Annotated in this window: 98 protein-coding genes and 1 tRNA gene (2 of these 99 running past the window's edge); 21 read left to right on the forward strand and 78 right to left on the reverse strand. The window is 44.7% G+C overall.

What is annotated here, in order from left to right:
- Positions 1-520, reverse strand: the 5' portion of a protein-coding gene (murB, locus tag ACWQAU_RS06850; RefSeq protein WP_003641067.1) for a UDP-N-acetylmuramate dehydrogenase. It extends 389 nt beyond the left edge of the window; the window shows 520 of its 909 coding nt (coding positions 1-520); the start codon lies at positions 518-520; its stop codon lies beyond the left edge, outside the window.
- A gap of 171 nt (positions 521-691) precedes the next feature.
- Positions 692-1,594 carry a Gfo/Idh/MocA family protein gene (locus ACWQAU_RS06855; protein ID WP_021356696.1) on the reverse strand — a complete coding sequence of 301 codons (903 nt, stop codon included), beginning with the start codon at positions 1,592-1,594 and terminating at the stop codon, positions 692-694.
- Positions 1,595-1,915: 321 nt separating this feature from the next.
- On the opposite strand from ACWQAU_RS06855, the gene ACWQAU_RS06860 reads away from it, so the two are divergent.
- Together ACWQAU_RS06860 and ACWQAU_RS06865 are read left to right on the forward strand one after the other, a co-directional pair.
- On the forward strand, positions 1,916-2,680 hold the full coding sequence (locus tag ACWQAU_RS06860) for an exodeoxyribonuclease III (protein ID WP_079111772.1): 765 nt from the start codon (positions 1,916-1,918) through the stop codon (positions 2,678-2,680).
- Positions 2,681-2,742: 62 nt separating this feature from the next.
- Positions 2,743-3,279 carry a 3'-5' exonuclease gene (locus ACWQAU_RS06865; RefSeq protein WP_003645814.1) on the forward strand — a complete coding sequence of 179 codons (537 nt, stop codon included), beginning with the start codon at positions 2,743-2,745 and terminating at the stop codon, positions 3,277-3,279.
- Positions 3,280-3,502: 223 nt separating this feature from the next.
- On the opposite strand, the gene ACWQAU_RS06870 is transcribed toward ACWQAU_RS06865, so the two are convergent.
- The 4 genes from ACWQAU_RS06870 to ACWQAU_RS06885 form a co-directional block, all read right to left on the reverse strand.
- Complete coding sequence (locus ACWQAU_RS06870) at positions 3,503-4,018, reverse strand: GNAT family N-acetyltransferase (RefSeq protein WP_003641062.1); 516 nt, start codon at positions 4,016-4,018, stop codon at positions 3,503-3,505.
- A 5-nt stretch (positions 4,019-4,023) separates the two neighbouring features.
- The gene (gene tsaE / locus ACWQAU_RS06875; RefSeq protein ID WP_003643982.1) at positions 4,024-4,485 is read right to left on the reverse strand and encodes a tRNA (adenosine(37)-N6)-threonylcarbamoyltransferase complex ATPase subunit type 1 TsaE; all 462 of its coding nucleotides are present in this window, start codon (positions 4,483-4,485) and stop codon (positions 4,024-4,026) included.
- Positions 4,486-4,594: 109 nt separating this feature from the next.
- Positions 4,595-5,572, reverse strand: a complete 978-nt coding sequence (pta, locus tag ACWQAU_RS06880) for a phosphate acetyltransferase (protein WP_003641060.1) — start codon at positions 5,570-5,572, stop codon at positions 4,595-4,597.
- Positions 5,573-5,595: 23 nt separating this feature from the next.
- A complete protein-coding gene (locus ACWQAU_RS06885) occupies positions 5,596-6,288 on the reverse strand; it encodes a uracil-DNA glycosylase (RefSeq protein WP_003643980.1) in 693 nt (230 codons plus the stop codon).
- A gap of 115 nt (positions 6,289-6,403) precedes the next feature.
- On the opposite strand from ACWQAU_RS06885, the gene ACWQAU_RS06890 reads away from it, so the two are divergent.
- Both ACWQAU_RS06890 and ACWQAU_RS06895 read left to right on the forward strand, forming a co-directional pair.
- On the forward strand, positions 6,404-7,273 hold the full coding sequence (locus tag ACWQAU_RS06890) for a Cof-type HAD-IIB family hydrolase (protein WP_003641058.1): 870 nt from the start codon (positions 6,404-6,406) through the stop codon (positions 7,271-7,273).
- 23 nt (positions 7,274-7,296) lie between these two features.
- Positions 7,297-7,860, forward strand: coding sequence for an LURP-one-related/scramblase family protein (locus tag ACWQAU_RS06895; protein WP_003643978.1), 564 nt, complete (start codon positions 7,297-7,299; stop codon positions 7,858-7,860).
- A gap of 273 nt (positions 7,861-8,133) precedes the next feature.
- On the opposite strand, the gene ACWQAU_RS06900 is transcribed toward ACWQAU_RS06895, so the two are convergent.
- The 15 genes from ACWQAU_RS06900 to rpoN form a co-directional block, all read right to left on the reverse strand.
- Entirely contained in the window at positions 8,134-8,868 is a 735-nt protein-coding gene (locus ACWQAU_RS06900; RefSeq protein WP_003641056.1) for an amino acid ABC transporter ATP-binding protein, read from the reverse strand.
- Positions 8,869-8,870: 2 nt separating this feature from the next.
- Positions 8,871-10,307, reverse strand: coding sequence for an amino acid ABC transporter substrate-binding protein/permease (locus ACWQAU_RS06905; protein ID WP_003643977.1), 1,437 nt, complete (start codon positions 10,305-10,307; stop codon positions 8,871-8,873).
- 392 nt (positions 10,308-10,699) lie between these two features.
- Positions 10,700-18,646, reverse strand: coding sequence for a bacterial Ig-like domain-containing protein (locus ACWQAU_RS06910; protein ID WP_027821323.1), 7,947 nt, complete (start codon positions 18,644-18,646; stop codon positions 10,700-10,702).
- Positions 18,647-19,105: 459 nt separating this feature from the next.
- Positions 19,106-19,576: an SsrA-binding protein SmpB gene (gene smpB / locus ACWQAU_RS06915; RefSeq protein WP_003641053.1), complete on the reverse strand. Its 471-nt coding sequence runs from the start codon at positions 19,574-19,576 to the stop codon at positions 19,106-19,108.
- A 25-nt stretch (positions 19,577-19,601) separates the two neighbouring features.
- Positions 19,602-22,016, reverse strand: coding sequence for a ribonuclease R (rnr, locus tag ACWQAU_RS06920; RefSeq protein ID WP_003641052.1), 2,415 nt, complete (start codon positions 22,014-22,016; stop codon positions 19,602-19,604).
- An 8-nt stretch (positions 22,017-22,024) separates the two neighbouring features.
- On the reverse strand, positions 22,025-22,774 hold the full coding sequence (locus ACWQAU_RS06925; protein WP_003641051.1) for an alpha/beta hydrolase: 750 nt from the start codon (positions 22,772-22,774) through the stop codon (positions 22,025-22,027).
- A 48-nt stretch (positions 22,775-22,822) separates the two neighbouring features.
- Positions 22,823-23,059, reverse strand: coding sequence for a preprotein translocase subunit SecG (gene secG / locus ACWQAU_RS06930; RefSeq protein WP_003641050.1), 237 nt, complete (start codon positions 23,057-23,059; stop codon positions 22,823-22,825).
- A gap of 99 nt (positions 23,060-23,158) precedes the next feature.
- Positions 23,159-24,712 (reverse strand): ClC family H(+)/Cl(-) exchange transporter, encoded by a 1,554-nt coding sequence (locus tag ACWQAU_RS06935; RefSeq protein WP_003641049.1) that lies wholly within the window; start codon positions 24,710-24,712, stop codon positions 23,159-23,161.
- A 16-nt stretch (positions 24,713-24,728) separates the two neighbouring features.
- Positions 24,729-25,604, reverse strand: a complete 876-nt coding sequence (locus tag ACWQAU_RS06940) for a phosphotransferase family protein (protein ID WP_003641048.1) — start codon at positions 25,602-25,604, stop codon at positions 24,729-24,731.
- 147 nt (positions 25,605-25,751) lie between these two features.
- Positions 25,752-27,080: a phosphopyruvate hydratase gene (gene eno / locus ACWQAU_RS06945; protein WP_003643976.1), complete on the reverse strand. Its 1,329-nt coding sequence runs from the start codon at positions 27,078-27,080 to the stop codon at positions 25,752-25,754.
- An 81-nt stretch (positions 27,081-27,161) separates the two neighbouring features.
- The gene (gene tpiA / locus ACWQAU_RS06950; protein WP_003643975.1) at positions 27,162-27,920 is read right to left on the reverse strand and encodes a triose-phosphate isomerase; all 759 of its coding nucleotides are present in this window, start codon (positions 27,918-27,920) and stop codon (positions 27,162-27,164) included.
- A 26-nt stretch (positions 27,921-27,946) separates the two neighbouring features.
- Positions 27,947-29,149: a phosphoglycerate kinase gene (locus ACWQAU_RS06955; protein WP_003641045.1), complete on the reverse strand. Its 1,203-nt coding sequence runs from the start codon at positions 29,147-29,149 to the stop codon at positions 27,947-27,949.
- Positions 29,150-29,269: 120 nt separating this feature from the next.
- Positions 29,270-30,292 carry a type I glyceraldehyde-3-phosphate dehydrogenase gene (gap, locus tag ACWQAU_RS06960; protein ID WP_003643974.1) on the reverse strand — a complete coding sequence of 341 codons (1,023 nt, stop codon included), beginning with the start codon at positions 30,290-30,292 and terminating at the stop codon, positions 29,270-29,272.
- 66 nt (positions 30,293-30,358) lie between these two features.
- Positions 30,359-31,390: a sugar-binding transcriptional regulator gene (locus ACWQAU_RS06965; RefSeq protein ID WP_003641043.1), complete on the reverse strand. Its 1,032-nt coding sequence runs from the start codon at positions 31,388-31,390 to the stop codon at positions 30,359-30,361.
- A gap of 216 nt (positions 31,391-31,606) precedes the next feature.
- Complete coding sequence (rpoN, locus tag ACWQAU_RS06970; protein WP_003641042.1) at positions 31,607-32,944, reverse strand: RNA polymerase factor sigma-54; 1,338 nt, start codon at positions 32,942-32,944, stop codon at positions 31,607-31,609.
- Between the two features lie 82 nt (positions 32,945-33,026).
- Here rpoN and ACWQAU_RS06975 point away from each other — a divergent pair.
- From ACWQAU_RS06975 to ACWQAU_RS06985, 3 genes are all read left to right on the forward strand, one after another.
- Positions 33,027-33,098 (forward strand) — tRNA-Arg (locus ACWQAU_RS06975).
- A gap of 819 nt (positions 33,099-33,917) precedes the next feature.
- Positions 33,918-34,508: an ATP-dependent Clp endopeptidase proteolytic subunit ClpP gene (gene clpP, locus ACWQAU_RS06980; RefSeq protein ID WP_003641041.1), complete on the forward strand. Its 591-nt coding sequence runs from the start codon at positions 33,918-33,920 to the stop codon at positions 34,506-34,508.
- Positions 34,509-34,666: 158 nt separating this feature from the next.
- Positions 34,667-35,641: a 2-hydroxyacid dehydrogenase family protein gene (locus tag ACWQAU_RS06985; protein WP_003643973.1), complete on the forward strand. Its 975-nt coding sequence runs from the start codon at positions 34,667-34,669 to the stop codon at positions 35,639-35,641.
- Between the two features lie 211 nt (positions 35,642-35,852).
- Here the strand turns inward: ACWQAU_RS06985 and ACWQAU_RS06990 are convergent, their stop codons facing one another.
- From ACWQAU_RS06990 to ACWQAU_RS07045, 12 genes are all read right to left on the reverse strand, one after another.
- Positions 35,853-37,505: a peptide ABC transporter substrate-binding protein gene (locus ACWQAU_RS06990; RefSeq protein WP_027821325.1), complete on the reverse strand. Its 1,653-nt coding sequence runs from the start codon at positions 37,503-37,505 to the stop codon at positions 35,853-35,855.
- A gap of 424 nt (positions 37,506-37,929) precedes the next feature.
- On the reverse strand, positions 37,930-38,862 hold the full coding sequence (whiA, locus tag ACWQAU_RS06995; RefSeq protein WP_003643971.1) for a DNA-binding protein WhiA: 933 nt from the start codon (positions 38,860-38,862) through the stop codon (positions 37,930-37,932).
- A gap of 12 nt (positions 38,863-38,874) precedes the next feature.
- Entirely contained in the window at positions 38,875-39,876 is a 1,002-nt protein-coding gene (locus ACWQAU_RS07000; RefSeq protein ID WP_003641037.1) for a gluconeogenesis factor YvcK family protein, read from the reverse strand.
- On the reverse strand, positions 39,873-40,757 hold the full coding sequence (gene rapZ / locus ACWQAU_RS07005; protein ID WP_003641036.1) for an RNase adapter RapZ: 885 nt from the start codon (positions 40,755-40,757) through the stop codon (positions 39,873-39,875). The genes ACWQAU_RS07000 and rapZ overlap by 4 nt, the downstream gene beginning before the upstream one ends.
- 197 nt (positions 40,758-40,954) lie before the next feature.
- Complete coding sequence (locus tag ACWQAU_RS07010; protein WP_003641035.1) at positions 40,955-41,491, reverse strand: HdeD family acid-resistance protein; 537 nt, start codon at positions 41,489-41,491, stop codon at positions 40,955-40,957.
- 201 nt (positions 41,492-41,692) lie between these two features.
- Complete coding sequence (gene argH, locus ACWQAU_RS07015; RefSeq protein WP_003643970.1) at positions 41,693-43,096, reverse strand: argininosuccinate lyase; 1,404 nt, start codon at positions 43,094-43,096, stop codon at positions 41,693-41,695.
- Entirely contained in the window at positions 43,096-44,331 is a 1,236-nt protein-coding gene (locus tag ACWQAU_RS07020; RefSeq protein WP_003641033.1) for an argininosuccinate synthase, read from the reverse strand. Before ACWQAU_RS07020 ends, argH begins: the two co-directional genes overlap by 1 nt.
- Before the next feature lie 337 nt (positions 44,332-44,668).
- Entirely contained in the window at positions 44,669-45,145 is a 477-nt protein-coding gene (locus ACWQAU_RS07025; protein WP_003641031.1) for an S-ribosylhomocysteine lyase, read from the reverse strand.
- Positions 45,146-45,205: 60 nt separating this feature from the next.
- Positions 45,206-48,061, reverse strand: a complete 2,856-nt coding sequence (uvrA, locus tag ACWQAU_RS07030) for an excinuclease ABC subunit UvrA (protein WP_003643969.1) — start codon at positions 48,059-48,061, stop codon at positions 45,206-45,208.
- Positions 48,062-48,095: 34 nt separating this feature from the next.
- Positions 48,096-50,099, reverse strand: coding sequence for an excinuclease ABC subunit UvrB (gene uvrB, locus ACWQAU_RS07035; protein ID WP_003641029.1), 2,004 nt, complete (start codon positions 50,097-50,099; stop codon positions 48,096-48,098).
- A gap of 148 nt (positions 50,100-50,247) precedes the next feature.
- A complete protein-coding gene (locus ACWQAU_RS07040; protein WP_003641028.1) occupies positions 50,248-50,895 on the reverse strand; it encodes an HD domain-containing protein in 648 nt (215 codons plus the stop codon).
- Positions 50,896-51,000: 105 nt separating this feature from the next.
- On the reverse strand, positions 51,001-52,197 hold the full coding sequence (locus ACWQAU_RS07045; RefSeq protein WP_022637895.1) for an MFS transporter: 1,197 nt from the start codon (positions 52,195-52,197) through the stop codon (positions 51,001-51,003).
- 169 nt (positions 52,198-52,366) lie between these two features.
- On the opposite strand from ACWQAU_RS07045, the gene ACWQAU_RS07050 reads away from it, so the two are divergent.
- Positions 52,367-52,924: a M15 family metallopeptidase gene (locus ACWQAU_RS07050; RefSeq protein ID WP_003643967.1), complete on the forward strand. Its 558-nt coding sequence runs from the start codon at positions 52,367-52,369 to the stop codon at positions 52,922-52,924.
- Positions 52,925-53,369: 445 nt separating this feature from the next.
- Here the strand turns inward: ACWQAU_RS07050 and ACWQAU_RS07055 are convergent, their stop codons facing one another.
- Positions 53,370-54,728, reverse strand: coding sequence for an FAD-dependent oxidoreductase (locus ACWQAU_RS07055; protein ID WP_027821458.1), 1,359 nt, complete (start codon positions 54,726-54,728; stop codon positions 53,370-53,372).
- A 153-nt stretch (positions 54,729-54,881) separates the two neighbouring features.
- Here ACWQAU_RS07055 and ACWQAU_RS07060 point away from each other — a divergent pair, with 153 nt between their 5' ends.
- A complete protein-coding gene (locus ACWQAU_RS07060) occupies positions 54,882-55,592 on the forward strand; it encodes an EAL domain-containing protein (RefSeq protein ID WP_003643965.1) in 711 nt (236 codons plus the stop codon).
- 123 nt (positions 55,593-55,715) lie between these two features.
- On the opposite strand, the gene ACWQAU_RS07065 is transcribed toward ACWQAU_RS07060, so the two are convergent.
- Positions 55,716-57,443, reverse strand: coding sequence for a phospho-sugar mutase (locus ACWQAU_RS07065; RefSeq protein ID WP_003646085.1), 1,728 nt, complete (start codon positions 57,441-57,443; stop codon positions 55,716-55,718).
- 218 nt (positions 57,444-57,661) lie between these two features.
- Here ACWQAU_RS07065 and ACWQAU_RS07070 point away from each other — a divergent pair, with 218 nt between their 5' ends.
- Positions 57,662-58,114 (forward strand): DUF3290 domain-containing protein, encoded by a 453-nt coding sequence (locus tag ACWQAU_RS07070; protein ID WP_027821459.1) that lies wholly within the window; start codon positions 57,662-57,664, stop codon positions 58,112-58,114.
- A complete protein-coding gene (locus tag ACWQAU_RS07075) occupies positions 58,115-58,747 on the forward strand; it encodes a DUF421 domain-containing protein (protein ID WP_003641021.1) in 633 nt (210 codons plus the stop codon).
- A 105-nt stretch (positions 58,748-58,852) separates the two neighbouring features.
- Here ACWQAU_RS07075 and trxB read toward each other — a convergent pair whose 3' ends face one another.
- From trxB to ACWQAU_RS07115, 8 genes are all read right to left on the reverse strand, one after another.
- A complete protein-coding gene (trxB, locus tag ACWQAU_RS07080; protein ID WP_003641020.1) occupies positions 58,853-59,791 on the reverse strand; it encodes a thioredoxin-disulfide reductase in 939 nt (312 codons plus the stop codon).
- A gap of 92 nt (positions 59,792-59,883) precedes the next feature.
- Entirely contained in the window at positions 59,884-60,741 is an 858-nt protein-coding gene (locus tag ACWQAU_RS07085; RefSeq protein WP_003641019.1) for a hypothetical protein, read from the reverse strand.
- On the reverse strand, positions 60,734-62,878 hold the full coding sequence (locus ACWQAU_RS07090) for a cellulose biosynthesis cyclic di-GMP-binding regulatory protein BcsB (RefSeq protein ID WP_027821460.1): 2,145 nt from the start codon (positions 62,876-62,878) through the stop codon (positions 60,734-60,736). The genes ACWQAU_RS07085 and ACWQAU_RS07090 overlap by 8 nt, the downstream gene beginning before the upstream one ends.
- Positions 62,817-64,070 (reverse strand): glycosyltransferase family 2 protein, encoded by a 1,254-nt coding sequence (locus tag ACWQAU_RS07095; RefSeq protein ID WP_044429357.1) that lies wholly within the window; start codon positions 64,068-64,070, stop codon positions 62,817-62,819. The genes ACWQAU_RS07090 and ACWQAU_RS07095 overlap by 62 nt, the downstream gene beginning before the upstream one ends.
- 38 nt (positions 64,071-64,108) lie before the next feature.
- Entirely contained in the window at positions 64,109-65,683 is a 1,575-nt protein-coding gene (locus ACWQAU_RS07100) for a hypothetical protein (RefSeq protein WP_027821462.1), read from the reverse strand.
- Positions 65,676-67,172, reverse strand: a complete 1,497-nt coding sequence (wsfD, locus tag ACWQAU_RS07105) for a glycan biosynthesis hexose transferase WsfD (protein ID WP_003643960.1) — start codon at positions 67,170-67,172, stop codon at positions 65,676-65,678. Before wsfD ends, ACWQAU_RS07100 begins: the two co-directional genes overlap by 8 nt.
- Before the next feature lie 17 nt (positions 67,173-67,189).
- Positions 67,190-68,353 (reverse strand): glycosyl hydrolase family 8, encoded by a 1,164-nt coding sequence (locus ACWQAU_RS07110; protein ID WP_027821463.1) that lies wholly within the window; start codon positions 68,351-68,353, stop codon positions 67,190-67,192.
- Positions 68,334-69,746 carry an FAD-dependent oxidoreductase gene (locus ACWQAU_RS07115; RefSeq protein ID WP_011101153.1) on the reverse strand — a complete coding sequence of 471 codons (1,413 nt, stop codon included), beginning with the start codon at positions 69,744-69,746 and terminating at the stop codon, positions 68,334-68,336. Before ACWQAU_RS07115 ends, ACWQAU_RS07110 begins: the two co-directional genes overlap by 20 nt.
- A gap of 391 nt (positions 69,747-70,137) precedes the next feature.
- Between ACWQAU_RS07115 and ACWQAU_RS07120 the strand changes: the two genes are divergently transcribed.
- Positions 70,138-70,818: an EAL domain-containing protein gene (locus ACWQAU_RS07120; RefSeq protein ID WP_003641011.1), complete on the forward strand. Its 681-nt coding sequence runs from the start codon at positions 70,138-70,140 to the stop codon at positions 70,816-70,818.
- Between the two features lie 99 nt (positions 70,819-70,917).
- On the opposite strand, the gene galU is transcribed toward ACWQAU_RS07120, so the two are convergent.
- The 20 genes from galU to ACWQAU_RS07220 all read right to left on the reverse strand — a co-directional run bounded on the left by galU (position 70,918) and on the right by ACWQAU_RS07220 (position 91,127).
- Complete coding sequence (gene galU / locus ACWQAU_RS07125; RefSeq protein WP_003641010.1) at positions 70,918-71,838, reverse strand: UTP--glucose-1-phosphate uridylyltransferase GalU; 921 nt, start codon at positions 71,836-71,838, stop codon at positions 70,918-70,920.
- Between the two features lie 43 nt (positions 71,839-71,881).
- Positions 71,882-72,898, reverse strand: a complete 1,017-nt coding sequence (locus ACWQAU_RS07130) for an NAD(P)H-dependent glycerol-3-phosphate dehydrogenase (protein WP_022637890.1) — start codon at positions 72,896-72,898, stop codon at positions 71,882-71,884.
- A 17-nt stretch (positions 72,899-72,915) separates the two neighbouring features.
- Positions 72,916-73,764, reverse strand: a complete 849-nt coding sequence (lgt, locus tag ACWQAU_RS07135) for a prolipoprotein diacylglyceryl transferase (protein ID WP_003641008.1) — start codon at positions 73,762-73,764, stop codon at positions 72,916-72,918.
- Between the two features lie 18 nt (positions 73,765-73,782).
- Positions 73,783-74,730, reverse strand: coding sequence for an HPr(Ser) kinase/phosphatase (gene hprK / locus ACWQAU_RS07140; protein WP_003643956.1), 948 nt, complete (start codon positions 74,728-74,730; stop codon positions 73,783-73,785).
- A gap of 145 nt (positions 74,731-74,875) precedes the next feature.
- The gene (locus ACWQAU_RS07145) at positions 74,876-75,241 is read right to left on the reverse strand and encodes a phage holin family protein (RefSeq protein WP_003641006.1); all 366 of its coding nucleotides are present in this window, start codon (positions 75,239-75,241) and stop codon (positions 74,876-74,878) included.
- A 21-nt stretch (positions 75,242-75,262) separates the two neighbouring features.
- Entirely contained in the window at positions 75,263-75,574 is a 312-nt protein-coding gene (locus ACWQAU_RS07150) for a PspC domain-containing protein (protein WP_003641005.1), read from the reverse strand.
- A gap of 99 nt (positions 75,575-75,673) precedes the next feature.
- Entirely contained in the window at positions 75,674-76,348 is a 675-nt protein-coding gene (gene phoU, locus ACWQAU_RS07155) for a phosphate signaling complex protein PhoU (protein WP_003641004.1), read from the reverse strand.
- Positions 76,349-76,360: 12 nt separating this feature from the next.
- Positions 76,361-77,116 carry a phosphate ABC transporter ATP-binding protein PstB gene (gene pstB / locus ACWQAU_RS07160; protein WP_003641003.1) on the reverse strand — a complete coding sequence of 252 codons (756 nt, stop codon included), beginning with the start codon at positions 77,114-77,116 and terminating at the stop codon, positions 76,361-76,363.
- Positions 77,117-77,127: 11 nt separating this feature from the next.
- Positions 77,128-77,937, reverse strand: coding sequence for a phosphate ABC transporter ATP-binding protein PstB (gene pstB, locus ACWQAU_RS07165; protein WP_003641002.1), 810 nt, complete (start codon positions 77,935-77,937; stop codon positions 77,128-77,130).
- A 14-nt stretch (positions 77,938-77,951) separates the two neighbouring features.
- A complete protein-coding gene (pstA, locus tag ACWQAU_RS07170; protein WP_003641001.1) occupies positions 77,952-78,836 on the reverse strand; it encodes a phosphate ABC transporter permease PstA in 885 nt (294 codons plus the stop codon).
- A complete protein-coding gene (gene pstC, locus ACWQAU_RS07175) occupies positions 78,826-79,755 on the reverse strand; it encodes a phosphate ABC transporter permease subunit PstC (protein WP_003643955.1) in 930 nt (309 codons plus the stop codon). Before pstC ends, pstA begins: the two co-directional genes overlap by 11 nt.
- 10 nt (positions 79,756-79,765) lie before the next feature.
- On the reverse strand, positions 79,766-80,641 hold the full coding sequence (locus ACWQAU_RS07180) for a phosphate ABC transporter substrate-binding protein PstS family protein (RefSeq protein ID WP_003643954.1): 876 nt from the start codon (positions 80,639-80,641) through the stop codon (positions 79,766-79,768).
- A 344-nt stretch (positions 80,642-80,985) separates the two neighbouring features.
- A complete protein-coding gene (gene pnpS / locus ACWQAU_RS07185; RefSeq protein WP_003643953.1) occupies positions 80,986-82,389 on the reverse strand; it encodes a two-component system histidine kinase PnpS in 1,404 nt (467 codons plus the stop codon).
- A complete protein-coding gene (locus ACWQAU_RS07190) occupies positions 82,382-83,110 on the reverse strand; it encodes a response regulator transcription factor (RefSeq protein WP_003640997.1) in 729 nt (242 codons plus the stop codon). Before ACWQAU_RS07190 ends, pnpS begins: the two co-directional genes overlap by 8 nt.
- Positions 83,110-84,285 carry a membrane protein gene (locus ACWQAU_RS07195; protein WP_003640996.1) on the reverse strand — a complete coding sequence of 392 codons (1,176 nt, stop codon included), beginning with the start codon at positions 84,283-84,285 and terminating at the stop codon, positions 83,110-83,112. The genes ACWQAU_RS07190 and ACWQAU_RS07195 overlap by 1 nt, the downstream gene beginning before the upstream one ends.
- 183 nt (positions 84,286-84,468) lie before the next feature.
- Positions 84,469-85,585, reverse strand: a protein-coding gene (gene prfB / locus ACWQAU_RS07200; RefSeq protein WP_096641376.1) for a peptide chain release factor 2 whose coding sequence is annotated in 2 segments (ribosomal slippage) — positions 84,469-85,512 and positions 85,514-85,585 — 1,116 coding nt in all. Because the reading frame shifts where the segments join, the coding sequence is not laid out codon by codon here.
- Positions 85,586-85,690: 105 nt separating this feature from the next.
- Positions 85,691-88,054: a preprotein translocase subunit SecA gene (gene secA, locus ACWQAU_RS07205; RefSeq protein WP_003643952.1), complete on the reverse strand. Its 2,364-nt coding sequence runs from the start codon at positions 88,052-88,054 to the stop codon at positions 85,691-85,693.
- A 386-nt stretch (positions 88,055-88,440) separates the two neighbouring features.
- Positions 88,441-89,007 (reverse strand): ribosome hibernation-promoting factor, HPF/YfiA family, encoded by a 567-nt coding sequence (hpf, locus tag ACWQAU_RS07210; RefSeq protein WP_003637821.1) that lies wholly within the window; start codon positions 89,005-89,007, stop codon positions 88,441-88,443.
- Between the two features lie 133 nt (positions 89,008-89,140).
- A complete protein-coding gene (locus ACWQAU_RS07215) occupies positions 89,141-89,815 on the reverse strand; it encodes a ComF family protein (protein ID WP_003643951.1) in 675 nt (224 codons plus the stop codon).
- Complete coding sequence (locus ACWQAU_RS07220) at positions 89,775-91,127, reverse strand: ATP-dependent helicase ComFA (RefSeq protein ID WP_003643950.1); 1,353 nt, start codon at positions 91,125-91,127, stop codon at positions 89,775-89,777. The genes ACWQAU_RS07215 and ACWQAU_RS07220 overlap by 41 nt, the downstream gene beginning before the upstream one ends.
- A gap of 66 nt (positions 91,128-91,193) precedes the next feature.
- On the opposite strand from ACWQAU_RS07220, the gene ACWQAU_RS07225 reads away from it, so the two are divergent.
- Positions 91,194-91,841, forward strand: a complete 648-nt coding sequence (locus ACWQAU_RS07225) for a YigZ family protein (protein ID WP_003640991.1) — start codon at positions 91,194-91,196, stop codon at positions 91,839-91,841.
- 190 nt (positions 91,842-92,031) lie between these two features.
- Here ACWQAU_RS07225 and ACWQAU_RS07230 read toward each other — a convergent pair whose 3' ends face one another.
- The 5 genes from ACWQAU_RS07230 to groES all read right to left on the reverse strand — a co-directional run bounded on the left by ACWQAU_RS07230 (position 92,032) and on the right by groES (position 98,621).
- Positions 92,032-92,934 (reverse strand): phosphate ABC transporter substrate-binding protein, encoded by a 903-nt coding sequence (locus ACWQAU_RS07230; RefSeq protein ID WP_003643949.1) that lies wholly within the window; start codon positions 92,932-92,934, stop codon positions 92,032-92,034.
- A gap of 324 nt (positions 92,935-93,258) precedes the next feature.
- Positions 93,259-94,356: a glycosyltransferase family 4 protein gene (locus ACWQAU_RS07235; protein ID WP_003640988.1), complete on the reverse strand. Its 1,098-nt coding sequence runs from the start codon at positions 94,354-94,356 to the stop codon at positions 93,259-93,261.
- A gap of 215 nt (positions 94,357-94,571) precedes the next feature.
- Positions 94,572-96,407, reverse strand: coding sequence for an APC family permease (locus ACWQAU_RS07240; RefSeq protein WP_003640987.1), 1,836 nt, complete (start codon positions 96,405-96,407; stop codon positions 94,572-94,574).
- 248 nt (positions 96,408-96,655) lie between these two features.
- Positions 96,656-98,281: a chaperonin GroEL gene (gene groL, locus ACWQAU_RS07245; protein WP_003640986.1), complete on the reverse strand. Its 1,626-nt coding sequence runs from the start codon at positions 98,279-98,281 to the stop codon at positions 96,656-96,658.
- Between the two features lie 55 nt (positions 98,282-98,336).
- Positions 98,337-98,621 carry a co-chaperone GroES gene (gene groES, locus ACWQAU_RS07250; protein WP_003640985.1) on the reverse strand — a complete coding sequence of 95 codons (285 nt, stop codon included), beginning with the start codon at positions 98,619-98,621 and terminating at the stop codon, positions 98,337-98,339.
- Between the two features lie 192 nt (positions 98,622-98,813).
- On the opposite strand from groES, the gene ACWQAU_RS07255 reads away from it, so the two are divergent.
- A complete protein-coding gene (locus ACWQAU_RS07255; protein WP_011101144.1) occupies positions 98,814-99,458 on the forward strand; it encodes a CPBP family intramembrane glutamic endopeptidase in 645 nt (214 codons plus the stop codon).
- A gap of 164 nt (positions 99,459-99,622) precedes the next feature.
- Here the strand turns inward: ACWQAU_RS07255 and ACWQAU_RS07260 are convergent, their stop codons facing one another.
- Positions 99,623-100,300, reverse strand: coding sequence for a redox-sensing transcriptional repressor Rex (locus ACWQAU_RS07260; RefSeq protein WP_003640983.1), 678 nt, complete (start codon positions 100,298-100,300; stop codon positions 99,623-99,625).
- Positions 100,301-100,468: 168 nt separating this feature from the next.
- Between ACWQAU_RS07260 and ACWQAU_RS07265 the strand changes: the two genes are divergently transcribed.
- Positions 100,469-102,451, forward strand: coding sequence for an ABC-F family ATP-binding cassette domain-containing protein (locus ACWQAU_RS07265; protein WP_013355247.1), 1,983 nt, complete (start codon positions 100,469-100,471; stop codon positions 102,449-102,451).
- A gap of 886 nt (positions 102,452-103,337) precedes the next feature.
- On the opposite strand, the gene tsaD is transcribed toward ACWQAU_RS07265, so the two are convergent.
- The 4 genes from tsaD to tsaB are packed head-to-tail and all read right to left on the reverse strand — an operon-like array spanning position 103,338 to position 106,124.
- Positions 103,338-104,384 carry a tRNA (adenosine(37)-N6)-threonylcarbamoyltransferase complex transferase subunit TsaD gene (gene tsaD / locus ACWQAU_RS07270; protein WP_011101143.1) on the reverse strand — a complete coding sequence of 349 codons (1,047 nt, stop codon included), beginning with the start codon at positions 104,382-104,384 and terminating at the stop codon, positions 103,338-103,340.
- Positions 104,385-104,388: 4 nt separating this feature from the next.
- On the reverse strand, positions 104,389-104,844 hold the full coding sequence (gene rimI, locus ACWQAU_RS07275; RefSeq protein WP_003640979.1) for a ribosomal protein S18-alanine N-acetyltransferase: 456 nt from the start codon (positions 104,842-104,844) through the stop codon (positions 104,389-104,391).
- Entirely contained in the window at positions 104,837-105,415 is a 579-nt protein-coding gene (gene rimI, locus ACWQAU_RS07280) for a ribosomal protein S18-alanine N-acetyltransferase (RefSeq protein WP_011101142.1), read from the reverse strand. The genes rimI (ACWQAU_RS07275) and rimI (ACWQAU_RS07280) overlap by 8 nt, the downstream gene beginning before the upstream one ends.
- Positions 105,399-106,124, reverse strand: coding sequence for a tRNA (adenosine(37)-N6)-threonylcarbamoyltransferase complex dimerization subunit type 1 TsaB (gene tsaB / locus ACWQAU_RS07285; protein ID WP_003640977.1), 726 nt, complete (start codon positions 106,122-106,124; stop codon positions 105,399-105,401). The genes rimI (ACWQAU_RS07280) and tsaB overlap by 17 nt, the downstream gene beginning before the upstream one ends.
- A 279-nt stretch (positions 106,125-106,403) precedes the next feature.
- Here tsaB and ACWQAU_RS07290 point away from each other — a divergent pair, with 279 nt between their 5' ends.
- From ACWQAU_RS07290 to phnW, 6 genes are read left to right on the forward strand one after another with little or no spacing between them, the layout of a single operon-like run.
- Positions 106,404-107,456, forward strand: coding sequence for a phosphate/phosphite/phosphonate ABC transporter substrate-binding protein (locus ACWQAU_RS07290; protein ID WP_003640976.1), 1,053 nt, complete (start codon positions 106,404-106,406; stop codon positions 107,454-107,456).
- A 37-nt stretch (positions 107,457-107,493) separates the two neighbouring features.
- On the forward strand, positions 107,494-108,264 hold the full coding sequence (gene phnC, locus ACWQAU_RS07295; RefSeq protein WP_003640975.1) for a phosphonate ABC transporter ATP-binding protein: 771 nt from the start codon (positions 107,494-107,496) through the stop codon (positions 108,262-108,264).
- A complete protein-coding gene (gene phnE, locus ACWQAU_RS07300; RefSeq protein WP_022638341.1) occupies positions 108,254-109,057 on the forward strand; it encodes a phosphonate ABC transporter, permease protein PhnE in 804 nt (267 codons plus the stop codon). The genes phnC and phnE overlap by 11 nt, the downstream gene beginning before the upstream one ends.
- Positions 109,054-109,908 (forward strand): PhnE/PtxC family ABC transporter permease, encoded by an 855-nt coding sequence (locus ACWQAU_RS07305; protein WP_003640973.1) that lies wholly within the window; start codon positions 109,054-109,056, stop codon positions 109,906-109,908. Before phnE ends, ACWQAU_RS07305 begins: the two co-directional genes overlap by 4 nt.
- 24 nt (positions 109,909-109,932) lie before the next feature.
- Positions 109,933-110,730, forward strand: coding sequence for a phosphonoacetaldehyde hydrolase (gene phnX / locus ACWQAU_RS07310; RefSeq protein ID WP_013355242.1), 798 nt, complete (start codon positions 109,933-109,935; stop codon positions 110,728-110,730).
- A gap of 21 nt (positions 110,731-110,751) precedes the next feature.
- Positions 110,752-111,852: a 2-aminoethylphosphonate--pyruvate transaminase gene (phnW, locus tag ACWQAU_RS07315; RefSeq protein WP_013355241.1), complete on the forward strand. Its 1,101-nt coding sequence runs from the start codon at positions 110,752-110,754 to the stop codon at positions 111,850-111,852.
- Positions 111,853-111,985: 133 nt separating this feature from the next.
- Here the strand turns inward: phnW and galE are convergent, their stop codons facing one another.
- The 5 genes from galE to holB form a co-directional block, all read right to left on the reverse strand.
- Positions 111,986-112,981 (reverse strand): UDP-glucose 4-epimerase GalE, encoded by a 996-nt coding sequence (gene galE / locus ACWQAU_RS07320; RefSeq protein ID WP_013355240.1) that lies wholly within the window; start codon positions 112,979-112,981, stop codon positions 111,986-111,988.
- A 138-nt stretch (positions 112,982-113,119) separates the two neighbouring features.
- A complete protein-coding gene (locus ACWQAU_RS07325) occupies positions 113,120-113,905 on the reverse strand; it encodes an acyl-[acyl-carrier-protein] thioesterase (protein ID WP_003640969.1) in 786 nt (261 codons plus the stop codon).
- A gap of 3 nt (positions 113,906-113,908) precedes the next feature.
- Positions 113,909-114,805, reverse strand: coding sequence for a 16S rRNA (cytidine(1402)-2'-O)-methyltransferase (gene rsmI, locus ACWQAU_RS07330; RefSeq protein WP_013355239.1), 897 nt, complete (start codon positions 114,803-114,805; stop codon positions 113,909-113,911).
- A gap of 98 nt (positions 114,806-114,903) precedes the next feature.
- Positions 114,904-115,251, reverse strand: a complete 348-nt coding sequence (locus ACWQAU_RS07335) for a DNA replication initiation control protein YabA (RefSeq protein WP_003640967.1) — start codon at positions 115,249-115,251, stop codon at positions 114,904-114,906.
- Between the two features lie 24 nt (positions 115,252-115,275).
- A protein-coding gene (holB, locus tag ACWQAU_RS07340) for a DNA polymerase III subunit delta' (protein ID WP_003640966.1) crosses the window boundary here: on the reverse strand, positions 115,276-115,343 show its final stretch. The gene runs 952 nt beyond the window's last position; the window shows 68 of its 1,020 coding nt (coding positions 953-1,020); its start codon lies off the right edge, out of view; it ends in the stop codon at positions 115,276-115,278.

Consider the following 115,343-nt stretch of genomic DNA (forward strand, 5'->3'; position numbering starts at 1 on the left):
TACTGTGCCGATAGCCAAAATCTAATTCGTCATGATCCAGGGTTTTAAGCTGACCCGCTGGCGTCAAAACCGTCACCGTTTCAACAACTTCACTCATTTCGCCACCGTACGCACCAGCATTCATGAAAATCGCACCCCCGACACTACCGGGAATCCCAGCTGCGAATTCGAGACCAGTCAAGCTAGCGCCACAAGCAACCTTAGTCGTCGCAATAATTGCGGCACCAGCTTCAGCAACAACTTTGGTGCCACTCGCATGAATTTGCTTCATGCGGGTGAGAATGATCGTTAATCCACGGATACCACCATCTTTGACAATCAAATTACTGGCATTACCAATCACGGTTAGTGGTAAATTTTGCTCATTGGCAAACGTAATCAGAGCTTTCGTCTCGCTGATTGACTTTGGAAACGCAACGTAATCGGCGGGACCGCCTGTTTTAGTATTCGTATAATGACTTAGTGATTCATTTTTTTTAATTTCGATGGCTGGAAAAGTGGCCAAGACATCTTTGGTCATGGTGAAAAGTTCCTTTCGTGTTTCGATTTAATTCACTTACGTTAATAATCACTTTAACCGCATAGCGTTTTTAATTTAGGCCGACGTATCAAGCACCGCAGCATTGAAACGCTATTGAAACGATATAATCAGGTTGAAATTTGTAAGCCTATCAGTTAATTTTAGCACTTTTTAATCACTTAATAAATGACGGCACACCGCGTGACTGGTAATTGCGCCAGTTGGGTCGACTGGATTAGGCCCGTGCGTTGTTACCGCCGTCAGAAAAGCACGGATCAGCGGTGCAAATCCTCGCTTTTCCAATGTCGGTGTCCAATCCGGAAAAGCCGTCGTGGTAGTTGTTGCCGTCGCCATCACGGTTTTAGTACTTAAATCAGTCACAATCGCACGTTGCCCCGTCGTTTGGACTGTCACTTGTTCCAGGTTGACCCCACCGTACATATTCGTGATAACTTCTAATTGCTCATGAGCCGTCTGCACCGTCAAATAGCCTTGCGCCAAAGCGCCAGTTGCCGTCGTCGTCAACCGACCACTAGTGTGTTCAAGTGGTTCATCTAACAAGAATAGCCCCGTATCGACCATGTGGATCATCAGGTCGAAAACCGCCGTTTCAGGATCTTGACTACCCACTTCGCGAACCTTTTCAGCCACTAACATCCGTTTGTCAGGCAATGCCTTCAATTGCTGATTAAAAGGAGCAAAACGCCGATTAAACCCACAAGTCAATAACAGGTGCCGCGCCGCAGCCAAATCATACAAACTTTGGACCACCTGAAGATCAGTCGCGACTGGCTTATCGACATAAACGTGAATCCCAGCTAATAACAACTGCTTGATGATTGCTGCATGCGTGTCCGTGGGAGTATGCACAAATACGGCCGCCGGTTTAACTGCCATTAATTCCTCAAGGGTCGCATGGGTGTGTTGAAGCCCATACATCGTCGCTAGTTGTGCTCGTTTTTCCGGATTACGCGTCGTTAGATGAAATTCATACTGGTCTTGCATCGCCGCCATGACGGGTAAATACGCCTTTTGAGCAATGTTACCTAAACCAATGACCCCAATTTTTAACATCGATATTCCTCCAATTTTATCATCAATCTTCTTTTAGCTACTACTGATTGCTCCGTGGCACACTGATTTAAATCATTCAGCGTCCAATTCATGCCAGTGATTGTTAGCTGGAAAAACGTGCCATCACTGAAAGCCAAAGATACCCGCTCGGACGCGCTGAAACTAGGCCAACCAAAGACACCAGCATGCTTTGTCACCCTATCGCACATCTATCCGCCGTGTCTGGCTTTAATCACGGCGCACTGATTCAATTGTCATTAAAATAACCAGTGGCTGCCGTGTTACAATATGAGTAAATTACTTGAAAGGTCTGAAACTCACGTGAAACTTATCTCTTGGAACGTTAATGGACTGCGTGCTGCTGTCAAACACGGCTTTGTCACGACTTTTAATGAGCTCGATGCCGACTTTTTCTGTGTACAAGAAACGAAATTACAGGCGGGCCAAATTGAACTGGACTTCCCAGGTTATTATCAATACTGGAACTATGCCGAGCGCAAGGGTTATTCGGGTACGGCGATTTTTACCAAACACAAGCCGCTCAATGTAACTTATGGTATCGGTGTACCAGAATTCGATGACGAAGGTCGCGTCATCACCCTTGAATATGCGGACTACTACGTCTTGACGTGTTACACTCCTAATTCAGGCGGTGAATTAAAACATCTCGACTATCGGCAACAGTGGGAAGATGCTTTTCTCACATATATTAACAGTTTGAGTGCCAACAAGCCGTTGATCTTTTGTGGTGATCTTAACGTGGCCCACGAAAACATCGACTTGAAGAACTGGCGTAGCAATCACCATAGTGCCGGCTTCACTGACGAAGAACGGACCAAGTTTGACCGCCTCCTTGCAGCGGGCTATACCGACACATTCCGGCATTTCTATCCTGACCAAACCGACATTTACTCATGGTGGAGTTATCGTGGGCATGCACGTGACAACAATTCTGGTTGGCGAATTGACTACTTTATTACGTCACAGCAATTAGACAGTCAGCTCCTAAACGCCCGCATTCATAATGAAATTTTTGGTTCTGATCACTGTCCAGTGGAACTCGATATTATCCTTCCGAACCATTAACTTGAAAATTAACGAGATTCTTTGTACGATAATCCTATTCTTTAGAAACGGTGGTGGCAACTTTGAACTTTGTCGCAATGGACTTTGAAACGGCGAACGCGAAACGCGACAGTGCTTGTTCACTGGCGCTAACGGTTGTCCGTAATAACCAAATCAGCGATGAATTTTACACACTCATCAAACCAGAGAGCGATTTTTTCTGGCGGAACGTCCAAATTCATGGGATTCATGAAGCAGATGTCGCAGACGCGCCCAAGTTTCCAGACGTTTGGCAACACATTGCACCATTCTTCCAACGCGACCGCCTCGTAATTGCGCACAACGCGCCTTTTGATATTGGTGTGTTACGCAATACGCTTGCCCACTACGGCATCAGCGCGCCGGAGTACCTATCCATGGATACCGTCAAGACCAGTCAACGGTTCTATCCAGAATTGCCTAATCACAAGCTGGATACAGTCTGTCAAGCACTGGATATCGACCTGCAGCATCATCATAATGCACTAGATGACAGCCTAGCTTGCGCCAACATTTTACTCACCGAAGCGCAAGCTTTTGGAACTGAGCAACTCAAACCTTTCGTTCGCGTTCAGGGTTAAAATTAAATTTATGCAAGTCCAGCAATAAGATGCTGGACTTTTTTGTTTACGCATCGCTACCGATTATCAATACTCGTAGACAGCTTATCAATTCCCCCAACCGACTGGGAGATGAGCCAATCATTCACAAGCCGTCGCCGGTTAGGCCTGGTTCGTCAACGCTTAAATTCCGGCCCATCTACTATCAGAACCTGTTTGCCGTCAGTTCAGCGAATCCCGGATTTCAAACCCAGATTCCCATATCAATAGCTGGAACCCGTTTGCCGGTTGGGTCAACGACATCATAGCTCGTTGCCGTACAATTTTCGAACCCAAGATGCTGGTACAGCTTCACGGCACGCACATTTCGTAACTGGACCGTCAACACGAGGCGTTCCAATGAGCTATAGTTACGCGCCCAATCTAAGACTTCCTCAATCAAAGCAGTCCCCAGACCCATGCCCCAAAATTCTTTAAGTACCGCTACGCCAACTTCACCTTGCGCCGCACTAAAATCCGTACTAGCTTGCACGGTGCTCACACCAATCAACCGTGAATCTAATGTCGCAACGAAAATAATGTTGGTCGTTGTGCCATTGATACGCTCAATTTGCGCCTGTTCATCCGTTTCACTCAAATCCTCAATGCCTTCATCAACAGTGAAAGTATTACTTTCACGTCCAAGCTGAGCTAGTAGCGCTAATAATTGTGCTGCATCCGCGACTTCAGCAGGCCGTACATCAACAACTTCTTCTGCCATGGTTGTCACTCCTTCAATTGATCAACCAGTCGTTGATAGTGTTCACCAATGGGCTTGAAGGTTATTACCCGCTGGTCATCGGCATCAGTGTCCCGGCTAATTGCAATTCGCAAGTAAGTCGTCGGTAAGAGGTCGGCAATAAACTGTGACCATTCCACAACACTAACGCCATCACCATCAAAGTATTCATCTAAGCCTAAATCTTCCGCACCGCCATCTTCCAAGCGGTAAACATCCATATGATAGAGCGGTAGTCGCCCCTGACGATATTCCCGGATGAGCGTAAAAGTCGGACTCTTAACGTTATTAGGAATGCCCAGGCTTTTTGCTAACCCCTTTGTAAAAGTTGTCTTACCAGCACCTAAATCACCATCTAGTAAGATTAAATCACCAGGTTGCACTAATTGGCCAAGTTTGGCCCCGATTGCCATGGTTGCTTCCGGCGACGTTACCGTGATTGATTCCATATTCTTCCAACTCCTCATCCAAATTAACTGTTCTTATTATAGAAAAAACGAAGGAAACTTCAAAGTACAAGCTCTGAAGTTTCCCTCGTTTAACAAACTAAGTGACCGTTTAAGCTAATCCTTGGGCTGCTGTAATAATCGCAACCTTATAAACGTCTTCTTCACTGCATCCACGTGACAAGTCGGAGACCGGCTTGTTCAGGCCTTGCAAGACAGGACCCACCGCTTCAAAATGACCAAATCGTTGCGCAATCTTATAGCCAATATTACCAGACTGAAGCTCTGGAAATACAAAGACATTGGCATGACCAGCTACTTTGGAACCAGGAGCCTTTTGCAAACCAACTTTTTCAACGAAGGCCGCGTCAAATTGAAGTTCACCATCGATAGCCAATTCCGGTTCAGCAGCTTGCGCCTTGGCCGTTGCTTCTTGCACTTTAGTGACCATTTCACCCTTAGCCGAACCCTTAGTTGAGAAGCTGAGCATCGCAACTTTCGGGTCAATATCGAAGACCTTAGCAGTAGCCGCACTCTGAGTGGCAATTTCCGCTAACGTATCGGCATCGGGATCAATATTGATGGCACAGTCAGCAAAGACGTAGCGTTCCTCACCCTTTTGCATGATAAATGCACCCGAGATTCGGTGTGAACCGGGCTTGGTCTTAATAATTTGTAACGCTGGCCGTACCGTATCACCAGTTGGATGGATTGCACCTGAAACCATCCCATCCGCTTTGCCCATATAAACGAGCATCGTGCCAAAGTAGTTTTCATCTTCCAGCATTTTAGCCGCTTGTTCTGGCGTATTCTTACCTTTCCGCCGTTCAACGAGGGCATCAAGCATTGCTTGCTTATCTTCAGCCGGGTATGTCGCAGGATCAAGGACTTGAACGCCTGTTAAATCCGCATTCAAATCGTTAGCCACAGCCTGAACTTTGTCCGTTGCACCTAAAACAATCGGCTTAACCAAGCCGTCTGCAGCTAATCGCGCTGCCGCACCGACAATTCGGGGTTCAGTTCCTTCAGGGAAAACAATTGTTTGATCTTTACCAGTAATTTTTTGTGCTAATGACTCAAATAAATCCATGTGATAACCCTCCAATAAATTAATTAATGCTCAAGATTGACGTGCTCTGGTAACTGCCAATTGATTGGCTGTTCGCCGAAGGATGTTAACGCAATGTTCGTTTTTGAAAATGGTTTGGACCCAAAGAATCCGCGATAAGCTGAAAGCGGACTCGGATGAGGTGCTTGTAGCACGACATTCGTCTGGGTATCAATCAGCTTAATCTTGGACCGAGCCGCCTTACCCCACAAGATAAAGACAACCGGCGTCGATCGTTCCGATAAACGCTGAATGGCAACGTCCGTAAGTCGTTCCCAGCCCTTACCAGCGTGTGAAAAGGCCACACCATTTTGAACAGTCAGCACGGAGTTCAATAACAAGACTCCCTGCTTGGCCCAACTTTCCAAGTAACCGTGGTTGACGGGCGTACACCCAACATCATCTTGCAATTCTTTATAGATATTGACTAGTGATGGGGGCACTGCCACGCCCGGTAACACTGAAAAACTCAGTCCGTGTGCCTGACCAGGACCATGATACGGATCCTGACCTAAAATAACGACCTTCGTGTCAGCAAATGGCGTCCATTCAAAGGCCTGAAAAATATTATACATATCTGGGTGAATATTTTTCGTTCGGTATTCATTTTTCAAAAATTCGTGTAATTGGTGGTAATACGGCTTCTCAAACTCTGGTTTTAAGACGTCCCACCAGTCCGTGTGAATAAACGCTTTCATCCTTAACACCTCTCGTTTTATTGTATCATAACCAAAACCACTAATGATAATAATTCTGTATTCAGACGTAAACATGTTAAAATGTAATTATTAAAATAACTAAGGATGTGACAACATGATTTCGATTATCGCCTCTGATATGGACGGAACGTTACTCAACAATGAAATGGTCGTTTCCGATTTTAACGCTAATGCCATCCGTCAAGCACAACAGCAAGGCGTGCACTTTATCGTCTCCACCGGCCGCCGATTTTCTGAAGCTCAGCCACTACTGGCCGCTCAAGGCATCACGGCACCCTTGATTACGTTAAACGGTGCCGAAGTATACGACGCTTCTGGCAAAATGCTCGACATGGTGCCCATAACCAATAGCGTGGCCCGCACCGTTTTTCACACGCTAACCTCACAAGGTTACTATTTTGAAGTCGTAGGCAACGATGGTATTTACTCTAACAGTAAAGCCAAGCGAATCGAACAAATTGCACATCTCCTAACTAACCTGAATCCAGATACAACGTTCAAAATTGCGGTATCGCTCGCGTCAGCCCGCTTAGAACTTATGGACATCAATTACGTGGACAACTATAACGAGTTATTGGATGATCCGACTAAGCATGTCATGAAGATTATCGCTTTCAGCGAAGAAGGGCCCGCTAAGCTAAAACCCCTTAGTGATGAAATTCTGGCAAAACATTCGTCCCTCAAAATCACATCTTCATCCGCATCAAATATCGAAATCAATAATATTAATGCGCAAAAAGGGATTGCAGTCGAGCGCTATGCGAATATGCTGAATACCCCAATGAGCGATGTCATGGCGATTGGTGATAATAATAATGACGTCTCCATGCTCGAATTAGCTGGCGTAAGTTACGCTATGGGTAATGCCAGTCCCGAAGTCAAACAGTTGGCCCGCTATATCACTGATACAAATGTCAACGATGGTGTCGGCAAAGCAATCTTAGAAGTGCTTGCCAAACAATAGTTTCCGGAAAACGGAGGTTGAAGATGCGTAAATTATATTTCAGCCGCAATAGCTTCGCCCAAGGTGCCCGGATTGTTCGCGATGCGCACAACCAATCTCACTATCTCTTAGTTGGTCGGTGGGGGCGGCGCCAAGACGCGCTCAGTTTATACGCGATCCAAGGTGAGCTACTTGCCGAAATTCGACAAACAACCCTCGGATTGTTGCCAAAATTCGATTTATACTGTAACCGTCAAAACGTCGGTTCTATTAGTAAAACGCTGGGCTTCTGGCATGAAATGCTCTATGTTCGCAAGCTTCGCTGGATTATCATGGGAAGCTTGAGTGCCGAAAACTACCGCGTTTATCATGGTACTGAATTAATCATGACGATGCGACCAGTTGTCACCACTAACGGTGAAGCATTTGAATTAGCAATTACTGATCAATCCACAGAACCACTGTGTATTTGCATTGCGGCGATCCTGGATCACTGGCAAAAGCCGACCAACCGCGCGCGGACACCAGTTGCGAAAAAGGGACTCAATGTTAGCTTTGGTGAAAGTAATTATACATTGACACCCCGTAATAAGGTGCCCCAACACTAAATAGGACTAGCCATAAAACAACGGCCACCCCTGTTTCGGGATGACCGTTGTTTTTAGTTAAGTTGGCATAACTAGTTTGCCAGCTTAACACCCTATCAAAGTTGACGTGCCGCTCAAGTTGCCCATATCACGGTATTCACTAGTTAATCGTCCTCAGAGCAACACCGCTTCATCTGCTATGCAAGCACGTTACTACAGAATAGGCGCGCCAAGAATTAAACCAATTCTTAGCGCGCCTATTTGACGGGTTATTTTATTATGACCAGCCGATACTTAAACGTTGATCACTTTTTGTAAGAAATCTTGTAACCGGGGACTTTGTGGGTGTTCGAATACATCCTCAGGCTTCCCCGTTTCTTGAATCAACCCATCCGCCATAAAGACGACCCGGTCGGCCACTTCCTTGGCAAAGCCCATTTCGTGCGTGACCACAATCATCGTCATACCATCTGCGGCTAATTTCTTCATAACATCCAACACATCCCCGACCATTTCGGGATCCAGTGCTGAAGTTGGTTCATCAAACAACATGATTTTCGGATGCATGGCTAGCGCTCGAGCGATGGCCACCCGCTGCTTTTGCCCACCAGACAAGGACTTAGGCATGGCATCCGCCTTATCGGACAAGCCGACCGTAGCAAGTAAGTCACGCGCCGTTTTCTCAGCTTCCTGTTGACTTTCCTTTTTGAGTTGAGTCGGTGCTAAGGTAATATTTTGTAACACTGATAGGTGTGGAAATAAGTTAAAGTGTTGGAACACCATCCCAATATTTTCACGGACCAAATTAATGTTAGTCCCCTTGTCAGAAAGATCGTAACCGCTAATGACAACTTGCCCTTGTGTTGGAACTTCCAAGTCATTTAAGCAGCGTAAAAACGTACTCTTACCAGAACCAGATGGTCCAATCATGCAGACTACTTCGTTATCTTGAACTTCAAGGTTTAACCCTTTCAAGACTTCGTTATCGCCGTAGCTTTTATGCAAATCTTTGACAATTACTTTCGCCATGCTTAGTTAATCCTCCTTTGAACCCAGTTAGATAACCATGTTAATAACGTAATGATAATCAGATAAATAATCGCAATCATTAACCAAATCTTAAAGCCTTCGAAGTTCCGGGCAATAATCAACGTCCCAGTTTGGGTTAATTCAACGATCCCAATAACGGATAGAATTGACGTATCCTTCAGCGTGATAATAAATTGGTTAATGAACGACGGAATCATGATTCGAATTCCTTGGGGCATAATAACCTTGCGCATAGCCGTCCAGTATGGCAACCCGAGTGAACGGGCCGCCTCCATTTGACCATCGTCGACCGCGGCAAAGCCCCCCTTAACAAAGGCTCCGGTATAGGCCCCTTCGTTAAGCATCAACGTAATCATCCCAGCAACGAACGCGGGAATCTTAAAGCCGTGCCCAATCAGGTCTGGGAACCCAATGTAAATAAAGAAGGCCAACACCATCAATGGCATCCCACGGAAAATATAAATAATCGTACTGGAGATGGCCGGACCAAGTTTACCCGGCATAACGCCTAAGACCCCAAGAATCAGTCCGAGGATCGTCGCTAAAATAATTGAAATAACCGTTAATTCCAAGGTCATCCATAACCCTGAGCCAATCGTATCCAAGTTTTGGGTGAACAAGCCAATAAAGGTCCGACTGCTTGCGTCTTCACCCGTTAAGGATGCTTCACTAGACTTCAAGTACTTGTTAATGATCTTTTTGTAAGTACCATCCGCTTTAATCGCTTTGAGACCCGCGTTAAATTTCTTTAACAGTTCCGCGTTTTTACCTTTTTTAACTGCGAAACCATAGTCGCCGGCCTCGTGTTGCTTGGAAACAATCTTCAACGCGATGCCATTCTTGATTCCGTATGACATCACGGGATAGTCTTCAAAACAAGCAGCCGAGTTGCCGACCTTAACATCGTTATACATGTTATTCGAGTCATTGAAATACTTGATTTTGAAGCCGTACTTGCTCTGAATCGACTTCGCATAGGTTGCACCAGCTGTCCCCGTTTTAAGGGCCACGGTCTTACCTTTCAAATCTTTAAACGTTTTGACCTTGCTATCTTTAGCCACAGCCATGACCACCCCGGAAGTATAGTAAGCGTCTGAAAAATCAAACGTCTGCTTCCGTTCAGCCGTAATATTCATTCCGGCAATTACCCCATCAACTTGGTTCGCACTAAGCTGCTGAACAGCGGCACCGAAACTAAGCGCTTTTAATTTATAATTGAAATTTTCTTTTTTGGCAATTGCCTTCAAAATATCGATATCAATTCCCTTATACTTACCACCCTTGACCTGAAATTCGAACGGCGCAAAGGTTGTATCCGTCGCAATCGTATACGTCTTAGCCTGGGCCTGGGTACCAATCGCAAACCAGCTTCCCAACGCTGCTAACAACATGACAACTGCAACTTGCCACTTTCTCATCGACGAGACCTCCTCAAATAGTTTACCGGAACGGTATGTCATAAAATATAACATAATTCATGTCTCGCGACCAATTCAATTTTTTATATTTTTTTAATTTAGCTTTAATGATGTCGCTATCATCGGCCATTTGCTTAATAAAATAAAGTAAATGGCCGTTTCTAACAAAGATTCTGATGAAAGCACCCCCTTTTTACATTTTAAAATTTTGTTCAAGCATTAATCACTGCTTAACTGAATACTTGACACTAGATTCATCAACCCGCGCAACCAGCCGTTAAGTCCAAACAGCAGCAGTTAACAAAACGGACCAATTCAAAATGAATCGGTCCGTTGCAAGAAATCGCTATCAATTTTAGCTAATCGATGAACTTAACACGCCAATCGTACGCTTAATCCTCATGCGTATGCCGCCGACGTCCTAATCCCATTAACCCTAATAATCCCGTTAATCCGAGTACTACCGCGCCTTGTTGTGCTGAGCGGTCGCGCTCGCCCGTCTGTGGCAGTGTGTCAGCAGTCGTGTCAGTTACTCGTGTCACAGGTGTCGCTGCTGCTTTGGCTGCGCTAGTATGCTCATTGTTGGCCGGTAGAGCTGGCTCAGCGGTCGTCTTGACCTTAGTCTGTGCACGAGTAGCCGCGGCCGGTTGTTGCTTTGTCGTAATCCGATCATCAACGCCCCAGTCGACGGTATGACCATCCGAATCGTTAGGTCGCTCACTCGGCTTCGGTGTTTCACTAGGATCAGCGATACCTGCATGATCATTGTTGTCAGGGTTAGTCGTCTCACCATGATCATTGTTGTCAGGGTCGGTCGTGTTAATGTGATCATCTTCCGGCAAGACAACGGTCACCACAGCCGTTTTAGTTAACTGATTACCGGCAACATCAGTATAGTGGTAAGTCAACGTGTACTGGCCAGCGCGTTGCGTGTTGACCGTACCATCGACCGCGATATCGGCTAATGTCAGTGCTTGGCCCTGGGCATCGGTTGCACGTTCAAAATTATCCTGAGCAGTCCAAGCGTTTCCAACGGTCAACTGACTATCACGCACTTGTAGCCGGGCCTGACTAGCCAATACATTGATGCTCGTCGTGACAGTAATCAAATTACCCGCACGGTCCATGTAACTTAGTGTCAGTGGGTAATTGCTGGCCCGCCGTAAGTTCAAGGTACCATCTACAGTCACCCGCTGGCGCTGCGCCGCTGTCAGCAACGTGCCATCCGCTGCCAAACTCGTTGACCAGTCAACACTATCATTCAGTGACCAGGTCGTCTTAGGGCCGGCAATCACGGTAACTGGCCGCGTACTGATTTTAGCCTGCGTGGCAACGGTTGTCACTTGGACCAACGCCGTTTGTTGTTGTCCCAGCGAGTCCGTGTAAACCAGTTGCACAGTTTGTGGCTGCCCAATATGGGCAACCGTTAAGTCTGGCATCGCCACGACTGTAATAGCGGCATTATTGACCGCAATCGGCTGGCCCATACCATCAGTAATCGTTCCAATACCCTGATGATAATCCCACTTGGCAGTCGGACCCGCGATGACCGTTTGTGGCTGAGTCGTTAATGCTGCTTGGTCGACTGTCACCGTCGTAGTCGCAGTTTTTACGTTGCCCACCTCATCAGTATATGTCAGGGTGACTTGTTGTTTCCCAGCCTGTTGAGCATTGATGGTCGTCATCGTAACACTTTGATAATTTTGACTAGTCTGGCCCCAGGCGTCCGTTAAACCAGTGACTAGATCCGCAACCGTTAATTTTCCGACAACTGCAGGCCAGATCACCTGATCAGCACTAGTCGTCATGTGCGCCCGTGAGGCGACTGTTGTGACCTCCGCCGTGGTGGTTTGGGTCAATCCTAATTCATCAGTGTAACTGAACGTAACGACTTGAGGCCGCCCCACCATGGCTGTACTCAAGTCCGGGCCTGTCAAGACTTTAAGATTGGCATCACCGACATTAATCACTTCACCGGCAGCATTCGTCACGGTTTTAAAGTTCGTCTGATAATCCCAATGGGCAGTCGGCCCGGCAACCGGTCGAGCGGTTTGGGTCGTTAAGGCGGCTTGATCAACCGTCACTTGGGCAGTTGTTGTCACCTCGTTGCCGTAATCATCGGTATACGTTAGAGTCACCGTTTGGGCACCAGGCTGGCTGGCATCGACCGCACTCATCTTGACATTGGTCAAAGACGACACTTGAGTGCCATCCGCGCCGGTAATCGTTTGCAAAAAGTTGGCTGGCGTCAGTAGCCCCGCATCTTTGGCCCATACAATCTGTGCCGGACGTGGCACGAGTGCCGCCTGTGATGCCGTTAAGGTCAAAGTAGCTGACACAGTATGTGTCTGTTGTAGATCATCTGTGTACATCAAGGTAACCGTTTGCGGCTTATCGATCATTTTAGCCGTTAGTTGCGGGCCGGTTATGACCGTAATCTTAGCTTGATCAGGATTAAACTGGTGGCCTTGCGAATCCGTAACAGTCGCCAATTGTTGCCGATAATCCCAAGTCATACTTGGTCCCCAGATTTGAGTCCGGTTCTGACTATCAATCTTGGCCTGATCAACCGTTACTTTTACAACGGTACTTACTTCGTTACCAGCCGCATCCGTATAAGTTAATGAGACGGGTTGAACACCTGGCCAGGTCGCGTCTAGCTTAGACATCCGAACGATTTGATAATCAGTCACCTGTTGTCCAGAGGCGTCCGTTAAGCTCGTTACAAGGTCATTAGCCGTTAGCTTCGCCGCGGCATCCGGTTGCACGATAACTGCCGCCTTGGCCGTTAACATAGCTTGTGAGGCCTCAGCTGTCACCATTGCCGTGACCGACTGGGATTTCCCGAGCTCATCCGTATAAATCAGTGTGATCAGCTGTTGTTGCCCGACTGAATCAACATTCAGATCTGGCCTGTTCAACACTTTAATTGTCCCCGGTTGGACGGTAATAAGTTGCCCAGCTGCATTCGTCAACTGACTAATACCGGCTTCGTAACTCCACGTTGCCGTCGGGCCGGCAATTACCGTACTTGGTTTTGTCACTAGCTTTGCCTGGTCGACTGTCACATTGGCATACGCGACGGATTGATTACCCGCAACATCCGTGTAAGTCAACGTCAAACGTTGCTGCCCCGCTAACTTGGAATCCAGCACACTCATTTTGACATTGTCGCGATTTGTAATCAGATGACCTTCAGCATCGTATAAACGATCAACTAAGTCCGTTGCCGTCAGTTGTTTAGCTTGATCAGGCCAAATAATCTGGTCAGCAACAGCCGTGATCTTCGCCTTTGAAAGCGTCGTCGTTACAATCACGTCGGTCGTGTGAATTTTACCCAGACTGTCAGTATAGGTCAACGTAACCGTCTGTGGCTTGCCAGTTTTTGCCGGAGTTAAATCAGGCGTTGTGGCTGTAATGTCAGCAGTATCGACATCAATTGTCTTTCCGTTGGTATCGATGACTTGAGTGACGCTGTCCCGGTAATCCCAAGTCGCCGTTGGGCCGGCAATTGGATGTGTCGCTTGACCAGTGATTGTGGCCAAATCCACGGTGACAGTCGTCTGAGCAGTCGTCTGATTGCCATACGCATCCGTATACGTCAGTGTCACGGTTTGCGGCCCGATAGCTTTAGGATCAAAACCACTCATCGTCACATCATCAAAATTATGAATTTGAACGCCATCCACATCGTACAGTGCCGACACTAGCGACGACGCAGTTACCATGTTCGCGTTTTCCGCTAAAATTACTTGCTTGGAAACGGCAGTAATGGACGCTTTTGAAGCCGTGGCTTCGACATTGGCAGTCTTTGTGTGTACTTGTCCTAAATCATCGGTATATTCAATCACGATTGGATACGTACCAGCCACACTTAAATCTGGATGTTGAACGACCGTAATCTTAGCATTGCTTAATGTTAGCGATTGTCCCTTAGAATCAGTGACGGCTTTGATGTTATCAGCATAGTTCCAAGTCGCCTTAGATCCCGCCACTTGAGTGTGATTTTGAAGCGTTAGCGTTGCGAAATCCACGGTTACAGTCGTCGAAACAGTCGTTTGATTGCCATACGCGTCCGTATACGCTAACGTTACTGTTTGTGGTCCGATAACTTTAGCATTAAAGCCACTCATCGTCACATCATCAAAATTATAAATTTGAACGCCATCCGCATCGTACAGTGTCGACACTAGTGACGACGCAGTTACCATGGTCGCTTTTTCTGCCAAAATCACCTGCTTAGAAACGGCAGTAATGGCCGCTTTTGAAGCCGTCACTTCAACATCGGCAGTCTCTGTGTGCGCTTGCCCTAAATCATCAGTATATTCAAGTACAATTTTATAAGTTCCAGCCACACTTAAATCTGGACGTTGCACGACCGTAATCTTGGCATCGCTTAATGTTAGCGACTGGCCCTTAGAATCAGTGATGGCTTTGATGTTATCAGCATAATTCCAAGTCGCCTTAGGTCCTGCCACTTGAGTGTGATTCTGAAGCGTTAGCGTTGCGGAATCCACGGTTACAGTCGTCGAATCAGTTGTTTGGTTACCATACGCATCCGAATACGTCAGTGTCACGGTTTGTGGCCCGATAGCTTTAGCATCAAAACCACTCATCGTCACACCATCAAAATTCGTGATTTTGTTTCCCGCCGCATCAATTAACTCGCTGACCAGGTCAGTTGCCGTCAGCTTTTTGGCTTCATCAGGTATGATAATCTGGTCAGCAACAGCCGTGATTTTCGCCTTTGAAAGCGTCGTCGTTACAATCACGTCGGTCGTGTGAACTTTACCCAGACTGTCAGTATAGGTCAACGTAACCGTCTGAGGCTTGCCCACCTTTGCCGGAGTTAAATCCGGCGTCGTGGCTGTAATGTCAGCATCGCCGACATCAATTATCTTTCCGTTGGCATCGATAACTTGAGTGACGCTGTCACGGTAATCCCAAGTCGCGGTTGGACCGGCAATTGGGTGTGTCGCTTGACCAGTGATTGTGGCGAAATCCACGGTGACTGTCGTCGAATCAGTCGTTTGGTTACCATACGCATCCGAATACGTCAGTGTCACGGTTTGTGGCCCGATAGCTTTAGCATCAAAACCACTCATCGTCACATCGTCAAAATTCGTGGTTTTATTTCCCGCCGCATCAATTAACTCACTGACCAGGTCGGTTGCCGTCAGCTTTTTGGCTTCATCAGGTATGATGATCTGGTCGCTGACAGCCGTAATCTTCGCCTTCGAAGCCACCGTGTTGACAACCGCAGTGACTAAGTGTTCTTTGCCCAACTCATCCGTATAACTGAGTGTCACCGTTTGGTCATGGCCGACCATCGCAACACTTAAATCAGGTTCAGTAACGACTTTAATATCAGCGGTTGCGAGATTATCAAGCAACTTTCCATTTGCATCCTTGACCCATTCCAAACCAGCTAGATAGTCCCATTTAGCTTTAGGCCCCGCAATTGGATTCGTTAGCTTGGTCTTCAAATCTGATTGGTCAACCGTTACTTTGGCATAAGCTGTCACTAGATTGCCAGCTTCATCCGTATAAGTAATAGTAACGGTCTGCGCGCCACCCTTGCTCGTGTCAATTGAACTCATTGTGACATCTGTTAGGTTGGTACTAGTATCGACGGGGTTCCCGTTGGCAGCCGTGATTGTCACCAAATCGGCGACTTTTAATTGAGCAACCTCACTGGGCCAAATCGTTAACGGCGCCTTGGTTGTAACTTGTGCCTGAGAAGCAACGACTGTTACTTGAGTTGGGACGCTGATGACATTGCCCAACGCATCCGTATACGTGAGTGTGACAGTTTGCGACCCAATTTGCGTTAAATCAGGTTGCTGATCAACCACAATGTTAAGTCCATCTAAACTAACCGGGTTCCCATCAAAATCAGTGACACTCGTGACATACTGGCGGTAGTCCCAACTTGAGTTTTTGGGTCCTTTAATGATAGTACTATTACGCATTGTTAAGTCGGCCTTAGTTGCGACCATCGTCACCGTGGTGGTTGTCGTGTGAACCATGCCAGTAGCATCATCCGTATACGCCAGTGTAACCGTTTGTGTGCCAGCTTTACTCGTATCCAAGCCTGTAACCGTAGCCGTCGCGAGTTCGTCGGCACTTAGCTTATCGCCGGCCGCATTGCGGGAGTTATCCGTGTCGATTAAATCATTAATCGTATACGTTGGCTTAGCACCCATTTTGATCGTCAACGGTTTACCAACTAGTTTGCCTTGATTTACCGCTACCGCAACCGTACTAGTTTGCTGCCATACTTTGCCATACGCATCCGTATACTGCAAGTCAACTTGATAGGTACCGGTAGTTTGAGTGTCGACCGTCGTTACAGCAGTATCGCCGTTCACGCTAATCACTTTGACGACTGTGTCAGCGGTCGCATAAATATCAGTCCCATTCACATCTTTTAATGTTGCAACACTATCGGCAACTCGCCACGTCGTCTTCGGCCCGGCAATTAATCCGGTTACATTCTTGGACGTGAAATCAGCATAGGATGGGCTAGTTTCCCAGACCCAAGTGATTGTATCGGCTGGATTATCGACGCCATTATACAAAGCCATTAACTCACTCGACGTATACGTCTGGGTGGCATCAGCTTGATTGACCCATTTACCGGTATAGCCAGTTCCAGTTGGAATGTCTGGCAATGAACTACCGACTAAATATGTTTTTGACCCAACCGTTAATGCGTTTAGGTTCATGGGCAACGGATTCCCGCTACTATCTTGATTCAAAAACATATCATGATCTGCAGGTTCCTTATTCATATCAGCTTCAGTGACTGCTGCAAAGTTAGACATGTCCAAACTCGCAATGTTGATTGCCTTTAATCCAGGGGTTCCCTCAAACATAAACTTAGTACTAGTTAACGTACTGCCCGTCTGCCAGCCCGTTATATCAAGATCAGTGAGATTGGTATCATTTAAAAACATCGATGACAACGCTGTAACATTCAACAAGTTCCAGCCATGTAAATCCGCCGTTGTTAAACTCTTATCTCCATTGAATAACCCATCTATATCCGTGACCATCCGCACATTCCAAGTACTTAGAACAATACTGATCAAGGCCGTGTTAAATGAAAACATTCTTTTTAAGCTCACTGGTTGAACCGTATTCAACTGCCACTGACTTAAATCATAAGATTGAACTCGCGAGTCACTGGCGAACATAGAGTCAAAGGACGTACCAGAACTGACATTCCAATGCGCTAATCCTGAAAAGTCAGCAATCTTAGTTCCCATAAACATCATTGAAAAGTCAGTGACTTTCGAAGTATCCAGATTTTCAAGGCCATCAATACTGGCCAAATTTGGATTATACCGGAACATATAACTAGTATCAGTCCCCGCATTAATTGGACCATCAATCACTACTTTCGTTAACTCACTGCCAAAATCCCCCGGTACGTCGCTGACATCACCCACTCCGGTCCAATCACCAGCATGAATCGTCAACACACCATCATCTGTGTACTGCCAGGCACTTGTTCCCAGAGTCCCAGTTGAGACAACAGTTGCGGGTGTGGCGGCTCGCGCTAATAGTGCCCGATTTAACTGGACTTTATCGTTAGTCGTCGTAATTGTATTAGTTGTGGCAGTTACAGCTATCGGACTAGTTTCTGAATCCACAACTTTTTCAGTTTCATTAGAATCTTTCGAGTCTGAGTCACTAATACTGGCCATTGTGCTAGTACTTGGCGATGCGACACTTGAACGATTAGTTTGTAGTGATTCATCAGCCACCACCGTGTCCGTCACATTAGATTGAATGCCACTCTCAGAGCCCGTTCCTTGATCATTTTGATAATCAGAATTTTGTGTTGTGACTTTCTGTGAACTCGATGCGACACTTACTGAGCTGTTTGACGTTTGGTCCAAACTGTCGCCAGAACCAGTTTTAGCCTGACTGCTTGCTGATGCCGAATCAGAGGTACTGAGATTACTGGTTGCGTTTTCATTTTCTCCTACTGCCGTAACCGGTTGTTCAGTCTTTGAGTCAGTAGTGGTGCCACTAACCGCCTGTTTTTTTTGAGCACTAGTATTTGTTGTTGCCGCATTAATCGCCGTCGCACTAGACTGAGTCGTTGCCCCTGTTGTACTAGTCGTAGTAGTCCTTAAAACCTGTGAGTTGGATGATGAGGATGCCCCAGCAGTGGTCGTAGCTGCGGTGGCTGCGGTCGTCGTTTCCGTATCTGCTCGACTTATCAGTGGATTCAGAGTAAAGGTAGCCACGGTAATACCAGCAAATACCCAGAAACGTCCCTTTTTATACATTTTATAATGCTGCTTGCTCGTTATAAATCTATTCATACATGTCCCCCCAAGAATCCATGCAATAAATCATATCAAAATTAACTTATTATCAATTTGAGTTATACTAAATCTGATTAATATCAGAATAATAACATTCTCCAAAGTTTAGCATCAATTATATTTATTGAATCAATTAATAAATAACGCGTTTAACTATCAATACAATTATATGCTAACATAATTACCGACTAAGTCGCAAGTGCTTGTACCCGACCTTTCGCAAAATATTTATAGCCTGATAACTATTTTGCTAGTATCTAGAACATTTATAACAGTGAGCACTACATCAGTACATATAAAATATATGCTTGCCGTCGTCCGTCCACGGCACAGAACCACCAACAACACATACTAAAAAAGGTCTTCCAAGAATCGAATTAATTCTTGGAAGACCTTTTTATGACGCTGCCATACTCGTTGTATGGTGCAGCGATGCAACGCTAACGTAATCGATGCCTAGTAATGTTTCATAACCCGGTCGATTTGACGCTGTTGTTCGCGTTTCTTGATATCTTGCCGTTTGTCGTATTCCCGTTTCCCGTGAGCGACTCCAATTAAGACTTTCGCAAATCCATGCTTGAGATACATCTTAAGTGGAATAATCGTCACACCCTTAGTCATCGTTGCTGCACCTAGCTTACTGATTTCTTTCTTGTGCAACAAAAGTTTCCGGGACCGCAACGGGTCAACGTTATAACGGTTACCCTCTTTAAACGGACTAATGTGAACGTTTTGCATCCAGGCTTCACCGTTGCGAACTTGAACGAAACCATCCTTTAAGTTGACCCGCCGATCGCGAACGGATTTGATTTCCGTCCCCGTCAGCGCAATGCCAGCTTCATAGGTTTCCTCAACAGCGTAGTCATGGCGTGCTTTCCGATTTTGAGCGAGGGCGGTATCTGGGTGCTTACCGTGTTGTTTGGCCATTGCCGCACATCCCCTTACTTAAAAATTAACGCCGACGATCAGTTGATGACCGCCGATTGTTGTTAGTACTATGATTATTATTGTTGCTATTATGATTATTATTGTTCCGGCGACCATTGCTATTGCCATTACGATGGTTATTGTTGTTGCCACCACGATGGTCGTTATTCCGGTTATTATTGTTCCCATTTCGCCGGTAGTTACCGTTATTGCCACCACGCCGGTTATTACCACGATAGTTATCATGATGTTCCCGCTTTGGCAATAAATCAGTCTTTGGCGCTTCTTCAGGATTCAATAACTTAAAGTCGACTTCTCGTTGATCCTTATCGACCCGCATTAGTTGAACTTTGACGGGCTGGCCGATTCTAAATGTCCGTTTCGTCTTACGGCCAACCAACGCTAATTGTTTTTCAACGTATTCGTAGTAGTCGTCGTCCATCGTACTGATATGAACTAAGCCTTCAACGGTATTTTCTAGTTCAACAAACAGACCGAATTTCATAACGGAATCAACAACGGCTTCAAACGTCTCACCAACGTGATCAGCCATATATTCAGCCTTCTTCATCGAATCAACGTCGCGTTCAGTATCAATCCCCCGCCGTTCATGATCAGAAGTCGTTTCCGCAATATTTGGTAGGTTATCCCGATAACGTGCCCGGGCTTCTTCACCAGTGCCGTTTTCAGCATAATGGCGAATCAAACGATGAACCATCATATCTGGATACCGCCGAATTGGTGACGTAAAGTGAGTATAATACGGTGCCGCCAACCCAAAGTGACCAAGCGACTGGTCAGCGTATCGGGCCTGCTTCATGCTCCGCAGCATCATGACTGAGACCATGGCTTCTTCGGGCTTACCAGCAACCTTCTTCAAAACGTCTTGAAGCATCTTCGGCTTAACATCCTTAGAACTCCCCTTGACACTGACACCAAAGTTAGTGACGAATTCAAAGAAACTAAGCATCCGGTCACTATCAGGCGTTTCATGTACCCGGTAGATAAACGGTACCTTAAGTTGACTATAGTTTTTTGCAACCGTTTCGTTGGCTGCCAACATGAAACTTTCGATCATTCGTTCAGCTAAGCCACGTACCCGTAATTGAATGTCAATTGGATGACCGGCTTCGTCAACGATAATTTTAGCTTCGTTATCATCAAAATCGATCGCACCACGATGCCGCCGATGCTTGTACAAGATACGGTGTAAGTCGCCCATCGTATCAAACATGTCGACCAAGTCCGCGTACTTTTCACGAGTCTTGGGGTCATGGGCTTCGAGAATCTGATTAACAGCGTCATAAGTCATCCGGGCGTGTGACCGAATCACACTTTGGAAAATCTTATGGTTAACGATTTCCCCCGTTTGATCAATCTCCATCTCACAACTCATGGCTAATCGTTCAACATCAGGATTTAAGGAACAAATCCCGTTTGATAGCCGCCGTGGCAACATTGGAATCACACGGTCAGTTAAGTAAACTGACGTCCCACGTTTGAATGCTTCCCGGTCTAACTCAGAGTTCTCGGTGACATAATGGCTAACATCCGCAATGTGAACGCCTAGATGGAAGTTCCCATTTGGCAAGCGCCAAGCAACAACCGCGTCATCCAAGTCTTTAGATTCGGCGCCATCAATCGTTACTAATGGCTGGTCCGTAATGTCGACCCGACCAACTTTTTCTTCATCAGTCACGTAATCCGGAATCCGGTTGGCTTCATCCGTCACTTCTTCTGGAAACACTGATGGGACGTCGTGTTGGTAGACCACTTGTAAGACGTCCATCCCAGGATCATCAACACTCCCAATGACCTGCTTGGCAATCCCAATCATCCGCGTTGGATGCTGAGCGTCAGGATAAGCAGCCACTTCAGCAATGATGACTTCCCCCTCAGTGGGGTGTAAGCCCTGATCAGTGATTAATAACTGATATTTGGATAATTTCTTATCCTTAATTTCCACAGAACCAATAATCCCGTCTTCATCCGTACTTGGTGTATACGCACCGACAATCTGGGTATAGTTCCGTTTAACGATGCTGACAATTTTACCTTCAGGGCCGCGGTCGGAACCGGGACGGGCTGGTCGAATGATTTCAACCGCAACATCGTCACCGGTAATGGCAAACTGCGTGTTGTCCGGATTAATGTAAATATCAGGCAAATCGGGATCGTAACGAACGAAACCAAAGCCCTTGTCATTACCATGAAATGAACCTTCAACAGTCTTCGTTTCCTGGACCAGCTTGAAATGATCATGATCATCGGTACTAACTAATTTTTTACGTTCCATATTCGCAAGTTCCTTTACTAGAAAAGTAAACGCCGTTGCGCCTGTAAAATGCAATTCATCCGTTAGTTGTTCAACACTATACGTGCGATCGGGATGAGCTTGCAAAAAAGTCAGGATTTGTTCTTGTAAGTTTGCTTCTGACATTATTTACCTCATTTATAAATAGTTTTTAAATATGTTAAAACATCTTGTTCCAATTGGTGATGCGCACTGTTGACGGTAATCACGTGTCCAGCATCAGCATACCAATGAAAATCAACTGGTACTTGTGGTAATTGATCACGTAATTGTCGCGCCACCGTCGCATCAATTAATTCATCTTGCCCACCCTGACCAATGAAGAAAGGTTGGGTCACAGCGCTGAGGTGACTCGTAACCTCTGTCGTAGTAAAGGTATTGACTGCCTGCAATTGCCGCTGAACCAGTTCCGGCAACGTCATTAAGATCTGTTCACGCTCGGCAATTGAAAATTGACTGTGCGCCAGTTGATGGTGACTCAGCGTGATAAACATTTCAGCAACGTCACTACGATTACCAGCAAATAGTGGTGAACTAAACGTGCCACCACCTAGCAACTGAGGATCACGCTCCAAGGCCGCCGTCGCAAAAATACCACCTAATGATAAGCCAAAGATACTAATTTTAGTATAGCCTTTTTGCCGCATAAATGATATTGCTTGTTGCGTATCTTGCCACCATTGCGCCGGCGTCTGTGCGAGAATATCTCGTGGATCATCAGTCGCGTGTCCACTGAATTGGGGGCCATAAACTGTATAATCTTCCCGTTCTAATGCTCGTGCTAACATCCGCACATCATTGGCACTTCCCGCATAGGCGTGCAATAAAATGACGGCATGTTGGCCATGTTCAAAGAAAAACGGTTCCGGTTGTTTCAGCATCATTACACCACCTTAAAAAAAAGCCTCCTGAAATCACAGGAGGACGGTCAATTACTTCGATGAGTACCATGCTAGAGCTAACGCCAGGATAAAGAATGCGATTCCTAATACCACGGTTACCTTCTGCATGAACGCTTCAAAACCGCGGGGCTTCTGCTTGGCAAACAAGTCATCAGCACCACCGGTTAATGAAGACATGGCATCATTAGTTTTGGATGGTTGCATCATCACCGCAATGATAATCAAAACGGAAACAACCAGTATTAACGTTAACAATAAATTATACAAGAAATGTGCCTCCTAAAGCCTCCGCTATGTCTATAACAATTTAACATATTTTGCCTTATTTTTCCAGTATCCTGAACAATTCGTTGCTTTGTTTAGTGCTCAGGGCGTCGCGACCGTTAAATGTGCGATTTGATGACGCACCCACGCACGGTTATCCCGGTCAGTCAAGATAATTAAGGTATCACCAGCCCGCATCAAGGTGTCGCCATGCGGGATCACTTGACGCTCCCCGCGGCGAATAGCAATCAATAATGACTCTGCTGGCCATTTAAAATCACGAACTTGATGGCCCTCTAACTTAGAGCCTTCAAAGATCGGCAATTCTAACCGATCCTGGATACCGCTATGTTCCGGTAACCGCGGCTGAATTAACTTCTCTAGCAAAGCCTCATAAATCGGAGCGCCGCCTAAGAGATCCACGACTAAGTAGGCCGTCATCGAAACGACTGCTAATGGCATCAAGTGGTGTAGTGTCCCGACCATTTCAGTAATCAATAAAATTGCGGTAAACGGTGCTTTACCAATGCCGGCAAAGTATCCAGCCATTGCAAAAATAATAAAGTTCGGAATCAAGTTCGTCGGCATCCAACCAACGGCAACCATGAACTGGGCATAGATTGCACCTAAGATGGCGCCCAGTGACAAGATTGGCAAGAAGATGCCCCCCGGCAAACCAGATCCATATGAAATGGTAGAAAAGGTAAACCGTAACACGAAAATTCCTAACAAGGCGAGTAACGCTGGCGTTACTGCGGCCAAATTCAAAATAACAGCATTGCCGCCTCCTAATAGCTGCGGCCAAATTAATCCAATCGGAATCACCAGTAAAAATGGCACCAAGCCATCCAACCAACTGGGCAACCGCAACTTGGCATACCAATTTGGCATCGTCAGCGTCACGTTTTGATATAGATAACCGAAAATACCGAGAAAAATCCCGAGCCCAATCAGATTGCCATATTGACTCAACGGAAGGTTATGGCCGTACGGAATGTGTAATACTGGTACAAGGCCAAAAAAATTGAGCGAAATAAAATTACTGGCCATCGCACTAACTAATGCGGTGGTCCAAATGATTGGTGAAAAATTATGATAAACCTCTTCCAGAACAAATAACGTACTGGCAATCGGTGCGTTGAAGGCCGCTGAAAGGCCAGCTGCTGCACCACCGGCAATCAAGGAGCGTCGATCTGATCCCGTCTGTTTGAGTTTCGACGCGACACCCTGACCAATCGTAGCTCCCAATTGAATCGAGGGGCCTTCGCGGCCGAGAAACAGTCCAGAACCAATGCCCAGAATACCACCGACAAACTTGCGCCAGAGCACTGACCACCAACTATAATCAAGCTCGCCAGCTAATTGACCCTCAACTTGTGGAATGCCAGACCCTTTAATATTCGGTTCATTCTTAACTAACCAACCCACAAAGAACGCCACAGCCACAGACAAGCCTATCCATGGAAAGAGCAGTAGCCAATTTGTATGAATTTGTGCGTACACCCATTGAACGAACCTCAGTCCCTGCTCGATGCTGAAACGAAAAATACTAACCACGATCCCAGCAATCACACCGACAATTAATGCCCGGCCAATCGAGCTGAACCGTGTAAAGTCAAAATGTTGTTTTGCAATGTGCGGCCGCTGTGCCACCATGAGTTCCCCCTCTTAATCATGATAATCGTTGTGCAATCACTTGCTGGACGGCCGCTAACGTCACGGGCGCTCCAGGATGTAATGCCTGAATCTGCTGTGGTCCATCTACGCGTAATAACAAACCTAATAACAGATCCTTTTCTAAGTCGTCAGTTTGATAAGTTTCCTTAAATCCAGCCAATAAGTCAGTATCATCATTAAATGCTTGCAAAATTAGCGGGACTAATTCCGTTTGTTTTGCAGCTTGATGGGCGGCACTGAATCGCTGTAAACCTAATTCACCACTAGTCACAATTAAATTCCCACCCACTAGATTGCCATGAACAAATTGATTAGGCGTTACGGTGTGTACTTGTAGCCAGGCCGTACGCTCGGCAACAAAGTCAGGGCCCAGTGTATCCCACTCGGTTGATTGGGCAGCGGTTGGCCCAAATGCAGGAACTTCAGTATTAAGTCGCGTCAACATCGTTCCAATCTGGCGCCCCAGTGTTGACTTAGCAAGGGGCTTAGCCGTTGCGCAAAATTCAGTTAGCGTCAGACCTTGTAGTGGCTGATAAATCACGTAGTAGAACTGGTACTTATCAAAAATGAAGCCCGCATGCAATAGACGCGGAGCACCCAAGCTCAATCGAGCCATCCGGGTCAGTCCAAAACGTTCCGCCTGATAATAGGCCCGAGTTTGGGGGATAACCTCACTGGGTGGAAAAATCGCGATTTGGGTGGGTCCGACCGTAAAGCGGGCGGCCAACTTATCCGCAACGGGTTCTGGCGTTTTATAAGGCTCATTTTCACTGGCATAAATTTTTTGAATCACCGGTTCAAAAGCACCGGCATTCAGTTGCAGTCCTTGCCAATCAGACCACTCATTAATTTGTTGCTGAAAGTCATCCATTCTGCTCGCTCCTTACTCAAAATACGCATGTTTCTATTCTACCACGACTCGTCCGTCCCTAGACCCTAAACTCAAACAGATGTTCCTTAAATTATGTATAATAAAAACGCCGTCCCATCGGAACGACGTTTTCATTAGAACTTCAAATTACTTGCTAGTAATGGTGTTCCGTGCAGCTTCGTCTAAGTTGTAGAAACCGTGGATACCTTTGTATTCTGAAGTGCTTTCAAGTTGGTCTTCGATCCGCATTAATTGATTGTATTTAGCAATCCGTTCAGTACGGCTCATTGAACCAGTCTTGATTTGGCCAGCGTTCATTGCGACAACTAAGTCAGCAATGGTCGTGTCTTCAGTTTCACCAGAACGGTGAGAAACGATGGCAGTGTAGCCAGCTTCTTTAGCCATTTCGATAGCTTCAACAGTTTCAGTTAAAGTACCAATTTGGTTAACCTTGATTAAGATTGAGTTAGCAACGCCCATCTTGATACCCTTTGCAAGGTAGTCCGTGTTCGTAACGAATAAGTCGTCACCAACGATTTGAACTTTCTTACCAAGCTTGGCAGTTGCCATTTGCCAGTCTTCCCAGTTGTTTTCATCCAAAGGATCTTCGATAGAAACGATTGGGTACTTGTCAACAATGCTGTCAAGTAAGTCAACGAATTCTTCGGCAGTAAATGATTGACCATTTTCGCCTTCACCCTTTAAGTCGTACTTGCCAGTTTCTTCGTTGTAGAATTCTGAAGCGGCACAGTCAAAGGCAATGGCAATATCCTTACCAGGCTTGTAACCGGCACGTTCGATAGCTTCAACTAAGATTTCGAATGGTTCTTCGTTGTTCTTCAAGTCAGGCGCAAAACCACCTTCGTCACCAACGGCAGTTGAGTAACCGCGTTCGTTCAAGATCGCTTTCAAGTTGTGGAAAGTTTCTGAACCCATCCGGATAGCTTCTTTAACTGAAGAAGCGCCAACAGGCATGATCATGAATTCTTGGAAGTCAACGTCGTTGTTGGCGTGGGCCCCACCATTGATAACGTTCATCATTGGTGTTGGTAAAACGTGAGCGTTGAATCCGCCAAGGTAGTTGTATAAAGGCATTTCAAGTTCGTCAGCAGCAGCACGTGCAGCGGCAATGGAAACACCTAAGATAGCGTTAGCGCCTAACTTAGCTTTGTTAGGAGTACCATCTAACTTGATCATAGCTTGGTCAATGGCACGTTGGTCAGTTACATCGTAACCAACAATTTCCTTAGCAATTAACTTGTTAACATTGTCAACGGCTTTAGTAACACCCTTGCCCATGAAACGGCTCTTGTCACCGTCACGTAATTCAACGGCTTCATGTTCACCAGTTGAGGCACCTGAAGGAACGATACCGCGGCCAAATGCGCCACTTTCAGTATAAAGTTCAACTTCAACAGTTGGGTTACCACGTGAGTCTAAGACTTCGCGAGCATAAATATCTGTAATAATAGACATTAATTTCTCTCCTTAAAATTGGCTTGTTATTTGTTTCACACTTATTGTAGAAGTTTGTCAATCAACTTGCAATAACTATTATTAGTTATTTTGATAATTAACAAGTTCCAAGAATGAATCAGGTTGTAATGAAGCACCACCGACTAAACCACCGTCGATATCATCTTTGCCCATTAATTCGTTAACGTTGGCTGGTTTAACACTACCACCGTATTGAATCCGAACTTTATCAGCAACTTCTTGTGAGTAAAGGTCAGCAACAGTCTTACGAACAACCGCACAAATTTCTTCAGCTTGGTCACTCGTAGCAGTCTTACCAGTACCGATGGCCCAGATTGGTTCGTAGGCAATAACCAATGAACTTACTTGGTCAGCTGATAAGTCTTTCAAAGCAGCCTTGATTTGGCCTGAAACCCATGATTCTGCTTCGCCGGCTTCACGTTGTTCTAATGATTCGCCACAGCAAATGATTGGCTTCATGCCGTTCTTGAAGATAGCGTGTGCCTTTTTGTTAATGTCTTCGTCAGTTTCGTGGAAATAACCGCGACGTTCTGAATGACCAATAACAACGTAATCAACGCCTAAGTCAGCTAAGGCAGCTGGTGAAGTTTCACCAGTAAATGCCCCAGCATCTTCAAAATAAGCATTTTCAGCAGCAATCTTTAAATCAGAACCCTTGGCAGCTTCAACCATTTCCTGTAAGAAAAGGGCTGGGGCAGCAACGACTGATTCAACTTTTGATGGATCTGGTAATTGATCCTTAACAGCATTAACGAAAGCTAAAGCTTCGCTAGCTGTTTTGTTCATTTTCCAGTTACCGGCAATAATAGGTGTACGCACGATAAACCTTCCTTTCGGAGAACAGATTATTTTTCAGAAATAGCAGCAATACCAGGTAATTCCTTACCTTCAAGGTATTCAAGTGAAGCACCGCCACCAGTAGAAATGTGGGTTAACTTGTCGCCAACGCCAAGTTGCTTAACAGCGGCAGTTGAGTCCCCACCACCAACGATGGTCGTTGCGTCTGATAAGGTTCCTAAGAACTTACCAATTTCAAGCGTACCCTTGGCGTAGTTGCTCATTTCGAAGACACCCATTGGTCCGTTCCAAACAACGGTCTTAGCGTCGCGTAAAACATCTTCGAATTCTTCGATTGACTTAGGACCAATATCTAAGGCCATGTAGCCATCAGGAATTGAACCTTCAACAACCTTGCTAGGAACATCGTTATCAAACTTTTCAGCAACGATTGAGTCGCTAGGTAAGACTAACTTGTCGCCAGCTTTTTCGATGATTGACTTAGCCAATTCAATCTTGTCTTTTTCAACAAGTGAGTTACCAATGCCCATGCCTTTAGCAGCATAGAACGTATAAGTCATCCCACCACCGATGATGATCTTGTCAGCTTTGCTGATTAAGTGATCGATAACACCGATCTTATCAGAAACCTTGGCACCACCTAAGATAGCAACGAATGGGTGCTTAGGATTGTCAACCGCGTCACCTAAGAACTTGATTTCCTTTTCCATTAAGAAACCAGCGGCAACTTGATCCATGTTTGAAGCAATCCCAACGTTAGAAGCATGGCTCCGGTGAGCAGTCCCGAAAGCATCGTTGACGTAGACATCACCAAGTGAAGCCCAGTACTTGCCTAATTCAGGATCGTTACCAGATTCGCGTTTAACTTGTTCGCCGTTAACAACGTCTTCAAAACGAGTGTTTTCAACAACTAAGACGTCACCGTCGTTCATGTTGTTGATGGCAGTTTCAAGTTGTTCGCCTTCAGTAACAGGTACGAAGGTAACAGGCTTGTTTAATAAGTTTGAAAGACGTTCTGCAACAGGACGTAAGCTTAAGCCCTTCTTGTCGTCTTCGCTCTTAATCCGACCTAAATGTGAGAATAAGATGGCTTTGCCATCATGTTCAATCACGTATTTGATCGTTGGTAAGGCAGCGACGATCCGGTTGTCGTCACCAATTTTGCCGTCTTTAATTGGAACATTAAAGTCGACACGAATTAAAACTTTTTTATCTTTAACATCTAAATCTGAAACGATTAATTTAGCCAATGTTAAAATCCTCCTAGAATTCGTGACTGCTGAAATTAAAAAAACGGCAAGAGGAGTTTTGCCTCCCCCCGCCGTCAAAACCATATGCGGTTTTAAAGTTCTTAACTATCTAATCAAATATTAGAGAGTGGCGAACTTCAATAAAGTACGTACCATTTGGCAAGTGAAGCCGTATTCGTTATCGTACCAAGCAACAGTCTTAACTAATTGGTTGTCACCATCAGAAGTAACTTCTGTTTGAGTAGGATCGAAGATTGAACCGAAAGTAGTACCGATAACATCAGATGAAACGATTTCGTCATCGTTGTAACCAAATGATTCGTTACCTTCAGTATGCTTCTTGATTGCGGCGTTAACTTCGTCAGCAGTAACTTTCTTGTCTAAGATAGCAACTAATTCAGTTAATGAACCATCAACAACACCAACACGTTGTGCATGGCCTTGTAATTTACCGTTCAATTCTGGGATAACTAAGCCAAGAGCCTTAGCAGCACCAGTTGAATGAGGAATAGTGTTTACACCGGCAGCACGGGCAGCACGGAAGTTACCACCACGTACAGGGCCGTCAAGTAACATTTGAGTTGAAGTGTAAGCATGGATAGTAGTCATAGTACCAACCTTGATACCGAATTCTTTGTTTTCAAAGAATGCTAATGGTGCAAGGCAGTTAGTAGTACATGAACCAGCAGAAACGATACGGTCATCTGCAGTCAAGATGTCATCGTTAACGTTGTAAACGATGGTCTTCAAGTCTGAGCCAGCAGGAGCAGAAATCAAGACACGCTTTGCACCAGCGTCCAAGTGAGCTTGTGACTTAGCCTTTGAAGTGTAGAAACCAGTACATTCGAGAACGAAGTCAACACCGTCGTTCTTAACCCAAGGAATATTTTGTGCTTGTGGTTCAGCATAAACACGGTAGTTCTTACCGTTAACAACGATTGAATCGTCGGTTGCTGAAACGTCAGCGTTCAAAGTACCATGAGTTGAGTCATACTTCAAAAGATGAGCCAACAATGCAGGTGAAGTTAAATCGTTAATAGCAACAACTTCGATATCACTTGACTTTTCACCAAGTTCTAAGATACGACGGAATGCTAAACGACCGATACGTCCGAAACCATTAATACCAATTTTTACAGACATACTAGAATTTCCTCCTTGTGGAAATAAAAATAGTTTTATTTTAAAAAGCAACTTCACTATAGAAGATTACTTTTTTAAAATCAAGTTAGCCGCACCCTCATCCGTGATCAAACACGTCTGTTTAGGTGCAATGTTCTTCATATACGCGGCAATTGCGGTGGCTTTTGAAGCCCCACCCGCAATGGCGAGTATAATCTCCCGATGGGCCAGTTCTCCGATTTGCAAACCAATCCGTGGAATTCGGTAGACCACGTTACCCTTCTTATCAAAGAAGTAACCAAAGGCTTCACCAATCGCTTCACGACTGCGTAACACCTTGATCTGATCCTCAGACATATTCCGGCGATGGGCCATTGAAATGGCTTCACCGATACTATGCACGACCACGTTAGCTTGCCCGATAATCGCCAGCACCTCTTGAATACTTGGTTCTTTGAGGAGTGGTTCATACGTTCGTTCACTGACCTGTTCTGGTACAAACAACGAGCGGAACTTACCGCCAGTATGTTGTGCCATTTGTGACGCGATGGTATTTGCTTGAATCGCAACCGATTCACCAACACCACCACGCGCCGGAACAAATAACAAATCACGTTTATCACCTAATTTATTAGTTAAGTGACTTGCCACATGTTCCATGGTATGCCCACCCATAACAGCAATAATATTACGCCCTTCCGGCAATAATTGCTGTAATAGCTGGTTCACTTCTTCGCCCATGGTCCCAATAACTTTCAACTGTCGATCGGAATCACCAGAAACGATGATGCAACGCTTAATATTAAAGTATTGCGCCAACTGTCGTTCTTTCTGGCGAATGCCCATTAGCTCATCCATAAAATGACTTAGGCCTACTAACACGTCTTGACCTTGCTGGGTAACTTGCATGCCCGATTTGTTTGTCATGATCAAATCTAGCTTCCGCAATGTATCCGTTTCGGTCCGTAACGTCCGTTCGCTAACACCTAACGTCTGAGCTAATAGCCGACGTCCAACTGGGGCCATCCAATTAATGGTTCTTAATACTAAGTAACGACGACTCAGCATGTCAACCATATCTGGGGCAATTGCCTCAATCCATTGAATATCTGAATGCATGGCATCCAACCTGCTCTCTAGTGGGACGGGTCTGGTCCAGCTATGTCGAAAAGCGACCCAAAGACTTCAAAAAACAAAGCACACAACGCAAATTCACTAAGAAATCAATGTTGCATACCTCTCTTACCACAACATGAATTATAACAGGTTCATAAGGTGGTTGCAAATGAAACCCCAATTAAACTTATAACCGACTGGTCCAAATGGCGCGTTAAATTATCGTTCGGTTCTCAAGTATTGTTTTCGCCTTGATGACGACGGAATATTAAGATTTTCGCGATATTTCGCCACTGTCCGCCGAGAAAGTTCGACATTTTCCGCATTAAGAATCTGAACAATTTTTTGGTCTGAAAGCGGTTTTTCTTTATTTTCCTGTTCGATCAAGGTCACAATTCGGTGTTGAACACTGTCGGCCGAAACGATTTTGCCACCAGTGGGACGTTTACTGACCGCTTTGGTAAAGAAACGTTTAAGTTCAAACATACCGAAGTCCGTTTGAATGTACTTTCCATTAATACTTCGACTGATTGTTGATTCATGCACTTTTAACTGTTGGGCAACATCTCGTAACAATAGTGGCCGTAAATCCGTCGTTTTTTCCAAGAAGAAGTCTGCTTGACGCTCGATAATGGCCGTTCCCACTCGAAAAATGGTTGCCTCGCGTTGCTGCAAACTGTTAGCAATCCAGTCATACTCACTTTTCTTTTCTTTCAAATATTCCGTAACTTCCTGATCATCATGCTGCCCCATCTGCTGATAATACCGACTGCGGAATTTAACCACCGGTTGAGCCATGGATGCGGTTCGCAATGCCAGCTGGCCTCCCTGATTCGTCACCACTAAATCGGGAAAGATGTACCCGGTCGTCTCCTGCCCGATTGCCGCACCGGGTACGGGTGTTAGTGTTCGCACATAATCATAAATACTTGAAATGTCCGCAAGCGTCACCTGATACTTCTTAGCCAACAAGTCCCATTGTCGATTAACCAGCTCGTCAAAACTTTCTTCTAAGACAATATAGGCTAAGTTCGGTGCATGGTCATCATTTTCTGTCTGCAACATCAGCGCTTCTTGCAAGCTCCGGGCCCCAACACCCGGCGGATCAAGTTGTTGTAATAAGGTAATTGCATCCAACAACTCAATTGGCGTTGCCTTAGTTTCTTGCCGAACCTGCCTCTCATCAATCCGCAAATAACCATTCACGTCAACGTACTCAATTAAATAAAGGACAATCTGACGCAAATGGGTATCACGCATCGTTAGGTGAATCTGATCCAACAAGTATTCAAATAACGAATGCTGATTAGAGGTCGACACACGCTCAATGAAATCCGCCTTAGTGGTTACATTTTTGGCTGCGTTCAAACTGGCGTGATTATTATTCCAATTTGTATCCACATCGATCAATGGGTTTTCTAATGCTTTTTGCGTTAGAAAATCTCTTAGTTCTTCCACATTAAACTGCAACATCTGAATGGATTGTTGTAGTCGCTGGGTCATCGCTAACTTCTGTGATTGCCGCTGTTGCTGGCGAAATCCTGGTCCCAGTGCCATAAAAATACCTCCCTGAATAAATTTTTATGTAAAACCCTTGTGTTTTTATCCATTATTCGCTAGAATATAATATGTTGTTTAGGCGCCCGTGGTGTAATGGATAGCACGTAAGATTCCGGTTCTTGAGATGGGGGTTCGATTCCCTCCGGGCGCATCAGTAGCTGAGAAATGATTCTCAGCTTTTTTTGTGCATTTATTTAAGTGACAACTACTGGACTATACCAGTCACATCTCCATATAGTAACTTAATTTAAACCAAACAACAAGTAATATCCTTTCGGGGTCAGTAATAGTACCTATACCCGCTCGTCCAAGTAAAAATAATCAAAAAGTAATCAGTTCAAGTAAACCATATACCAGTGTAGTCGTTTAGTAGATTTAATAACAGCTAAACTTACACTATTCAAATAATAATTACTACAATTGTTATTATATTATAGAATCGTTTTAATCATGGTAAATTTCATTCATGCATCCGATACTGATTAATTCGTTGCGAGCAACTTGAGTCCAGCAACAAGGTCAAGTCGTTTAATATGTCGGCTCACGTGCGAATTTCCAACTTCTATTAGACTCATCGTTGTGGGTCACTATCAGTAAATTGATTCACCTACTATCGCGATAATAAAATTATGCGGGTCGACTACTTTTAAATCACCACATTAGTGCTGAATATGCAAGTTCATTACTGCTTAATCTTGAATCATTATTATAAGAGAACATCGTTTTCAAGCCAAGGTAGACGCAACACTTAATCCAAGGCCTACTAACTAAAATCGTCGAAAAAAAAGAGATTGGGTTCACCCAATCTCAAGCCGTATTATGATAGAAACCTAAGTATACCACGTTAACTGCATAAACGGAATTCTGTTTTTGAGGTTTTTCTTTTGACCTTCACTGACCTTAGCGGTAAACTACATTTATATTAGCAATCAGCTAATCAAATAATGCAACCTTAGGAGGCTAACAAATCATGTATCCAGTTCCTACAGTTATTGAACAGTCATCACGTGGCGAACGTGCTTATGACATCTATTCACGACTATTAAAGGACCGTATCATTATGTTATCCGGTCCCATTGAAGATAACATGGCAAACGCCATTATTGCCCAACTACTCTTCTTGGATGCCCAAGATTCAGGTAAGGACATCTATCTCTATATCAACTCACCAGGTGGTGTCGTTACTGCCGGCTTAGCAATCTACGATACGATGAACTTCATCAAATCTGATGTTCAAACCATCGTTATGGGGATGGCTGCTTCCATGGCCAGCGTCTTAGCTTCATCTGGTACTAAGGGCAAGCGTTTTGCTTTACCTAACTCTGAAATCTTGATTCACCAACCATCTGGTGGTGCTCAAGGTCAACAAACGGAAATTGAAATTGTTGCGGAAGAAATCTTGAAGACTCGTAAAAAGATCAACCAGATTTTAGCTGACAACTCGGGACAATCCGTTGAAAAGTTGAACCATGATACTGAACGTGATAACTACTTAAGCGCACAAGAGGCTAAAGACTACGGTTTGATCGATGATATTATGGAAAACAACAAATTAAAATAAGCTAATATCTTTGACTGGGCTAACTAGACGTTGGCCCAGTTTTTTTGCTCGTTTTCTTGTCATTCGTTTTGCAATAGCCCATACTGCACATAAGCAGGGATTACTACCCGGACAATATTACTTGTCCTTGAACTTAAAAGTAAAAAGGAGTCTCTATAATGACAAAAGTCTTTATTGCTGGTCAGCTTCCAGCCCAAGCTAATACGTTACTTTTACAAAGTCAGTTAGTCATTGATACTTATACCGGCGATAACCTGATCAGTCACGCGGAACTCATCCGTCGAGTCGCTGATGCCGACTTTTTGATTACCCCACTCTCAACTCAAGTAGATCAAGATGTCTTAGACCACGCCCCACACCTTAAACTGATTGCTAATTTTGGTGCTGGCACTAATAACATCGATATCGCGGCAGCAGCTAAGCGCCAGATTCCAGTCACGAACACGCCAAACGTTTCGGCGGTCGCAACCGCTGAATCAACGGTCGGTTTGATTATCAGCCTAGCGCATCGTATCGTGGAAGGCGATCACTTAATGCGAACTAGCGGCTTTAACGGTTGGGCGCCACTGTTCTTTCTCGGCCACAACTTACAAGGCAAGACACTCGGCATCTTAGGCCTTGGCCAAATTGGTCAAGCTGTTGCCAAACGATTACACGCCTTTGACATGCCCATCTTATACAGCCAACACCACCGCCTACCGATTAGCCGTGAAACGCAACTTGGCGCAACCTTTGTCTCCCAGGATGAACTTTTACAGCGTGCCGACATCGTCACTTTACATCTGCCGCTTACCACACGAACAACGCATCTAATCGATAATGCTGCTTTTAGCAAAATGAAGTCCACGGCGCTCCTCATCAACGCCGCACGGGGGCCAATTGTCGACGAGCAAGCACTTGTGACGGCGCTGCAACAACATCAAATTGCTGGCGCTGCACTCGACGTCTACGAACATGAACCGCAAGTCACACCTGGTTTGGCCACGATGAACAACGTCATTTTGACACCTCATCTTGGCAACGCAACGGTCGAAGCTCGCGATGGCATGGCTACCATTGTCGCGGAGAATGTGATTGCGATGGCCCAACATCAGCCAATCAAGTACGTGGTTAACGACGTAACACCAGCATAGACCAATCAGTGTAGTTGTCTTGCGTGACAACTCAAGCACTGTAGAACCATTCGTCGAAATAAATAAGCGGTCCACTTCGATTCGTCAAGACACTCTGACAAGTCGAAATGGACCGCTATTTTGTTTTGATCAAGACAACGTATGGACCTGGTGCTCCTACTAAGGTAACAGCTAAACGACCAGTTACCATGAACGTCCCTCAATCAGTTAATTATTTGGCAATATAAGCATACTTATAATTCCACTGTGTCCCAGCAGTATTATGAATAATACCCTTTACCTTTGGATTTTGTAAATAAGAGTATACCGTCTGATACAATGGCGTAATTCCTTGATCCTTCATGATCGTCTTCTCAGCGTTGATCATATCTTGCCAACGAGCACTAGTATCATTGGCATCCTGGTTTTGAGCCTTGTTAACCAACGCATTGTACGTGCTGCTGTTATATTTTCCGTAATTATAACCACTATTATTAGTCATAATTTGCAAGTGCGAGATTGGGTCGTTGAAATCAGCACCCCAACCACTGAGATAAAGGTCAAAATCACCACTTTGAGCACGACTTGAAGCTACCTTTGATGGAATGTTGGATAAGTTGACCGTCAAACCATCGAGATTCTTTTCTAATGCTGATTTCAAGTATTGTGAAATCGGCTTATTAGGTTCGTCATTAGAAGCTAATAACTGAATGGACAATTTCTTAATTCCCGTTTCCTTAAGGCCTTGTTTCCATAACTTTTGTGCCAGCGCTTTGTTATATGACGTTGAATTCTTAACTGTTGATTCATCTGCAAAATCCTTACCAGTTTTAGCGTCTTTAACTAAATCCTGAGGAACAAACGTCTTTGAGACCGTTGATGCGTCACCAATCACATTCTTTACTAACGTCTTGCGATTGATCGACAATGAAATTGCTTGACGAATCTTAGCGTTATTGAGCGCCTTTTTGATTGTCGCATTACTGTCTTGGAAATTATAAACCAGAAACGCGGTGATAGAATAAGGGTACGTGGTATAGTCAGAACTGCTCTTCATATTCTTAACTTGTTCACTCGCTAATTGCGTTAGATCAAGTTTCTTTTCTTGGAACAAGTTCAATGTTGTCGTAGTACTCTCATTGACCGTGTAGTTGATCTTTTGTAGGTGGACAGCTTTCTTATCCCAGTACTGATTATTTTTTACAAACTGCCAGCTATTATTAGTTCCAGTCCAGCCAGTCAACTTAAACGGCCCACTGTAGAGCATGTACTGAGCCTTAGTGGCATATTTGTTACCCCACTTTTTGACCGCTTTCTCACTAATTGGTCCAAACAACGGGTAGGTCATTAACTTCTTAAAATAAGTAATTGGCTTATCAAGAGTCACAATAAAAGTATGTTCGCCTTGCGCCTTGACGCCCAATGTACTTGGTGACTTTTTCCCAGCGACAATTTCATCCGCATTCTTCACCCCTGAGAAGAGGTAGGCATACTGTGACTTAGTTGCTGGGGTGACGGTCCGTTTCCAAGAATAGACAAAGTCTTGCGCGGTTATCTTCGAACCATCGCTCCACTTTGCATTGCGAATCGTAAAGGTATACGTCTTGCCATCCTTTGAAACCTTAGTTGACTTAGCTAATCCCGGTGTAATGCTACCATTCTTTCCTAACCGGTATAAGCTTTCAAAAATATTACCCGTACTGCCATATCCCGACATATTGGAAATATCGATTGAATCCAATGAACTAGGGTACGACAAGTTTAAAACCTGACTACTTGCATACTTGCCATTACCAGAAGACTGGCTAATGTGCTTCCCACACGCAGCCAGCACCGTCACTAATACTAGGCTCATTACCACTGCTAACACTGATCGCTTCTTCAAACTTCTCGCCCCTTTACATTCCCATTTTGATGTGTTGATCTACTTATTCCCATCGGTTGTAACAAAAAACGCCTGTTCAGAATCTCGTCAGATTCCAAGCAGGCGTTTCAAAATTAACGATTTGAGCTCAATCCCGTTATTTTTGATGCAGAGACGCTTGTAATTCAACGCAAATAGCCATGTTGTTTGATTCACAACATGGGCAGCACATCATCATTTGCATTGTTGATTTTTGCATAATTACGTCTCTCCGATTTCAATAAGATGTGTTCAGTATAAATAGTTGCACTTACTTTTGTCAAGTGCTTTTCGAGTATGGCGAACGACAATCAATCCATTTCAACCCAAAAAAGCCGCTAACACCATCTAAAATGGTTAGCAAGCTTTTCAACAAAACTCATGCTTAAGCCATCCTTATCGACAACTAAGCATCTTTTTGTAATTGTTCCGCAAATTGATTGATTTTACGCAGCCGATGATTGATTCCAGACTTAGAAATCGGCCCGCCCGGAACAAGGGTTCCTAGTTCCTTGAGGCTAACTTCACGATGTTCCAACCGGGCAACAGCGACTTCTTGTAATTTTGGTGGTAACTGTTGTAATCCCACCGTAGCATCGATCAATAAAATATTTTCAATCTGTTTGCTAGAGGCATTGGCAACCTTATCCATGTTGGCATTCTCACAGTTAACCAACCGATTGACCGAGTTACGCATGTCCCGCATGATTCGAATATCTTCAAACTTAAGCATGGCATTGGTCGCACCAACCAACGACAAGAAGTCGGCAATTTTTTCCGCTTCCTTGATGTACGTAATAAAACCACCACGCCGATCAGTCGTTCGTGAATTCAAGCCATACTGGTTCATCATCTCGGAGATCATATGGTTATGTTCCTCATACAGTGAGTAAATTTCCAAATGATACCGGGAAGTTTCAGGATTATTAACCGAACCGCCCGCTAAAAAGGCGCCACGCAAATAAGAACGCACCGCAGCATCATCCGTTAACACTTCAGTTGGTGCCACTTCAACGATTTGATAATCCTTTAAGATACCCAAATCAGCGAGTACCATGTCCGTACCGGTCTTCAATCGTACGATGTACAAATTATTCTTATTTAATTTCATTTTGCGCCGAACAATCAATTCACTATCGACGTCATAAAATTGTTTGAGTAGCCGGTAAATACGCCGCGCGATGGCCGGATTTTCCGTCTGAATATTCAAAATGAAGTGATGATCAGCAATGCTGATCGCCCCATTCATTCGAATCAAAGCCATTAATTCAGCCTTAGCATTCTCGCGATGGACAGCGAGGTTAGTCAATTCTTTCTTAACGTCACTGGCGTATGACATGCCACGACCCCCTTATCTGAAAACGTCGGAATGACCGACTAGATTCATTAATTCAGCGACAACTTGGTCGCCATCATGAAAGGCCCCATTATCACGGAGTTTCAAGAAGTTCGATGAGATTACGCGACAGTTTTGTTCACGTAACCCCCGGAAGTCATGACTCACTTGCTTTGAAACTTCGTTAAACTTATGAAAATCCATGTAATCTTCTGGCACTTTTTCGGTGTTAACTAACACCGTATTAATAAAGTTCTGCCCCAAATGGCGGTTTAAGACCCGTACATGATCAGCATCGGAGAAATTATCCGTTTCACCTTTTTGAGTCATAATATTACAAATATAAACCACTTCTGCATCAGACTCACAGACGGCCCGACCAATATTTCCAATCGTTAGGTTCGGTAGAATACTGGTAAACAAACTACCGGGCCCCAAAACAATCTGATCTGCCGCCATAATCGCATCAATAACTGGTTGAACTGCTTGTGGTTCCTTACCATTCTTGTCAGTGACCCAAACGCGTTCCAATGACTTATGGGCCGCGGTAATTTCGGCTTCACCTACTAACTCAGTACCGTCACTAAACTTACCATGTAGCGTGAGTGCCTCGTTGGCTGCCGGGTAAACATGACCATCTACTTGCATCATATTTGATAATTCCTGCACCGCGTCAAACACCCCGGATTTCATTTCCGTTAGTGCCGCAATAATTAAATTACCAATCGCATGACCTGCAAAAAATTGATCATCACCCTGGAAACGATACTGAAAAATATCTTTATACAAATCCGGCCAACTCGACAACGCCACCATTACATTACGAATATCACCAGGTGGAACCACGTTAACGTAATTGCGAATAATGCCGGATGACCCACCATCATCAGCCACCGTCACCACTGCGGTAATATCGACTGCCTGCTTACGCAAGCCGTTCAGAACAACCGGCAAACCGGTTCCTCCACCAATCACCACAATTTTAGGCCGCTGGGTCTTAAATGTGTATTTTCTCATGAGCGATTAACAGTTTCCTTTCGTTTCTCAATATCACGATGACTGATGTGCACCTTGTAGTGCTTAGCCAGCGCTTCACCGATACGTTGCGTCAAGGCAACGGACCGGTGTTGACCGCCCGTACAGCCAATCGCAATCGTCAAACTACTCTTGCCCTCGGCTTCATAGCCGGGCATAATGCTTTCCAGCATACTCAAGAACTGCTGGTAGAAAGCTTCCGTAGCTGGTTGCTGCATAACGTAATCCGCCACAGGTTTATCTAGTCCCGTCAGCTTCTTTAATTCAGGAATGTAGTATGGATTAGGCAAGAAGCGCACATCCATAACGATATCTGCATCAATCGGGAGTCCGTATTTAAAACCGAATGATAGCATTTCAATATGAAAAGTCTCATCCTGATCCGTTTCGAATTTATCAAAAATCGATTCGCGTAATTCACGTGGTGTCAACGTCGACGTATCAATGACGTATGAAGCCCGATCTTTCAATGGCGCCAATAATTCTCGTTCTTTGCGCACGCCATCCATGACGCGACCTTCCATGGCTAATGGATGGGAACGCCGCGTCTCTTTATAACGTGACACTAATTCTTCGTTGGAAGCATCTAAAAACAGAATCCGGGTCGACACAAAGTCCGTGTTGTCTAAGTTAGCCAACATATCCATAATTTCGTCGTAAAAAGCCCGCGAGCGTAAATCAATCACTAACGCTACTTTCTTTATTTTACCCGACTCCTCAACTAATTCTGAGAACTTCGGTAATAACGCTGGTGGCATATTGTCAATGCAAAAATAGCCCAGGTCTTCAAAGCTTTGAACCGCAACCGTCTTACCGGCACCGCTCATCCCAGAAATAATTACTAGTTGTAATGATTCTGCCATGCTGTATTGGCCCCCTCTAGTCCATATTGTTGGTAGTATAACACACCGGGTGTGTCATTTCTACTGACGTGCCACTTCGACCCCCCATTTGATTCCAAACAGTATTACATTAACGCGCAAAAAAAAGACCCCTTAACAACACCCTGACACCACCAATAGTGAGCGCCAAGTATCGCTAACGAGTCAATACTGCCAAGCTAGTTACGCCGAGCAAAAGCAATCAAGATTGCGTTGATGCCAAAAACTGCAAAGTAGAAACTAACCAGTACGTTGAAACTAATCACAGCAACCATTGGATTGATTACTAATAAGATTCCCAATGCCAAACTAATAATATCCAAGATTAAAGATAGAACAAAATACCCGGTTCCAAAGACGCGTAGATGTGAGACTACGGTCAGCCGTTCAATCGAATCGATCAAGAACCAAAAGGCAAAGACGTAACCGAGTACCAGTACCCCAGTCGGTGCGTGGAATAAAAATAATAACCCCACTAAAATATCAATAATCGCAAACACAAGGGCAAAGTTTGCCCGCAACCCTGTTTCACGGCGTAGTTTTGTGTACCCACCGATTGTGGTGACCCCGCTAATAATTGCGGCGATAGCAAATAAAAAGACTAAACTTAAAAGTGCTGCTTGTGGTTGCTTGATGACAAAGTAAGCGGCGATCAAGAAAACGATCCCCGTCATGAATTCAGTCCAATCAAACCCCCAGCGATGATCATTAAACATACATCAACATCTCCCATATCCGATATTAATTCCATCTTACCAGTTAATGTAAGAGTTTCCAATTTTTCTGATAGACTTTATGTTAGCTTAATGCTTTTTCAAAATGTCAATAGCATTAAAAATGGCCTCTAAATGCCAAGGCTCCGCCACTTAGAGGTCATCTTTAAAAATAATATCAATGGTCAAATTGATAAGCATTAATTAATCAGTGGTTTCAGATTGATAGACTGACAATTGCGTTTGTGCCCGTTGCAATTCTTGTCTAATCTGATCAAAACCAGTACCACCTAGCGAATGCCGCCGTTCCACCGCAACTTTTGCGTTCAAATCATGGTAGACATCTTCTTGGATCAGCGGTGAGATTGACTGATATTCTTTGAGTGGAATATCCTGCAACGGCCGCTGTTTTTTCAAGCCATCCAAGACGAGCTTCCCCACAATGGCATGGGCCTCCCGAAATGGGATTCCTTTGTTTGCAAGGTAATCGGCTAGTTCGGTCGCATTTGAGAAATCGTTAGTCGTGGCATCAGCCATCCGATCTTCATTAACGGTCAGCGTTGCCAACATGCCGGTGAAGACGTGGAGACTCGTTAACACGGTCGTGACCGTATCAAACGCCCCTTCTTTGTCTTCTTGCAGATCCTTATTGTAAGCGAGCGGAATCCCTTTCATGACAGTTAGCAATCCCATCAAGTTGCCGTAAACCCGGCCGGACTTGCCCCGAATTAATTCGGCCATGTCAGGGTTCTTCTTTTGCGGCATAATCGAACTACCCGTTGAAAACTGATCGCTCAAACTGATGTACTTGAATTCATAACTGCTCCAGCTGACAATTTCTTCACAAAACCGTGAGAGATGCATCATCAGGATCGAAGCATTGCTGAGAAACTCAAGCACGAAGTCCCGGTCAGAAACGGCATCCAAACTATTATGATAGACTTCACTGAATCCTAATAGTTTCGCACTATATTCCCGGTCGATTGGAAAAGTCGTTCCAGCAAGTGCAGCGGCTCCCAATGGCGAAATATCGGTATGCTTCAGGTTAAACTCGAAGCGTTCCATGTCCCGCTTGAACATTTGGTAATAAGCTAACAGGTAGTGCGCGTACGAGATGGGTTGGGCGTGTTGCAAATGCGTGTACCCCGGCATGACCGTCTCCACGTTCTCACTCGCTTTATCGACCAATACCGTTTCCAGTTCATGTAGCCGGTCCAATATTAGTGGTAATTGATGCTTCAAGTACAAGTGGAAATCCGTGGCAACTTGGTCATTCCGCGACCGGGCCGTGTGCAACTTTCCAGCGACTGGCCCAATCTCTTCGGTCAATAATGACTCAATATTCATATGAATGTCTTCGTTGACCGTTGAAAATTCCAACTTACCTTGTTTTTGACGCTCAGCCAAGGTTTCCAAACCAGCAACAATTTGATCAACATCAGCGGCAGGCAAAATACCAGTTTTCTTCAACATTTTAACGTGTGCCAGTGAACCAGCAATATCTTCTGCGGCAAGCAACTGGTCAAAGCTAATTGATGCCCCAAAGTCATCAACATACTTAGCACCCGTTTCGGTAAACCGGCCACCCCATAGCTTCTTGGTACTCATTAGGCGTGTGCCTTATCAGTCTTAGCTTCGGCCTGAGCCTTCGCTTGGACTTGGGCATTAACTTGCGTTGGTAAGCCCCATAGCTTAATGAAACCAACTGCCGCTTGTTGGTCAAATGAATCCGCTGATGTATAGGTTGCCAAGTTCGTATCATATAGTGAGTTGGGTGACTTCCGCCCCTCAGTAATAACGTTACCCTTGAAGAGTTGTACCCGAACTACCCCATTGACGACTTGCTGAGTTTGCTTTAAGAAGGCAACCATCGCTTCCATCAATGGTGAGAACCAAAGACCGTTGTAGATCGTATCCGCAAGCTTTTGTTCAATGATTGGCTTGAAGTGAGCTAACTCACGCTCAAACGTCAAATCTTCCAAATCTTTATGTGCTTTGAGCAATACCGTTGCAGCTGGTGCTTCGTAAACTTCCCGTGACTTGATACCGACCAACCGGTTTTCAATATGGTCGATCCGACCAATTCCATGTTCACCAGCAATCTGATCCAACTTGATGATTAAATCAGCTAGGTTAAGTGATTCACCATCTAAAGCAACTGGCACCCCAGCTTCAAAAGTGATTTCCAAAGTCGTTGGCGTATCCGGCGTATCAGCTAAGGCCTTCGTCCGGTCAAACGCATCGGCAGGCGCGCCCTGCCATGGATCTTCTAGAATGCCACATTCATTGGCCCGGCCCCATAAGTTTTCGTCAATCGAGTAAGGGCTGTCCAAATTGATTGGTACGGGAATATTGTGTTCCTTAGCGTAATCGATTTCTTCTTCCCGTGACCAGTGCCAATCACGTACAGGCGCTTCGATCTTGATATCCGGTGCAAGAGCATGGATAGCAACCTCAAACCGAACCTGATCATTACCCTTCCCAGTACAACCATGGGCAATTGCAACAGCGTGCTCTTGCTTGGCTAATGTGACTAACTTCTTAGCAATTAAAGGACGTGAAAGTGCTGAGACCAGCGGGTATTCACCTTCATACAAGGTATGACCTTGTAAAGCAATTAACGCATATTCTTCAGCAAATTCTTGCTTAGCATCAATCATATATGATGAAACAGCCCCTAATTTTAGGGCCTTTTCTTTGATTGCATCCATGTCCTTGCCTTCACCAACATCAATTCCGCAGGCCACAACATCATAGCCCTTATCCTTCAACCAACTAATTGCGACCGACGTATCTAAACCACCAGAATAAGCGAGAATAATTTTATCATTTTGTTTGACCATTGATTTGTACCTCCGAAATTTTTATCTTTGCTTTTATCAATGACAGTATCGTACCACCCAATTTAACTTTATTCAATAATATTTTAAATATATTCATCATTTGCACAATATTCACTAAAATATAGAATTTTTATGCAGATATTCACCAATATCAGTATATTTTTTGTTATTTTTGAAACACTACCTTAATCTAATCTTAGATTGTTTTCCCACGATTCAGGACCGCTAAGCTCGCACAATGTCAGTAAACAGCAAAAAGGAGCCTAGCTTTTCGTTATGAAAAGCTAGGCTCTTTTTAATTGGTGGCCGGCACCACCATTACTTTTTATATTTTGGTCTATTCAACGACTTTGCGTACAAATGGATCCGATGAAATTCCTTGCGATAAAATCAACTTGGCCCATTCCTTAGCTGAGAATAAAGAATGATCCTTGTAATTCCCACAGCTATCGATGGTCGTCCCTTGTACGTCTTCCCACTTAGCTGGGCCAGCAATGAATTCTAATGAGGACTTCAATGCCTTAGCAACTTCAACGGTGTCATGTTCACCCCAAGTAATCAAATGAAAACCAGTCCGACAACCAAATGGTGAGCAGTCAATCACGCCATCCATACGATCACGTAATAACCCAGCCAACATATGTTCAATCGTGTGTAAGCCCGCCGTATCAATAGCGGTCTTGTTAGGTTGAACTAACCGCAAATCAAAATTAGTGATGGCATCACCCTTAGGCCCATTTTCCACCGTAATTTTACGAACGTAAGGTGCTAAAACCTTGGTATGATCTAATGTAAAACTTTCTACTTTAGCCATGTACAAACAACTCCTCTAAATTAAAATTACATTACAAACTCAAGTGTAGCACATTGCCCGTTATTTAGCAGGTGCAGTTGCTTCACGTGCTCGATCCCGTTCTAGAACGGGCTTCAAGTATTGGCCAGTATAACTTTCAGCCACTTCAGCGACCTGTTCTGGTGTCCCAGTAGCAACGATTGTTCCGCCGCCGTCACCGCCTTCTGGGCCCAAGTCAATCAAATAATCCGCCGACTTCACAACATCCAAATTATGCTCGATGATTAACACGGTATTACCCGCATCCACCAACCGATCCAAGACACCAATCAAGCGCCGAATATCTTCACTGTGCAACCCAGTCGTTGGTTCGTCCAAGATGTAGAAATTCTTCCCCGACTGTTGTTTGTGCAATTCGGAAGCTAACTTCATCCGTTGGGCTTCTCCACCTGATAAAGTCGTGGCGGGTTGGCCTAACTTAACATAGCCCAAACCAACGTCGACCAAGGTCTGTAGTTTCCGTCGAATCTTTGGAATTGGTTCAAAGAACTTAACAGCTTCTGAAGCGGTCATTTGAAGAACATCGGCAATATTTTTGCCTTTGTATTCAACTTCCAACGTTTCAGAATTGTATTGCTTACCATGACACACTTCACAAGGTACAAAGACATCGGGCAAGAAATTCATTTCAATTTTTAGAATCCCGTCACCGTGACAAGCCTCACAACGACCACCCTTAGTATTAAAACTAAAGCGGCCCTTCTTGTAACCACGTAATTTAGCTTCATTCGTTTGTGCAAATAAATCACGAATATTGTCAAAGACACCAGTATATGTGGCCGGATTACTGCGTGGTGTTCGGCCGATTGGACTTTGGTCAATATTAACTAACCGTTCAATATTCTTAATACCACTGACACTCTTATACTTACCAGGCTTTTCAGAATTACGATTCAACTTCTGTGCCAATACGCGTTTCAAAACATCGTTAACCAAGGTCGACTTACCAGAACCGGAAACCCCCGTTACCACGACAAATTCGCCTAGTGGAAAATCAACGTCAATTTGCTTGAGGTTGTTTTCGGCCGCACCAGTGATACGAATCTTCTTACCATTACCCGGACGCCGAGTTTCAGGTAGTGGGATAAACCGTTTGCCCGATAGATATTGGCCGGTCAGTGACTTCCGCGAGCGAGCCACTTGCTTGGGCGTTCCGGCCGCCATGACCTCACCACCGTTTTCACCGGCACCCGGGCCGATATCCACGATATAGTCAGCGGCCCGCATCGTGTCTTCATCATGTTCGACCACGATCAACGTATTCCCCAGATCGCGCATCTTCTTAAGTGAACCAATCAAGCGGTCGTTATCCCGCTGATGCAATCCAATTGATGGTTCATCCAAGATATAGAGCACGCCGGACAAGTTCGATCCGATCTGTGTTGCTAACCGGATTCGCTGGGCTTCCCCACCAGACAGCGTCCGTGCAGAACGGCTGAGCGTTAAGTACGCCAGTCCCACATTTTGCAAGAATGATAACCGGTCGCGGATTTCCTTCAAGATTGGTTTAGCAATCACGAGACTTTGTTCTGATAAGCTCAACTCGTTAAAGAAATCGAGTTCCTTACCAATGGCTAAGTCAGAGACCATCCCGATATGTTCGCCACCAACTTTGACAGACAGGGCCTTGCGATTTAAGCGGAACCCATGACAAGTCTGACAAGTGAGTTCCGTCATATACTTTCGCATCACATCGCGGGTGAAATCACTATTCGTTTCGTGGTAGCGGCGGTCAACATTGTTGATAACGCCCTCAAACACAGCGTCAACATCGCGAACACCACCAAAGTCGTTCTGGTAGTGGAAATGGAACGTCTTTCCGTTAGACCCATACAAAACCGTTTGTTGATCAGCTTTTGATAAGTCTTCATACGGCACATCCATCGGAATTTCTAACTGTTCACAAGCTTGCTTCAACATTTCAGGATAATACTGTGAACTGATTGGATTCCAAGGCGCTAACGCACCTTCAGCCAACGTCAGCGACTTATCAGGTACGACAAGGTCCTCATCGACTTCTAGCTTGATTCCGAGACCTTCACAGTCTGGACAAGCTCCCTGAGGCGCGTTAAACGAGAATAACCGTGGTTCAAGTTCTCCCACAGTAAACCCACAGATAGGACAAGCATAATGTTCTGAGAACATAATGGGTTCGCCACCGATCACATCCGCAATCGCATAGCCCCCACTTAATCGCAACGCCGCTTCAAAAGAATCAAATAACCGAGAACGGTCACCGGACTTCACAACGATCCGATCAATGACGATTTCAATCGTGTGTTGTTGATTCTTGTTCAGTTCAAAAGTTTCACTGATATCATGAATATCACCATCAACACGGACCCGCACGAAACCTTCACGCTTGATCTTCTCAAAGATCTTTTTGTGCTCGCCCTTTTTCTGGCGGACAATTGGTGATAAAATCTGCAACTTCGTTCGTTCCGGTAATTTCTGAATCCGATCAACCATCTGTTCAACGGTTTGACTCGCAATCGGTGTCCCATCGTTCGGGCAAATCGGTTCACCGACTCGGGCCCACAGTAACCGTAAGTAATCATTGATTTCTGTAACGGTTCCGACCGTTGAGCGCGGGTTTTTGGATGTTGTTTTCTGATCGATCGAAATAGCCGGACTAAGCCCATCAATTGAATCAACGTCTGGTTTTTGCATCTGTCCTAAGAATTGACGCGCGTACGCTGACAAACTTTCCACGTAGCGACGTTGTCCTTCCGCGTACAAGGTATCGAACGCTAACGAACTCTTACCTGAGCCAGACAGCCCCGTAATCACGACTAATTTGTCGCGCGGGATGGTAACGTCGATATCTTTTAAATTATGGGCTCGCGCACCGTGAATGACAATCTTATCATTTGCCAAAAAAAGGCCTCCTCAATCTCAAGCCAGCAACCTGCTAGCTAATTTGTGCTTTCAATTCCATGACCGTATCACGCAGCGTTGCGGCTTGTTCAAAGTCGAGCTTCTTAGCGGCGGTCTTCATCTGTTCTTCCAACTTACTAATCATATCTAATTGTTGTTCACGAGTCATATCATCAAAGTCGGTTTCTAAGAAGTCATCCTTCTTACCCGCGTCTTCAGTGGTCTTCGTCGAAGCAATTAGCTCTGGAATGGCCTTTTTAATCGTATGTGGCGTGATGTGATGATCTTCATTGTACTTCATCTGTACTGCTCGACGACGTGCAGTCTCATCCATCGCGGCCTGCATCGAATCAGTCGTGGTGTCAGCGTACATAATCACTGAACCGTGCTCATTACGAGCCGCCCGACCAATCGTTTGGATCAACGAACGCTCGTTACGAAGGAAACCTTCCTTATCCGCATCCAAAATCGCAACTAGTGAAACTTCGGGAACGTCAATTCCTTCCCGCAACAAGTTGATCCCGACCAACACATCGAACTTGCCCAGACGCAGGTCGCGGATGATCTGCGTTCGTTCCAACGTCTTAATATCACTGTGCAAGTACCGTACCTTGATGCCTAAATCCTTAAAATAGTCGGTCAAATCTTCCGCCATCTTCTTAGTCAACGTGGTGATAAAGACCCGTTCGTTGACTTCAATGCGCTTATTGATTTCACCCACTAAGTCATCGATCTGACCCATAATCGGTCGAACCTCAATCGTAGGATCCAATAAACCAGTTGGTCGAATAATTTGCTGGACGACATGCTTGGTCCGATCCATTTCGTAAGGGCCCGGCGTTGCGGACATATAAACCACTTGATTAATATGCTGTTCAACTTCTTCAAGTTTCAATGGCCGGTTGTCCAACGCACTTGGCAAACGGAAGCCATAATCGACTAGCATTTGTTTACGTGCTCGGTCCCCATTATACATTCCCCGAACTTGGGGCATCGTCACGTGTGACTCATCGACCACGAGCAAAAAGTCCTTCGGGAAGAAGTCCAGTAACGTATACGGTGGTTCGCCAGGTTTACGGCCATCCATAAAACGTGAATAGTTCTCGATACCACTAGTGTAGCCCATTTCTTTGAGCATTTCGACATCATAGGTCGTCCGCTGCTTGAGTCGTTGCGCCTCTAACAATTTGCCATCGGCTGTCAATTCTTTCAGGCGGCCGTCCAACTCATCTTCAATGCCCTTGATGGCGTGTTCCATAATCGCATCATTCGTCATAAAGTGGGTCGCTGGGAAGATCGCAACATGTTCACGATCAGCCACAATTTCACCGGTTAAGGCGTCAATCTCACGGATTCGATCAATCTCATCGCCAAAGAATTCAACGCGCAATGCGTGGTCATCCCGTGAAGCCGGAAAGATTTCTACGACATCACCATGGACCCGAAAACGCCCCCGCTGGAAATCAATATCGTTACGATCAAATTGAATATCAACAAGTTTACGCAACAGATCATTGCGGTCGATCTCCATGCCGACTCGCAGTGAGACTACGTGATCTTGGTACTCGTGAGGATCCCCTAAACCGAAAATACTGGAGACCGATGCCACGACGATCACATCGTTGCGTTCCAATAATGAGCTGGTCGCAGAGTGCCGTAACTTATCGATTTCATCGTTGATTGCCGAGTCCTTTTCGATATAGGTATCACTCGAAGGCACGTACGCTTCCGGCTGATAATAATCGTAATAACTCACAAAATATTCAACGGCATTGTTCGGGAAAAACTTCTTAAACTCCCCGTATAATTGACCCGCTAACGTCTTGTTATGTGACAAGATTAACGTTGGCTTATTCACCTTTGCAATCACGTTCGAAATTGTAAAGGTCTTCCCGGTCCCGGTCGCCCCCAACAAGATCTGCTCTTTTTCTCCCGATTCAATGCCAGCGGTTAATTGCTGGATCGCTTGGGGTTGATCGCCCGTTGGTTGGTAATCTGAAACTAAGTCAAAATGATTATTATCTACCCGATCAATCAAACGTAGTCCTCCTTTTAAACGGTCACCCGTTCATATCATCTATTGATAACTAAATCTTACTGTCGCACCATAAAAAATAGGCAAGCCCGCGCTTCCCTATCACATTCAAATCGCATTTAATTTTAGCACATCGAACATACTTTCGCCATTAATCGGATTGCGGCCCGGCCGTTAAAATCTGGGTCGTCAGCGCCTGTAATTGATCCTGATGCGTGAACGGTTCCGCTAACATCTCTGGTAGCACTGCTTTTAAGAAATATTGAACACTAGTCATCTTTTTAAACGCGACAATTGTTTTTAAACTTTCTTGATAAATATCCCTAAAAACTGGTTCCGGATTACCCTTTTGAATTTCACCAAACGACTCATACAATAGGTCAATTTTATCGGCTACCGACAATATCTGGCCTTCTAGCGTTTCATCCTTGCCTTCTGATAGACGCCGTGAATAAGCTGCCTGAAACTCAGCTGGAATCTCATTTTGCACAAAATTTTGTGATAATTTATGCTCAACATCCGCCAGCATCGTCCGTAGCGTCGGCGTTGCGTACTTGACAGGCGTCTTAATATCCCCGATAAACCGCTCATTATAGTCGTGATTCAGCGCCTTCTCATAGAGGGCTCGCCAATCAACAATTTGTCCGGCATTTTCTTCCACATCACCTAAAAATTGGGCGACTTCAGCAACCTTAAATGAATGCGCCGCAACTGAATGATTCTGATACTTAAAAAAACCCGGGGCCCGTTGAATCGTTTCTAAATTACTTAAGCTCTGAAAATATTGATGCATTCCCATTGCAGCCCACCATCCTTCAATCTAATTTGGCCTAAGTGTAACAAAAGCGCCCCGGGGACGCAAACCCGGAGCGCTTTCGCTGATTAGCTTAACTGTTATGCAATGTTAAACTTGCTGATGTGAATGAACCTGGTTCGGTAATCGTAACATAAATGCCATTAAATAAGAAACAATCAAGAATCCGGCCACCACCAGATATGGATAGTGATAATCCATATCTAGTAACATCCCCGACATGATTGGGCCAACGATATTGCCAACACTCGTTAAGGACATGTTAAGCCCATTGATTAGCCCCTGGTTGGCCTCACTTGCTTTCGTTAATAGGGTCGTAATAGCAGGCCGCAAAAGATCGAATGCCGAAAAAATAACGAGCGTTGCAACCATGACAGCAACTTTCGAATGAGCCTGCGTAATCCAGATAGTGCATAGCGCCGCAGCTGCAAAGCACACCCGAATGACCCGCCGTTCGCCCCAACGCTGGACAAAGGTATCAAATAGTGCCACCTGTAGGAAGAGCGAAATCAAACCATTTAAAGTCAAGACCAACGCAATGTTGCTCAGACTAAAGTGAAAGACTTCATTCACGTAAATACTATAAATGCTCTCAAACCCCTGTAAGCCAAAGGAAGACACTAAAATCATCGTAAATAATATAATAATCGGGACGGTCCAAAATGCCCGCGTCATCGGATGATTGGTCGTCGTTGTCGTGGTCGTAATTGCTTCGCGATCAGGATCAATCTGACGATCCGCAGGCAACATAATGACGAGCACAATGGCACTGAGTAATCCCAATGCACCAGCAACCCAGAACGGCGTCTTATAACTAATGCCAGCCAATACCCCACCGATACCGGGTCCTAAAATCAAGCCACCACTAAAGGCCGCCGATAACCAGCCAATTACTTTAGCTCGCTGTCGTTTGGTCGTAATATCGGATGCTAACGCCATCGCCGTCGGAACGACCATCGCTGCTGATAAGCCACCAACAATCCGGGAAATATTAAAGACCCACAGCTGGTTGGTTAGCGCAAATAGTACTTCCGAGACCATATATAAGACTAGCCCTACCGTTAATACGGGCTTGCGACCAACTTTGTCTGAAACCCGGCCAATAATGGGTGAGGCCACAAATTGTGCCAATGCGAATAGCGCATTCATTATTCCCATATCGGTAGCCGTTAAATGCAGTTCATTTTTAATAAACGGCATGACCGGAATAACTAAACTAATCCCTAAACAAACTAAAAACTCACTAAAAACTAAAATTAAAATTGCGCGTCGTGTTTGTCGATCCATGCGACCTCACCTCTTCAATCAATTGTTAAATTTACACCGCTTTCCATCATATCAGGGACCCGGATTGAAAGCTAGCAGAAAGTTTGACACCATTTGCAACCCTTTTAGTCGGTAAAATATCGGCCAATCAGATACAATAAGCATAACTAAATTCTAAGGAGGCCCTACTATGGATCAAGCTTTAACTGGTTTCACCAATATTCAACACTTAGACCCCGAAATCATCGTTGACCTGCGTTATGCCACCACTAATAACTTTACTCATCAAGTGATTTACGACTTTACCACGGCCATTGTTCGCACTGGCACGGCCCACAAACTCGCCAAGGCAAGCGCCCTGGTTAAACAACAAGGTTATCGACTCAAAGTCTGGGATGCTTATCGGCCCGTCAGCGCCCAGCGCCGTTTATTTGAAGTGTATCCTGATCCAGAATTTGTTGCCCAGCCTAATCCTAATTTCAGCCACCAAAAAGGCGTCACCTTAGATTTGACCCTGGCCCATCCTGATGGTAGTGAGTTAACAATGCCAACTGCCTTCGATGACTTCACGGCAGCTGCTCACCGTGACGCTCCTCGAACCGCACTTCAAGAAAAAAATTATCAGCTGCTGGACACCGCCATGACCGCCGCGGGCTTTGTCGGCTACGTTAACGAATGGTGGGACTACCGCGACACCGAAATGGACGCTTACCAACCCCTAGCCGCTGATCCCAACGACTATGCTTGACCAATCACTTTCAAATAATATAAAGGTGGCCGCCAAACAGTCAGGTTATGAAACCCACTGTTTGGCGGTCACCTTATTTGGCTCATTATTTTTATGGATTCACCAGCACTTATTATTAAAACATGCTAGTTAGTTGGATTGTTGCCCGTCAGCATATGCGCGTCCTCGTCTGACTTCCAGGAAACCACTCGAGTGGCAGATGAACGGCCGCTTAACCCAAGCTAATCTGTCGCTGAACCATCTACTCCGTTAGACTTGGAACAAACGTTAACATAGCACATTCGTTTTGAATACCATCCCAGCGATTGGCAGCAATACCTGAAGAACGGTATCGGACACACTCCCCAAACAAGTTTACGCTAATCTGAACTTATTCCAGCGGGTCTAAGCTGGCTGTTCTTGATTTTAACAACCAGCACCTTCTGAACATAATTAGTGCAAAAACTTAATTATTCCGACGATAGCCATGTTCCTGATCTACTGCAGCCTGCGCCACTAAATTCAAGTAATTAAACGGTTCATCAAAGTTGGGTGAGAATAGCATATCCATGAAGGCTAATTCATCAATCGTATTACCATTATGAATCACTACGGACAACGTATTTGCTGATTGTGAAACTTCATGAGCACTCATTAGTTGACCACCCAAAACCTTCCGCGTTTGTTGATCATAAACCAACTCAATCATGACTTTCGCCGTGGTAGGCATAAAGTCCGGCCGATAATTGCCTTCATAAAAAGCTGCTTGGGCATCGAAGTTAGCTGCTTGGGCCGCCGTTAAGGTCAGACCTGCACAAGCCACGGTCTGATCAAAAATCAACATCCCAGTCGTCGCTTGCGTACCAATTGCACCTAAGCGTTTATCAAAGATATTAATTCCTGCCAGTGCACCTTGCCGAATTGCATGTGAGACTAATGGCATATAGGCGTGTTCCTTCGTAGGATTAAAGTTAACTTCCGTCACATCGCCAGCCGCAAATATATCCGGGTTGGAGGTTCCCATATAACGGTCCGTTACAATGGCCCCCTGCTTAGTTCGGTTGACCTGTCCCGCCAATAACTCTGATTGTGGAATCACACCCGGACAAATAACAGCCATATCAAATATTTCTTCACTATCAGCGGTTGCAACTCGTAGTCGATTATCAGCCGTATCACTAAAAGCCGTCACTTGTGCATTGGTTCTAACTTGGATGCCTTTCGTCGTTAACAAGTCTTCGATCTTCTCAGAAATTTGTGGATCAAGATACTCATTAATTAAGTGGGGGCCCCGTTGAAACAACGTCACAGTGTGTCCGGACTTCACGTACCCCTCAGCAAGTTCCACCCCCGAATAGCCACCACCAACGATTGCAATATGGTGTGCATGTTTAGCTGCTTCGTAGAGTTGCTGGGCCTGTTCGCATGTTTTGCAAAGCATGACCTTAGGATTCTCTACGCCCGGAATAGCCGGGATTGCAGTGATTGAACCCGTCGCCATGACTAACTTATCATAGTGATCCGTTTGTAATTCTTTTGTCTGTAAATTTTGAGCCAAAATTGTATGCTTATCAGCATTCACATTAATCACATCATACTGCATCCGCATCTGCACACCTTGTTCACTAAATTCACTAGGATTAGCGTACAACGCTTGATCCAAATTATGGATGGTACCCCCTAAGTGTAGATAAGTCCCACAAGACATATATGAAATATCCGCGTGCCGTTCATAGACGGTAATTTCAGTGCCCGGATAATATTTCAAGATTTGTTTCATGGCGGCAATCCCCGCATGTGTACAGCCAATAATGGCAACTTTCATTGTTTCGACCACAGCTTTCATTAAAAGTTAAAATTTAACTTGGATTAAGTTAAACATTTATTTAAGTTGACGTATACTTAGAGTATACAGCGATTCGGTTGATATTAAAACGATTCAATGATTTTAAACTTATTATAAAAGGCGATGGTACTTATGGAACCAATTTACCGCTATTTTGTACAACCTCAACTTAACTTACTCAACAATACAGTTTACGGATACGAACTACTAATCAAACAACTAACCCCAGACGGCTGGCGTCTGCCTGAATCCTTTGCCGCAATTAGTTCACAAGTTACCTCTGATCTGCTCATTGCAACAACTAAAATTCTTGGACTAAAAGTTCGTTATTGTGCAGTCAATATCAGTCGCGAACAATTGATGGATACAACGGTTGCGAAGGCCATTATTCAAAGTCAGGTTCAGCTCTATCCTGCTAAATTAGTCGTTGAGCTAACTGAGGAACGTAGTCCTAAGGATTATCCAGATACCATGTTAATCCCACACTTACGGGGGTTCATCGAACATGGTATGCAAATTTCACTTGATGATGTTGGTACCGGAATTAACGATTTCAAGAGTATCCAAGAAATTTTGCCATTAGCTTCTGAATTAAAATTTGCGTTGCAAAACTTCCGCAGTGATATCAAAGATCCTAAGATTCAGCAAAAGCTCCATTTTTGGCGGGCCATCAGTAGTGAATACGGATTGCGTTTAATCTTAGAGGGGATTGAAGACGCCGAAGATGATCGCTTAAGTAGTCACTTCGATATTAATCTTCGACAAGGTTATTACTATGGCAAACCGCAATTATTACGCCTACCCGGTGACCCCGTCAACTTTGAATATCCGACAATGAATTAATTTCTAATATGAACAACAACTAAATAACGCCTTACGAAATTAACTTGAAATTTCGTAAGGCGTTATTTATCACTTAGCATGGCTAGTCAGCTGGGCCGTACAACTTCTGACTAAATAACCAATTTATTCTTTAATAAACGCTTGAATGGCATCTTCAAATTTCGCTAACTTATCATTAGCTTCTTCTAACGTACTACCTAGCGTCCCAATGTAGAACTTGATCTTTGGTTCCGTACCAGATGGCCGAATGGCGATCCAAGTGCCATCATTTAAATGATACTTCAAGACATTCGCCTTTGGCAAAGCAATTGGTGCCGTGTGGCCATCAGCAAAGCTTTCCGTTTGACTCTGGAAGTCTTCAGTCCCAGTGACATCGTAGCCGGCAAAGGCAGTTGGTGCTTCGCTTCGGAACTTAGTCATCAGAGCCGCAATCTTATCGCTGCCGCCAACGCCATCAAATTCTTCGGACGTGGTTTGTTCGCGGAAGTAACCGTATTCCTTAAACAAGTCTTGTAATCCATCATAAAGGTTCTTACCTTGTTGCTTATAATAAGCCGCTACTTCGGCTAAAAGCACTGTGGTTTGAATCGCATCCTTGTCATGAACAAATGGTTTGATTAAGTAACCGTAACTTTCTTCAAAACCAAACATATAGGTATGTTCGCCAGTGGCTTCAAAATGTTCGATTTGTTCAGCAATATACTTGAAACCGGTCAAGACATTGATCATCGTGACACCATATGAAGCCGCTACTTTAGTAGCAAATTCACTTGAAACAATTGACTTAACTGCGGCCGCATTGGTCGGTAACGTCCCGGCATCCTTGTTTGCTTGCAAGATGTAGTGTAACAAGACAGCGGCAATTTGATTACCCGTCAACAGAACATACTCACCATTAGGTTGACGAACAGCTGTCCCTAACCGGTCAGCATCAGGATCAACCGCAATCAAGACATCCGCACCTTCTTTTTTACCCAAATCAATGGCCATCTTAAAGGCTTCAGGAAATTCAGGATTAGGGAATTTAACCGTCGAGAATTCAGGGTCAGCCACAGCTTGTTCCTTAACAACACTGAAGTTTTTAAACCCGGCATTCTTCAAAGCCTTTTCGCCAAGCATCCGGCCAGTCCCATGTAATGGTGTGAAGACTAACTTCATGTCCTTACCGACTTCATCCACTAGTTTTTGATTGATCGTCACTTCTTTGACCTTAGCTAAGTAGTCCTGATCGACATCATCCCCAATAATGGTTTCCGTCTTATCAGCTAATAATTGTTGTTCATCAGCAACGGCAATCGCAAAGACATCGTCAACTTTACGAATATATGATGTGATAAGATCAGATTCCTTAGGTGGCATTTGACCACCATCTTCGCCATAAATCTTGTAGCCATTATATTGCTTCGGATTATGGCTCGCCGTAATCATGATCCCTGCGTAAGTATGCAGATGCCGAACGGTAAATGAAAGTTCTGGGGTTGGCCGCAAGCTTTCAAAAACGTATGACTTGATACCATGTTGGCCCAATACTCGCGCAGATTCATGCGCAAAATCTTCTGAATGATGGCGGGAATCAAAACTGATTGCTACCCCGCGTTCCTTAACCTCAGCAGGCAAGGTATCCATGAAGCGTGCTAACCCTTCCGTTGCTTGACGAACCGTATAAATATTCATCCGGTTGATACCAGGTCCAAGTACCCCCCGCATCCCCGCGGTTCCGAATTCCATTGGTTCATAAAAGGCGTCTTCTAAGGCGGCGTCATCGCCAGCCATGCCCGTCAATTCTTGTTTTAAACTAGTTTCAAGTGTCGCTTGGTTTTTCCAGGTATTATAAGTATCCTGCCAACTCACAAAAACCATCTCCAATTCCGATATTTGTTAGTGCTTACAAAAATAGTATACAACATTGACACACTTTACAAAGTAAAATTTACTAAGAAAATCCATTAATTAATGCATTTTAAATGCGTAGTGGGCCCGCATCAGTGCGAATACCCATAAATTCTGAAGTGCTAGTTAGTTCAGTCACTATCAAAACTTGCTATAATAAATCTTATAAGGAGGCCATCATGACTTTTTATTCATACAACTACTTAGTCCATCAAAATAACAATCATACTCTTGTCCAACTCGCAGCCATCGGCATCATTATATTAATAATCGCCATACTCAGCTGGTTATGGCACCGCCATAAAACAGACCTAAAATACCGCGACTTATTCATTATCATGGTTTTATTATTATTGCTGCTCGTCGGCATTCAATTTAATGAATGGCAGACAATCAAAAATAGTTTCAACCAAAAATCACAAGTGACACAAATTATGCAGCGTGTCGCCAAAGAAAAAGGGGTTCGTAAAACCGCGGTCTGGTCTAATACAAGTTCTGTCAGCAGTGGGATGCTCATTAAAGTCCATGACCATATCTATAACGTGACGATCAATACGGATGGAAACAGTTATACCCTGACTAAAGCCACACCGATTCAATCAACAATCAATTATGTTAAGGAGGGGCAATAAATGTTTTCATACTGGGATGTGACGATCAAACTGGCCCTCGGGCTATTGACCATCATTCTACAAATCAATCTATCTGGTAAAAGTAACCTTGCGCCAATCAGCGCCCTCGACCAAGTTCAAAACTACGTTCTCGGTGCAATCGTTGGGGGCATGATTTATAGTACCAGCGTTACTGTTTTACAATACATTTTAGTGCTTCTCATCTGGACACTGCTAGTGCTGGTCCTGCGATTCCTAACACATCACAATCGCTACGTGAAACGTTTGATTGATGGACAGCCACAGCTATTGATTAAAAATGGGCAATTACTCGTCAGCACGGCCCTCAAAAATGGGATGAGTGCTAACGATCTGATGTTTCGCTTGCGTACGGAAGGTATCACGGATATTCGCTACGTCAAACGGGCCGTACTTGAACAAAACGGCCAACTGACGATTACCCAAGTGGGCGACGACGCCGTCAAGTATCCAATAATCGTCGATGGTCAGGTCAACCTCGATGCGCTTGAAACTAGTAATCATGATGAAGCCTGGTTACTGACCCAATTGCAGGCCCAGCACTATACTGTCAGTGATATTTACCTGGCAACGTATACTAACAAGCAATTGCTTCTATTTCCCTATCAACACTAATTCGCGAACCTTTGGTCATCGTCAAACAATGACTAACGCTATATTTACCAATAAAAAATGCGTGGCTGATCTCAATTAAATCAGCTACGCATTTTTTAATTTTATTTAATTGTTAACTTTGTCGCCTAAAGCAGTGATATAAGTGTAAACGCCTTGACCGGCAGTTCCGCCTTCACCAACCGCCGTCGCAACTTGGCGTAAATCTTTCTTACGAACATCACCGACTGCAAAAATACCAGGGACCTTGGTTTCCATGTGGTCATTAGTTTCGATCCAGCCGTTTTCGTCAGTAATCCCAAGATTACTGAATGGCTTCGTAATTGGGTTAATACCAACATAGATAAAGACACCATCGACCGCAATCTCACTGTCTTCACCAGTCTTATTATTATTAACCTTAACTCCCGTGACCTTCTTATCATCACCGATGATTTCCGTCACGTTGCTATTCCAAACAAATTCCATCTTTGGATTAGCAAAAGCCCGATCTTGTAAGATTTGTTGTGCCCGCAATTGGTCACGACGATGAATAACCGTCACCTTATCAGCAAGCTGTGTCAGGTAAGTGCCTTCCTCAATCGCTGAGTCACCGCCACCAACGACAACTACATGCTTGTTACGGAAAAACGCTCCATCACAAACTGCGCAGTATGAGACACCGCGGCCACCATACGTATCCTCGCCAGTAACACCCAGCTTACGATATTCAGAACCAGTCCCAATGACAAGGGCCTTAGTCTCAAACGTATCGCTATCCGTCGTCACAATTTTAACATCGCCACGATCTTCAACGGATTCGACGCTACCATACGCGTATTCAGCACCAAACTGGGTCGCTGATTCATACATGTCTTTAGCCAAATCCGGCCCCAAAACAGATTTGAAGCCCGGATAATTTTCAATTGCGGCGGTATTATTCATTTGTCCACCATAGATTCCGCGATCTAATAGTAGCACTGATAGATTGGCTCGTGAAGCATAGAGGGCGGCTGTCATGCCGGCAGGCCCCGCACCAATAATAATCACGTCGTAACTCTTTGCCATTTCTAAAGACCCCTTCCACTTAAATTCCTATGACGCTTAATATACCCCCAAAATTTACATTTGTCGACTATCTTGTTTGTACACAACCGAAATCAACGCGCCACATCATACTCAGTTTCTTTAATGCCAGTATTCATAAAATCATACGGGCTCTTCATCTTTTCCGCATCCCAACTCGCGATACCAACCACCAATAAGATTTCTAATGAATTTAGGCTGGTTGAGCGTTGTAAATTTTTTTCAAAATTAGATTTAATGCGGTTCGCTGCAATTTGAGCGCCTGGTTGGTCTGAAAATAACAAGATGGCCCACGTTGGATTATTCTGATCAAGGGAATAGGTAATATCGTTATCTCGCGTTGCCGATGTAATCGTATCCGAGACCAACCGCAATAAATCACGGTATTGTTGTTCACTCATCATCCGTCGAATTTCATTATAGTATCGCACCCGAATAATAACCGTGGTAACCGGTAATTGAAACCGTCGATTCGTTTCGATAAACACTTGTGCATCTTGAATATATGCGACAGTTGTTCGCAAATTGGTTTGTTCGTCAAAGGCCCCTCGTTTCATAATATCTGCTCGTAGCTTGGCATTGGCCGCTTGCAATTGTATTAATTGCCGGGTCATGCCATAAAAAGTAGCTGACAAAAGCAACGGCATAATCAACCAAAAAATCATCATCATTGGAATTACGGCGTGATGCGTTGAATTAATATAAATCATGACGATTGCCTGAGCAAAGATAAATAGTAAGTTAGCCATTAGACCAGTGACCACACCGAAAAAATAAGTCATCAAAATCATAATGATCGTTACACCTAAATAGATCGTATTAAGTGTGATATTAGGGGTTAACGCCATCAGTACGGCCATCGTGCTAATAAGCGCTAAAAATAATAACAAATAAACGTCAGCAAAAATAGATGTTCGTTGATCATCATTCATGGTGCTGCCCCTTTCGCTCTAACAAACCACTTTTACGCATAATCAGGAATCCTGCCAGTAAAATGATCACCACGATTAGCAACGCAATACCTAAATAAATCACTAGCTTAGAATTCTTCTGAATAACTGTTTTGGCGTTCACGCCATCATTAACTGTCTTATGCTTCTTAAAACGATAATTATAATGATTATTATCGTGATCGACGACAATCGCATCACCTTGATACTGGGCAATGTTCCGTTGAAAATTGATTTGAGTAGACGCCCGGTAGACATCACTACTCTTCGCGGCGGTTACAACTAGCAATCCCGCTCGCTGATTATACGGTGAGCGTAACAGCTGGGCAGTGCCAATATTTTGACCATACGTTTTCTCAATACTAAGTTTCTCATTTGACAGGAACCCAGTAAAATGTCGATTATATTTAAAATACAGCTTAGAATTCAGAGACCGAATAAACGCGTTTTGAGCTGGCGTCCCAAACGCAATTACGTTGCTATTTTTGAGTACCGTTTTACTAGGCTGATGGGTATAAAACTGAATATTGCCAGTATTACTTTGCGCATAAGTTCCAATAAGATTAAATATATTAGTTAGCGTTTGAAAATCGTCACTAGTCAGCGTTCGTGGTCGAACAACTGCAATGTGGTTAAAGGTCGCATTCTTCAAAAACAAATATGGATAATTCGTAAATAATAAAGCTGCGACTGGCTTTGACTTAATCGTCGCTTCAGAATCAGCCTTAATCAGCGCCCACGGTGTTTGGGCATTATCACTTTGAGCCGCCTCATTCATCTCAAGATCAAAGGCGACACGAATCGTGAAACTATGCCCTAGCGCTTTTCCTTTCGGCAGACTAACGGTCAACTCATCATTATTGGCACGCGCTGCTGTGAGTCTTTTACTACCTAAAGCGGAATCATTTACATAAACCGTTACAAGCGATCGTTTAAAATCCAGGTTCTTAGCATAGCGAAAATGAATCCGGATTTTCGAACCATCAGCATTGGTCCGATCAACAGGGAGACTAACAAAATAAGTACTTGACTGATGTTTAGCGCCAGTCAAATAATCATCGCTGGTCGTCAATTGCGTTTTGCCACCGTATTGTAGCTCAGAGGTAAACGTCTGTGTGCTGTTACTGATGTATTTCGTATCTGCTACTGTTTCCTGCATTAATTCCTGATTAGCAATAAATCGGCTTGCCTTCTGCAATAATTTGGTATTGAAGGCACTCACAATTAAATAATGTTTATCATCATGCGTATATGTCTTGATAACTGCATGTTCTCGCAGTCGCTGACGATCAAGTTGCTGCTGAAACACTTTAGGCAAATGCTGATAAGTCGCAATGACCAACTGATAATCAGCCTGTTTAGCCACCGCGGTATCTGCCGTTGTTACCGGAATCTGTGTATTCTCTGTGGTAATGGTCCGCGCCTCACCCGTTAACGCATACATGCCAGCTGACAACTCTGCGTTTGATGCTTGATGTGGCAGCGTTATGACTGAATTAGCATTCGCGATGGTATCAGTCCCAGAAAAATGCGCATAAAAAGATTTAATAGCCGTTGTTGGGGGTTGCAAGCGATACTCAAAGTTAGCATTCGCCCCATTGTAAATCGTCAACCAGTTGGCAGGTGTCTGCACCAATTGAGAACTTTGCTGGCCTTTTTTATTCAGGATCTGCCCACTGATCTTTAACTGATTTTCACCTTGAATTAACCGCAGTGGGACTTCGATAGCCCTAGTTTGGAGTCCAGTCTCCTTTTTGGGCCGGAATGAGTAAAACTTCGTTCCGTTCAACGACAACGTAATGTCAGATGTCTCTCGATTGGCCAACTGCGAAATTTGGAAATTTAGATTAATCGTCACTTTTTTGACTTGCCAATAATCCATTTTAATAAAATACATATTGGCCTCAACTGCATCACCAGACAGTGTCGTTGTTGAGTTTTGAAAAGGTTGCGTATAAGTTTGTAGATTATTTGCTGCCTGCCCACTGATAGGACAGCTTAGATTACTACCCATCCCAATTAATAAAGCGAGCATGCCTATTAACCAGAAGAACCACTTACTGATACCGTTTGGTTTTATACCACTTTGCTTGTTGATGAAAAACTTGTTCACGAACATACCCCACCATTCCATGTGCAGCCACTGCCAGCCACATCTGACTATAGACTAAGTACATAAAAACAATAATCATTAAATTGGCAATCGTCATTTCCCCTTTTTCCGTTGTAATTGTCACGAACGTACTGATTACAAATGTGATGATGGCCATTAGCCATAGTATATTGCTGAACCCTACCAAGTCGGAGTGTGCGATTCCAGCTACTGAAAGGACGAACATACTATCTGACAAAATCAGCGACGTCATTAATAAAAAGTAAATCGATAGAAAGTACAACAAGTCAAATCGAATTGGCCGCCCCGTTTTAGTGAAAAGTAGCCGTGCGTTTTTTAAAATGACATAAATATTGCCTTTGACCCACCGTGTCCGCTGATGAAACCACACATCTAAAGTTTGGGGTTCTTGTTCCCAGGTAACGGCTAGGGGTTGAAAGCGAATCCGATATCCCATTCGATAAACGCGAAAACTGATTTCCGTATCTTCCGCCAATGCTTTAACATCCCAACCACCAATTTTCTCAAGAATATCTCGCCGAATAACATAATTGGTCCCCGGGATCGTGCATAATTTAAACAACTTTTCCCGGCCCGCCTGAGCCATCCACTGAAATGATAGCGTCTCAATATTGATAAAGCGTGTCAGTATTGATGCATTCTTGTTCCGCGTACGAAATTTACCAATCACTGCCGCTAGCCGTTGATCACTCATTAACTCAGCCACCAAATACCGTAATGCCGTTCTTTGAGGTGTATTATCCGCATCATAAATCGAAATCAACGAACCACGTGCCTGTTTAAGGCCAATATTAAGCGCATTCGACTTTCCCTTACCACCATTAGTCTTATCAGTATTGATCACTTTCAAGTTTCGATGTGGATACAATGACTGCACTTCCGCCAGTAATTCAGCAGAATTATCATCCGAATTATCATTAATAATAATAATTTCATAACGATCCTTGGGATAATCAAAATTCAATAACGACTGTAACGTTTTGACGATTACAATACCCTCGTTATGCGCGGGCACCATAATTGAGACAAAGGGTACCTTTACCGGTAATTGAGGTTCAGGACGTCGCACCTTTTGTAAATAATTCACATAGCCCGCAATTGTTAAGACAACGTTCACGACTAGAATGCCCCAAATCGACAATACAGCCAAGAATAGAAAATAATCTAAAATACTAATATTAATTCCTCCCGTTATGATAGCAACGATGCCGTCCCCTACTTAGGTTTAAACATATTCAAATAAACCCGCCGACCAATCACAATAAACAAAACAAAAATTCCCAATGTCACCGAAAAGAAAATCAATAACACACTCCCCTGAGTTTTAAAGAACCGATTCATCCAGCTTTCTGCTGGTTTTACTGCAGCCAAGGTTGTCGTCGCTGGCGCATTATCAGTCACTTGTGTGGGCGCACCGTTTAACAAATACGTTCCACGCCGATAACTGATCGTCGCTGTTCCACTCTTGAGCATCGTCGTTGTCATTTGTTGTGCAGGGTCAAACCACTGATAGTTCATTCGGCTGAGTTGTCTAGTCAAATTGTGTAAACTCGTTTCACTATCTGGCATAGTCATTGTAAGTGCGGTGGGAATGGCAAAATTCAGCGCTAACTTACTGAGCTGATCACCAGATTTCAGCGTTTCAAAGGATTTAGCACTAACCCCATAAAAGGCCTGATCAAATACCGTTCCTTGATTATCTTGATGGGCATAAGTCGTCACCTTAGGATCGGGTAATAAGAGAACCTGATTCGCCTTAGTTAAAGCGTTCTGGCGGTAGACCCTGTCCTGGTTCCAATAAGCGGAAGCACTAATTCCAACTGGATAAACCTGATTCTGTGCTAACTGAATGACGTAACTGTCCATCAACTTGCTCAGTCCAGGACCGCTACTTGCCGTAACACCACCAACGACAGGTGTTTTTAAGAAAATAACCCCACCACGGTTTTCGATTAACCGTAAAACTTTGGCAAAGCGTTGATACGCTTTGAATTTGCCATTAGTGCCAACCGTTGTTGTGCTAACCGCAAATGGAATCCCTTGTTGATATAAGGTCGCACTGAGTTTATTCAACAAATTAAGATTAGAATACGGCGTTACCTTAGTAATCGTTAACAACGGTTGATAATGACCACGGGTACCGAATAATGTTGCCATTGTCTGGGTAGCTAACACTAAACTATAACCTCCAGTTGAAAGATAAGGTAGATAACCGTATCGACCAACGATGGTTCCATAAGGATATTCATGTTTTAGCGATGATTGTGCCCTCAAATAGCCGATTGTTTTGGCCTTAGCGGGTAACTTTGTGAGTGCCGTCATACTGCTCATAAATGGTAATAATTGGCGAACTTGTTGATCATTGCTCTGAAGAAAGAACTGCTGTTGGTAAACTTTGACCGGTTGGGCATTCAATTGTTGGGCCTCAATAGCGGTCAGATTTGGGCCAATATGCAGCTTCGTACCGCTGAACTGCTTACGATCCTTGATAAACGCTGCATTGTTGAGCTTAGTCTGCGGCCAGTTAATTAGCGTAATAACGCCTTGATAGTGTCGTAGTTCGCCAGCATGATAATCTTCGGCCGCCACCGTTTTGATGCTAATGTGTAGACCGGTCAGGATTCGTTGAATCATCGCGATTTTGGTTTGATCATTATTGGCCACATTCCGCGAATCATAAACCAGCATAACGTGTGTTGCTGATGTTTGAGCGTGGATCTCTGTCGGCAATAACCAGCTACAAAGTATAATGACACCCATGATTACCAACTGCCATAACCGCTTATGCATCTTGGTCCTCCTCTCGATAGGCATGCCACAAACGGTGATTTAAGATATCCGAAATAAACAGCAAGACAATTAGATCAATGCTAACCGGAACCATAAATAAATGTTTTGCTAAGTCTGCATCACCATCACCAATGATTGAAATAATTGGCACAAAAATAAAAATCGACAAAAAACCTAATACTAAGAAAAACCGCAAGACGCCTTCGATTCGCTGCTGACGCAAATCATTATAAAAACCAACCAGATAAACCATCACTAACGCAACTACTAGAAGACAATTAAAGGCAAACTTTTGTGGAAAAAAAGCCCCGGCAATCTGACTATACGTTGTAAAGAATGTTAGTTGTTTTCCTGCGGGTGCTCCTGACGCTTGGGTGTAATCCCCAACCGCTTTAACTTGAGTAATCATGACATCGGCGGCGGCAAGATCCATCAATTTGCCAAACTGCTTCAGATGAGTCGCATAATACTTTAATACCCAACCAACTCCCAGCTTAGAAACCAAGTTTTTCTTAACATAAGAACCAGAAGCTTGAATCGTCGCAAACTGTTTAGCGTAGTAGTCTTGTGACTGCATTAAGGCATACTGCTCATCAATCCCATTCTGAGCGAGATCCTTACTAGGATCATCGGTTTGGGTCAAGATGCCGTGCGAAAAAGTCTGATAGGTATTGATATCCACAAAGTCTTGACCGATCAATTTATAGGTCAGTCCACCCGTGATCAAGATCATGACCATTCCCGCAAGCAAGTACACACGCATTGCGTTAAAGTGTGGCAAAAATAGTAACCCAATCGTCACGACCACAAAGCTCAATGCTAGCGGGGCGTTTTGTGACTTGTTAGTTATCAATAGAACCGTACAAACAAAATACAATGCAACGAGTGGCCACCGCCGCCGATATCGTTGTCGCGCTAGCAGTAAGACGGCTGAAAATGAGATTAAAGTTAGTCCTAACATTTGGGGCTCAGCAAAAAAAGAATTTAAATACAATGTAAATGAAGAATCACCAAATACTAGAACGACTAATCCCGCAATCAGATAATTTCGAAAACGCTTGGCAGGATACGTCAAAGCATCCGTCAATAAATAAATGCCACCCAGATAAGGAATCACATTCACAATACCCATAAACCGGATATCAAATACCGTCTTACTATAAAATAATTTATTGAGACCGATGGCCACTTTCACAAATAAGGGCTGAGATGAAAAGTTCACCGATCGATAGTCGTTGTAGTACTTCATCAAGCCAAATTTCTGCGTTACAAAATCAAAATAGTTGTAGTGCGTTCCCAGCAACTTATAAATACCATTGGTATACATCGCCCGATAAAAATCGCCATTATCAGCCAGTCCGTTAATGGGCGGTACAAATGCCACATAGGCAGCCAAGCCAGCACAAAGTAAAGTTGCGAGTAGTGGGGGTGGCATTAGCTGTTGAAACAGCCGCGTTGCGCGCCAAAATTGTTGTTTTAACTTAGTCACAAAGATTACCTCAATCTCTAATTAAACGCTGCGTTTAGCGCCGTCAAATTACTATATGAATACACTTGCTTAGTTTTGGCATCCCCAATACCACCGTTAATCGGCGAACTGTCTTGCTGTACCTGCAATCGCCAAACATTATTCATCGCAACTTGATAATGCTTTTCATCACCCAGCGTCGCAAAGATCGACGCCGCTAACGCATAGTTGGCCGCTGATTCACCACCAACACTCACCGTGCCCCTTGTCGTATAACCGTTTGCTAAATCACGGTGGGTGACCCGTTGAATCAACCATCGCCGACTAGTCGCTTTTAGGTGACCAACTTCTGCTAAATGCAATAAGGTTTCCAGAGCCTCTGATGTATTCAGGTTACCATCACTATATTGGCTAGTGGTCCATTGGTAACTTTTTGCATACAAGGGAAAAACATCACCTAAATAACCGCCCTTAAGGATAATCAATTGCTTCTTGTACGCACTCCGGCCCTTCTTAGTATCTTGTTCAAAATACTTAAGTGTTCGTAAATCAAAGTAAGCTAAACTGCCCGTCGTAGTTGCCTTACGCGCATGAACATCGTAATAATCGACCAGGTGCCCATCCTTGATTGTTGTATTGACCAGATTCTGATAACGTTGCGTGGCTTCCTGGCGATAATGATTAGTATGATGTGCTTGATTATAAGTCAGTAGCGCACGGATTATCCGTAAATCGTCCAACGTAGCGTTGACCGCATACCGCTTCTTGGTACGTGGATCATAACGATAACTGAACAACCCGTTTTCATTAAAGGTCGCTTTCGTCTGGCGATAGAATTGCCGAAATTGTGCCCATTGGCGAGTCGTAACCAGGTACTGTAGCCACATCCCCGATGACTCACTCAACATTTCATGACCAGTGGCCGTTGCAGTCGTCCGTTTACGCGTATCTAAATAGTTCGTATAAAGCCCTTGCTTCGCCAAAAGCCCTCGTTTAATAAATGCCGCTAGTTTTACCCGCCGTTGCTTTGACGCCTTAGTCGCATAGGCCGTCGTCGTTACAAATCCACTTGGCGCATGTCGTGGTGTACTAACCGTAGTTTGTTTCCGACACCCACTGACAACTGCAGTCAGCATCACTAACACGACCAGCCACCCAAGGTAACGCAGACGTCCTGGACGTCTATTGTAAATCCTTGTCATTTTGCTTGGCCCAATCGCCATAGGCCGTAATTCGTGGGTGATTGCGGCCTGCCTGGCGTTCTTGTTCAATCGCTTGTTGGGCGACGAGGTTCAGATAATTGAATGGTTCATCAAAATTAGGTGAGAATAACATATCCACAAATGCTAGATCATCGATGGTGTTTCCATTTTGAATCGCGATTGATAACGCATTAGCAGACTGTGCCACTTCATGCGCACTTAAGAACTGAGCACCGAGAATTTTACGATTTTCCGGATTATAAATTAATTCAATCGTCAGTTTCGCCGTACTTGGCATGTAAGCTGGTCGCCAGTTGCCCTCATAAGTCACCCGTTCAGCTGGAATATGATTCAATTTCGCCATTGCCAGTGTTAACCCCGTAGTTGCCAGCGTGTGATCGAAGAGTTGCATGGCCGATGTCGCTTGAGTCCCCATATATCGTTGCTGGTTACCAAAAACATTGGCCCCCGCTAACGCACCCTGCCGAACCGCATTGGTTGCTAATGGCGTATAAGCCGAACGCCCAGTTGGATTGAAGTTAACGACACAAGAATCACCAGCAGCGTAAATATCTGGGTCAGAGGTCTGAACGTAATCATTGATGATAATGGCACCGTGCTTATCCATCTCAACTTGACCGCGTAACAGTTCCGTATTGGGAACAAACCCAGTTCCGACAATTGCTAAATCAGCATTAAAATCGCCTTGATTGGTTTCAATGACAAGTTCACCATCATCATTACCAGTAAAGGCAGTTACTTGGTGATTCAATAGCACGTTCACGCCATGATCTTTTAATAGCTGAACTGCTTGGTCTGAAATTTCTTTACTAATGTAATTATTCAAAATTTGATCATGCGATTGGAATAACGTTACTTCATGATGTGTATTCGCATAACTTTCAGATAATTCGGTTCCAATATAACCCGCCCCAATGATTGCGATCCGCTGATTGTCTTGGGCTGTTTGGTAAATTTCCTGTGCTTGGCTGTAGGTCTTGCATAATAGGACCTTAGACTCATCGATTCCAAAAATCGGCGGGACCGCAACATTTGAACCAGTCGTCATAATCAATTTATCATAAGTATCGCCAAACACTTTTCCAGTAGTCATGTCAACCACTTGTAAGGTCTTCGACTGGGCGTCAATTTTTAACACGTTATGTTTGGTTCTGACCATTGCCCCCAACTTGGCTAACGTTTCTGGTGACGAATAGAACATATCCTCCAAGTGATTGACCTTTCCCCCGAGATAAAGGTAGATCCCACATGATAAGAATGAAATATTGTCATCACGCTCATAAATCGTGACCGTAGCCTCCGGATGATCCTTCAGAATTTGTGCAGCCGCAGCGGTCCCCGCATGCGTACATCCAACAATTACAATCTTCATTTCATTTTGCTCCCAATTATAATTTTATTTATTTAACCATAGGTATATTATAACCGCTTTACTGCGCAAATACATAACTCTAGTTAATATAAATACAGGTCATGATGAAACATAACTACTTTTAAAAACCAATCAGCGATACGCTGGCAAGCAGTTATTCTCACAATATCGTCCATACCAGCTTTGCCAGGTAACCACTAATTGACTTTTTACTCATTTTCAGAAAATTACCTTGTTCACCAAGCAGTTTAGCACAATCATCATTAGCCCAATTGATAATCGATACCATGCAAAAAAAGATGGTGTCAAACAGTTTCACTTATTCATTTTTTGGTATAGTATGTATTAGGAAGCATCAAATCGTGTTAATTCAAGTCTAAGGAGTTCCCTTATGTACCGCTATTTTATTCAGCCCCAGTTAGATAAATTTAATAATTCACTGATTGGCTACGAGATGCTGATTCGCTATCGTGAGACTGATCAGGACCGGTGGACCTTACCAGAAAGCTTCGATAATATTCCGATCGATGTACAAGTCAGCTTACTAAAGGCTACGGCTAGTGAGCTTGCATTAAAAATCGGGTCAGTATCAATTAACTTTAATCGCAAGCAATTTCTAAATGATGATATTGCTGCCGCAGTCATTGATGCTCAGAAAAAGCTATTCCCGGTTCATGTTATCGTCGAAGTCACAGAAGAACCCGGTGAAGATACGTTTACACTGGCGGCGATGCAACAACAAATTGATAAGTACAAGGCTAACGGCCTACAATTTAGCATTGATGACGTTGGCACGGGAATCAACGTTTACGACCACATTAAACCGCTACTCGAATCGGCCGAAGAAATCAAATTCGCCATGCAAAACTTTCGGGCCGAAGATCGTGAAAACGAGATTCCCATTCAATTAAAATTCTGGCGCGACATTGCGGTACAACATGATATCCGGTTAATTCTAGAGGGTGTTGAAAACGATGCCGAAGATCAAATGGCGAATGACTTAAATATTTCACTACGCCAAGGTTATTATTATGGCAAGCCCCATTTATTCAAATTAAAAGCCGACCACTAGGTGCCAGCTTAATTAGTGAATCGCAATTATTCAGCAGTTAACTAAAAACAACCGTGAAATCTTAATAGATTTCACGGTTGTTTTTTAATTAATCAAGTATTATTTAGTTGGTTTCTTCGTTGTTTTAGGAGCGGCGCTATCTTCTTTAGATAACTTAGCACCAAGATCCTTGATGTAAGTCCGCAAGTCAGCCTTAACATCCGGATGAGTTAACCCGTATTCGATCGTCGTCTTCAAGTAGCCAAACTTGTAGCCAACATCGTGCCGAGTCCCCTTAAATTCATGGGCAAAGACCCGCTGAGTCTTGTTCAACGTATCAATGGCATCCGTCAATTGAATTTCGTCACCCTTACCAGGTTTTTGGTTTTCAAGAACATCAAAAATTTCTGGTGTTAATAAGTAACGACCAATGATAGCAAGATCACTAGGCGCATCTTCAGGTGATGGCTTTTCAACAAAGTTATTAACGTTGTATAGGCCCGGTTCCTTTTCACTTTCAGGATTGATGACCCCATACTTAGAAACTTCCTCATGAGGAACCTTCATAACAGCTAACGTTGACGCATGTGTCTTGTCATAGCTATTCATTAACTGTTTGGTTAACGGTACTTTGTCTTCCATTAAATCATCACCAAGCATGACGACGAAAGGTTCGTCACCAACGAAAGCTTTAGCCGTTAAAACGGCATCGCCCAAACCACGTGGATGTGATTGCCGGATAAAGTACAAGTTAATGTCTGTGGTTTCTTGAACCAGCTTGAGCATTTCTTCCTTGTGCTTAGCCCGTAAGTTATCCTCTAATTCTGGGTTAGAATCATAGTAATCTTCAATACTACGCTTGCTCTTACCCGTGACGATAACAATGTCTTCGATCCCCGATTTACGAGCTTCGTCAACAATGAACTGAATCGTTGGTTTATCAACGATTGGTAACATTTCTTTAGGCATCGCCTTAGTAGCAGGCAAAAACCGTGTTCCTAATCCGGCCGCTGGGATAACGGCTTTTCTAACTTTTGACATGTGATAAATCCTCCTAAAAATAGTGAAATTAGTTTGGAAATTCCTACTGAATCTCAGGTTTCCCCTCGCGCCGCATCAATTGTGGAATGACTTCCTTAATGTCGGCACTCTTATATAATACATCATAAATCGCTTCAGTGATGGGCATTTCGATATTTTGTTGCTGTGCAAGCTCGTAAGCGGCTTTAGTTGACGGGATACCTTCAATAACCATGCCCATGGTATCAATCACCGTCTTGAGGTCCTGACCAGCACCTAACTCATTACCAGCGCGCCAGTTACGCGAATGGACACTAGTTGCCGTAACAATTAAATCGCCAACACCGGATAAACCGATAAATGTCAACGGCTCTGCGCCCAACGCCACTCCGAGCCGACTGATTTCAGCTAAACCACGAGTCATTAAGGCTGCCTTGGCGTCATCACCATAGCCCAGGCCGTGTAGCGCACCAGCACCCAGGGCAATGATATTTTTGAGCGCCGCACCTAGTTCAACACCAACCACGTCGGTATTCGTGTAAATGCGGAAATAGTCATTCATGAAGAGTTGCTGTACTAATTTGGCTGCAGATTCATCGGCGCTAGCCGCCGTAATCAACGTAATATCGTGGCGGGCCACTTCTTCAGCATGACTAGGGCCCGATAAGACAACGATCGCTTGTCGTAATTCGGCGGGAATTTCTTCTGCCAAAACTTGCGACAGCCGCTTGTGTGTCTCTTGTTCGAGTCCCTTGCTAGCATGCACAATAATCGGCCGCTGATGGGTCTTGGCAAGCACGGCAGTCACTTGTTGGGCCACTTCGCGAATCGCTTTGGTTGGTACGACAAACAAGATTACATCCGCACCATCAATCGCCTGTGTTAGATTAGAATAAGCAGTCAACGTTTCTGAATATTTAAAATCAGGAACGTATCGCTCATTCGTGTGTTGCTCATTTAATTCTGTGACTTGGGCCGGTGAGTACGACCAGAGCCGCACTGAGTGGCCATTTTCATCCAACAGATTTGCCAAAATGCTACCCCATGAGCCAGCACCTAAAACGGCAATTTTTTTCATCATTCAAATAACCCTCTAATCTACTTATTTTCTGCGACAACCTTTTGACCAGAACCAGCTAAATACCAACGATTATTCGGATTGTGACGCCGGCGCCAGATCATTAAGCCAATGCTACCAAAGAACAGTACCACTGACAACGCTTGTGAGACCCGAATAACGTTAAATAGCATGAGCGAGTCAGTCCGCATCCCTTCTGTGAAGAAGCGACCAAAGGCGTACCAAGCAACATAAGTCAAGAAGACATCACCCTGCTTATACCAATGTGTGCGATGACGCGTGAGCATCAGTAAGGCAAATCCTAATAGATCCCATACCGACTCATACAAGAATGTTGGTTGCCGATACGCGCCACGGATATACATCTGGTTAATCAGCCAATCAGGTAAGTGCAAGCCTTGTAAGAAACTCAGACTAGTCACTCGACCAAAAGCCTCCTGATTCATAAAGTTACCCCAGCGACCAATACCTTGGCCCATGATCACCGTTGGTGCGGCAATATCAAGCATTAGCCAAGTTGGGATAAAGCGTGACCGACAGAATAAAATGACCACAATTCCGGCGCCAATCAAGCCACCATAGATGGCAATTCCACCATCCCAGATACGGATGATTTCACCGGGATTCTGACGATAATATGACCACTGGAAAATCACATAGTAAGTCCGCGCCGCAATTAAAGTAAACGGAAGTGCCCATAAAATCATATCGTAAATGTCATCGGGCCGAACACCCCGTCGCTGACCTTCACGTACTGCTAGTGCAACCGCAATGACGACGGCACTAGCAATAATGACGCCGTACCAATGGACCTGAATTGGTCCTAACCGCAGTGCAATTGGGTTAAGTGCCCCTAAAACGGTATTCACGCTACTGCCATCTCCTTATTACTTGTGAGAATCATGCACGGAATTCGTTTTGATCAACTTGTTCAAGTTATCGTCAAAGACCTTGGTCGCATCGTAGCCCATGCTCTCGGCCCGAAAGTTCATGGCCGCTGCTTCGATAATGATTGCTAGGTTACGTCCAGTCTTAACTGGAATCGAGATTTCAGGAACTTCAACATCAAAGAATTTCCGGTTCTGTTCTCCATTTCCTAGTCTATCAAATTGCTTATCAGGCGTCCAATTCTCAAGGTGCACGATAAGGTCAATGTCGGTATCTTGACGAACAGCCCCAGCGCCAAAAAGATTCATAACATCAATAATTCCGATACCTCGAATCTCCAATAAGTGATTCAAGATTGCGGGTGCTTCACCGACAAGCGTTTGTTCATCCTGTTGATAGACATCGACCCGGTCATCAGCAATCAAACGATGCCCCCGTTTGACTAATTCCAGGGCCGTTTCACTCTTCCCAACACCGGAATCACCAGTAATCAGCACACCTAATCCATAGATGTCAACTAATACCCCGTGGACAGATTGTCGTTCAGCTAATTTACCTTCCAAGTAATTCGTCATATTACTTAGAATCCGTGATGATGTCATTTTCGTTCCTAAAATCGGCACGCCATTTTCCTCACCGGCTTGCACGAGTTCTTCTGGAACGGGTAACCCCGTTGAAATGACGAACGCGGGTGTGGTTAACTGACACATCTTACGAAAAATCATCAGTCGTTCATCATGACTCATATTTTTCGAATAAGCGGTTTCAGTTTTACCTAGCAATTGCACTCGTTCACGAGGATAGTAGTTGAAGTAACCGGTCAACGCCAGCCCCGGACGTGAAATGTCGCTCGTTGTAATATCTTTCTTTTCTAATAAGTCAGCGCCATGATACACATCCAGGCGCGTATTTTTCACCAAATCGGCAACGGTTACACTTCCTGCCAAAAGAATCCCTCCTAATTGTTCCACTAATAAAAAAGTGTGGCCCGCGTTGTCCAGTCGCGCCATTACGCTACCCTTTCAAGCGGCCACACTTTTATGACTGAAAACGGATTATTTCTATCTTCTAATCTTAGCACTTTAAAGCGCTTTATTCACCATCAACGCCGTCTTTCGCGAAAAAGTTGGAAACAATCACGTTAGCAATTGACATGAGAATCGAAACAACCATCGCCATGCCAAAACTCGAAAAGCCGAAATTGGCCTTACCCACAACGTAGGATGTCATCTGAAGCATAAAACCATTGATGACAATACTGAATAGCCCGAGTGTCAATAACGTAATCGGTAACGATAATAACAGCAAAAACGGCTTAATAGCGGCGTTTAAAATTGCAAGCACAAAACTGGCAATTAAAGCCATCCACACACTTGCAACGTGAAAACTGCTCTGAAAAAAGCCAGCAATCGCAATAAATAAGATTGTATTGATTAAAATTCGTTTCCAAAAGCCCACTGTATAATCACTCCATTAATCTTAGTGACGCGGATCATCCTCTTCATGAACGTTATGAATCTCTTTGCGCCCATGCGCTTGCGGTTTAGCTTGAGTACCGGTACTTTGCCGCATCTGTTCGAAGAAACCCGTATTGTCTGGTTTACTTGGGATAATTGTCATTAATACTAAGTATACCAAAACACCAAAGCCATGGGTAACCAAGGTTAAAATAACGTAGAGTACTCGTAGAATCGTTGCATTCCAGTTCAAATATTCAGCAATGCCCCCGAGGACGCCGGCGAAAACGCGATTATTAGATTTAGTTAACTTTTGTTTTGTATTTGATTTCATCGTTAGACGCTCCTTATCAGTTTATCTAACCATATCTTACTAATTGTAAAAGCCGGTTGCAAACTAGACGACCGGCTTTAAGCAATTATTTATGATTAGTTACACTAAATTAGAACTTTCTGGATTCAATTCGATAATCTCACCAGTATTCAAATACACGATCCACTCACCAATATTAGTTACTAACGCCCCGATGCGCATTAAGTAAGTTGCAACATTCAGGTAATCCGTGGAACCGATGACCGTCTCAGGATGGCGCTCCATCTTGGAGATCCCCTTCTCATTAATACGATCATACATCTCCCCGACTTTTGCGTCTTTAGCTGCGACCCGGCGTGCTTCCTGATCATCACTTTTGACGTAAGCTGCCAACATCTCTTCGACCATCTTTCGCACGCGATTCCCCATTTCTGATAACGCTGCCTCAATTTCAGGGACGCGCACATTTCCTTTGACCCGAATCGTAGCGTGAGCAATATTACGTGCATAATCGGCCATCCGTTCCAATTCAGAGACGGCTTTCAAAATGGTGACAATTTCTCGCAAATCAGAAGTGACGGGTTGGTATAACGCAATCATCTCAAATGATTTCTGTTCTAGTTCAACTTCCCGTTGGTTGATTTTAGCATCATTATCAATGATTTCTTGTGCGAGGTCGCGGTCATGGTCGATAAACGCCTTGACTGCCTTTTCAATCGTCTCGCTAACCATCATTCCCATTTCAGTGAAGTTTGCATCAATATCGTTTAGTTCATCATCAAAAAGTCGTCGCATGTTTTTTTCCTCCTAACCAAATCGTCCTGAAATATAGTCATTGGTTTCCTGTTTAACTGGATTCATGAAAATCTGTTTCGTGTCGTTGACCTCAATTAATTCACCATTCAGGAAAAACGCCGTTCGGTCAGAAATTCGTGACGCCTGTTGCATGTTATGCGTAACAGTTATGATAGTGTAATCCTGGCGCAAATTCAATAGGGTTTCTTCAATCATCCGACTCGATATCGGATCAAGTGCACTAGTGGCCTCGTCTAAAAGGATAATATCAGGTTCGACGGCTAGGACGCGTGCGATACAAACCCGTTGTTGTTGCCCACCAGACAATGATAGCGCATTGGCATGCAACCGGTCCTTAACTTCATCCCAAATTGCAGCCTGCTTCAGACTTTTTTCTACCGCCGCGTCTAAGCGTTCTTTATCATGGACTCCTGCCAACCGTAACCCGTAAATGACATTCTCATAAATTGAGAATGGAAAGGGATTCGGCTGTTGAAACACCATGCCGATCTCTTTACGCAATTGAACCGTATCGGTCGTGGGCGCATAAATATTGTGACCATTGAAGTTCACCTCACCCGTGATCGTTACATTAGGAATCAGATCGTTCATCCGGTTCAAGCAACGTAAAAAGGTGGATTTACCACAGCCAGAGGGCCCAATCAAAGCCGTGATTCCTTTATCATCAAAATCAATGTTAATTCCTTTGAGGGCCTCTTTTTTACCATAAAATAATGATAAGTTCTCGGTCGTTAAAATTGTACTCATGAACGGTCCTCCTATCCAAAGTTTCCGGAAATATAGTCATTCGTCAGATCAACCTGAGGATTGGTAAAAATCTCACCGGTCTCTGAGTATTCTAGGACTTTGCCGAGGTTAAAGAACGCGGTATAGTCGCTAATTCGCGATGCTTGTTGCATATTATGCGTCACAATAATAATGGTATAATTCTGCTTTAGTTCTAACAAAGTATCTTCAATTTGACTTGTCGATACTGGATCCAAAGCACTCGCTGGTTCATCGAGCAGTAAAATGTCTGGCTTGATTGCAATTGCCCGAGCAATACAGAGTCGTTGTTGCTGCCCGCCAGACAGAGCTAACGCACTTTTATTTAAGTCATCTTTAACTTGGTCCCACATCGCCGCTTGCCGTAAAGACCGTTCAACAATTTCATCCAAGTCTTGTTTCTTGTTCATTCCGCGCTGGCGGAGTGCAAAAGCAATATTCTCATAGATTGATTTGGCAAACGGATTAGGCCGTTGAAACACCATGCCAATGTGCCGGCGCATCTCATAGACATCAATATCATTACTGTTAATATCTAAGCCGCGATACATAATTTTTCCCTTAACCGTTGCAATACGGTCATTCATTCGGTTTAGCGAACGCAAGTAGGTTGACTTTCCGGAACCGGATGGGCCAATCAACGCACTAATCTTATAACGTTCAAACTGTAAATCGCCCTCTGAAATAGCCTCGGATTTACCATAAAAGACGTGTAAATCCTCAGTTGAAAGCGCGATTTCATGATCTTTAGGATCAAACGCCATGATGTTACGTTGTGTCGTCGTCATTGTGTTATCTGCCATCAAAACGGCCTCCTTTATTCAGCGGTTAAGTGTTTGTACAAGCGTTTGCCAAGCCAACGAGCTAAGAAGTTAAAGAGCAATACCGCAATAATTAATACGGCTGAAGCCCCCGCCGAAACGGCTTTCGCGTCCGGCATAATTCCTTCTGAGTTGATCTTCCAAATATGAACGGCCAACGTTTCGGCTGGACGTAGTGGACTGAGTGGACTACTGATATCAAATGGATTCCAGTTACCAAAGTCCAAGGCTGGTGCACTTTGACCCGCAGTGTAGATTAAAGCTGCGGCTTCACCAAAGATCCGCCCGGCACTCAAGACGACCCCCGTTAAAATGCTTGGTAAGGCAGCGGGAACCACGATCTTCGTCACCGTCTCCCAACGTGATAGCCCTAACGCGTAGCCGGCCTCCCGTTGATTATCTGAGATATTGGCGAGTGCTTCCTCAATACTCCGGGTTAAAATCGGTAAGTTAAACACGGTCAGCGCAAACGCCCCGGAAAGAATCGAGAAGCCTAACTTGAACTGCACTACAAAGAACAAGTATCCGAACAGCCCCACGACTACGGATGGCAATGAACTCAGAATTTCAATGGTCGTCCGAATCAGGCCAGTCACCGTATTTTGCGGCGCATATTCATTTAGATAGATCCCCGCACCCAGTGAAATCGGTAATGAAATCAATAACGCTAAAAATAGTAAGTAGAAGGAGTTAAACAACTGAATGCCAATCCCACCACCCGCTTCAAAAGCCAGGGCCGGCGACGTTAAAAAATGCCACGAAATTTTGGGCACCCCTTGGATCAGAATGTATCCCAATAGGGCAACTAAGATGATGACCACAAAGGCTGCGACGCCGTATAGCACGCCAGTGGCAATTTTATCGATGCGTTTAGCGTTCATGGTTTAATTTCCCCTTTCGACCAATGTAGCGAATGACTAAGTTAAAGACTAAGGACATCAATAACAGGATCATGGCTAATGACCACAATGCATTATTTTGTAATGAACCCATGACAGTGTTCCCGATTCCCATCGTCAAGATACTTGTCAAAGTTGCGGCTGGTGAAACTAGGTTATGTGGCAACAACGTCGCGTTCCCAATCACCATTTGGACCGCCAGAGCTTCCCCAAAGGCGCGGGCCATCCCAAATACGACGGCAGTCAGCATGCCAGGAATGGCTGCCCGCAGGACGACTTTATAAATTGTTTGCCAGCGCGTCGCCCCTAGAGCTAGCGAGGCTTCTCGGTAATAACGGGGTACCGAATTCAGCGCATCCGCCGTCATTGACGTCACGGTCGGTAAGATCATGACAAATAGCACAAAGGTCCCAGAAAGAATCCCGTAGCCACTCCCCCCAAACGTATTACGAACAAACGGTACGACAACTTGTAGCCCGATAAATCCATACACTACGGATGGAATACCAACTAATAGTTCCGTAACTGGCCGGAGAATCTTCGCCCCCCGCCGTGGTGAAATTTCGGTCATAAAGACCGCCGTCCCGATAGCAAACGGTGTGGCAATTAAGGCCGAAAGAATCGTAATCAAAAACGACCCAACAATCATCGGTAGTGCCCCCACAGCTGGTTGCCCATTCGTTCCGACTGTTCCGGGGTTCCACTGCGTCCCACTCAGAAATTGCCATAGATTAATGTGATTTTGAAAAAAGGTTGCTAACCCCCGTGATGCAACAAAGTAGAAAATCAAAAAGACAATCCCGACAATTAGCGCTAGACAAACTAGACTAATGGCCTTACCACGCCGTTCAATTTTACTAGCAACTGATTTTTTTAATAAGCTTTCTCGAATTTTATCCATGCGCTCTCCCTCATTTCATAACTGAAACTTTACCGGCCGCATTCCGCTGTACTTGCATGTCATGGACCGAAATATAACCTAACTGCTTGACTAACTTCTGCTGAACAGCGGTTGATAAAATGTAATCAATAAATTTTTTGGTTAACTGATTGGGGTGCTTCCCCGTATATAAATGTTCGTAGGACCAGATGTACCAGCGATTATTCCGCACATTTTTTTCGGTTGGCCGAATACCATCAACATTGACGGTCTGGACTGAGTTGTCTAAGTAAGAAAAAGCCACATAACTAATTGCGCCAGGTGTACTAGCAACAATTGACCGAGCTAATCCTGACGAATCTTGTTCTTGGGAATCAACACTCTGATTACCCTTTAAGGCGTATCGCTCAAATGTCTTCCGGGTTCCGGAGCCTTGAGCACGGTTAATTAACGTAATCGGTAAATTACGTCCACCAACTTCACGCCAATTCGTGACCTTGCCAGTAAAAATCTGAATGAGTTGCTGCTGCGTCAAATTGGTAATGCCCGCCTTTTTATTAACGATGGGGGCAATACCGACGACGGCTACCCGGTGATCAATTAACTTGCTCGCTGTAATGCCAGACTGTTCTTCGGCAAAAATATCAGAATTACCGATTGCCACGGCCCCCGCCTGAATTTGACTGAGTCCCGTTCCAGAGCCACCACCCTGCACATTGATAAACACACCGGTATGGTTGCTGCTGTATTGTTCACCGGCTGCTTCAACCAGTGGCTGTAAGGCCGTTGATCCAACCGCGGTAATTGATTCACTGGCACTAGTTTGATCGCGATGTGTGTACCCTAATCCAACTAGTCCAATGATCGCGATTAACACGATTAATTGGATGACCCGACTTTTTCTCATAACTATATACCTCCTACCCATTGCTCATATTCAATAATACAAAGTTTGTGTAAATGCTTTATATGAGTTTTGTAAAGATTGTGTAAACGTCGATATATTTTTAATTATTACCGGCTTTTAGCCCCCAATATGAAAGGAAAATTAAAAAAGTGTACAAAAAAAACGATTTTCAAGGTTTACATTTACCTTAAAAATCGTTATCAATTCGTCTGGCTTAATTACGACACATTCAATTCTCAACTAATGACATCTTTTGACTCAGCAATGCAACTCATACCGTCACCACGTCATCATTTGATAGACCACCAGTTACAATCAGAACTGTCCGTATGCTTAACGCCTTACTACTGCTCGGAAGCACTCGCAGCTAGTGGCAATGTAACTGTCATAGTTGTCCCAACGCCCCGTTGACTGACAACGTCGATTGTTCCGTGCATTGCGTTGACCAATTCTTGAACAATCGCTAATCCGAGTCCAGTCCCACTCACAAGTTGCTGTGAACGTGACGGACTCGCCCGATAGAAGCGTTCAAAAATACGCTGTTGATCATCGGCACTGATACCAATGCCCGTATCTTTAACTATCAGCGACCACGTTTGATGACTGACCATGGTGGCAATCGTCACGCTACCATGAGGTCGATTATACTTGATTGCATTCGTTAACAGATTTTTGATGATCTGACTCAACTTCTGTGAATCGCTCGTTATCATTAGATCAGCATCGACTTGGTTATTGATCGTTAAGTGCTGACGTTCGATTGCCTGCTGAACTACAGCCAGTTCCTGTTCGATCAATGGTCGAACAGCAAGCGGAACTAAGGTTAACATCGTCGTATTCTGAGCACGAATTCGCGATAGCGACAGAACATCCTGAATGAGATCAATCAACCGTTGACTTTCATCCGCAATAATATGCAAGAATTGGTCAAGCGTGTCCGGATCATCCTTGGCACCACTTAACAACGTTTCAGTGAAACCGGAAATGGCTGTAATCGGCGTCTTCAACTCGTGGCTAGCGTTGCTGACAAAATCATCCTGCATTTGTTCAATCATATAGACTTCAGTGATATCATACAACATCAGGACAATTTGAAATTGTGAACGATTGCCTTGGATATAAACGGTTGAAGCCTCGACAACCTGCGTGTTAGGTGCTGGAGTCAACGTAATCGTTGCCCGTTGATTTTTGCCACTAGTAATCGTATCTTCAATCAATTTAGTCAACGCGTACAGCTGAATATCCTTGGTATAAATGTGGGCCACCGTATTAACCGAGACTTGCAATAGTTCACTCATCGCCGGATTAGACAGTTGAACCTGTCGCCGGTGGTCAATGACCATCACTCCCACAGGCAAGTACCGCATAATCATCATTAACTCTTTTTCTTGCAGTTCCGCACGGCGCGTCTGACTTTTTTGATAACTCTCTAACTGGTTGACTGCTTGTGCTAGGCTGTATAAGGGGTCCGATTGTGGCAATAAGATATGTGGTGGAAATTGCTGGCTACTCATCTGACGAAGCTTAGCTTCCATACGGTCGATCGTGCGCTGCCGTTCACTTTGTTGCCGCCAAGCGATCAAGCCCTCGATTACTGCCAAAACCAGCCAAGCACCAACTAAACAACCGACTAGGCGCCAGGACCACTTAATTGGCGAAAAGTGCTGCAACACGACCAACACGATCAAAACCAGTAACACATTTTCCATGAGCAATAACCGTGTCGTCTGTTGCCAGCGATTATGCATGGCCGTCACCCACAAATTCGTAGCCAAAGCCCCGGACCGTCCTGATCAACCGTGGCTGCTTGGGATCTGCTTCAATCTTTTCACGTAAATGTGAGATGTGAATATCAACGATCCGCGTCTCACTAGCATAGTCGTAGCCCCAGACGTGATTTAAAATCGCATCACGACTGAGGACCCGGCCCTCTCGTTCAACAAAATACACGAGTAATTCAAATTCCTTTGGTGTCAAACTGATATTTTTCCCGTTGCGCGCGACCCGGTATTTGTTTTGATCAATCTGTAAATCACCAACAAGCATTACCGCACGATTAGCAGGCGGCATGGGTGCCGGTGGTGTCACGGGCTCGTCCGGCGTTGTCCGCCGAATAACTGCTTTGATCCGAGCGAGCACTTCGCGGGGTGAAAACGGCTTGGTTATATAATCGTCCGCACCTAATTCCAAGCCGAACACTTTATCAAACTCATCATTTTTAGCCGTCACAATAATAATAGGCGTCTGAACCTTTTCTTGTCGTAACTTTTTTGTTACTTCCATTCCATCGAGTTTCGGCAACATCAAATCTAATAAAATACATGTAAATGATTGGGCCAGGCCTAATGACAACGCGTCCGCACCATCCGTCGCCGTCACAACTTCGTACCCCGCCTGCTTCAAGTTATATGATAATAACGTGACGATAGCTGGTTCGTCGTCTACCACTAAAATCTTATCCATGGTCATTAATCCTCCTGATCAGTGAATAACACAATTCCTAACTCGTGTGGGGCGCCATTATAGATCGCCGTTTCGGTAATAATTAATTCCTGTTGCCGATTGCGCACTTTAAGGTGAACATACGTCGGACTTTTCAGTAGGGCCGCGTAAAATTCAGCTTCCGTATTAACTGGTTGCCGGTTACATTCCAAGATAATATCTCCTAAATCGAGATTTAATTTATCCGCGGGCGTGTGGGGGCGTAACCCAATCACCCGCACACCTTGTTCAGTATCAGAATATCGAAACTGTTGGTGTCGATCGTGATAACGGTGCTGTGCTAAGATTCCCCAAGTTAGCACAACGATTAATCCCATCAATGCTAGCAACCACTGCGGGCTGAGCACTGCAAAACGGGCAATGATTGCAACCAAAACACTCGCGAGTGTTACCCAACCATAGCGGGCCGCTAACTGCCGCCATGCAATTTGTGGCAGCTGCTTATAAACGCGAACACTCGTCCCAACTAATAAAGGCAACAATAAAATGCTGAAGGAGCGCTCGCCAACCATAAACACAGGCCACCAACTGATAGTTGCGTGTAACCAATCACCGGGGACCAGTACTCCAACTGGTAAGACCAACAATTGTTGCCACTGGTAACGAACAAGTCGCTTTCCACGTTGGTCGGGCTGTAGTTGCGGTGAACGGCCCTCATAATCATAGTGTCGTAACAAGACCGCCGTAGCCGCCAGCACGATGGCTAATAACAATAGTCCGTTCACCACCAAATTGCCACTCATACTGGTCATGGCAACACCGTGCCGTTGTAAAGCGCCCCCCACCGTCGTTAATTCCGGGCTCATAATCCAATAAACTAACCAGCTGAGGCCAAAAGCGGTCACTGGTACCAGTGCACCAGGAATAATGATCAAGCTAATGGCCGCCACTACTTCGTATATAACCACCCAGATGGGGGCCACCACTAATCCCAATGCCAAGCTAATAATTGTCATTAGAACTCCTAGTAAACAGCCATCCACTAAAAAGTGGTGGACTTCAACTAATTGTGGGTTGATAGCACTCTGAAAATGCTGCCGTTCACTCTTCACCCGCCGTTTAGCGGTTAAATAACTACGCAGCAATCCTAACCAAACTAGCGGTTGTAAAAGAAACAATTCAAAAATCTTTAATACCTGCATGTGCGTGACCCCTAACGTTAAACTCTGAAGTTAGTATAGCATTTTTGCCCAAGGAGACCAACGCCGTTTCAATTCCGTCAGTCCTGCTATTACCGCTTTAATATCTCTATATTATAAGACTAGTAGCCAAAAAAATACTAAGACGACCTGCGCAATGATAGGTCACCTTAGTATTTGTGCAATCTATTGCGGATTACGTTGGGCTAATTTCCATTGTAAGTAAGCATCCATAAACGGATCAAGATCACCATCCATGACAGCCTGCCCATCATGTGATTCATAATTAGTCCGGTGATCCTTGACCATCGTATACGGATGAAAAACGTAAGAGCGAATTTGTGAGCCCCACCCAATGTCCATTTGCTCACCTTGGATGGCCGCCCGTTCCTTAGCCTTCTTCTCTTCTTCACGTTCGTACAACTTCGCTCGTAACATGTTCAATGCTGTTTGTCGGTTCTGTAATTGTGACCGTTGTGCTTGACTGGCAACAACGATTCCCGTTGGCACGTGGGTAATCCGAACCGCTGAAGAAGTCTTGTTGACATGTTGTCCACCGGCCCCACTGGCTCGATAAACGTCAATCTTCAAATCTTCAGGTCGAATATCAACATCCACGGTATCATCTAACTCAGGCATCACATCAACACTCGCAAAAGATGTGTGGCGCCGACCAGCCGCATCGAACGGCGAAATCCGAACAAGACGATGAACCCCTTTTTCTGACCGCAAATAACCATAAGCATTGTGCCCGCTAATTAATAAAGTCACACTCTTAATGCCTGCCTCATCACCAGCTTGGTAGTCAACAGTCTCGACCTTGAAATTGTGACTCGCAGCCCAGCGCGTGTACATTCTTAGTAGCATCGCACCCCAATCTTGGGATTCGGTCCCACCAGCTCCGGGATGGATTTCTAAAATAGCGTTATTGCGGTCGTACGGACCGTCCAAAAGTAAGTTGAGTCGGTACTGTTGTAAATCATGTTCAGCGTGCTGAAAGTCCGTTTCAAACTCAGCCTGCATCTCAGCATCGGGTTCCTCACTCAGTAACTCATAAGCGACTGCCAAGTCACCGACTTCATCAGCTAATTGCTTAAACGTATCATACTTTCCTTTCAACACGTTATTCTCATCGATGACTTTCTGGGCGGCAGCCTGGTCGTCCCAAAAACCGGGTTCGGCCATTCGAGCTTCATTTTCTTGAATGCTTTCGTTCAAAGCATCTAAGTCAAAGCGACCCCCTAAAGTCGTCGACAGCACTTTGCATTTCTTCAATCAGGTGTTTATATTCACTTAATTCCACAAAGGACCCTTCTTTCAACTTATTTATTAATTATTTAATATCTAGTTTAACTGTAAAACGAGCCTAAGACCTTAGTCTTAGACTCGCTAGCACTAACGTTAAATTTTAACGCTGAATATTTTGGCGAATTTCAGACTTCATGAAGAGTCGCGTCGTATCATAATCAATATCCGCGACCATTTCTTCAAACATCTGGTAACCGTCTCGTTGATATTCAACTAACGGATTCAATTGACCATAGCCCCGTAAACCGATCGATTGCCGTAATTGATCCATCGCATCAATGTGATCCGTCCAATGAGAATCGACCACTCGCAGAATAACGACTTTTTCAAATTCTAGCATCTGACCCGCATCGTAAAGCTGTTTAGCCTTGTCCGCATAAATCTTATCGACCCGGTCCATCAAGTAAGCTTCAACCTCTGCTGGCGACTTACCTTTCAAGTCAGCCACACTAATTGAATCTTCCTTCACCATAGCAGCTTGGGCAAAGTCAACAACTGCATCTAAATCCCAGTCCTTGGCATCGCCTTGCATGTGTAACTGAACGGTCCGTTCAACGGTCCGCTTGATCATTGGCATGATAACGGGCTTTAAAGATTTTTCTTCCATAATGACTTGTTGCCGCTCGCCGTAAATCACTTCACGTTGAGCCCGCATAACATCATCATATTGTAGAACGTTCTTCCGGGAGTCATAGTTGTTCCCTTCAACCCGTTTTTGAGCGGACTCAACCTGTCGAGTAATCATCCGTGATTGAATAACCGCATCATCATCTTCAACATTCATCCGTTGCAGGAAGTTCTTGATTCGTTCTGAACCGAACCGTAGCATCAAATCGTCTTCAAGTGAAAGGTAGAATTGTGACATACCAGGATCACCTTGACGACCAGCACGGCCCCGCAATTGGTTATCGATCCGGCGGGACTCATGACGTTCAGTCCCAATAACGGCGAGCCCCCCGACTTCTTTGACACCAGGTCCCAACTTGATATCGGTCCCCCGACCAGCCATGTTGGTGGCAATGGTAACCGCACCACGTTGACCGGCGTTTGCAACAATGTCAGCTTCCTTCGCATGGTTCTTGGCGTTCAAGACCACGTGCGGAATGTTTTCCTCATCCAAGCGATGCGACAAGTATTCTGACGTTTCCACGGCAACGGTCCCAATTAACATTGGTTGGCCCTTTTCATGGAGTTGTTTGATTTCTTTAACGACCGCGTTGAATTTGCTTTGTAACGTTGGGTAAAGCAAATCTGAACGGTCATCACGAATCATCGGGCGGTTTGTTGGAATCGTAATAACTTCCATGTTATAGATTTCGCGGAATTCTTCTTGTTCCGTCTTGGCCGTCCCAGTCATCCCAGATAACTTTTTGTACATCCGGAATAAGTTTTGGTACGTGATATTCGCCATCGTCTTGGTTTCTTCTTGAATCTCAACGTGTTCCTTAGCTTCAATTGCTTGGTGTAACCCGTCTGAGAAGCGCCGACCATCCATGATCCGCCCCGTAAAGGAATCAACGATCAACGCCTGACCGTCTGAAATCACGTAGTCTTTATCTTTCAACATGATGTAGTTCGCACGCAAAGCTTCATCCAAGTAATGGTTCAACGCCGTATTATCAGTATCGTAAAGGTTTTCCAAGCCAAAGTATTTTTCAGCCTTCCGAATCCCTTCGTCTAATAATGCGACCGTCTTAGATTCCAAGTCAACCTTGTAATCTTCATCCTTCGTCAACGTCTTAGCAAAACGGTCAGCCCGCTTATACATTCCCGTTGTACCTTCTGATTGACCAGAAATGATCAACGGTGTCCGGGCTTCATCAATTAAGATTGAGTCAACTTCATCAATGATGGCAAAATTAAGTGGTCGTTGCACCATGTCTTCACGGTAGACCACCATGTTATCACGTAAGTAATCGAACCCAATTTCACCGTTCGTCGAATAAGTAATATCGGCGTTATAAGCGGCACGTTTTTCTTCAGGCGACTTTTCAGCCCCGTTGATTCCGACACTCATCCCTAACCAGTTATACAGTTCACCCATTTCAGTCGCATCACGCGCTGATAAGTATTCATTAACTGTTACAACGTGAACACCCTTACCAGAGATGGCATTCAAATAAACTGGCATAGTGGCCGTTAAGGTCTTCCCTTCACCAGTCTTCATTTCAGCAATGTCACCTTGATGCAAAACGATTCCACCGAGGATTTGAACGTGGAATGGGTATAAACCAAGTACCCGCTTCGCACCTTCACGCGCCGTTGCAAATGCTTCGGGCAGCAAATCGTCGAGCGATTCGCCCTCCTTGTACCGTTCACGAAATTCTGGGGTCTTCGCTTGCAAGTCAGCATCACTTAACTTGCCGTATTCGTCGGCATAAGCTTCAACTTTATTAGCAATCTTATCCAGACGCCGAATAGTCCGCTTGTCGCTTTCAACCCAGCGTTTTAAAATGTTGGCCATTTACGTATCCTCTCCAAATAATTAATCTTAATTTTAATTTCAATTGTCCATTTCAAAATAAAATACCATCTGTCATTTTACCATTATTTACTAGCAATGAAAACCACAGGCCCCTATGTAACCGATACCGTCGACCGTTTTATTTACATCCTTAACTAAATATTAGTCTTTAACCACAGCCCAACAATCACTGACCCGTGTTCTTTAATTCTATCAATATTTGCTTAACTGTCTTGAGTCGCTGGCAAAAACGTGCCGTGAGTCGAACTTCAGCTTACTAACGCGGGCTAAGTCACTCTCATGATCACAATATGTTATACGGGCGTTCCGGGATAAAAATAAAGAACTGGTCAACTGACCAGTCCTCATAAGTTGCGCTTTTAAAATTAGTGATTGTCGTCGGTTTCAATCAAACCGTAACGACCATCGTTACGCCGATAGACGATGTTAATTGCGTCCGTTTCCGCGTCTTCGTAGATAAAGAAGTCATGGCCGAGCATATCCATTTGCAGAATCGCTTCTTCATTATCCATTGGCTTTAAAGCCACTCGCTTCGTACGTACAACGTCTAACTTATCGTCCTGATCATTGTCGGCAGCGGCAACTGTTTCATCAGTCGCTGCAAAATCAATCGCTTTATAACCCTTTTCACGGGATTTGCGGTTAACCTTAGTTTTATACTTGCGGATTTGGCGTTCCAACTTGTCAGTAACCAAATCAACACTAGCATACATATCAGGAGAAGTTTCTTCTGCCCGGAGAACTAAATAGGGAAGTGGAATGGTGACTTCGACTTTAGCCGTCTTGTCTGGGTGAACTTTTAAGTTGACATGGGCAATTGAGTCAACATTATTGTCAAAGTACTTCTGTAACTTACCCACCCGTTTTTGAACGTAGTCCCGAATTGCTTGGGTCACTTCGATATTTTCACCGCGAATATTAAAATTTAGCATAGATCTTCTCTCCCTTCACACACATTGCTGTGTACCCAAAGTAATTAAAGGACCACTCTTTAATTACTTTGCTTAAATTCATTATAATAGAAAGCGCTATAATAAACAATCCAAATACCACTTTCCCTCGAAATTAACGTGCTAGTGTTAGCCCCGTCACGCTCTTGGCACCGTTTTCCAAAAGTAGCGTTGCCGCGTGGCGCATCGTTCGGCCGGTAGTATAGATGTCATCTACTAATAATACCCGCCTGCCGGCCAAAATCGTATTAGGAGCCATCTTGAATGGTTGTGGTGTTCTCAACCGCGCTTGCCGGTCTTTCTTAGATTGTGGCACTGACTTCGCTGTTGCCTGGGTCATTAACCCGGGCGCGAGGGGTGCGGCTAACCAGCCGGCAACTTGATTAAAGCCCCGTGTTTGCAATGTTGTGGGCGTGACAGGTACCACTAAGCATATCTCAGCACACCGTTGTACCACTGCTTGTTGCATGATCTTCGCAAAAACTTGGCGTAATTGATAATCACCCTGAAATTTATAGCGTTGAAAATAATCATGCATCGCATCATTATATTCGAACAACGCCTCGTTATGAAAGGGACCGATTTCAGGCCACCGCTGACAATCTGTACACGGTTGTGGTCGTTTTTGAGCACGTCCACATTTGGAACATGCCGTTGCCCGATCGATGCGTACAAATTGCCGCCAACAAACCGAGCAGACGACCGGCCGCATAACCGGCTGCCAACTAAGAATCCAGGGCAACGTAAACTTAGTCGTGATAATGTTGTGACACAGTAGGCATGCTAGCACGTAATTGTCGCCCCTTTCGATTGATCACCCGAATCTGGCGCTGAGCGCGTTTGATATTGCGGCTATGACTGTGACAAATAAACCAGACGAGGCCAGTCGGACGCTCACTGCTGCGTCCGACCCGTCCTGCAATCTGGACGAGGGCAGCCGTAGAAAACACTTCGTCGTCCGCACCAAGCACAATCACATCGATTCCCGGAAACGTCACCCCTCGTTCCAATATCGTCGTCGTAACTAAGTATTGAAACTGCTGGTTCCGCATTTGTTGAACCTTAGTCAGTCGCCCAGGATCGGCTGAGTACACCGTCTCTCCGGTCATATGGGGAAAATAGTGTTGGAGTACCGCAAACACTGGCGCTAATTGTTGGATGCGCGGGACAAATAGTAAAAAGCGCTGGTGCTGTTGTTGATACTGTTGGAGTTGCCAGATAAGGTCTCGTGGTAATTTTCCTTGTTGCAAGAGCCGAGCCCAATTTGGCTGTAGCTTAACCTTAATTGCCGGTAATAAATGTTGGTGAAACCGCAATGGTAAATAACTGATTGCAAGCTCACCACGATGAACTTGGGACAACAAACTTTGGCTGGGCGTCGCGGTCAAATAAAGAATGGCCCCCTCCACCTTAGCTGCCTGATTCACTGCAAACGCCAAACGGGGATTGGCAGCAAACGGAAACGCGTCAACTTCATCAATGATCAATACGTCAAACGCCTGACGAAAACGTAGCAATTGATGCGTCGTACAAATCGTCAGCTGCGTATACTGATAGGGAGCGGGATTGCGGCCATGTAGCACAGCAATTTGAACATCAGCAAAGGCCGCCTGGAGCCGGGGTGCTAACTCTAAGCAAACATCGACTCGTGGTGAAGCAATGGCGACCCGCCACTGATGCGCTAACGCCCACGCAATACCTGGAAACAGCATTTCAGTTTTTCCAGCTCCCGTCACCGCCCATAATAATTGCCGTTTATGCGCCATGAAGTTAGCTTTGATTGATTGCGCGCAGTCCGCTTGCTGGGGCGTTAGGGTTCCTTGCCACGTGCAAACCGGGACCGTTGCAAAAGCATTCGGTTCTGGCATATGATAGAGTTTAACTAGTGTACTCACTCGACCTAAATTTAAACATTGATAACAGTAATATTGCTGATTGGGTAATTGGGCTCGCAGTCGGTCCAAGTGACTGCCGCAACGCTGACAGATAATTTGATGTTCATCAACCTGCATGGCTGGCAGTATCTGCGTGCCAGCAGGTACTGCGGCAGCCTCATTTGCAGATAATGCGAGCTGACGACCGTATAAGACTTGTGCTTCCATTGTGCGCACCTCCTTAGTTATCAAGTACGCCATTTAACGATTTATTCACGAAAGGAACCGATTAATTTGACTAAACCCTACTACACCATCACCCAAGACACGGTATTTGAACAAACCATCAAAAAGTCTCGCTTCATCGCTCATCTATACCGCATCAGTGACGAAGTAGATGCTCAAGCTAAGATTGCCGCTGTTCGAGCAGATAATCCTAAGGCCAACCACAACTGTTTCGCCTACATGCTTGGTGATGATGATCATATTCAGCGGATGAGTGATGACGGTGAACCAGTCGGAACTGCGGGCTCACCAATCTTAGAAGTGCTCAAGACCAACGAGCTACACGACGTGCTTGCGGTCGTGACCCGTTATTTTGGTGGTATCAAGCTTGGCGCCGGTGGACTGATCCGAGCTTATAATGGCACCCCCGCGCAAGCAATTGAAGTCAGTGGTAAGGTTCAACGAATCTTACAAACCCGCATCGCCATCACGCTCGACTATCGTAACGTCGATGCTTTAACCTACTATTTACAACAAAATAAGCTAACGACCCTGAATACCGACTACGGTGTTCAAGTCACACAAATCATCGCAGTCACTCAATCCGAAATTGCAACGATTCAGCAGGACATCACTAACCTCTTGAGCGGTCAAGTTACCTTTTCGGAGCAAGGTGAACAATTTACAGAAATTCCGGTCACTACGCCTGGCAACTAGATTGCTGGTTATATATAATTGGGAGCCTCACAAACTTTGATTGGCAGTCAAAATCGAAACAGCCAACTCGTCTTAACAATAACACCCAGCACTTGAGCCGATGATTTGTTTTTTCATTGTTAAAGTCCGCGTTGCACTAATTTCGGCCCATAAAAAAAGTCGAGCTATCGCTCGACTTTTTGTCTGTTATTTATTTTAAATTAGTGATTGCACCAGATTGGCCACGATCAACCTTCATCGAAGTCAATGGAATATATCCTAATTTCTCAACTAAACTACCTTGAACGGCTTTAGAAGTCATGTAAGTTAAGAAGTTCTTCAACTCCCCAGTTGGTTGCCCCTTAGTATACATGTGTTCATAAGCCCAAATCTTCCACTTGTTCGTCGCTACGTTAGCTTCGGTTGGTTTGACGTTATCAATAGAAAGCGCCTGAACGTCACTCTTAACGTATGAGAATGCTAAGTAACTGATGGCACCAGGCGTGGTGCTAACAATTTTTTGAACGGTCCCATTCGAATCTTGTTCTTGGCTAGTTGCGACCTTCGCGTTGTCTAATCCCCATTTTTCAAACGTCGCCCGGGTCCCACTACCTTGAGCACGGTTAACGACGGTAATCTTTTCGTCCTTACCGCCAACATCTTTCCAGTTAGTGATCTTGCCTTGGAAAATCTTGATAAGTTGTTCTTTTGAAATATTAGTGACACCGGCATCCTTATTAATAACGGGTGCCATCCCCACAACAGCCACTTTATGGTCAACTAACCCTTTGGCGTCTAACCCCTTTTGTTCCTGTGCAAATAAATCAGAGTTCCCAATATTGACTGAACCCTTCGCCACCTGACTTAAGCCTGCTCCTGAACCACCACCCTGAACGTTAATGGTCACGTTAGCATGTTCGTTCTGGTAAGCCTGTCCAGCCTGTTCCACTAATGGTTGTAAAGCGGTTGAACCAGTTGCAACGATCTTAGTAGTCTTGGAACTACCACTACTGCTACTAGTACTCTTCGTACTTGTGGCTGAGCTACTGCCGCAACCAGCTAGTAAAATGGTCATCGTTACTGCCAATGCGCCGAGTGTCAGTGCTTTTTTCATAATTGAAACTCCCCTTCTTCAATTGACTATCAAAATTAAGCAACCAACCCGGCAACCATCATAGCAAAACTGGGTAGGAGTGCTACGACTAGTGATGGAGCAACATCACCGTCCGACGGTTACACGTAATTGATTGCTTCGGAACATGCTTAATATTACTAATCGTTTGTAAATTGTGAATGACGATTGTGTAAATTGCTTGTATAGTTTTGGTAAAGTTAAGATTGATGAACCAACTGATGACCAACTAAAAACAGGCATCACCGCTAATCACACGGTAGATGCCTGTAACACTTTAATAATTTTCAATGATTTATTTGGTTTTTAATGATTACTCTTGGAGGTCAAACGCGCGACGGTCCGTTTGATCCAATCCAGTAGCGGTTGCCGATTGTCACCAGCTAATCCGATTGCTTCAACGAATAACTCTAGCCCAAATAATAAACCAATCGTCAATAACACAGAACCCCAAATAGATGAGATCGGATAGAGCAATGAAATAAATGAGAAAATAAGTGCAATCCCATAAATTACCATCACAGTCTGTCGATGGGTCAATCCTAATTGCATCAAGCGGTGGTGCAAATGATGCTTATCCGCTTGCGAAATGGGCTTCTTATTCAGGATCCGTCGAATCATCGCATAAACCGTATCCGTAATTGGCACTCCCAGGATCATAACCGGAATACCAACTGAGATTAAGGTGACATTTTTCAATCCAAATAATGAGAACACAGCCGTCATAAAGCCGATAAACAACGAACCGGTATCACCGAGATAAATTCTAGCTGGAAAGAAATTATACGGAAGAAAGCCAATCATCGCCGCAACTAAAGTAAAAATCAACAACGAAACGAACATATTAGCATTCAAGAAGAACAACCCGATGATCCCCATGGTACTCAACGAAATAATCGAAACACCGGTAGCTAGCCCATCCAGTCCATCAATTAAGTTCACCGCGTTCGTGATAGCCAGTATCCACAGTAAAGTCACCGGTAAACTCAGCCACTGAAAGTGAATCAGCCCCAGCAACGGGAACGTGAAAGTCGTCATTCGGATACCACCAATAAAGTAGACCTCCAAAGCGGCTAACGTAATCCCTAACATTTTTTGCCGTGGTTTTAGCTCATAAATATCATCGATAACACCAGTCGCAATAATGATCAGCTCACCACCGAGTAGTGCGAAAAAAATGCGACTGGGAAACTGGTGCATGAGATACAACACAGTCGTCCCAACGGTGTAAGAGATAAAAATAGCCAAGCCTCCCATTGTCGGCATTGGAATTTTATTGACCCGTCGTACATTTGGTTTATCCACAGCACCAATTTTAAATGCAAGTTTCCGCACAAACGGCGTCAAGATCGCAGAAAGTATCATGGTCGCCACTAGGCTTACTAGGATTTCAAATCTGATCATTTGTGCGTAACTCCCTTCTCACTCTATTACGATAATTATACAAATCCCAGTGACGCTTGACAACTCGCTTCACTAAAACTTAGTAAAGGCAACACAATTCGTTCACATTTGCCGGTCACTGGGCTGATTAAGTATCTAAATTATAACCTTAGTTACTCATATTATGACACAAAAATAAAAACCCGGTAGCTATACCGGGTTTCAATACTAAGTCACTATTCTTTTAAATGGTAATTATAAGTTGAAACAATAATATTTTCACGAGAATTTAATACCGCTCGTAATCGGAGACTCGTTTGATTATGCAAAATATTCTGCCATGGTTTCTTCGGCACGAATTGTGGGACAAGAACCGTTGTCGAGAAGTTGCGTTCCGCTGCTCGTTTAGCAATCACATCGCAGAATCGTAACGTCGGTGTTGCAATCGACCGATACGACGAATGGATGTCCACGAAACGGACGTCTGGGAAGGTCTCTTTGAACTCTGCCGCCGTCTTGTGTTCCTTTTCGGGGTTCTCATCAAAGGACACGTGCATCGCAATGACGTAATCTCCGATGGATCGCGCGTAGTTGACTGCTTGAGCAGTTACCCGCGTCACATTCGAGACGAGGACGATCACCGTTGCACCGTCATAATCATGAATCGCCGCTTTTTCCTTGGCAACCACGCGTAACTGGGCCGCAACCCGGTTATAGTGCACGTGGATTCGGTAGAACATGTACAGTAAGAGTGGCATAACGATTAAGTATGGCCAAACATTGCCGAAATGTAGCAAGAATAGGAAAATCACTAGGAGAATTGAAATCAACGCCCCAAGTAAGTTTACCGCCGCCTTCATCCACCACCATTGCCCCCGTTCGCGGAACCAATGAATAATCATACCAGATTGCGACAAAGTAAATGGGACAAAGACCCCCACCGCATAAAGTGGAATCAAAAGCGTCGTCTTCCCATGAAAGATAAAGATCAACGCAATTGCCCCGACCGCCAATGAGATAATCCCATTGGAGTAGCCCAAGCGATCCCCACGATCCATGTAAGCATGTGGTAGAAATTTATCTTTAGCCAAGTTATAAGCTAAAATTGGAAAGGCTGAAAAACCAGTATTTGCCGCAACGGCCAGAATTAACGCCGTCGATAATTGTAACAAGTAGTAGAATAAGCCGTGACCAAAGACCGCCGTAGCAATTTGTGACAAGACGGTATTGTCTACTTGTGGCTTAACGCCTAAGTAATAACTTAAATAAGTAATACCACCAAAGAAGACGGCCAAGACTAATGACATGATTGCTAGCGTGTTCGCCGCATTCTTGCGTTTCGGTCGTTTGAAGTTTGGCACCGCATTACTGATTGCTTCCACCCCAGTCAGCGAGGACGAGCCGGAAGAAAAGGCCCGTAAGAACAGCACCAGGGTCATCCCTTGAACCGGTGCTCCAACTGCTGCGGAGGCGTGATAAGTTAAGTTACCACTCGCAATATTCATAACGCCCCATAGAATCATGCCGATAATCATAATAATGAAAAAATAAACGGGGAACGTTAAGAATGATGCGGATTCGCGCATTCCACGCAAATTTAACGCCATGATGGCGATGACAATCAGTACGGCAATCAATACTTGATAATTAGCTAGCGCCGGAATCGCCGACGTGATTGCTTCAGTACCAGAAGTGACGGAAACCGCTACGGTCAGCATATAATCAACCAGCAGTGATCCCCCGGCAACTAATCCGGCTGGCCGCCCCCAGTTCGTACTTGCCACCACGTAGGCGCCACCGCCAGATGGATAAGCCCGAATAATTTGTCGGTACGACATCGTAATAGCAAACAACAGCACTAACACAAGCGCCGCCACGTACAATTGATACATCAACGCGGCCGCTGAAAGTGTAATCAAAACGGTCGTAATCTGTTCAGTACCGTAAGCCACCGATGATAGCGCATCTGACGATAGCAGCGCCAGTGCCTTGAACTTGGTGAGTGCTTGCCCACCCTCGTCCATGGTTTTTAACGGTTTCCCAATAACTAACCGCTTTAAATAACGCCACATGATAATAACTCCTTTATTCCAAAATAATTATCCCAAAGTAAACTGAGTCAAAGTAGATTCTACTACTTTACCCTGCCAAATACTACCAGTTAAATGTGGGTGCTTCACCGCACCCACATTTTGCGTTAACGACTAATCCTACCGCTCTAATATGGATAAATCAATACCTTTATTCTAGTCGATTCACACCCTAACAGCACTAAAAAAGCACTTACTCAGCCGAGTAAGTGCTTAATGTTACGATTTGTTTACATCATACCGCCCATACCTGGGTTTGGTGCGGCTGGTGCAGCTGGTGCATTTTCTTCAGGTTTTTCAGCGACAACGGCTTCAGTCGTTAAGAGAAGGGCTGAAACAGAAGCGGCATTTTGTAAAGCAGAACGCGTTACCTTAGTTGGGTCCACGATACCAGCTTTGATCATGTCAACCCATTCATCAGTTGCGGCGTTGAAACCAACACCTGGCTTTTGTTCCTTCATTTTTTCAACGATAACAGAGCCTTCCAAACCAGCATTTTCAGCGATTTGGCGAACTGGTTCTTCCAAAGCACGTTTAACAATGTTGATCCCAGTTTGAACGTCACCAGTTTCCTTCAATGCAGCAACATCTTTGATAACGTTAATCAAAGCAGTACCACCACCAGCAACAAAGCCTTCTTCAACGGCGGCCCGAGTTGCGTTCAAAGCATCTTCAATCCGGTATTTACGTTCCTTCAATTCAGTTTCAGTAGCGGCACCGACACGAACAACGGCAACCCCACCAGCTAATTTAGCTAAACGTTCTTGTAACTTTTCTTTGTCAAAGTCAGAAGTTGTTTCACCGATTTGGTTACGGATAAATTCAACCCGTTCTGAGATAGCATCCTTGGAACCAGCGCCTTCAACAATGGTGGTGTTATCCTTAGTAACCGTAACTTTGTTGGCTTGACCTAATTGATCGATGGTCGTGTCCTTCAATTCAAGGCCAAGGTCGTCAGTGATAACCGTCCCGCCAGTTAAGATAGCGATATCTTGTAATTGTTCCTTACGCCGATCACCAAAACCGGGTGCCTTAACGGCGACAACGTTAAACGTCCCACGCATCTTGTTCAAGACTAAGGTTGGTAAAGCTTCACCAGAAATGTCATCAGCAATGATCAACAATGGCTTGCCTTGTTCAACGATGGATTGTAATAGTGGTAAGATATCTTGAATGTTTGAAATCTTCTTATCAGTAATTAAGATATATGGATTGTCAAGATCCGCTTCCATCTTATCATTATCAGTAACCATGTATTGTGATAAGTAGCCGCGGTCGAATTGCATCCCTTCAACAACGTCTAAGCTAGTATCAACACCACGTGATTCTTCAATCGTGATAACACCGTCATGACCAACTTTTTCCATGGCTTCGGCAATCAATTTACCAGTTTCTTCACTTGCTGAAGATACAGAAGCGATTTGCGCAATATCTTCTTGCGTCTTAACTTCGTGTGCCATAGCGTGTAATGAGTCAACCGCCGTCTTAGTAGCTTCTTCAATCCCACGACGAATGCCAACAGGGTTAGCACCGGCCGTAACGTTCTTCATACCTTCATTAACGATTGATTGTGTTAAGACCGTTGCAGTAGTCGTCCCATCACCAGCGATGTCATTAGTCTTTGAAGCAACTTCAGAAACTAACTTAGCACCCATGTTTTCGAAATGATCGTCTAATTCGATCGCCTTAGCAATCGTTACACCATCATTAGTAATTGTTGGTGAACCATATGATTGTTCCAAAACAACGTTGCGACCCTTAGGACCTAACGTTGACTTAACTGTGTCAGCTAATTGATCGACACCTTTTAGCATCGCTGAACGTGCATCTTCAGAGAACTTTAATTCTTTAGCCATTATCTCTATTCACCTCATGAATTTAATTTATTTTAAGTTGCGCAATTTAAATGGATTAGTCTTCGATTGCAACGATATCTTTTTCGTGCAATACCAAATACTTAGCACCTTGATACTTGACTTCGGTACCGGCATACTTATCGAATAATACTTGATCGCCGACCTTCACGCTGGGGTCAACTTTTGTCCCGTTATCTAAAACACGACCGTCATTGACGGCAACAACCTTACCGCTTTGGGGCTTTTCCTTAGCGTTATTGGCAATGACAATACCGCCAATTGTTTGTTCTTCTTCTTCTTGTTGTTGCAAGATAACGCGATCTCCTAATGGTTTTAACACGTGAATCCCTCCATTTATTCTTTTTTAGCACTCCTCAACCTCAAGTGCTAATTACATTGTCAACTATATCATTTTAATTCAAGATTGCAAGTGATTTGTCAATTATTAGTCAAAGAATGTCAAATCGACTATAATGAATACTATTGAAGTATCAATAAATCTTAAATCAAACTTTTAAAAGGACGTGACTTGATGGTTAATCGCCGCCAATCAATCTTTATTCTTATCATCTACTTTATTATTTACGCACTACCGAGCGTCCTTGTGACTGCTTTCCATCAGCTAGGGGCCCAAGTATTCGTGATTCAAACGGTCGACTACTTAGTCGGTGCAATCCTACTCATCTGGTTGGCGAGTCGCATGCGGACAAAAAACGTTGTTGAAAAACAACCAAGTAACTGGTTCATGACGTTCATCTGGGGATTGATCGGTCTTGTCCTAGTCATCATTGGTCAAGTCATCATTTTAAAAATGACGGCTTTACTGGGACAGTCAACAGCGTCAACCAACACGACCACCCTCTTAACTGTTGGGCAACAATATCCCGCTTTCTTCTTAGCCATCATTGTCGGTGCCCCGATTATGGAAGAAATCGTCTTCCGCAAAGTTATCTTTGGCAATCTAAGTGCGGTTACTGGTCAGATTGGGGCGGCCTTGATTTCTAGTGTGTTATTTAGCTTTGCACATGCGGATGGTCACTTTATCCTCTATGCCTTTATCGGGTTATTATTCTGCTGGTTATACCAGCACACCGGTCGGATTCAAACATCGATGACGGCTCACATCCTGATGAACGCATCGGTCGTGTTACCCACGTTATTAGGCTTATTGCACTAGTATCATTACTAGGTAGCGCTAACCTAGCGTTTCAACGTTAATTTTCACCGAATATTTATACGTTACAATCAATGATTCGTGATCTAAGTATGTTAAAAAAGCTTCCCTGAATAATTCAGAGAAGCCTTTTTATAGCCATTTAATTTCAAAGATAAAGCGAGTTATTAATCTTCAGTCTCATTTTCATCGTCATTACCATTGTCACCTAATTGCTGACCGTAATGTTCAATGAAGTAGATCAATGTTTGTAATTCGTTGGTCAAATCAACGTTCTGAACCCGTACTGTCTCAGGAACGGAGATTCGTAACGGCGTAAAGTTCATGATTCCTTTGACGTTTGCATCAACCAAGTCATCGGTAATTTTCTGAACAACCGTGGTTGGCACCGTTAAGATAGCAATCTCAATCTGTTGTTCGATCAATTGCTTTTTGAGCTCCGTCATTGGGTACACTGGAACCCCACTTTGGACTGTATTGGCAATCGCCTCGTTGACATCAAATGCTGCTGAAATGCGGACATTACTGTTTTTGTGAAAATTAAAGTTCAGTAGGGCGTGGCCCAAATTACCGACCCCAATTAAAGCAACATTCGTTAAGGTGTCTTGATTTAAAATCTTTTTGAAAAATGCAAGTAACGTTTCAACATCGTATCCATACCCTCGTTTGCCGAGCGCCCCAAAATACGAGAAATCTCGCCGAATCGTTGCTGAATCTACTTTAACCGCCTCGGACAACTCGGTCGATGAGACCCGCTTCTTATCTGCATCTAGCAAGATATTTAAATAGCGGTAATAAATCGGTAACCGTTTTGCCGTTGCCCGTGGAATTTTTGTTTCTGCCATTCGGACGTGTCCTCCTAATTAAAAGTTTGTGAATTTGCTGACACTATTCTAGCATAACGCGTGACTTTGTGAAATAATAATTACTTATTATTCCGAATAATTGGGTCAGGCCGTTACAATATGCTACAATTATGTCACGAATTAAATGTGAAAGGAGCTTAATAAAGCGTGATTTTACTACAAGTACAGCAAGTTATGCGGCGTTTTGGCGCCGATGTCTTGTTCGATAACGTACAAATGGATATTCAAGAACACGCTCGGGTGGCCCTCGTCGGTCGAAACGGGGCCGGAAAATCAACCTTACTTAAAATGATTGCCGGCGAAACGGTACCGGACGAAGGCCAGATTTCAATGCGCAAGGGCTTAACAATCGGTTACTTGGCGCAAGACCAAGGACTGGATAGTAACAATACGATTTGGGAAGAAATGAGTAGTGTCTTTGCTGAGTTACATGCCATCGAAAAACGGATGCACCAGCTCGAAAATCAATTGAGCGACCCCGCAATCATGAATGATGAGCAGGCTTATCAACAGACCCTGAAAACCTATGATCAGATTCAAACTGGATTTCAACAAAAAAACGGGTACGGCTACCAAGCTGAGATTCGGGGCGTGTTGCACGGCTTCCAATTCGACGCCGATGTGTACGATAAGTCGGTGACGGCACTATCCGGTGGACAAAAGACCCAGTTGGCCTTGGCCAAGTTGTTACTTGAAAAACGGGACTTGCTTATCCTTGACGAACCGACGAACCACTTGGACGTCGAAACTCTTACTTGGTTGGAAAGCTATCTCCAGTCTTACTCTGGTGCGCTGCTAATCGTTAGCCATGACCGTTATTTCTTAGACCGGGTCGTTAACGAAGTCTATGACTTATCACACCATGAAATGGTGCACTACACTGGTAACTACGACCAGTTTGTGCAAGAAAAAGCGGCTCGAATCCAAGCACAATGGAAACATTATGAAAAGCAACAAGCGGAGATCAGCAAGCTTGAAGACTTTGTTAATCGTAACATCGTGCGTGCTTCTACGACAAAACGGGCCCAGGCTCGGCGTAAGCAGTTAGCAAAGATGGACCGCCTTGACCGCCCTGATAGTGACGAGAAGACTGCCCACTTTGGCTTTCATGCGGCTAAACAAAGCGGCAACATTGTGTTGACCGTCAAAGATGCAGCCGTGGGCTATGATGGTCAGATTCTTTCGGAACCCGACAACTTGAATATTAAGAAACATGAAGCTATTGCCATTGTTGGACCGAACGGTATTGGAAAATCGACTTTCCTAAAGAGTATTTTGGGACAGATTCCATTCATTAAAGGCCAGGCCGTTTTTGGCACCAACGTCGTTACGGGCTACTACGATCAAGAGCAACGTAATTTAAACGACAAAAAAACCGTCCTCAGTGAACTTTGGGATGAACATCCCACCACTCCTGAAAAAGACATTCGTACCATTTTGGGCAGTTTTCTCTTCACTGGTGAAGATGTTGATAAACCCGTTCATGCCCTATCTGGTGGAGAACGAGCCCGGTTACTGTTGACCAAACTTGCCATGCAAAATGACAACTTCTTAATCTTAGATGAACCAACTAACCACTTGGATATCGATAGCCGTGAAGTTTTGGAAGTCGCCCTCAACGACTTTGACGGCACCCTTTTGTTCGTGTCACATGACCGCTACTTCATTAACCAAGTCGCCACGAGTGTCGTAGAGGTTTCTCCGGAAGGCACGGAACTCTTCTTAGGTGATTACGACTACTACATCGACAAGAAACAAGAGCAAGCTGAAATCGCGGCTGCGGCTGCTAGCCAAGCGGCCGAAAAAGCTGCTGAAGCCGGTGCAGCGGATTCAACCAGTGCCACAACTGCTGCTCCCCGCTCCAAAGGCCAGCAAAATTACCAAGCCAGCAAGCAGCAACAACGTGAAAAGCGCAAGCTCGAGCGCTCAGTTGCCGCCCTGGAAGAACAGATGACTGCCTTAGATGAACAAGCCACACAGATTCAAACTGAAATGGCGCAACCTGAAGTATCGGCCGATGTTGGTAAACTACAAGACCTACAAAAAGAACTTGAAGCCATCAATACTCAACAAGAACAAGTTGAAACCGAATGGACCGAACAAGCTGAAGCTTTAGAAGAATTGAGCTAATTTTCCAATGACTCATCAGATAAAAATAATAGTCGCCTCAAGAATTAATATAATTCTTAAGGCGACTATTATTTTGCCCCTATCCGCGGCATAAATCATGATTGAAAGGTGCCGGTTAGGTGGGTTCCTGTTCGTCAGCAATGCGCGTCCGATTCCGACCTCCGGGGCTGGGTGACAATTGCTGGAACGTAAGCCGACGTCGATTTGAGTCTTATTCTAAGCCGGAAGGAACCCACTTCCAGCTAAGAATAATTTGGCTACTGAACATTGTCACCCAGCCCCTCCAGTCGGGATGCCGCTCGAATGGCTGATGAACGGCCACTGAACTCGGTACAATTTGTCGTTGGCTATTTTGATACTGAACCCTTTAAGTCAAATATCAGAGTGCCTTCTCCACTTTTTCGAAATATTCAATTATTACTACGGTAATTCAGAAATAGTGAGTTATCACAAGACCTTTTCAATCTGACAGTTGATTGATAAAATTAACGTTTATGAAAAACAACGACAAATCCAGCAAAAGTTGAGTACGCCCCTATCAGCCATTCGAACGCTATCCCGACTGGAAGGCGTTTCTGACAATGCCCAGTGGTGAAATTTCACTTAGCAAGCGTCCTGTGCTTGGTTAGTGAAAGGCCAGTATTTGAGACGTGGTTTTTCGGCTCAAATCTGTGCCCACCACGTTCCGGCAATTGGCAGAAATGCCTGGAGGTCGGTGTAGGACGAACTAACTAAGCAAGTTTACACTAACTTGAACTATTTCCAGCGGGCTTAAGCTGGTCATTTTTGATTCTAGGAATCATCCTCTTTTAATCATAATTAATGAAAAGATACTAAAACGGGTGTGAAAAGGACTGTCTTTTCACACCCGTTTATAACTGCTTCATTACTTCAACATACCTGGCATCCAATCAAATTCTAAGCTTGGATCGGCATTCAGCGTCGCGTCGCCGAATTGGTGATGCTGATATTGAACATAGCCCGCAGCACCAATCATGGCACCATTATCACCGCATAACTTTAGAGGCGCTAAGATTAGTTCGGTGTCAGGGAAAGCGGCTGGTAAATCTTGTTGTAACCGTTCACGTAGCCCCTGGTTAGCTGCAACGCCACCGGCTAAGACCAATTGCTTAACTGGATATTGTTTAAGGACTCGTAACGTTTTACTCATCAGGACATCAACCACGCTAGCCTGAAAGCTAGCCGCTAAATCGTTCTTATCCAGAGTCGCGCCAATTTGATCTGCGTGATGGACCGTATTGATGAACGCACTCTTCAGCCCACTAAAACTAAAATCGTAATTATCTTCATCAATCATTGCTCGCGGAAATTTGAAAGTGTCGTGGCCTGCATGTGCCATCTCGTCAATGACTTTACCTGCCGGATATGGAACACCCAATACCCGACCGATTTTATCATAGGCTTCACCAGCCGCATCGTCACGTGTTTCACCTATAATCTCAAATTGCCCATCTGCTTGCATGTAGACCAATTCAGTATGACCGCCAGAAACTAATAGTGCCATTAGCGGAAATTCGAACGGCTTAACGAACCGAGCAGCATAAATGTGCCCAGCCATATGGTTAACTGGAATCAGCGGTAATTGGTGCGCGTATGCCACTGTCTTAGCTGCATTAACACCGACTAACAGTGCCCCCACTAGACCGGGGCCATACGTCACGGCAACAGCATCAAGGTCAGCATACGTCACGTGTGCCTCTTGAAGTGCGGCTTCAATACAAATTGTAATTTGTTCAATATGATGACGGCTGGCAACTTCAGGAACCACGCCACCAAACCGTTTGTGACTATTAATCTGCGTTGCAATCACGTTGGATAAAATCTCATGGCCATCTTTGATCACTGCCACACTAGTCTCGTCACAACTGGACTCAAACGCTAAAATCAAGTTTTGTTTTTCCACGGTTCCCATCCTTTTAATTAATCATTTTACGCATGATCCACGCATCTTCTTCGGGATCATGATAATATTCCTTACGCGTGGCAATCTGGTCAAAGCCGCATTGCTGATACAAGCGCTGGGCGGCGAGATTACTAGCCCGGACTTCTAGGAATACGGACCCTGCCGATAATTGTGCTAAGCAGGCTGTTAATAACCACCGCGCATGCCCTTGACGCTGATAGGCCGGATCAATTGCAATATTCGTAATTTCGGTCTCATCAAGCACTGTTGAGCGGCTGACAAACCCGATCAGTTCATCCTGCCACCGTAATAAATCATAGTGTACCGTTGGTAACGCCATGTCCGCCGCAAACGTCGCTTGCCGCCAAGGTGCGCCACCGGGATATGCTAATGTCGCTAACTGGTAACAAACTTGGACGGCCCGACCCGCGTCAAGCTGCGTACTGGCGACAAGCTGTCGTTCAGTCATCCGTAGCTACCGGAATACGATAAGTCATATCAATAGCATCTTCATGGTCGCCAAAATAGTACCGTTTCTTGATACCAGTCTTTTCAAACCCTAAATCGCGGTAAAGTTGTTGCGCAATCGTATTACTGTAACGAACCTCAAGGGTCACCGTTTGGTAATGCAACTTACGCGCCCGCTTCATCATGACTTGCATCATAAAATGGCCTAGTCCTTGGCCTTGAACATCAGGATGTACAGCAATATTGGTGATATGTGCATCTTGGCGGCGATCATCAAAGACACAACCACAAAAAGCGACGAGGCGATCTTCATGACGCATCACAATATAGAAACGACCGCTCTGTCGGCGAAGTTCCGTCTTAAACGCATTTTCATCCCACGGTGTCTGTCCCGCATATACGGCCCGTTCAATGGCTAGCATCTCGGGCACATCGGTAATCAGTGCGCGTGAGACATAGTAATTGACTTCGCCCACTTTAACGATGTGATTTTGAATGGCCAATACACGTTGGCGGCGTTGATTGCCACCGGTGGTCATTTTTTGAAAGTACTCCTTAAATTTTCTCAACATAGGGCGCATGTTCCTTTTCTGGGTGCTTGGCTTGCCAATCACGTTCAGCTTGCGTTAAACGCAAATAGTTCGGCACAAAGTTATGAATTTCACTCACGGGTGTCAGCGTTCGACCCATCAAACCTAGTACTACGGCTTGGGGCAAGTCAAGTTGTGGGGCTGCACGAACGAACTGCTTGGCTAACGATTGCTGCAAAGCATCCGCATATTGATCGACATCCGCGCCGACAAAGGTAATTGGTTCATCATAACTAGCTAATCGTTGGCCCCACTCGGTCACACTGATATGTTGATCAGCGATAACGGCAACTGGACGCTGGTTCTTAATCCGATATAACCCGGCAAAGATGTTGTCACGACGCGCATCAAATAACGGCGCCACTAATTGGCCTTCCGTCACAATGTTGCCAGCTAACACGGCCAAACTCGATACACCAACTAAGGCTTTATCTAATGTAAAGGCAAGTGTTTTAGCAGTCGTCACGCCAATTCGCAACCCCGTATACGACCCTGGTCCGGCAGCAACGACGATCCGGTCTAAATCAGCTGGTGCCAATTTAGCTTGAGCCATGGCTTGTTCAATAATTGGTAATAATGTACTACTGTGGTTACGGCCAACATTAGTGGTCGTTGTGGCCAAGATCTGGGTATCTTCTAATACCGCGACACTCAATGGCCGATTCGAAGTATCAATCGCCAACAACTTCATAATTTTAAAAAACTCCTCATTTTGAATTACTTCACATATCTTATCATAATTTACTTACTTTGAAAGCTTTACGGTAGTAACCAACCAATTCAATCCAGAAACAATCAACAACTATCCTGACCAGTTTCCACTCATACTTACCAATCACTGAATTGAAAACCGAATGTAAATATTATTTACATAACTTATACATATACTTCACTAATCCTTGTCCGCACATTTACAATACCTTGTTATGCTACACAAGTAACTAAAATTACTTGGAGGTAATTGGAAACTATGTCAAAAGTTAGTAAGTCATTATTAGGTCTTTCATTCATTTCGGTTTTAGGTTTAGGACTCGCAGGTTGCGCTAGCGGAACCAGTGCTAAATCTGGTGGTAGCAGTACGGATAGCAGCAAAACCATCACGGTGGTCTTCTATCCTAACGAATCAGCCAAGAGTTTTGCTGGTTCCCGTACGGCCATTAAGCAAGCAGTTGAAAAGGCAACGGGTAAGACGGTTAAATTACAAACCACGACCGACTATAACGTTGCGATCCAAGCAATTGCATCCGGCAAAGCTCAAGTCGCATACATGGGGGCTAACGGTTATATCCAAGCACACCACAAGAGCAAAGATGTTGTACCTTTTGCCGCACAATCTGATGCTAAAGGTACCTTGAAAGACGCTACTTATAACTCCTACTTAATGGTACAACAAAAAGATGCCAAAAAGTATGAAGAAAACGGTAAGTACAGTATTAAGAACGTCAAAGGCAAGAAGATGTCTTATGTTTCCAATAGTTCAACTTCAGGCTTCTTAGTACCAACGGCTGAAATCTCACGTGAATTCAACATCAAAACCGCTGACCAAGATAAATTAACTCAAAGCGGATCATTCTTTAGTAAAGTGCTCTATGGTGGCTCTCATCAGGGTTCCGCGGTCAACTTACTCAAGGGGGATGCGGATGTCGCTGCCTTTGATGATGCTGATTTAATGCCATACTTAAACGTTACCAAGGGATCATGGGACAAGGTCGGCTCAACTTTCACTGTTAAGGATAACGCCGAAGCGCCATTTACAAGTTTAGCCGGCAAGTCGGTCGTTAACATTGCCATGATGCCTGTTCAACAAGGCCCATGGGTATACAATACCAAGTCCCTCAGCAAGGATGATCAAAAGAAGATCGCCACTGAGTTCACGTCGAAGTCCTTTGCCCAAAACAAAAAGATCTTCTCTGAACCAAATGCGAAGACACCAATGATGTTCCCTAAGAAATCAGAAAAGTCCAAATTAGTTAATGTTACCGACAAGTGGTACGCGCCAACGCATAAGTTAGTAGGTTACTAAACCACGTACCATTAGTTCACAATGAAAGGATTTGCCAATGCTCAAGGTTATTCAGCTAGATAAAACATATGGTTCCAATAAGCATTCGCTCAAAGCAGTCAACTTCACAGCTAAACCGGGCGAAGTAACTGCCATCATCGGCCCGTCTGGTGCTGGTAAAACAACTATTTTACGGAGTATCAATCAGTTGATCCGCGATGATAGTGGTCAAATTTTGCTCGATGACACTGACATTCGTCAAGCGAACAAAGCTGAATTACGCAAAGTTCGTCATCATATCGGCATGATTTTCCAAAACTACAATCTGATCAGTCCGTTAACGGCCCTTGAAAATGTTCTGCATGGCCGCTTAGGCGCTAAATCAACGGTTGCTGGCATGCTCGGCCTTTACAGTAGCGCCGAAAAACAAGAGGCGCTACAACTACTCGACGAAGTAGGGTTAAAAGAATACGCCTACCAACGTTGCGATCAATTAAGTGGTGGCCAACAACAACGGGTCGGGATCGCACGGGCATTAATGCAACATCCTAAGATGATTTTATGTGATGAACCGATTGCTTCCCTAGATCCCAAATCAACGACCATTGTCATGGACATTCTACGGCGATTGGCAAAGGAAAAACAACTGATTATCCTCATTAATCTACATCAGGTCGATATCGCAATGGCGTACACCGACCATATCGTCGGCATTAACAGCGGCGCCATCGTTTTCGAAGGCGCCACTAATGAAGTTGACGACGCGGTCTTACAACACATTTATCGCCAACCTGACCAATCAACGGCGGTGGCTGCCAATGAAAACTAATCCAATGACACCGCAACGCTTTTTTCAGCAACGTCGGTTGCGATTATCAGTTGTTTTGCTCATTTTAATTGGCATCTACGTCTTATCCATGGCCCTCGTTAATTTTCAGGCGTGGGCTTCGATCAGTAAGATTCCAGCGGGCTTAATGTGGTTGTTTACCAACTTTATTCCGACAAGTCGTTCGATTTCTTATCTGGGACCGATTCTTTATCAGCTGTGGCGGACCTTGCTCGTGGCAATTTCATCAACCATGGTCGCTAGTCTCTTCGCCCTGATCTTTGCGATTCTCGGTGCTAAGACGACCACCCCAACACCTGTCCTCCGCTGGATTATTCGTTTTGGTGCTTCACTCTTACGTAATATTCCGGTGGTCGCTTGGGCGATGATTCTTCTGTTTTCTTTTAAACAGAGTGACTTTACGGGCTTCTTGGCACTGTTCTTTATGACGCTAGGCTATCTAACACGGGCCTTTACTGAAACTATTGAGGACCTCGATGCCGAAAAGCTTCAAGCACTGCAAGCCGTTGGCGCCAACTATTTCCAATGTGTCTTCTGTGGGGTGTTACCCGAAGCCGCTAGTACCTTGACTAGTTGGATTCTCTACATGATTGAAAACAACTTACGGGACGCAACCTTGGTCGGACTCTTGACGGGTACGGGTGTTGGTTTTCTCTTTGACTACTATTTTAAGGCGTTCCGCTATGACGCTGCTGGTCTAATTGTTTTGTTAATTGCGATTTTAGTCATTGTTTTAGAATTGACATCTAATCGAATTCGGAGGGCAATTGCATGATTGAAAACAGTCAACCCAAAACACAAGTACTTCAACCGTCAGCACCACCAACCCGGTCGATTTCGTTGGTGACTCGGCCCCGCAAAATCCTGCGAGCCGTTATGATTGGCCTAACGCTTATCAGTGTCTATTCATTAGTCACACTCAATAATGCCAACCTGAACATCATTGACGCTTTGCATAGCTTAGGTCTCAACCTGAATGCTATGTTCTTACACCCTAGCGTTGGTCAAGACACACTGGGGCAACTCTTACGGGCCCTAATGACTAGTGTTTCATTAGCAATGTTGACGACTTTGTTAGGAGCGCTAATCGCCTTCTTCATTGCCGTCGGTGCTGCCCGTAACTTAGCACCCAGTTGGTTAGCTACTAGTATTAAAGCAGTCATGGCCTTTATTCGTGCCATTCCAACGATTTTATGGGTGTTAATTTACTCCGTAGTCATGGGATTAGGTGCTAGTGCCGCCGTGGTCGGCTTGACCTTCCACAGTGTAGCGTACTTGGTTAAGGCTTATTCTGAAAGTATTGAAGAAACCTCACAAGATACGATTGAAGCGTTAAAGGCGAGTGGCGTGGGTTTTTGGCCGATTGTTTTTCAGGCCATTCTCCCGTCAATCATTCCAGCACTTCTTAGCTGGACGTTCATCCGGTTTGAAATTAACTTTGCCAATGCGGTCGCCGTTGGTGCTGCAGCCGGTGCTGACGATATCGGTTACTACCTCTTCATGGCTGGCAGTTTCTACTTCGATTTCCATGAAGTTGGTTTGATTGTCTACCTACTCTTGGGTGTCGCAATCGTGCTCGAACTGGTTTCTATGCGGTTACGTGGCCACTACTTAAAGAACAACTAAGTAAATTCAAAGGAGTTTTCATCAATGACAATTAAAGCAGTAATTTTTGACTGGGCCGGCACGACCATTGACTATGGCAGCCGGGCGCCCATCGTGGCTTTCCAAAAAGCCTTTGCCAACGTTGGTATTCAAATCTCTGAAGCTGAGATTCGCCAAGATATGGGACTAGATAAGTACACCCATATCCATAAAATCATGGATTTACCGGCCGTTCAAAACGACTGGCAGGCGCGTTTCCAAGTCTTACCGACTGAAGACGACTGCAATCAAATCTTTAGCAACTTCAAGGCAATCTTGCTTAGCTCCCTGACTGAATTCGGACAATTAAAGCCCGGCATGTCAGCTGTAATTGACTATTTGACCGCTCACAATATCAGCTATGGCACGACCACCGGCTATGACGCTGAAATGTTAGCCCTGGTCTTACCGATCGCAGCTAAGCAAGGCTATCGTCCCGCCGTCAACATCACTTCAGAACAAACTGGCGGTGTTGGTCGACCAGCGCCGGCAATGCTTGCGTTAGCAGCTGAACAGCTCACAGTCACCGATCCAACGACCGTCATGAAAATTGGGGATTCCGTTAATGATATCTTAGAAGGCAACAACGCCGACGCAGTCTCTGTAGGGATTATTGATGGTAGCAACATCATGGGACTTTCGGAGTTAGCCTTCAACGCCCTTAGCCCCGCCGAACAAGCTGAACGACGAGCCCACGTCACTGCCGCTTATCAACGCGCTGGTGCCGATTACATTTTACAATCGATGGCTGAATTACCGGCATTGCTTGATCAAATCAATCAACCGGTTGCCACTGATCATTAGCAGACAAGGAGCCCGATTTTTATGAAACAACCTTATTTACTCCTAACACCCGGTCCACTCAGTACGACTGCCAGTGTTAAGGACGCAATGCAAATTGATTATTGTACTTGGGATAGTGACTATCGGCACGTCACCGAAACCATTCGGCAACAAATCTTAGCTATGGCCCAAGCCAATCCAGAAAACTATACGACCGTCCTACTACAAGGAAGCGGCAGTTTTGGTGTTGAGGCCACCATTGGCACAGCAGTACCACGGACCGATGCAACTTTAATGATTGCCATTAACGGCGCATATGGGCATCGGATCAGTCAAATTGCAGAATATTACGATATTCCACATATCGACGTTGTGTTCAACGAAGATGAAGCCGTCGATCCGGTTCGGATTGAAGCAACCTTAGCTGATCATCCGGAGATTACCCACTTCGCAACCGTTCATAGCGAAACGACAACTGGGATTCTCAACCCAATCGAAGCCTTAATGCCTATCATGCATGAACACGAGATCGTAACGATCATCGATGCCATGTCCAGTTTAGGTGGCGTCCCGATTAGCATTGATGAATTGGATTGTGACTACTTGATTAGTAGTGCCAACAAGTGTGTGCAAGGCGTGCCCGGTTTTGCGTTCATTATTGCAAAACAAGCGACCTTGGCCCACACTGCTGACAACGCTCGTTCACTTTGTCTAGATCTCTACGACCAATGGCAAGCCATGACCAAGCAACCAGGAAAATGGCGCTTCACTTCGCCAACCCACGTGGTACATGCCTTTGCGCAAGCACTCATTGAATTGCAAGCAGAAGGCGGCGTGACACCACGCTACCAACGTTACCATGCTAGTCAACAACTCCTTAGCGACGGCTTACAAGCGCTAGGTTTTGAATTAGTGATTGATCCAGCCATTCAAGGGCCCATCATTACGTCATTCAAATACCCGAACGTCGACTTTGATTTTGCTGACTTCTATCAGTTCATCAAGCAACGCGGCTTCGTCATTTATCCTGGGAAGGTTTCAAATATCCCTAGCTTCAGAATTGGTACCATCGGTGATGTTGATACAACTGATATTCAACGACTCTTAACAATTATCGGTGATTATCAACAACTTCACCGCTAACTGCATTGATCAATCTAAAAGGTGCGTGCCAAGGACTCAATCCTGACATGCACCTTTTTTGACGACCACAAAAGCGGCTTTGAAATCTATTGACGAGATTTCAAAGCCGCTTTCAATTATCAGCTAACCGATACTAGTCACGATCATCGTAGCCATTGGGATGCTTCTGCGTCCAAGCCCACGCTGTTTCAATAATATCGTTAACATTGTCATAATTTGGTTGCCAACCTAGCACGTCACGCGCCTTATCACTCGCCGCAACCAATGAGTCTGGATCACCAGGCCGCCGTGGTGCTAGCTTAGCTGGAATTGGTTGCCCGGTAACTTCACGAGCAGCCGCTAACATTTGTTTGTTAGAGAAACCAGTTGAAGAACCCAGGTTAAAGGCATTGCTGTCATTTCCTGCAGCCAAGTACTTCAAAGCCAAGATATGTGCATCAGCTAAGTCGACAACATGCACATAGTCACGCACATTCGTCCCATCCGGCGTATTATAGTCATCGCCGAAGATTTTAAGTTCATCGCGTTTTCCTTGCGCAACTTGTAAAATGATTGGAACCAGATGTGTTTCGGGGCCATGATCTTCGCCAATACTGCCATCTGGCTTGGCACCCGCAACGTTAAAGTAACGTAACGCGACAAACTTAATGCCATAGGCGACGTCCGCCCAGTGCATAATCTGTTCCATCATTAACTTGCTGGCGCCATACGGGTTGATTGGTAACTGTGGATCAGTTTCTTTAATTGGAATCTGCTTAGGTGTCCCATAAGTAGCGGCCGTTGATGAGAAGACGATTTGCTTCACATTATGGGCCTGCATCGTTTCAAGTAACGTGATCATCCCACCAGTATTGTTATCAAAGTACTTCAGTGGCTTACTCATTGATTCTGGTACGATTGAAAAGGCGGCAAAATGCACGACAGCTTCAATATCCTCAGTATCAAAAACGTGATTCAAAAAATCCGCATCCCGCAAATCACCCTGATAAAACTTGGCCGCCGAATTAACAGCAGCACGGTGTCCCGTGACCAAATTATCAACGACCACGACGTCCGTACCGTGTTCTACTAACCGATCAACCATGTGAGAACCAATGTAGCCAGCTCCCCCTAAAACTAAAATTGACATAATGAACCTCCCCTGTATGGATGTATTAATCATAGCATACTGAATCGCTAGCGACTCTAATAAAAACGTGCGTTCTAATCGACCAAGTCGCTCATGACCACATCATTAACACACTAGTGTAAATACCAACCCAGCAAATTACTGAATCGGCTCTGGTAAAGTCCGCCATTGAATCGTGACCTCACAACACTTCTCATCATCAACTTCGATCAAATGACTCGTCGTGACCTGATCGGCCACTTCGCTCGGTAAGATGTTCGCATGAGCAGTCACCGTTTGCCCGTACTTGACTTCATTTTCATAGCGAACGTCAACGTGAACTAAATCATGTTGAAGCAAGAACGTCGCGGGTAGCGTATCTACGAGCCAATCAAAATAGTGTGCATTATTAACATGCCGGTTGGGATCAATGTCAAAGAAGCGGACATGGTACGGCTTCGTAATCGTTGTATCGGTCGCTTCAAAACTAATCGGTCGTGGCAAGCGCGGAATACGCTTGACGACTTCCGACTGATACGGCGCGACCAGTTCTGGTAAAATTTTTACGATTCGCCGGGTCGTTTGACTCATCATGACCCAGATACTCGTAATATAGGCCAACTGTTGACCATCTGCGTCCCGAATCCAAAATTCACGGTAAGCAAAATATGGATTATAAGCACTACCCCGAACGGCAATCGTAACGACTTCGTCTTGGCGGGGCATCCGTGTAATATCGATGGCATATTGCGTGACGACCCAACCGACACCATGGCTTTGCACCATTTCCGTCGTTAAACCAAGGGCGTCGCTTTGATCCTCTGATGCCAGTACAGCAATATCAATTAATGTCGTTAAGGTTGCGCGACCAGTGCGGTCACATTCATAATACGTAATCCGGTGCTGTTCACTGTAAAGACTCGCATTTGCGCCTAAAGTTGCCATTCATCAAGACTCCTCATCGTTGGTATTTAGTTCATGAAATTGATTATAAACGCTTTGCCGGGGAATATTTCGTCGCTTCGCAATCGTCTTAATGGCCACGTTGGGCTTATCTCCGGCTGCAATCAACGCTTCGACTTGGGCTTTGACTGGCAACTGTGCCAATTCATCCGTTGTTTCTGGTTCATCCTTATCCGGATTACCACCGATCAAAAGGACAAATTCGCCCTTTAACTGATGATCCTGCGCCCACGTCACCATTTCAGCCAAGGTTCCACGCGCGAATTCCTCGTAACGCTTAGTCAATTCCCGGCACGCCACAATTGGCCGCGTCCCTTCACAGACGGTCGCTAGGAGGGTCAAGGTCTTGGCAACACGGAATGGCGATTCGTACAAGACCACTGTTTCATGTCGCCGAGCCAATTTAGCCAAATCAGCTTTTTGTTCATTCTTCTTACGCGGTAAAAAGCCGTAGAAATAAAATGGCTGTGGCACTAGGCCAGAAGCAATCAGCGCAGTCAGGCCGGCATTGGCACCTGGTAGTGGCACGACTGGAATATTCGCGGCAATGCAGGCTGCCACAAGTTCTTTGCCGGGATCACTGATTGACGGCATCCCCGCATCGCTAACTTGTGCTAAGTTAACGCCCGTCTGTAATTTTTCAATTAACTGGGGAATCCGTTCTTGGGTGTTATGTTCATGAAAGCTAATTTGTTTCGTTGTAATTTCAAAATGATTCAATAACTTTTGGGTATTCCGGGTATCTTCTGCGGCAATTAGGTCAACCGTTTTAAGCATCGCCACTGCCCGATAAGTCATATCCTGTAAGTTGCCAATTGGCGTCGGTACTAAGTACAAGGTCCCGATACCCGCATGATCTGCAAAACTTTGTTGTGTTTCCAAAACGTCCTCCTAACAATCCTCTCGACCGTGACTTGTTCCTATGAGTGACTCGTGGTGAAAAGCACAAAAAGTCTGGGACTACTCCCAGACTTTTTCGACTATGCGCGTTCACGTTCACCATAAATGACTTCCAAACAAAAAACGCAGGATTCGTCATCGTCACGCCGTTTGCCGTAAAACTGGTTGCAGACGTGGAAGCCCTCATCATAGAGTTTTTCCAAGTTTTGCCGTGACTTTGAGAGCGTGGTCGTGCTAGCCGCTTTTTTCGGCAATTCATTTTCAATTTCGACCATGTGTTCACGTAAATGTTCATTTTCAATGACCAATTCCGCGTTTTTCTCTAACACCGTTGTCATATCGGCGCGTAACTTAGCCATTTTGTCTAGCATTTGTTGCATCTGTTGTTCCATTTCACCGAAACTATCGTATAAATCACGCTTATCCACGCGCTCACCCTCGTTTTCCTTTATTTAAGCGTTTGTTTGAAAAATCGGCCATAACTTTAACGTTAAGCCTTCTAAGACATTTTGAAAACTAA

It is taken from the genome of Lactiplantibacillus sp. 3062, assembly GCF_055413545.1.

Coding starts and splice junctions, on each gene's coding strand:
- rapZ (WP_003641036.1), bottom strand. CDS start 40,757: ATGGCAGAATCATTACAACTAGTAATTATTTCTGGGATGAGCGGTGCC.
- ACWQAU_RS07040 (WP_003641028.1), bottom strand. CDS start 50,895: ATGGGAATGCATCAATATTTTCAGAGCTTAAGTAATTTAGAAACGATT.
- rpoN (WP_003641042.1), bottom strand. CDS start 32,944: ATGGCACTGGGACCAGGATTTCGCCAGCAACAGCGGCAATCACAGAAG.
- trxB (WP_003641020.1), bottom strand. CDS start 59,791: ATGGCAAAGAGTTACGACGTGATTATTATTGGTGCGGGGCCTGCCGGC.
- tsaB (WP_003640977.1), bottom strand. CDS start 106,124: ATGAAGTTGTTGGCGATTGATACTTCGAATCGGCCATTGAGTGTCGCG.
- groL (WP_003640986.1), bottom strand. CDS start 98,281: ATGGCTAAAGAATTAAAGTTCTCTGAAGATGCACGTTCAGCGATGCTA.
- tsaE (WP_003643982.1), bottom strand. CDS start 4,485: ATGGAATCAATCACGGTAACGTCGCCGGAAGCAACCATGGCAATCGGG.
- ACWQAU_RS07070 (WP_027821459.1), top strand. CDS start 57,662: ATGACTTTTTATTCATACAACTACTTAGTCCATCAAAATAACAATCAT.
- secA (WP_003643952.1), bottom strand. CDS start 88,054: ATGGCCAACATTTTAAAACGCTGGGTTGAAAGCGACAAGCGGACTATT.
- clpP (WP_003641041.1), top strand. CDS start 33,918: ATGTATCCAGTTCCTACAGTTATTGAACAGTCATCACGTGGCGAACGT.
- ACWQAU_RS07045 (WP_022637895.1), bottom strand. CDS start 52,197: ATGGATCGACAAACACGACGCGCAATTTTAATTTTAGTTTTTAGTGAG.
- ACWQAU_RS07235 (WP_003640988.1), bottom strand. CDS start 94,356: ATGATCAGATTTGAAATCCTAGTAAGCCTAGTGGCGACCATGATACTT.
- ACWQAU_RS06905 (WP_003643977.1), bottom strand. CDS start 10,307: ATGAGAAAGTGGCAAGTTGCAGTTGTCATGTTGTTAGCAGCGTTGGGA.
- whiA (WP_003643971.1), bottom strand. CDS start 38,862: ATGTCATACGCCAGTGACGTTAAGAAAGAATTGACTAACCTCGCTGTC.
- phnC (WP_003640975.1), top strand. CDS start 107,494: ATGCTCAAGGTTATTCAGCTAGATAAAACATATGGTTCCAATAAGCAT.
- ACWQAU_RS07290 (WP_003640976.1), top strand. CDS start 106,404: ATGTCAAAAGTTAGTAAGTCATTATTAGGTCTTTCATTCATTTCGGTT.
- galE (WP_013355240.1), bottom strand. CDS start 112,981: ATGTCAATTTTAGTTTTAGGGGGAGCTGGCTACATTGGTTCTCACATG.
- tsaD (WP_011101143.1), bottom strand. CDS start 104,384: ATGGGAACCGTGGAAAAACAAAACTTGATTTTAGCGTTTGAGTCCAGT.
- ACWQAU_RS07055 (WP_027821458.1), bottom strand. CDS start 54,728: ATGAAAGTTGCCATTATTGGCTGTACACATGCGGGGATTGCCGCCATG.
- eno (WP_003643976.1), bottom strand. CDS start 27,080: ATGTCTATTATTACAGATATTTATGCTCGCGAAGTCTTAGACTCACGT.
- ACWQAU_RS06885 (WP_003643980.1), bottom strand. CDS start 6,288: ATGAAAGCGTTTATTCACACGGACTGGTGGGACGTCTTAAAACCAGAG.
- ACWQAU_RS06870 (WP_003641062.1), bottom strand. CDS start 4,018: ATGGCAGAAGAAGTTGTTGATGTACGGCCTGCTGAAGTCGCGGATGCA.
- argH (WP_003643970.1), bottom strand. CDS start 43,096: ATGAGTACCAAGAAGCTATGGGGTGGCCGGTTTACCGAAACGGGTGCT.
- rimI (WP_003640979.1), bottom strand. CDS start 104,844: ATGACTGAACGACAGCTTGTCGCCAGTACGCAGCTTGACGCGGGTCGG.
- ACWQAU_RS07075 (WP_003641021.1), top strand. CDS start 58,115: ATGTTTTCATACTGGGATGTGACGATCAAACTGGCCCTCGGGCTATTG.
- ACWQAU_RS07060 (WP_003643965.1), top strand. CDS start 54,882: ATGGAACCAATTTACCGCTATTTTGTACAACCTCAACTTAACTTACTC.
- pstB (WP_003641003.1), bottom strand. CDS start 77,116: ATGAGTACAATTTTAACGACCGAGAACTTATCATTATTTTATGGTAAA.
- ACWQAU_RS07085 (WP_003641019.1), bottom strand. CDS start 60,741: ATGAATGATGATCAACGAACATCTATTTTTGCTGACGTTTATTTGTTA.
- ACWQAU_RS07090 (WP_027821460.1), bottom strand. CDS start 62,878: ATGTTCGTGAACAAGTTTTTCATCAACAAGCAAAGTGGTATAAAACCA.
- ACWQAU_RS07110 (WP_027821463.1), bottom strand. CDS start 68,353: ATGACAAGGATTTACAATAGACGTCCAGGACGTCTGCGTTACCTTGGG.
- ACWQAU_RS07050 (WP_003643967.1), top strand. CDS start 52,367: ATGGATCAAGCTTTAACTGGTTTCACCAATATTCAACACTTAGACCCC.
- pnpS (WP_003643953.1), bottom strand. CDS start 82,389: ATGCATAATCGCTGGCAACAGACGACACGGTTATTGCTCATGGAAAAT.
- ACWQAU_RS07325 (WP_003640969.1), bottom strand. CDS start 113,905: ATGGCAACTTTAGGCGCAAATGCGAGTCTTTACAGTGAACAGCACCGG.
- ACWQAU_RS06985 (WP_003643973.1), top strand. CDS start 34,667: ATGACAAAAGTCTTTATTGCTGGTCAGCTTCCAGCCCAAGCTAATACG.
- phnW (WP_013355241.1), top strand. CDS start 110,752: ATGAAACAACCTTATTTACTCCTAACACCCGGTCCACTCAGTACGACT.
- ACWQAU_RS07100 (WP_027821462.1), bottom strand. CDS start 65,683: ATGCATAAGCGGTTATGGCAGTTGGTAATCATGGGTGTCATTATACTT.
- ACWQAU_RS07220 (WP_003643950.1), bottom strand. CDS start 91,127: ATGGAAGCACAAGTCTTATACGGTCGTCAGCTCGCATTATCTGCAAAT.
- ACWQAU_RS07240 (WP_003640987.1), bottom strand. CDS start 96,407: ATGTGGCGTTATTTAAAGCGGTTAGTTATTGGGAAACCGTTAAAAACC.
- ACWQAU_RS07150 (WP_003641005.1), bottom strand. CDS start 75,574: ATGAAATCAAATACAAAACAAAAGTTAACTAAATCTAATAATCGCGTT.
- ACWQAU_RS07115 (WP_011101153.1), bottom strand. CDS start 69,746: ATGAAGATTGTAATTGTTGGATGTACGCATGCGGGGACCGCTGCGGCT.
- ACWQAU_RS07195 (WP_003640996.1), bottom strand. CDS start 84,285: ATGCAGGTATTAAAGATTTTTGAATTGTTTCTTTTACAACCGCTAGTT.
- ACWQAU_RS07120 (WP_003641011.1), top strand. CDS start 70,138: ATGTACCGCTATTTTATTCAGCCCCAGTTAGATAAATTTAATAATTCA.
- phoU (WP_003641004.1), bottom strand. CDS start 76,348: ATGCGACGACTTTTTGATGATGAACTAAACGATATTGATGCAAACTTC.
- ACWQAU_RS06855 (WP_021356696.1), bottom strand. CDS start 1,594: ATGTTAAAAATTGGGGTCATTGGTTTAGGTAACATTGCTCAAAAGGCG.
- ACWQAU_RS07180 (WP_003643954.1), bottom strand. CDS start 80,641: ATGAGAAAAAGTCGGGTCATCCAATTAATCGTGTTAATCGCGATCATT.
- pstA (WP_003641001.1), bottom strand. CDS start 78,836: ATGAACGCTAAACGCATCGATAAAATTGCCACTGGCGTGCTATACGGC.
- galU (WP_003641010.1), bottom strand. CDS start 71,838: ATGTCAAAAGTTAGAAAAGCCGTTATCCCAGCGGCCGGATTAGGAACA.
- ACWQAU_RS07255 (WP_011101144.1), top strand. CDS start 98,814: ATGGTTAATCGCCGCCAATCAATCTTTATTCTTATCATCTACTTTATT.
- ACWQAU_RS06895 (WP_003643978.1), top strand. CDS start 7,297: ATGCGTAAATTATATTTCAGCCGCAATAGCTTCGCCCAAGGTGCCCGG.
- rimI (WP_011101142.1), bottom strand. CDS start 105,415: ATGTTGAGAAAATTTAAGGAGTACTTTCAAAAAATGACCACCGGTGGC.
- ACWQAU_RS07305 (WP_003640973.1), top strand. CDS start 109,054: ATGATTGAAAACAGTCAACCCAAAACACAAGTACTTCAACCGTCAGCA.
- hpf (WP_003637821.1), bottom strand. CDS start 89,007: ATGCTAAATTTTAATATTCGCGGTGAAAATATCGAAGTGACCCAAGCA.
- ACWQAU_RS06900 (WP_003641056.1), bottom strand. CDS start 8,868: ATGGCGAAAGTAATTGTCAAAGATTTGCATAAAAGCTACGGCGATAAC.
- phnE (WP_022638341.1), top strand. CDS start 108,254: ATGAAAACTAATCCAATGACACCGCAACGCTTTTTTCAGCAACGTCGG.
- ACWQAU_RS07190 (WP_003640997.1), bottom strand. CDS start 83,110: ATGACCATGGATAAGATTTTAGTGGTAGACGACGAACCAGCTATCGTC.
- rnr (WP_003641052.1), bottom strand. CDS start 22,016: ATGTCAGAAGCAAACTTACAAGAACAAATCCTGACTTTTTTGCAAGCT.
- ACWQAU_RS06925 (WP_003641051.1), bottom strand. CDS start 22,774: ATGATGCTGAAACAACCGGAACCGTTTTTCTTTGAACATGGCCAACAT.
- ACWQAU_RS07000 (WP_003641037.1), bottom strand. CDS start 39,876: ATGAGAAAATACACATTTAAGACCCAGCGGCCTAAAATTGTGGTGATT.
- ACWQAU_RS07020 (WP_003641033.1), bottom strand. CDS start 44,331: ATGGTCAAACAAAATGATAAAATTATTCTCGCTTATTCTGGTGGTTTA.
- smpB (WP_003641053.1), bottom strand. CDS start 19,576: ATGGCCAAACAACACGGTAAGCACCCAGATACCGCCCTCGCTCAAAAT.
- pta (WP_003641060.1), bottom strand. CDS start 5,572: ATGGATTTATTTGAGTCATTAGCACAAAAAATTACTGGTAAAGATCAA.
- ACWQAU_RS07010 (WP_003641035.1), bottom strand. CDS start 41,491: ATGTTTAATGATCATCGCTGGGGGTTTGATTGGACTGAATTCATGACG.
- ACWQAU_RS07130 (WP_022637890.1), bottom strand. CDS start 72,898: ATGATGAAAAAAATTGCCGTTTTAGGTGCTGGCTCATGGGGTAGCATT.
- pstB (WP_003641002.1), bottom strand. CDS start 77,937: ATGGCAGATAACACAATGACGACGACACAACGTAACATCATGGCGTTT.
- ACWQAU_RS06940 (WP_003641048.1), bottom strand. CDS start 25,604: ATGGATGACTTTCAGCAACAAATTAATGAGTGGTCTGATTGGCAAGGA.
- gap (WP_003643974.1), bottom strand. CDS start 30,292: ATGTCTGTAAAAATTGGTATTAATGGTTTCGGACGTATCGGTCGTTTA.
- ACWQAU_RS07025 (WP_003641031.1), bottom strand. CDS start 45,145: ATGGCTAAAGTAGAAAGTTTTACATTAGATCATACCAAGGTTTTAGCA.
- ACWQAU_RS06890 (WP_003641058.1), top strand. CDS start 6,404: ATGATTTCGATTATCGCCTCTGATATGGACGGAACGTTACTCAACAAT.
- ACWQAU_RS07260 (WP_003640983.1), bottom strand. CDS start 100,300: ATGGCAGAAACAAAAATTCCACGGGCAACGGCAAAACGGTTACCGATT.
- ACWQAU_RS07230 (WP_003643949.1), bottom strand. CDS start 92,934: ATGAAAAAAGCACTGACACTCGGCGCATTGGCAGTAACGATGACCATT.
- ACWQAU_RS06935 (WP_003641049.1), bottom strand. CDS start 24,712: ATGGTGGCACAGCGGCCGCACATTGCAAAACAACATTTTGACTTTACA.
- pstC (WP_003643955.1), bottom strand. CDS start 79,755: ATGGATAAAATTCGAGAAAGCTTATTAAAAAAATCAGTTGCTAGTAAA.
- phnX (WP_013355242.1), top strand. CDS start 109,933: ATGACAATTAAAGCAGTAATTTTTGACTGGGCCGGCACGACCATTGAC.
- ACWQAU_RS06910 (WP_027821323.1), bottom strand. CDS start 18,646: ATGAATAGATTTATAACGAGCAAGCAGCATTATAAAATGTATAAAAAG.
- ACWQAU_RS06965 (WP_003641043.1), bottom strand. CDS start 31,390: ATGCATTCAGATATTCAATGGATTGAGGCAATTGCCCCAGATATGGTT.